Source organism: Janthinobacterium sp. 13 (assembly GCF_002749695.1).
In the GTDB taxonomy this organism is placed as follows: domain Bacteria; phylum Pseudomonadota; class Gammaproteobacteria; order Burkholderiales; family Burkholderiaceae_D; genus Janthinobacterium; species Janthinobacterium kumbetense.
The window spans coordinates 3,724,871-3,836,968 of sequence record NZ_PEEQ01000001.1; the positions used below are offsets into that span (position 1 = coordinate 3,724,871).

The following is a 112,098-nucleotide window of genomic DNA, read 5'->3' on the forward strand; positions in this document are numbered from 1 at the left end:
CGCGGCGGCTGCGCATCGCCGACGGCGGCGGCCACGGCCTCGTAATGGCTTTCCAGCTCGGCGCGGCTGGCGATCGGTGTACTTTGCTGCGAGGCAATCGCTGACAGCCGGCTTTGCAGGGGGCGCACATTGAAATACTCGTCGCTCTCGGCCGCCGTGGTCTTCACCACCGTGCCCTCGATGCGCACTTGCCGCTCCAGCTCGCGCCAGAAGAACAGCAAGGCCGCGTGCGGGTTGTGTTCCAGCTGCTGGCCCTTGTCGCTGTTGTAATTCGTGTACCAGGTGAAACCCCGTTCATCGAACTGCTTGATCAGCACGATGCGCGAGCTGGGCTTGCCGTCGGGACTGACGGTGGACAAGCTCATGGCGTTCGGCTCGCTGACCTGGGACTTGAGCGCTTCGTCGAACCACTTTTCAAATTGCGCAATCGGGTCGCGCTGCACGTCTTCCTCGGATAACAGTCTTTGCACATAATCGATGCGCATGGCGGCCAGGGTGGCTGCATCGTGCACGGGCACGGTGGCCGCTGCCGGGGCGGCGGTCTCTTCCGGCGCGATGCCGCGACGGTGCTGCATGGCCGTGCCCAGCTGCTCCATCTGTTGCGCGCTGAACAGGCGCTTGGCCATGGGCGCCAGCTGGCCTTCTTCCTTGGCCATGTGGGCCTGGTAAGCGGCAACATAATCGCGCACGCCGTCGGCGGACAGCTGCGTGCCCGTGCCGGCAGCGATGGCGTCCAGTTCCGGGCGCAGGGTCAGCCAGGCCTGATCCATGCGCTGGTGGTCGGCGAGGATTTCCGGCACCAGCGTGGTCAGCAGGGCTGCATCGTCGCCCGTGGCCGTGGCCTGCAGCATGGGCATCAAGTCCTGCTCTTCATCGTCATGGTGCAGATGGGCCGCTTTATTGAAATATTGCAACACCGCCTTGGCCGCCTGCTGCGCGTCCGCCGTGTTGCCGTGTTGCGCCAGATGGCCCAGCAGGTTTTGCAGGGTCGTCAGCTGCTTGCGGATCTTGTCGTGGCAATGCTTGAGCACGGCGATGGGCTGGTCAAAGCCGGGAACGGAGTCGAACAGGGGAGAGGTCATGGCGAGTTCTCGTGGTGAGCGGTGTGGGGGCGCGGCGACAATTGCTCTTGTCGCTGTGTCAATTCGGCTATTTTAGAATATCCGCCAGCGCAGTGTCCGTTAAAATGGCGCCATGCATACCTCCACCAATGAACTAATTTCCATGGACTTGACCGAGATCGATTTTGAGCGGCGTTTTGGCGGCATTGCCCGCCTGTACGGCGCGCCCGCGCTGGCGCGCTTCCGCGCCGCGCATGTGTGTGTGATCGGCGTGGGCGGCGTCGGTTCCTGGATCGTCGAAGCGCTGGCGCGCAGCGCCGTCGGCCGCCTGACCCTGATCGACCTGGATAATGTGGCCGAATCGAACATCAACCGCCAGATCCAGGCCATGAGCGACACCATCGGCAAGGCCAAGATCACGGCCCTGGCCGAACGCATCGAATTGATCAACCCGTTTTGCCAGGTCACGCAGATCGAGGATTTCATTACCCCCGATAATCTGGAGCAATTGCTGGGCGGACGCGATTTCGACTACCTGGTCGACGCCATCGACAATGCCAAGGCGAAAGCGGCCGTGATTGCATATTGTCGCGCGCGCAACATTCCCATGCTGACCATCGGCAGCGCGGGCGGGCAGACGGACCCGACATTGATCGCCGTGCGCGACTTGTCGAAGACGGAACAGGAACCGCTGCTCAAGCGCGTGCGCAAATTGTTGCGCACGGAATATGGTTTCCCCCGTGGCGTGAAAAACAAATTCAATGTCGACGCCGTGTTTTCCATGGAGCCGCTGAGCACGCCCGAGAGCGCGGAAGCGTGCGCCATTGACGGCAGCGCGCCCGCCGGCGTGACGGGACTCAATTGCGCCGGCTTCGGTTCCAGCGTGGTGGTGACGGCCAGCTTCGGCATGGTGGCGGCCGCCCATGCGCTGAAAAGCTTGCGCCAGGACAAAGTTGCCGCAGTGCCAGCGCCAATGCCAGTGCCGGACGCCGCCTGAGTCTCGCTGCTTAGATCAGCTTCCTGCTGGCCAGGATGCGGTAATCGCCGCTGCTTTTCAGCGATTCCACCAGCACCAGTTCGTCCGCCTGCCAGGCGATGGGCGCGAAATCCTCGATGGCCGGCTGCGGCGCCTGGCGCGCCAGGGTCACGTGCGGCGTAAAGCGGTCGTGCTCGAAGCGCGGCGCCAGCCCTTGTTCCGCCAGACGCTGCATGCAGGCCGCGCGCAAGTCGAGCAAGGCGGGCGAGGGCCGCGCCAGGGCGGCCCAGGCCAGCGCCAGCTGCGTAAAATGGCTGGCGTGATCGAACAGCAGGGGCATGGCCCGCGCCGGCATGTGTTCCAGAATACCCAGCAGGGCGGGCAGCTCGCTGGCCGGGCGCTGGCCCAGGAAGGCCAGGGTCAGGTGCAGCTTGTCCGCGCGCACGGGCTTGCCTTCCAGGCGCGCCTGCCAGGCGGCCAGGGCCGCGCGCGTGGCCGCATCGGGCCATAGCGCGTAAAACAGGCGGGGGCAATGGGCATCGGGCGACAAGTTTTTCCTATCGTTGCGGCGGTTTGCTATTATTGGCGTTCCCTGCCGGTTCGCTGGCGCAGGGATCTCACCGAAACTCACTGAAAGAATACATCATGACGCGTAGCTCCGTTTTGTTTGCCCTGATCTGCTCCGTCGCCGCGTCGCTGGCGCAGGCACAGGCGCCAGCGCCTGTTCCCGCCTCCGCCGTCTCGCTGAGCCCCGGCCCTGTCGCCGATAAATTGATCTTGATCGACAACAAGGTCGGCACGGGCAAGGAAGCGTCCGCAGGCAACAACGTCACCGTGCACTACACGGGCTGGCTGTACCGTCCGCTGGCGAAAGATTCGCGCGGCAAGAAGTTCGACAGCTCCGTGGGCCGTGGCCCGTTTGACTTTCCGCTCGGCAAGGGCATGGTCATCAAGGGCTGGGACCAGGGCGTGGCCGGCATGAAAGTGGGCGGCAAGCGCACCCTGATCATTCCAGGCGAACTGGCCTACGGCCCGCGCGGCGCCGGCAATGGCGACATTCCGCCGAACTCGGCACTGATCTTCGATGTGGAATTGCTGGACGTGAAGTAATTGTTCAGTTTGGCGGCGGCGCATGCTCGCGCCGCCGCCATCGGCACGTAACAAAATGTTCAGGGCTAGGCGCATTGCCGAAGACAGTACGAAAGTACGGCAAGGCATTGCAACAACGCCATGAACTTTTTGTTCAGTGTCTTGAAACGCGGTAGACTGGGGTTTCTTGAAATAGCGGAGCTTCCTTCCATGAACATCGCCAACGACGTCACTGAACTGATCGGCAACACCCCCCTGGTGCGCATCAACCGCATCGCCGCCGACAGTGTGGCCACCATCCTGGCCAAACTCGAATTCTACAATCCCGCGCACAGCGTCAAGGACCGCATCGGCCTGTCCATGATCGTCGCGGCCGAAGCCGCCGGCAAGATCCATGCCGACACCGTCATCGTCGAGCCCACCAGCGGCAACACGGGCATCGCGCTGGCCATGGTGTGCGCCGCGCGCGGCTACCGCTGCACCCTCGTCATGCCCGACACCATGAGTCGCGAACGGCGCATCCTGCTGCGCGCCTACGGCGCCGAGCTGGTGCTCACGCCCGGCAGCGAAGGCATGCTGGGCGCCATCCGCAAGGCCGAGGAACTGGTGGCGGCCGACCCCCGCTACCTGATGTTGCAGCAATTCAATAACCCCGCCAATCCCGCCATCCACCGCGCCACGACGGCCGAGGAAATCTGGCGCGATACGGATGGGCAAGTGGACATCGTCGTCGCCGGCGTGGGCACGGGCGGCACGATCACGGGCGTCGGCGAAGTGCTGAAGGAACGCAAGCCCGGCGTGCAAGTGATCGCCGTGGAACCGGAAGCGTCGCCGATGTTGTCGAAGGGGACGAAGGGACCGCACCCGATCCAGGGCATCGGCGCCGGCTTCGTGCCGCAGATTTTGAATACGGCCATCTACGACGAAATCATTTGCGTCAAGAATGACGACGCGTTCGCCACGGCGCGCCTGGCCGCCAGCGATGAAGGCTTGCTGGTCGGCATCTCGTCCGGCGCCGCCCTGTGGGCGGCCCTGCAAGTGGCGCGCCGTCCGGAAAACGCGGGCAAGACCATCGTCACCATCATCCCGTCGTTTGGCGAGCGCTACTTGAGCACGGCCTTGTACGCGGGACTGGGCGATTGATTCAATAGCAGCGGCAGGGCTATCCCTTCCGCCAGCGCCCGGTTGCCCGCGTCGCCCAGGTGCAGGTGGTCGCCCGAGTCGTAGGCGGGCAGCAGGCGCAGCGGGTGCGCGGGGTCGCGCGCCCAGGCGTCGAAGTCGAGCACGGCATCGAAACTGCCGCTGCTGCGTATCCACGCATTGAGTTGTTGCCGCAGCGTATCTTTATCAGGCTGATAATAGTCGCTCAGCGGCGTGCCGGGCAGGGCGCCTGCGAACGGCGTCAGGGTGGCGCCGACCACGCGCACGCCGCGGCTGCGGGCCTGGGCGATCAGCCGGGCGTAGCCGCTGCTCAGTTCCTCCAATGTCGGCTGTTGCTCCCGTGGCGCAAACGCCGTGCCGGGCCAGCTGATGTCATTGATCCCCAGCAAGACGACGACCGTGCGCACGCCCGGCTGCGCCAGCACGTCGCGCTCGAAGCGCGCCAGGGCATTGCTTCCCATGCCGTCGGACAACAGCCGCGCACCGGAAATGCCCGCATTGATCACCGCCACGCCCTGCGGCGCCAGGCGTTCGGCCAGGAAATCGGGCCAGCGCGCATCCATCCCCAGGCTGGCGCTGGCGCCATCGGTGATCGAATCTCCCAGGATGGCCACGGCTTGCGCGGCTGGCGCCGCTTCCACCTGGATGGCGCTGAGTAAAAGGCGCGCCGTGGTGGTGTGCACGCCGGGAGAGTCATCGATGCGCGGGGCCTGTGTCTGGTCATGCGGGGCGATCCAGGCCGTCTCGCGGCCATCCCAGTGAAACGTGGAAGTCGGGCTGGCTTGCGGCAGGTGGACGCTCACCGTCAGCCGGGCCAGGTCCGGCACGGGCAGGTCGACGGGGTCGCTGACGAGCGGCGCGCCCGGCGCCACGCTGGCCGAGGGCTGGCCGGAAAACGTGAGCGTGCGCAGGCTGCCCGCTTCGATGGCCGAACCGGAAGCGGCCAGGGCCACGGTGGCCGCGCCGATGCGCAGCGGCACCTTGCCATACGCATTCGACAGCACGATGCGCACGCGCGGGCCGCCCACGCTGAGGCGCGCTACCTGGCGCACGGTGTGCCCGTGCAGCACGGCCGGCACGTTGCTGGGGAACAGGAAGTCGCTGCTCCACACGGCTTGCGGGCTGGCCGTCCAGCTGGCCAGCCAGGCGGTATCCGCATTGGCGGCCTGGGCAGGGCCTGTGCCGAGTGCCAGGCTCAGCAGGGCGGCGGGGAGGAAGGAAAATCGTTGCATGGCGGCTCGCTTCATCAAGGGGAATGTGCGCATGATGCAAGCAACGCCATTTATGCACTAGACTATCTTATCGAAGAACATTTATGAGTTGAATTCACAATGGCCAGACTGGAAGTGAATCGTTCCGGCGAGCTGGAAGTGTTTGTGCGCGTGGTCGAACTGGGCGGCTTTTCCGCCGCCGCGCGCGTTTGCGGCATGACGCCATCGGCCGTCAGCAAGCTCGTCTCGCGGCTGGAAGAGCGCCTGGGCGCGCGCCTGCTGAACCGCTCCACGCGCCAGCTGCAGCTGACGGCCGAGGGCTGCGGCCTGTACGAACGGGGCATGCAGGTGCTGGCGGCCCTGGACGAGGCCGAGCGCTGCGCGGGCGTGCAGGATGTGCCGCGCGGCAAAATACGCGTGAATGCGAACGTGCCGTTCGGCCAGCATTTTTTGTTGCCGCTGGCGCCGCTGTTCCTCGAACGCTATCCGCAGGTGACGCTCGACGTCGTGCTCACGGATGCCGTGGTCGATATCCTCGAGCAGCGCACGGACGTGGCCGTGCGGGCCGGTCCCCTGAAAAGTTCCAGCCTGCTGGCGCGCAAGCTGGGCCAGACGCGCATGGTGATCGTCGCGGCGCCATCCTACCTGGCGCGGCGCGGCACGCCGCTGCTGGCGGCCGAGCTGGCGTCGCATAATTTGCTCGACGCCAATTACGCGCGCGCCCGCTCGGGCTGGCCGCTGCGCTTGCCCGAGGGGGACGTCGTCGTGCCGGTCACCGGCAATGCGCAGGCCAGCGATGGCGAAGCCTTGCGGCAACTGGCGCTGGCGGGACTGGGATTGGCGCGCCTGGCCGCCTTCCAGGTGCGCGGCGATATCGCGGCGGGCCGTTTGCAGGCCGTGCTGGAAGCGTTCAATCCTGGCGATAGCGAGGACGTGCATGCCGTCTTCGTGGGGCAAGGCGGGCATGTGCCGCTGCGCGTGCGCGCTTTGCTCGATTTCCTGGCGGAGAACGTCGACCTGGACTGAGGGGAGCCAGGCGCATTAGGCTACAGGCGGACACGGCCGCGCAGTACAATATCGGACGGGCCGCAATGGTTCGGCCCGTATCGTGCCTTTGAATGGAAATATGTTCCTGGTAAAACCTGAACGCCGCCGCCTGCTGCAGGTGGGCGCAACCGTGGCTGTCATCGCGCTGGGCCTGGCCTCGCGCGCCTATCCCCAATTCCTTCCCGCTGCATTGGGCAAATATCCGGGCGACGCCTTGTGGGCCATGATGATCGTCTTTGCGCTGGGCATCATTGCCACGCGCATGCGTACGTGGCAACTGGCCTTGTGGTCTTTGCTGATCTGCTTTGCCGTGGAGTTCGGCCAGCTTTACCAGGCGCCGTGGATCGTCGAGCTGCGCGCGCATCCGCTGGGACACCTGGCGCTGGGTTCCACCTTCGGCTGGGGTGATTTGATCGCCTACACGGCCGGCGTGGCCGTGGCGGCGATCATCGACAAGCTGGCGCTGTTCAAGCGCCGCTAGTCTTATTTCACGTTACCCTCAGCATCGCGCAGTTCCACGGGCGCCAGTTTGAGCTTGCTCAATTGCGGGGCGATCTTCGCCTTGTCGCCCACGCCGATGACGATCAGCTTTTCCGGCTGCAGGTATTTTTTCGCCACCTGCTGCACCTGCTTGTCCGTCACGCTGGCAAAGCGCTGCGGCAAGGTCGTGTAATAGTCGAGTCCCAGGCCGTAGATGTACGCGTTCGCCATGCTGGCGCTGATGCTGGCGTTCGTGTCGAACTGGCCCGGCAGCGACAGCACTTGCGAGTTGCGCGCATTCGCCAATTCCTTGCTGCTCAGGGGCTTGGCGATCATGGCACGCAATTCCTTGACGGTTTCCGACACGGCCGGGCCCGTCACATCGGTGCGCACGCTGGCGGCAATCGAGAACGGTCCAGGCTGATTGCGGTACTGGAATTGCGAGCGCACGCCATATGTGTAGCCCTTTTCTTCGCGCAAGTTGGTGTTCAGGCGGCTGGTAAACAAGCCGCCCAGCGCCGCGTTCATCACTTGCAGCGGCGCGTAATCGGGCGTGGCGCGCGGCACGGCGATGGCGGACAGGCGCACGGCCGTTTGCGGTGCGCCCGGCTTGTCGACCAAGATCAATTTTGCCTTCGTCGTCTGCGGCGTGGCGGCCACGGACTGCGCCACCGTGCCTGCCTTCCAGCTGCCGAACTTCGCTTCGGCCAGCGCCTTCAATTCCGCTTCGCCGATATCGCCCGAAACGATCAGCGCCGCATTGTTCGGCAGGTAATGCTGCTGCCAGAACGCTTGCAGGTCGGCGCGGCTGGCCGCCTTCAGCGCCGCTTCCGTGCCCAGCTGGATGTAGCCGTACGGATGTTGCGGGCCATACAGGGCCGCCGCTTCCACGCGGGCCGCCACGGCACCCGCGTTTTCGCGCTGCTGCGCCAGCTGTCCGATGCGGCTGGCGCGCTGGCGCTCCACCTCTTCTTGCGGGAATTGCGGGTGCAGCACCACGTCGGCCAGCACGTCCAGCGCTTGCGGGAACGTGGCTTTGAGCGATGTCAACTGGGCAAACGAGGCATCCGTGCCGGAACCGGTGCTCAGCAGGGCGCCCAGTTGCGCCACATCGTCGGCGATCTGCGGCGCGCTGCGCGTGGCAGTGCCTTCCTGCAGCAATTGCGCCGTAAAGCTCGACAAGCCCGGCTGCGCCAGCGGATTGGCGCCCGAGCCGCTCTTGATCACCAGCTGGCTGGAAACGAGCGGCACGGCCCCGTTGTAGTGGTGGATCACGGTCAGGCCGTTCGCCAAGGTGAACGACTTGCCTTGCGGTAGCACAATCTTCGGCGCGGGACCGGCCTTCGGCACGGCATTGCGCCATGGCTCGTCCGCATTGATGGCCGTGCCTGGCGCAGGCTTGACCTTGCCCGGCGCCGGCGTCGGCACTTCCGCGCCCAGGTCCGGCTTGCCCGGCACGCCGTAGACGACGACGCGCGACTGGTTTTTCAGGTAGGTATCCACGGCGCGCTGCACGCCGACCGCCGTCACCTGGCGGTAGCGCTCGATATCCTTGGCCAGGTAGCCGGGGTCGCCCAGGTACTGGTTGTATTCGTTGAGCAAGTTGGCCACGCCGCGCCCGCCCATTTTTTCCACCTGGCTCAGCATGGTGGTCTCGATGCTGTTGCGCGCCCGTTCCAGTTCCTTCCCGGTGGGGCCCTTGGCGCGCAATTGCTCCAGCTCCACTTGCAGCGCTTGCTCGATTTCCTCGGGCTGGTGGCCGGGGCGCGCCGTCGCGTCGATGGTGAAGATGGACGTGAGGGCGTTCGAACCCTGGCTGGCGCCCACGTCCTGGGCGATCTGCTTGTCGTACACGAGCGATTTGTACAGGCGGCTGGACTTGCCGCCGGCCAGGATGTGCGCGGCCATCGACAGTTCCGCATCATCCTTGGTGTAGGCGGACGGCGTCAGCCAGGCCATGAAGACGCGCGGCAATTCGACCCGGTCCTGCACCACGATGCGGCGTTCCTGCGTGATGGGCGGCGTCACGACAGCGGGTTTCGGCACGGCCGGGCCGCTCTTGAAGCTGCCGAAGTATTTGTTGACCAGTTCCTTGGTCTTCGCCTTGTCGATATCGCCGGCGATCACCAGGCTGGCATTGTTGGGGCCATAGTATTTGGTGAAGAAATCCTTGATGTCGGCCAGTTTCGCGTTCTGGATGTCCGCGTGCGAACCGATGACGCTGGCGTAATACGGATGGGTCTTGGGAAACAGCTGGTGGTACAGGGCTTCCTGCACGATGCCGTACGGCGCATTTTCCACGCTCTGGCGGCGCTCGTTGCGCACCACGTCCTGCTGGTTCGTCAGCGCCGTCTGGTCGAGCACGTCCAGCAGGTAGCCCATGCGGTCGGAATGCGTCCACAGGGCCAGTTCCAGCTGGTTCGACGGCACCGTGTCGAAATAATTGGTGCGGTCGAAATCCGTGCTGCCGTTCGAATCGGTGGCGCCCGCGCCTTCGAGCAACTGGTCGGCCATGCCGCGCGGCACGTGCTTGGTGGCGGCAAACATCATGTGCTCGAACAAATGCGCAAAGCCCGTCAAGCCCGGCGCTTCATTGGCCGGCCCCACGTGGTACCAGATATTGACGGCCGTGACGGGCAATTTATGGTCTTCCACGAGAATGACGTCCAGGCCGTTCGGCAAGGTGTATTTTTCGTAGGCGATGTGCGGCACGGCCGTCGCGCCCAGGGGCGCCGTCGTGGCGGCCTTGGCGGCATCGGCGGCGTGGGTCAGGCTCAGGGGAGCGCCGTACAGCGACAGCAGCAGGGCGGGGAGGGCCAGCAATTTGATCGGTTTCATGCATGCTTCCAGGGATAGGTGGAGAAGACGCTGCGGCTCGCTCGTGGCTGGCGCAGCGCGACGGTGCTACGGTCGGTGCTACAGTTTATACAACAGGGCCGCGCCGCCCAGCACCAGCAGCGCGCTGGCGATGGAGACGATGGCCGCGGCGCCCAGCAAACGCCATTCGCGCGGCGTGAAGCCGGTCGGCGCTGGCGCGGGTACTGCCGGCACGGGCTGGGGCATGGCTGCCGCCGGCAAGGGAGGCAAGCCGCCCGCCGCGCGCGCCTGGGCCGCCAGCGCCTGCGTGGCGGCGTCCAGCAAGGCCAGCTGGCGCTCGACGGTTTCCGCCAGCACGGCTTCGTTCAGCGCCACGAGGGCGAATATCGGGTCATCGACGTCGATCTTGATGCCCGTCTTGTCGAATACGTGGCTGCGCAGTTTGTGCTGGTCCATCTACCACTGCACCTTGTCGAGCTGTTCGAAGATGTCGCGGTAGACGACCTTGATGCGCTGCTTTTCCATGATGTTGAACTTGTCATTCTGCAACACTTCCTGCATCGTCAGGCGCGCCGTGTTCATTTTCTTGACGTCCGCGCCAAAGGTGTCGGGATTGCGCTGGCTCAAGGTGATGCTGCCTTTGACGCGCGCGCGGTTGTCGCTGTACGACTGCGATTCGACGAATTGCTTGCCGGACGCCGATTGCAGCAGGCCGAAGTGTTCGTTTTGCCACAGCACCAGCGGCACGGTCGTCGCTTGGGCCGTGGCGACAAAACCCGTGGCCGTGTCGTGCAGGGTGTCGCCGCCGCCGACGATGGTGTGGATGTACACCTTGCGGCCCGATTCTTGCAGCAGCGAAAAACAATCGTTTTCCAGCAGGTAGCCCATCAGCGGCGAAAACGTGTTCGCGCCATTGTCGACCACGCAGTTGCCGTCTTCTTCGAGGATGTCGATCATCAGCGCGTCGAAGCGTTTCGGGTCGATGTTGCGCGCATCCGTCATCACGGGCACATGCTTGACGTTCATCGCCTTGTAGCGCGAGAACGTGGCGTTTTCCTGATCGGTGTCATAGCAGCGCAAAGGCGTGCCGTCCTTGCCGCCTATCCACTGGGCCAGCAGGGTCGAGACGAGGGTCTTGCCGATGCCGCCCTTGCCCTGCAGGATGAAATGTACCGTGTTTTGCATTGCGACTACTCCAAGTTGTTGCGTCAGTGACAATCAAAGATCCGTGACAGCGGCGCAGGCGCCCGGCCAGGCCACGACTGGCATTTTTACCACAATCCTTTGCAAATATGCCATGCGGAACAGCGAATCTGGTTATGATGTTAATCAGGATACCATTGATACAGAGCAAGTTTTGTGTGAAAAATCCACCCCAGAGTGTGAACGAGGACGCAGTGCCGATCTCCAGTCTCGATAAAGCCGACATTGACCGTCTGAATCAGCAAGCCCTGTCTTGCCTGGTCGGCAACCGCCGCCAGGCGCGCCGGCTGGCGCAGATGGCGCTGGCGGCGGCGCAACGGCAACAGTATGCGCGCGGCGGCGCGTATGCGGAACTCAATCATTGCTGGCTGGCGTATTACGCGGGCGAGGCCGAACCGTCGTGCGAACGCCTGGACGCGTATTTCCAGCACAGCGGCGACCTGGAAGGGGGCATGGAAGTGGCCGCCCTGCAGGGCGCGTATGCGAGCCGGCGCGGCGATTTTGCCGATGCCGAGCAGCATTTTCTGCAGGCGCGCAGCCAGGCCGCGCAGATACCCGACTCGCTGCACAAGTTCATGCTGTACGCGCGCCTGGGCGTCGATGCCCTGAACCGTGGCGATACGCAGGACGGTCCGCGCAATTTCCTGCTGGCACTGGACATCGCCGAGCGTTTCGGCAGCCCCGCGCACCGGGTCAACAGCCTGTCGAACCTGGCCTCGTCGCAGCATGACCTGGGCAACGATGAAGACGCCATTCCTCTGCTGGTCGAGGCGCTCGACATCATCGGCGCGCAAAAGCTCAAGTACCAGCAAACCATCGTTTCGGCCAACCTGGCCATGTGTTTATTAGCCACGGGCAAGCCGGCCGAGGCGCTGGCGCTGGTGGAACCGTTTTACGAGTGGCCGGAAGAAGACCTGGCCGTGCGCGCCTTTTTGTTTTGCATCGCCGCCCACGCCGCCATCCTGCTGCAACAGCCGGCCAGCGCCCTGCAATTGCTGTTGCGGGCGGAAGAATATGCGCGCCGCGGCCAGGACCTGGAAGAGCAGATGCATGCGTGGCTGGTGCGCGGCAAGCTGGACTTGCACGCGGGCCAGACGGCGCAGGCCCTGGCCTCGCTGACGCAGGCGCACAGCCTGCTGAGCTGGACGCGCAACCCGTTTCACCAGCAGCAGATCTTGCGCGGCTTGTCCGATATCAATGCCCAGCTGGGCGAATGGCAAGCCGCGTATGGTTTCCTGCAGCAATACCAGGCCGCGTACGAGGCCAGCAGCAAGTCGGCGCGCGCTTCGCGCAGCCTGATGCGCAACCTGGAAAAGGAAATGCACAGCCTGAAAGCGGAGCGCGACAAGGCGCTGGAGCTGCAGGCGGCGCGCGAGACGGAAAACGCCAAGCTCGAGCACCTGAACCGCGAACTGGCGCACCAGATCCTGCACGTCAATTCCCTGCAGGACAGCCTGAAGGAGCAGGCCATGCGCGACCACCTGACGGGCCTGTACAACCGCCGCCATTTTGAAACTTGCCTCAATGCCATCCTGCACGAAGCCGATGCGGATGCGCCCGTGGCCATCGCCATCATCGACCTGGATTTTTTCAAGCGCGTCAACGACACCTACGGGCATAACTTTGGCGATGAAGTGCTGATCCAGTTCGCGCGCCTGGTGGAAGGCCAGTTGCGCGGCAGCGACATGCTGTGCCGCTATGGCGGCGAGGAATTCTGCCTGCTGTTGCGCGAAGCCGACAGCCTCATCGCGGCGCACAAGATCGACGATATCGCCGCGCGCTACCGCCAGCTGCTGATCCAGCAGGCGCCGCACAGCTTGTCCGGCTGCACTTTTTCGGCCGGCATCGCCGAGTATCCGCGCCACGGCGCCGGCCGCCACGAACTGCTGATGCGCGCCGACAGCGCCCTGTACGCGGCCAAGCAGGCGGGCCGCGACCGCGCCTGCATCGCCGATGCTACTGGATAAAGCGCAGCAGTTCCCGCAGCGCGTGCGCCACGGCCTGCTCGCGCACGGCCTGGCGGTCGCCGGCGAAGACACGGCGCTCTGTCTGCACGCGCCCGGCCATGGCCCAGCCGAAGCAGACGGTGCCGACGGGCTTGCCCGGTACGCCGCCCGTGGGGCCGGCGATGCCCGTGGTCGAGACGGCCACCTGGGCTTCGCTGTGGCGCAGGGTGCCTTGCGCCATGGCGGCGGCCACTTCCTCGCTGACGGCGCCGTGTGCGGCGATCAGCGCGGCGGGCACGCCCAGCATGCCGGTCTTGGCCCCGTTCGAATAGGTGACGAAACCCCGCTCGAACCAGGCGCTCGAGCCGGAGATATCGGTGACGGCTTGCGCCACGCCGCCGCCCGTGCACGATTCGGCCGTGGCCAGCAGCAAGCCCTTCGCTTGCAAGGCCTGGCCGAGCGCGGTGGAAAGGGGGACGAGTTCGTTGCTCATGGATGACTCCTGCAGGCGGTGAAAATGGTGGCAAGACTGTAGCATGGCCAACGGTAAAAGAAACTTTCCCCGGTCACAGCGAAAATGCGTACACTCTTTTATACATTTGCTACCACTTCGGGCCGGCAGGCGCTCTGTCGCTGCGCCACCCTGGTGCGCATCGCTCGAACAGGCCAGCGGCATGGTGCCGCGCCTTCGTATGCATTATCTTTACTCGGTTGTCATGGCAATTCTGAACTGGACCTGGTGGCGTCATCCTGGCCCCCTGCGCCACCCCGCGCGCGGCGCCGGCCGCCGCGCTCACCGCTGGGGCTGGCTATTGCTGCTGTTGGGCGTGCTGTGCGCGGAGACGCGGGCACAGGTGCCGGGGGAGCTGGAGCGCCAGGTCAAGGCCGCGTATCTGTACAAGTTTGCCGGCTTTGTCGAATGGCCCGACGGCAGCTTTGCCCGGCCCGACGCACCGCTGGTGATCGGCGTGGCGGGCGCCGATGCGCTGGCCGAGCAGCTCGAACAGAGCGTGGCCGGCCACAGCGTCAACGGCCGCGCCGTGCAGGTGAAAAAAGTGCGCCGCGGCGAAACGCTGGCCGGGCTGCACGTGCTGTACCTGGGCGCGCTGGAGAAGGCGGCGCTGCAGGAGATGCTGGCCGCCAGCCGTGGCCTGGCGTTGTTGACGGTGTCCGATTCGGATGAGGTCTACGCGATGGGCAGCATGATCAATTTTGTGATGGCCGAGGACAAGGTGCGCTTCGACGTGGCCCTGAAACCCGTGGCGCAGGCGCATATCCGCATCAGCGCGCGCATGCTGCTGGCCGCCTACCGCGTGCAGACGGGAGGCGCCTAGATGATACGACTGCGCTCCATCCGCCACAAGCTGATGTCGGTGGTCTTGCTGACCACCCTGGTGGCCCTCGTCATTTCGCTGGGCACCATCGTTGTCTACGACTTGCGCGCCTACCACCGCAACCTGGTGGCCGATATCAGTACCCAGGCCGAGCTGCTGGGGCACATGAGTTCGGCTGCGCTGGCCTTCGACGACGAACGTCTGGCGCTGGAAAACCTCAACCTGATGCGCATCCGCCCGCGCGTGACGGCCGGCGCCCTGTACAAGGCCGACGGCAGCCTGTTCGCCAGCTATCGCGCGAACCAGAATGTGGGCGAGCTGCCGGCGAAGGTGGGCAAGGAAGGCGAAAGCATCCAGGGCACCTCGGTGGAGCTGTTCAAGCCCATCGTCGACAATGGCGAACTGCTGGGCACCGTGTATCTGCGCGCCGACTACGAGCTGGCCGGCCGCACGGCCGATTACCTGGCCATCGCGCTGGGCGTGACGGTGCTGGCGCTGCTGGTGGCCTTGCTGCTGCTGCGCCGCCTCGATTTCGTCATCACGCAACCGATCCTCGATATCGCCGACGTGGCGCGCGAAGTGATCGAGACGGGCGACTATTCGCGCCGCGCGCGCAAGCTCAGCGTCGACGAAGTGGCGCAGCTGGTCGATTCCTTCAACAAGATGCTGGCCGAGATTGAGCTGCGCACGCAGGCGCTGGAGCGCTCGAACGGCGAGCTGGCGCGCGAAGGCGAGCAGCGCACCCAGGCGCAGCAGGAAGTCATGCGCCTGAACCAGGAGCTCGAAGTGCGCGTGCACGAGCGCACGGTGCAGCTGGAAATGACGAATGGCGAACTGGCCATGGCGATGGAAGAGGCGCGCAGCGCCAACTATGCCAAATCGGCGTTTTTGTCGTCGATGAGCCATGAATTGCGCACGCCCCTCAACGCCATCCTGGGCTTCGCGCAAATCCTCAGTTCCGACCGCCTGCCGTCGACCCTGGAGCAAAAGAAGGAATTCGCCGGTCATATCCTGAAATCGGGGCGCCACCTGTTGACGTTGATCAATGAAATCCTCGACCTGGCGAAGGTGGAATCGGGCACGGTCAGCCTGTCGCTTGAACCGGTGGGCCTGGACGCCATCTTGCAGGAATGCCGCGACATGATCGCGCCGCTGGCCAGCCAGCGCGGCATCGGCATGGCTTTCCCCGACGCCTGCCCCCTGAACGTGCTGGCCGACCGCACGCGCCTCAAGCAGATCTTGTTGAACCTGCTGTCGAATGCGCTCAAGTACAACCGCGAGCAGGGCGAAGTGAGCATCGCTTGCGCGCCGCAGGCGGGCGGGCGGGTGCGCATCAGCGTGCGCGACACGGGCGTGGGCCTCGACGGCGAACAGGTGGCGCTGCTGTTCCAGCCCTTCAACCGGCTGGGACAGGAGGGCGGCACGGAAGAGGGCAGCGGCATCGGCCTGGTGGTCACCAAGCGCCTGGTGGAACTGATGGATGGCAGCATCGGCGTGACCAGCGCGCCCGGCGAGGGCAGCACGTTCTGGATCGAGCTGCGCGTGGTCGATGCCTTGCCCGCGCCCGCCACCCTGGCCTTGCCGCGGCCGGACCTGGCCGGCGCGCTGCTCGAGCACAGCGCCCCCGTGACCTTGCTGTACGTGGAAGACAATCCCGCCAACCTGACCCTGGTCGAGGAAATCGTGCGCTATTGCCCGCAATTGCAGCTGCTGACGGCCACGGATGGCCGCCTGGGCGTGGAAATGGCGCGCACGCACCTGCCGCAGCTGATTTTGATGGATATCAACCTGCCGCACGTGAACGGCACGGACGCGCTGAAACTGCTGCGCGCCGATCCCCGCACGGCGCACATTCCCGTCATCGCCCTGACGGCCAACGCCATGCCGGGCGACGTGGAGCGCAGCCTGGCGCTGGGCTTTTACCGCTATCTGACCAAGCCGATCAACCTCGATGAATTTACCGAGGCGATCAACAGCACCCTGGCTTACGTGGCGCAGCAGCGCCGGCAGAAGGGAACAGGCGCGCCATGATCAGCCAGGCCGATATCTACGCGGCGAAAATTCTCATCGTCGACGACCAGGAAGTCAATCTGCGCCTGCTCGAGCATTTGCTGCAGAGCGGCGGCTACACGGCCGTCACCAGCACCCTCGACGCGCGCGCCGTGGCCGGCCTGCACCAGCGCCAGCAGTTCGACCTGATCATCCTCGACCTGGCGATGCCCGGCATGAGCGGCTACGAGGTGATGGATGCCTTGCGCCCGCTGGAACTGGAAGGCTATCTGCCCGTGCTGGTGATCGCCGCCGACCCGGACGCCAAGCTGGCGGCGCTGGAAGCGGGGGCGCGCGACTTCATCAGCAAGCCGTTCGACGCGCTCGAGGTGCTCACGCGCATCCGCAACATGCTCGAAGTGCGGCTGCTGCACCGCGCCGCGCGCCACTACAACACCTTGCTCGAACGCACGGTGGGCCAGCGCACGGCCGAACTGCAGCGCTTTCGCGGCGCCATGGACGCCACCACCGACGCCATCTTCCTCGTCGACGTGCTGGGCATGACCCTGGTCGACGTCAACGATGGCGCGTGCCGCCTGCTCGGCTATGCGCGCGCCGAGCTGCTGGCACTGGCGCCCGGCACCTTGCTGCCGTCGCCGCCGGCCCCGCCCCTGGCCGGGCTGCCGGGCGGCCCGGCGCACCTGGCCACGGAAGTGACGGAATGCGAACTGGTGCGGCGCGACCTGAGCCTGATACCCGTGGAACTGGGCTGGCACTGGTATGCGCAGGCGCCCGTGGCGGGCGGGCAGGGCGCGGGCGGCCTGCTGCTGATCGCCGTGGCGCGCGACATCAGCGAACGGCGCCAGGCGCAGGAGCGCCTGAAGCACCTGGCCCATTACGATGGCTTGACGGGGCTGCCGAACCGCAGCCTGTTTTACCAGACCCTGGCCCAGGCCGTCGAACTGGCGCAGGAAAAAAGCTGGCGCATCGTGGTGCTGTTCATCGCGCTGGACCGCTTCAAAAGCATCAACGACACCCTGGGCGCGGCGCTGGGCGACGAACTGCTGCGCCAGTTCAGCAACCGCCTGGTCGAATGCGTGCGCCTGCGCGACACGGTGGGCCGCCTGGGCAACGACGAATTCGCGCTCATACTCACCATGAGCCGCAACCAGCAGGAAGCCGTGGCCGTGGCGAACCAGGTGCGCGAAGCCTTGCGCGCGCCATTCGACTTGCGCGGCCATGCGGCCACCCTGACGGCCAGCATCGGCATCGCCATGTATCCGGACGACGCCACCGACCCGGAAACCCTGATCAAATACGCGAATACGGCCATGGGCGGCGCCAAGCAGGCGGGCCGCGACGGCTACCGCTTTTTCACGGCCGGCATGAACGTGCAGGTGCTGGCGCGGCTGGACCTGGAACTGGCGCTGCGCCATGCGCTCGAACACGAGCAGTTCATCCTGTACTACCAGCCCAAGGTGGACTTGCGCACGGGCCGCATCAGCGGCGTGGAAGCGCTGCTGCGCTGGCGCCGTCCCGGCTACGGCCTGGTGGCGCCGGCCGAATTCGTGCCGGTGCTGGAAGACACGGGGCTGATCGTGCGCGTGGGCGCCTGGGTGATCCAGGCCGCCTGCCGCCAGATCGCCGAGTGGCGCGACAGCGAGGTGGGGCCCGTGCACGTGGCCGTGAACGTGTCGAGCCGCCAGTTTGCCGAAGGCGACCTGGAAGGCGAGGTGACGCGGGCGCTGGCGCTGCACGGCGTGGCGCCGGAATTGCTGGAGCTGGAATTGACGGAAACGGCGCTGATGTCGAACGCCGAGCGCACCATCGTCGTGCTGGGCAAACTGAAGAAAATCGGCGTGAAGGTGGCCATCGACGACTTCGGCACCGGGTATTCTAGCCTCGCGTATCTGCAGCGCTTCCCCATCGACAAGCTGAAGATCGACATCGCCTTCGTGCGCAACATCACCAGCAACCCGAACGACGCGGCCATCGCGCTGGCCATCGTCAGCATGGCGCACAGCCTGAAATTGAGCGTGGTGGCCGAGGGCGTGGAATCGCGCCCGCAGCTGGAATACCTGCGGCGCAACCGCTGCGACGAAATCCAGGGCTTCTATTTCAGCCGCGCCTTGCCGGCGCTGGAACTGGGGCAGATGATCGTCGCCGGCGCCGGCCTGCCGCCCGGCCACGACCCGGCCGCGCAGCCGGCGCAAACCCTGCTTATCGTCGACGACGACGTCAACGTGCTGTCATCGCTGCACCGCCTGTTCCGTCCCGAGGGCTATCACATCCTCACGGCCAGCACGCCGGCCGAAGGTTTCGAGATGCTGGCGCTGCACCGCGTGCACGTCATCGTCTGCGACCAGCGCATGCCCAGCATGAGCGGCACGGAATTCCTCAGCAAGGTCAAGGAGCTGTACCCGGAAACCATCCGCATCATCCTCTCCGGTTACACGGGCCTGGAAGCCGTGCTCGATTCGATCAACCGCGGCGCCATCTACCGTTTTTATACGAAGCCGTGGGACGACACTCAGCTGCGCGACAACATCCGCCTGGCCTTCCAGCACTACTGGATGGTGAACCAGCCGGGGCTGGCGCGGGTGGCGGTGCGGTAGAACTTAGTCGCTGAAGTGGTCGAAAGACGATAAGCGCAGGTCGAGCGGCTGCCCCCTTGCATCCACCAGCCGCAGGCCTGCCTGCGCCTCGATGTTGCCCACGCGCGTGACGGGCGTGCCGCAGCTTGCCGCCAGGGCGGCGATGGCCTCGCGCGACGATGTCGGCGCCGTGAAGCACAGTTCATAGTCGTCGCCGCCGGCGGCCGTGTAGCGGCGGCGCACGCTGGCCGCTTGCCGCGCCAGCACGGGGCCGGCCGGCAGGGCGTCGACGTCGAGAGTGGCGCCCACTTGCGACGCTTTCAAGATATGGCCCAGGTCTCCCACCAGGCCGTCCGAGATGTCGATGGCCGCATGCGCCAGGCCCGCCTCGGCCAGGGCGCAGCCCAGCGCCACGCGGGGCGTGGGCGTGTGCATGCGCGCGGCCGCTGTCAGCAGGTCGGCGGGCGCCAGCTCCTGTTCCATGCGGTAGCCGGCCAGCGCCAGGCGCGCGTCGCCGATCGTGCCGCTGACCCAGATATCGTCGCCCGCCACGGCCGCGCTGCGGCGCAGGGCCTGGCCCGGCGTCAGTTCGCCAAACACGGTGATGCAGATATTTAAGGGGCCCTTGGTGGTGTCGCCGCCGATGAGTTCGCAATCAAAGGCGTCGGCCAGCGCGAACAGGCCGTCGGCAAAGCCGGCCAGCCAGGCGCGTTCCGCCTGCGGCAGGGCCAGGGCCAAAGTAAATGCGACGGGACGCGCGCCCATGGCGGCCAGGTCGGACAAATTCACGGCCAGGCTTTTGTGGCCCAGCATGCGGGCGTCGGCGCCGGCAAAGAAGTGCCGGTCCTCGACCAGCATGTCCGAGGAGATGGCGATCTGCTTGCCCGCGCCGGGAGTTATCAGCGCGCAATCGTCGCCGATGCCCAGGGTGGCGCGGCCGGGGCGCTGGCGCACGAAATATTGTTTGATCAGGTCGAATTCGGAAAGCGCGTCGTGTGGGGCCATGGTTCGTCTGCAGGTTGAGTAAGGGTGTGGCGCCACTATTATAGGCTGGCCTACAATGCCCGTCTTTGCCAGCCTTGTTCATTTTTCTATGCCCCTACACGATATCCACACCGTGCTGCAGTCGTATCTTGACGACGGCTGGCTGCGCGAACCGCAGGCCGTCGGCCTGGACACGTTTACGGCGCCGGAACTGCTGGCGCGCGGCTTTGATGAACTGTGCGACGGCGGCCAGCTGTGCCTGTATGAGGATGAGCGTTGGTTCCGCCGTGCCGGCCGGGCCGTGCAGGCCTCTTTCAAGGTGTATCTGCAGCAGGGCCGCTTGCACGCGAACGGGCTGGAGCTCGGCTATCAAGTGCGCCTGGCCAGCGTGCTGCGCGCGGCGCGGCGCCCCCTGCCGCCGTTCCGGCTGCTGCTGGAAAGTGGCGCCCACAGCGGGGCGCTGCTGTTCGACAGCGGCCTGGTGCTGCAGTTCGCGACCAACCTGCATGGCGCGCCCCGCCATTATTTCCTGACCCTGGTCGAGGGGCAGTTGCCCGATCCCGGTGCGGGCGAACTCGACCTGCGCGCCGCCAGCGAGGGCCACGTCCAGGCCCTGTATGGACACTGTGCGCCGGAAGAATTGCAGCGCCAAGCCCGGCGCGGCCATGCGGCCCTGCGCGAGCTGGCGCGCCTGCTTTCCTAAACTTAGACTTTCTTCGCCTGCGCCATGCCGTGCAGCAGCTTGGCCAGCAACTGGTCGAGCTGGCGCTGCTCGTCCGAGTTCAAAGCCGAGAGCATCGCGCGTTCGTTGTCCACGTGCAACAGCACCAGCCTTTCAATCAATTCCAATCCCCTTTGCGTCAGGGCCACCAGCACGCCGCGCCGGTCCGTCGGATGCTTCCGGCGTTCGATCAGGCCGGCCGCTTCCAGGCGGTCGATGCGGTTGGTCATGCCGCCCGAGGACAGCATGGCCGCCTCGTACAGGGCCGTCGGCGTCAGCGCATATGGCGCACCGGAGCGGCGCAGGGTGGCCAGCACGTCGAATTCGCCCGGCTGCAAGCCGTGTTCCGCAAACAGGGGGTTGAGCCAGTCGCGCGCCATCAGCTGCGCCACCGTGCCCAGCTGGCCCACCAGCTGCATGGCGTTCGTATCCATCTGCGGCAGTTCGCGCTGCCATTGTGCGGCGGCAAATTGCGCGCGCGTGTGTTCTTGCGGGGTATCTGTCATGGTGCCATCCATTTATCTCGACATCAAGATACATTTCTATCTTTATGTTAAGATACTTTTCATCGAGTTATTTTATATGACGCATTAAACCATGTGCCTCCCAGCGAGGCAAGGACTACTCTCCCATGCCATCCGAACGCCCCGTCTCTTCCCCGCTTCCCTCGTCCGCCCTGGTGGTGGCCGCCATCATCCTGCTGGGCCTGAACCTGCGCCCCATCCTGGCCGCCATCGGCCCCTTGCTGGACAGCATCCAGGCCGGCACGGGCCTCAGTAATGCCGACGCGGGCTTGCTGACCACCGTGCCCGTGTTCGCCATGGGCGTGTGCGCCTTGCTGGGCGCGCAGCTGCAGCGCCGCCTGGGCGTGGCGCGCGGCATCGGCATCGGCATCGCCATCATCGCCTGCGCCTGCGCGCTGCGCTGGCCCTTGCACGGCAGCGGCGGCCTGATCGCCACGGCGGCCCTGGGCGGCCTGGGCATCGCGCTGGTGCAGGCGCTGTTGCCCGCCTTCATCAAGCGCCATTTCCCCGCGCGGGCAGGGCAGCTGATGGGGTTTTATACGACGGGCATCATGGGCGGCGCGGCCATTGCAGCCGCCTCCGCCTCACCGCTGGCGCAGTCGCTGGGTTGGCAGGCGCTGCTGGCCCTGTGGGCGCTGCCCGCCGTGGCGGCCGCGCTGCTGTGGCGCCGCGCATCGGCCTCGCGCGTGGACGTGGCCGGCGGCGCCGGCGCCAGCCTGCCCGTGGGCAGTGGCCGCGCCTGGCTGCTGATGGTGTTTTTTGGCATCGGCACGGGCGCCTACACGCTGGTGCTGGCCTGGCTGCCGCCGTTTTATACGGAACTGGGCTGGAGCGCGGCCGACAGCGGCTTGCTGCTGGGCGGCCTGACCCTGGTGGAAGTGCTGGCGGGACTGGTCATTTCCAGCGTCATCCACCGCTTTCCCGACCGCCGCATCCTGCTGCTGTCTGTCCTGCTGGCCGTGCTGGCCGGCCTGGCTTGCCTGATCGTGGCGCCCGCGCAACTGGCGCTGCCCGCCGTGATATTCCTGGGCTGCGGCATCGGCGCCCTGTTCCCCCTGTCGCTGATCGTCAGCATGGACCATGTGACGGACCCGGCCGGCGCCGGCGCGCTGCTGGGCTTTGTGCAGGGCGGCGGCTACATCATCGCCAGCAGCATGCCCTTCATCGCCGGCCTGATCCGCCAGCATTCGTCCAGCCTGGCGCAGGCGTGGATGGTGATGGCCGCCGGCGTCGTGGTCTTGTTGCTGATCGCCGTGCGCTTCGCACCCGGTGCTCATCTGGCCCCGTCGCGTTAGCGTGCGCTTGCCGGGTGCCGGCAGTTGCTATATTTCGCCCATGAACATCGTCGACCACTATTTGACAGGATTGCGCCAGGCCATGCCGCCGGAACCGCTGGCGGAGCTGGCGCTGGCCAGCGGCGCCAGCGCGGCGCAACTGGCCAGCCTGCGCGAAACGTATCCGCTGTGCCCGGACAGCCTGCTGCGCTTGCTGGGCCAGTACAACGGCACCTATTATCAGAAGTATGCGGGCGGCACGGTGCTGGTATACATGCTGGGCTCGGACGTGTTCGAGTATCCGTATTACCTGAGCTCCGTCGAGCAGATCCTCAAGGACGGGCAGGCGAACCAGCGCAGCATCGCCGACATCTACGGCCATTATCTGGACGACGATCCCGGCATCGTCGACGCCCGCATCGACGCCGGCATCCGGCAGGGCCAGCGCCTGTGTTTTTCGCATTGCATGAACAATGGCGGCTCGTCCCGGCTGTATATCGATTTCACGCCCACGGCGTCGGGCAAGGTGGGGCAGGTGGTGCGCTTCCTGCACGATCCCGACAGCTACCTGGTCATCGCCGACAGCTTCGACTCGTATTTGCAGATGCTGATCGATGACGGCTATGCCTTCCTGACAGATGAAAATTTTGAATAACCGGGCCGCGCCGCCGTCCCTGCTGCCCGCCAACCGCCGCATCGTGCTGTCCGGCGAGGATGCGCTGCGCATCCTGCGCGAGATCGAATTCCTGCTGCAGTCGCTGCATCACATCGGCCGCCATTATTATCCCGACGGCGACGATGACGGCGCCGATGCCCTGCGCCGCGCGCAGTATTGCGCGGAGACGACGCGCTTCATCGACGCGCAGCAAGCGACGACGCGCCTGGCGCTGATGCGCCGCATTTTGTCCGCGCCGTTCGACGGCACCCTCGGCGCGGACGACATGGACGATATCGAGCGGGCCGTCGCCGCGCTGCCGCTGTGGCGCGCCGCCGATATTCCATCATAAAAACTAATTGGAATCTAAAATTCGATAGTTTTTCCTGTTCAGGACGTTTGTGCCGCCGCACGGCCTTACAATGCTAGGTTATGCGTTTTCGTGATATCAGACTGTGGCTAGCGGAAAATACCTAGCTAATTGAAAGAATCGGTCTGATAAAATCCGGAACACCCGATCGACCAAACAGGAAGGCAGCACAGCATGGATTCGTCATCTGATAAAAAAGAAGAATTGCGTCAACAATTGCGCTTGGCCGCACTCGAGTATCACGAGTGCCCGCGCCCCGGCAAAATCAGCGTGACGCCGACCAAACAACTGACCAACCAGCGCGACCTGGCGCTGGCCTACTCGCCAGGCGTGGCCGCTCCCTGCGAAGAAATCGTCATCGATCCGGCGAATGCCTATAAATATACGGCGCGCGGCAACCTGGTGGCCGTCATCACCAACGGCACGGCCGTGCTGGGACTGGGCAATATCGGCCCGCTGGCCGCCAAGCCGGTGATGGAAGGCAAGGGCGTGCTGTTCAAGAAGTTCGCCGGCATCGACGTCTTCGACATCGAGATCAACGAGATGGACCCGGACAAGCTGGTCGACATCATCGCTTCGCTGGAACCGACCTTCGGCGGCGTGAACCTGGAAGACATCAAGGCGCCCGAGTGCTTCTACATCGAGCGCCAGCTGCGCGACCGCATGAAGATTCCCGTCTTCCATGACGACCAGCACGGCACCGCCATCATCGTCGGCGCGGCCATCCTGAACGGCTTGAAAGCCGTCGGCAAGAAGATCGAGGATTGCAAGCTGGTCGTGTCGGGCGCGGGCGCCGCGGCGCTGGCCTGCCTGGACCTGATCGTCGACCTGGGCTTCCCGCTGAAAAACATCTACGTCACCGACCTGGCCGGCGTCGTCTACAAGGGCCGCACGGAACTGATGGACCCGGACAAGGAACGCTTCGCGCAAGACACGCCGCTGCGCACCCTGGCCGAGATCATCCCGGACGCCGACATCTTCCTCGGCGTCTCCGCCGGCGGCGTGCTGAAGCAAGACATGGTGCGCAAGATGGCGCCGAACCCGCTGATCCTGGCGCTGGCCAACCCGAATCCGGAAATCCTGCCGGAAGAAGTCAAGGCCGTGCGCAGCGACGCCATCATCGCCACGGGCCGTTCGGACTATCCGAACCAGGTCAACAACGTGCTGTGCTTCCCGTACATCTTCCGCGGCGCCCTCGATTGCGGCGCCACCACCATCACGCGCGAGATGGAAATCGCCGTCGTGCACGCGATCGCCGACCTGGCGCATGCCGAGCAGTCCGACATTGTGGCCACCACCTACGGCATCAGCAACCTGTCGTTCGGTCCTGAATACCTGATCCCGATGCCGTTCGATCCGCGTCTTCTGATCAAGATCGCCCCGGCCGTCGCCAAGGCGGCCGAGGATTCGGGCGTGGCCACGCGTCCGATCAAGGACTTGCAAGCGTACGCGGACAGCCTGCAGCAATTCGTCTACCGCAGCGGCACCTTCATGAAGCCGCTGTTCCTGATGGCCAAATCCACGCCGGCCGAACTCAAACGCATCGTCTACGCCGAAGGCGAAGAAGAGCGCGTGCTGCGCGCCGTGCAAGTGGTGGTCGATGAAAAACTGGCGCGTCCCATCCTGGTCGGCCGTCCACCGGTGCTCGAAGCGCGCATCCAGAAGTTCGGCCTGCGCCTCAAGCAAGGCGTCGACTTCGACGTGATCAACCCGGACTTCGACGAGCGCTATCGCGATTACTGGAATACGTACTACGCCATGACGAGCCGCAAAGGCGTCACCGAGGAATACGCTAAACTGGAAATGCGCCGCCGTCACACCCTGATCGGTTCGATGATGATCCACAAGGGCGACGCCGACGGCATGATCTGCGGCACCTTCGGCACTACCCAGCTGCACCTGAAATACATCGACCAGGTGCTGGGCAAGCGCGCCGGCAGCAATGTCTACGCCGCCATGAACGTGCTGATCATGCCGGAACGCCAGCTGGTGATGGTCGACACGCACGTCAATGAAAACCCGGACGCGGACCAGTTGGCCGAGATCACCATCATGGCCGCCGAAGAGATGACCCGTTTCGGCCTGTCGCCGCGCGCGGCCCTGCTGTCGCACTCGAACTTCGGTTCCAGCGACAGCGCCTCGGCGCAAAAGATGCGCGCCGCGCTGGCTATCATCAAGGAACGCGCGCCGGACCTGGAAATCGACGGCGAAATGCACGGCGATACGGCCCTCGACAGCAAGCTGCGTCAAAAAATCATGCCGAATTCGGCACTGAAGAACGACGCCAACCTGCTGGTCATGCCGAACATCGAATCGGCCAACATCGCCTACAACCTGGTGAAGACGGCGGCCGGCAACGGCATCGCCGTCGGTCCGATCCTGCTCGGTTGCGCCAAGCCCGTGCACATCCTGACGCCATCGGCCACCGTGCGCCGCATCGTCAACATGACGGCCCTGTGCGTCGTCGACGCCGTGGCGCAGCGCAAAGCCTAAGGGTTTAGCTACCGCCTGAAAGCCGCGCCATCCGCAAGGAGGCGCGGCTTTTTTTACATGGGCGACACGGGCAGGGCCGCGGCGGGCGGATGGCGGCGCAGGTAGTAATGGCGGTACAGCATGATCTCGCCCCATACCAGCAGCAGCGCCGCCAGCGCGAACAGGCCCAGCGTGATCTTGAGCGAATTGAAATAGGCGCCGGCTTGCCGTTTGATGGCGTCGATGAAGATCATCGGCACTGACTTGTCGAGTTTGCTGAAGTCGGCATGGCGCGCTACGTCGGTGGTCAGGCGCACGGCCAGGTCGGTGCCCAGCGCGGCCAGCTCGCCCGTCGCCTGGCCACGGAAGTTGGCGCCCTTGAGCGCTTCGCCGAGCAGGCCGACCCTGGCGATCAGCTGTTCCTGCAGCACCTGCGTCAGCAGCACGCTGCCGCGGCGCAGAATGAATTCATTGATCCAGCGCGCCTTGCTGCGTTCCCAGTAGCTGCTGGACGTGGGCTGGTAATACATGCCTTGCACGAACGGTTCGAGCAGGCTGCGCACGCTGATGGGCTGGCCCGGGGCGATCAGCTTGACCTGCTGTTCCAGGTAGACGCGCAGCGCCGGCATCTGCGCTTCGACCACGGGCTGCAAGTCGCGCTCGAGGGCCTGGTTGACCACGCGGTGCACGCTGTGCACGGCGCCAAATCCGGCACCGAGGAGCGGCAGCGCGAGCAGGATCAGCACATAGCTGAGCTTGGCGGCCACATGCCAGGCGCGGGGACGGCGCACCAGCAGGCATTTTCTGGCCAGCTGGTAGCAGATGCCGAGCGCCAGCACGAAGCCGGCCGCGCTGCACAGCAGCATCCACGGCAGGGCGCTCCACAGCAGTTCGCCACCGAATGGCACCAGGCTATTGCCCCAATTGACGAGTTGTTGGTTCATGTACATTGCTTTGATATGGATAAACAGGCAAGTATACCCATTGTGCAACGACATGGAGCGCGCTTGGTGTCAGTGCGCCATCAGCACCGGCAAGGTCATCTGGCGCAGCACGGTTTCCGTCACGCCGCCCAGCAGGATTTCGCGGAAGCGCGCGTGGCCGTAGCCGCCCATCACCAGCAGGTCCGCATGCACTTCGGCGGCCATGGCCAGCAGCGCCGCGCCGATGTCGCCCGTGGCGACGGCCGGGCGCACTTCCACGGGCACGCCATGGCGGCTCAGGTAGGCGGCGATGTCGGCGCCCGGATGGCGCGCCGGCTGCGCGTGGCCGACCGGCGGGTGCAGCAGGGCCAGCACCACCAGGCGCGCCGCGCGCAAGAGGGGCAGGGCGTGGCCGATGGCGCGCGTCGCTTCCATGCTGCCATCCCAGGCCACCACGACCGTGTTGTCCACCTGTGCGAACTGGCCGCTGCGCGGCACGATCAGCACGGGACGGGCAGCGTTCAGCATCACGTAGGGCACCAGGTCGCTCATGGCGCCGGGCAAGGCTTCGCTGTCGTCGTGCTGGCTCAGCACGGTCAGATCGCTGTAGCGGGCGCTGACGGCCATGCCGCCATCCTCGTCGTCTTCGATCAGGCGCCGCTCGAGCGAGGCGGCGCCGGCCTGGCGCGCCAGCGTCTCGAACTGGTCCAGCGCCTGTTCCGCCTGCCCATGCAAGGCTGAAATCTGCGCCGCCACGGCGCCGCCGCGCATGCCGCGGTTGTTTTCCAGGGTAAAGCGCGACATGCCCGTCATGGCGGCGCCGATCAGGTGCGCCTGGTGCGCGTGCGCCAGCCGCGCCGCGATGGCGATGCGCTGCGGCGCATGGCGCGACAGGTCGGCGTGGACGAGGATGGATTTGTAAGCCATGTTGTCACTCGGTAGTCAGGATGGCAACAAGGCTAGAACGGCAACACGGGCAAGTCCAGCATTGCCGTGCTGGCCGGGGCTTTTCCTATGCTGGGCTTGATGTAAGTCAAAAAAAGAGAGGCCAGGGCCATCTGCAAGTGCGCAGCCAGGAAAGTGCGAGCTGTTTGATGTGCATCAAAATGCCTGCCCCAGCGCCAGCCATAATGGCATTGAACTCCTGGCCCCTCCAGTGGTCTGCATCGGCGCCGGCGCCATCTGTCCGGCACTTGCTTGTGTGACGCAACAACGCTGGCCGTGGCGGGAGTTCACTCTTCAAGCGGGCGCGAGGTGTTCCGCTTTCTCTGCCCAGCGCAGCCGGATGGCGTCGATGGCGGGCAATTCCCCGACAAACAGGTCGACCAGCCGCGCATCGAAATGGCTGCCTTGTTGCGCTTGCAGATAGCCCACGGCGTCCGTCACCGACCACGCGCGCTTGTACGGGCGCACCGAGGTCAGCGCGTCGAACACGTCCGCCACGGCGACGATGCGCCCCGCCAGCGGGATCGCTTCGCCTGCCAAGCCGTTCGGGTAACCGCTGCCATCCCATTTTTCATGGTGCGACACGGCGATGGCGCGCGCCAGCGCCAGCATGCCGCCTTCCGCATGTTCGCCGATGATGTCGCCGCCGATGCGCGCGTGCGTCTGCATGATGCTCCATTCGTCCGCGTCGAGCTTGCCCGGCTTTTGCAGGATGCGGTCGGGAATGCCGATCTTGCCCACGTCGTGCATGGGCGCCGCGTGCAGCAGGTCGTCAGCGGCGGCCTCGTCCATGCCGGCGGCCACGCCCAGCAGGCGTGCGTAATGGCTCATGCGGATCACGTGCAAGCCTGTTTCATTGTCCTTGTATTCGGCCGCCAGGCCCAGGCGCTGGACGATCTGCAGCCGCGTTTCCTTCAATTCATCGATGCGCACCAGCGACAGGTGCGTGCGCACGCGGGCGCGCACGATGGCGGGGCTGAGCGGCTTGGTGATGTAATCGACGGCGCCCGCCTCAAAACCGCCCAGTTCGTCGCGCATGTCGTTCAGGGCCGTGACGAAAATGACGGGAATGGCGGCCGTCAGCGGCGCGGCCTTCAGCTGGCGGCAGGCGTCGTGGCCGCTCATGCCGGGCATCATCACGTCGAGCAGGATCAGGGCCGGGCGCTCCTGCTGCGCCAGTGCCAGCGCCCGCGCACCATCCTTGGCGAACAGCAGCGCATAGTCGTTCTGCAAGATCTGGCGCAGCAATTGCAAATTGGCCGCCTCATCGTCGACGATGAGAATCACGGGCCTGGCTGGTGCATTCATGGGGACTCCGGGGCGTAGGTGTGCAGCAAGTCGTGCAGCAGCGACTGTGCCAGGGGGAAATCAAAGTCGTCGATGGCATGCAGCAGCGGCGCCAGCTCGTCCGCTTGCGCGCCCATGGCGTGCTGCAACTGTGCTTGCGCCGCGTCATCGAGTTCGCCGCGCCGCAAGGCGCTTAACAGGGCATTGGCCGCTTGCCGGACGGCGGGCGCGTCGATGGCCGCCGCCGTTGCCGCCGGCAAGACAGGCGGCGCCAGCCGGGCGATGGCGGCCGTTGCCGCCGGCCATTGCGTCAGCAGGGCGCCCAGGATCTCGTCGAGCTGCTGCGCCGTGGCGGGAGCGGCACCGGGACCGGGACCGGCGCAGCATTGCTCCAGCGCCGCCAGGCTGGCGGCCAGTTGCTCCAGTCCCAGGTTGGCGGCCACGCCGCGCAACTGGTGGCTGTGCGACAAGAGCGCCGCGTGGTCGCGCGCCTCGATGGCGGCCAGCAGGGCGGGCGGCAGGCGCGGATGTTCGCGTCCGAAACGGGCCAGCGCCGCGCGGTAGGCGCTGTCGTTGCCGGCCCAGCGCTGCAGGGCGCCCACATGGTGCAGCACCCGTCCGCCAGCGGGCGGCGGTGCGAGGCTATCGTCGGCCGGGTCCGCCGCCAGGCCCAGCACGCGCGCGATTTCCAGCGCCAGCGCCTGCCATTCGACGGGCTTGGTGGCGAAACCGTCCATGCCGGCCGCCCGCGCCGCCTTGCGGTGCGCCTCGAGCACGCTGGCCGTCATGGCGATCACGGGCACGCGCGGGCGTCCGTCGCGCAGGGCGGCGGCACGGATGGCTTGCGTGGCGGCCAGGCCATCCATGTGCGGCATTTGCAAGTCCAGCAGCAGCACGTCGAAGTCATCCTGCTGCGCCAGCTGCAAGGCTTGCGCGCCATCGCCGGCCGTGACCACCGTGTGGCCACGCTTGCCCAGCAGTAAGCTCAGCAGTTCCAGGTTTTGCGGCACGTCGTCGGCGGCCAGCACGCGCAGGGGCGGCAGGCGCACGCTGCGTCGTTCGCTGGCGGGCAGCGCCGCCTGGCGCGCCGGCAGCAAGGGCAGCATGACGTGGAACACGCTGCCGTGCGGCAAGGCGGCATCGGCCCAGATGCGCCCCTGCATCAGGGTCACCAGCTGCCGGCTGATGGTGGTGCCCAGGCCCGTGCCGCCGAAGCGCCGCGTGGTCGAGGCGTCCGCTTGCACGAACGGGTCAAAAATGGCGTCGCGCCGTTCCGCGGGGATGCCGATGCCGCTGTCCTGCACCAGCAGGTGCAGCTGGCCATCGTCGCGGCGCGCCGCCAGGCTGACGACGCCGCCGGGCGTGAACTTGATGGCGTTGTCGAGCAGGTTGCCCAGCACTTGCCGCATGCGCAATTCGTCGCCATGCAGCAGGGCCGGCAGTTGCGGGTCGTACTGCACCTCCATGCGCAAGCCCTTGGCGCGCGCATGGATGCCATACGTGGACGCCAGTTCGTCGACCAGCGCCAGCAGGCTGTAGTCGCGCAATTCCAGCGCCACGGCGCCCTTGTCCAGTTTGGCAGTATCGAGCACTTCGTTGAGCAGGCGCAACAGCGAGCGGCCGGATTGGCGTACGGTATCGAGGTGGCGCCGCTGCTCCGGCGCCAGCGGCGAGTCGAGCAGCACATCGGTAAAACCGAGGATGGAATTCATCGGCGTGCGGATTTCATGGCTCATGTTGGCGACGAAGCTGGCCCGCGTGGCGGCCGCCAGCTCCGCTTTTTCCTTGGCCATGCGCAAGTCTTCCTCCATTTGCCGCCGTTCGCTGATGTCGAGGATGACGCCGTCGACCCAGCGTACGGCGCCTGCCGCGTCGTGCACGACGGTGCCCCGCTCCCACAGCCAGCGCGCCGTGCCGTCGGCATGCAGCAGCCGGTATTCGAGCAGGTAGGGCTCGCCGCTGGCGACGCTGCGGTTGAAGACATCGATGACGTAGGCGCGCTCTTCGCTGGCGATCAGGCCCGTGATGGTGCGGCGCGGCGCGGCGCCGAGAAAGTCGGCGGGCGGATAGCCGGTGACCCCTTCCACGCCATCGCTGATGAACAGCATGGGCTGGTTTTCCGCCGTGGTGCAGCGAAAGGCGATGCCGGGCAGATTGCCGATCAGCGAGCGCAACTGCTGCTCGCTTTCGCGCAGGGCGGCCAGCATGGCGCGCCGTTCGCTGATGTCCGTAATGAACAGCACATATAAATCCTGGTCGGCCAGGCGCGCGCTGGCCATCGAGCGCTGCACGGCGACCGGTACTCCATCCTTGCGCAGGTAGACGATTTCCTCGCTGGTGTGGACCGCCTCGCCTTCGCCCGTGCGCAGGTAGTGCAGCAGGCCCTGCTGTTCCGACTGGCGCACGTCGCTGACCAGCAGGCTGACGTGGCGGCCGACAATTTCCGCCGACCGCCAGCCGAGGATGCGCTCGGCGGCGCCGTTGAAGTCGACGATGTCGCCATGCCGGTCGATGGTGATGACGCCGTCGACCGTGCTCGTCAACAGCGAGCGCGTCCAGTGTTCGCTCTGGTTCAGGTGGCGAAACAGTTCGCGGTAGCGCAAGATGCCCACGGCCGAGGCGACGAGGATCGTCAGGGCGATGGTCAGCAGGGTCACGCTGATCACCAGCATGGGCCGGTTGGCATCGGCATCATTGCCTGGGGGAATCGTCCCCACGAAGCGGGCGGCTTGCATGCCCATGTAATGCATCCCGGCAATCGCGCAACCCATGACGCCAGCGCTGATCAAGGTGCGCCGCGAGGCGGACACGCGGCCGCTCCAGCCGCGCAGGCCGAAGCGTATCCACAGGGCCACGGTGGCCAGCGCCACGGCAACGACGAGCGACAGCGCGAACAGCAGCGGGTCGTAGCGCAGCGACAGGCCCATGCGCATGGCGTGCATGCCCGTGTAATGCATGGCGCCGATGCCCAGGCCCACCAGCAGGCCGCTCCTGAGCAGCAGCGGCGCCGTGACGGCGCGCCGGCTGATGGTGGCCAGGGCCACGAACGAGGCCGCCACGCTGGGCACGATGGATAGCAAGGTCAGGCCCGGATCGTAGGCGACGCTGGTGCCCAGCTCGAAGGCCAGCATGCCGATGAAATGCATGGCCCACACGCCGCAGCCCAGCGCCAGGCTGCCGGCCAGCAGGCACAGCAAGTGCAAGCGGCGGCTGATGCTTGCCTGCGCGCGGCTGTACGCAGTCATCTGGAAGGCCATCCACGACGTGAAAATGGCGATCACGAGCGACAGCAGCACCAGGCCCGGCGCATGCTGGCCGTGGTGCAGCTGGGCCGGATCGGCGGGAAGGTGGAACAGGTGCTGGACGCTGGCAGGTATCATCGTGGGCAGGCAAATAGAGCGTCGTGGCGCTGAAAACAGGATCGGGGCCGGCCATCGCTGCGGGTGGCCGATGCAAATGACCTTACCAGATTTCTGGAAACAAATATCTTATTTGTAATTATTTTCTCTGTCGTGCAAGCCGTGCGCAGGCGGAAAAGTGGGGCGCAGGCCTCGCCGCACCAAGGGAATGGCGGTGCGGACGAAGAAGTTTCCATCAGGAATTGTGTGGTTTTTTTGCAAAGTGCGACGTCTCGCCAGGCGTCATGCTACATTCGCGTCCTGCTTTTTTCTGAAAGGATGACGATGCCTTTAGGTAACAACTTCTTGCGGCATAATCAGCAAGCCTGGGATGCCCAGGCGGCCCGGAACAGTCCCTGGTCGCAGCCCGTCGACAGCGCCACCATCGCGGCGGCGCGCGCCGGACAGTGGCTTATCCACCTGACGCCCGGCCCCTTGCCGGCCGGCTGGCTGGATGACGTGCGTGGCAAGCGCATCCTGTGCCTGGCCGGCGCCGGCGGGCAACAGGCGCCCGTGCTGGCGGCCGCCGGCGCACATGCGACCGTCTTTGATCTGTCTGAGCAGCAACTGGCGCAAGACCGCATGGTGGCCGAGCGCGACGGCTTGCAGTTAATCATCGTGCAGGGCGACATGCGCGACCTGGCCTGCTTCGCCGACGCCAGCTTCGATGTCATCGTCCATCCCGTGTCGAACCAGTACGTGCCCGATATCGCCCCCGTGTGGCGCGAATGCGCGCGCGTGCTGGCGGACGGTGGCGTGCTGTTGAGCAGTTTCTTCAACCCGGCCGTGTTCATCGGCGACCGCGATCCGCAATGGGCAAAACAGGGCTTGATACGGCCCCGTTTCGTGCTGCCGTATTCGGATGTGGAGGATATGGACGCCGATGCGCTGGCGGCGCGCATGGAAAGGGGCGAGGCACTGATCTTCGGCCACGGCCTGGACAGCCAGATCGGCGGCCAGCTGGCGGCGGGCTTCATGCTGGCGGGTTACCACGAGGAAATGCATCCCCACCCGCGCTTTGAAATTGAAAAATACCTGCCCAGTTTTATCGCCACGCGCGCCGTCAGGCTGGCGCGCGCGGGATAGCGTTTAGTTGTAGGGCTGCAAGTCCAGCCAGACGGCATACGACAGGCGCTTGCCATTCCACAGTCCGCCGCCGCGGATGACGGCGTCGCACGAGGTCAGCTGGCCCACCAGATCCATGCGGCCCAGGTTGCGGCGCAGGCGCAGCGCGTCGTTGTGCGACAGGTAGCCGACCAGCTGGCCGTCGATGAAGACGGCGATGGCCTTGTCCTGGAACGGGTTGGCATCGTCGCAGACGAGCAGGGCCAGGCATTTCTCTTCCGCATTGCCGGGACCATGCTCGCCGGCCAGTTTGGCGATGGCGGGCTGGTACATCGATTCGTTTTCCACTTCCGACGCAAAGCGCCCCTCATCGGTCCAGTGATGCGCGGGTGCGCCCGCAGGAATCGCCGGCACATACTGGCGCACCGACATGAGCGGCTTGTGCAGCGGTTTGGCGGGCGTGCGGCCGCTGAAGACGTAGTACAGCAGGGCGATGACGATCACGATGGCAAGCAGGTAAAGCATGGTATCTCTCTGATTTCTGAAGGGGAAGCCGGTGGCGCAGGCGCATTGCGCGGCGTTGCCGCTACTATAGCAAGTTCGCCGTCCGGTCCCGGGTAAATCTGGCCATCAGGCGGCGCCGCCGGCGCAGTGCGCGCGGGTCGATCAGCACGATAGGCGAGGCGCCCGTCAAGCCCGAATAATACTGGCCGTGCTGGCGCAGGACGATGGCATAGTCGCGCGGCGCGTGGCCCTGCGCCAGCATGCGCGCGTCGCAATCGACTTCGATGGCAAAGCGCAGCCGGTGCAGCTGCCACCACAGGGGCACATTCCACGGCATGAGAATAATCAAGGCGTACGCCACGGCCAGCAGCTGCGGGTCGCGCGCGGCCAGCCGGCATTGGGCGTGCGCCAGCAGCAGCGCCTGTTGCTGGAACGAAATCAGTCGCAGCCAGACGGGCATCACGATGCGCGGCCGCAGCAGTCCCGCCACGCAGGGACCGATGCCGCCGCTCAGGAAGACGGGCGTGTCCAGCAAGGTGCTCTTTTGCCAACGGCGCTGGTGCGACAGCAGCCAGACGCTGCGCAGCGCCAGCAGCATCAGCATGCCGCTCGATAGCATGAACCAGCCCAGTTTCAGCTGCGCCTGCTCCGCCGGCATGGCCGCCAGCACGCCGGGCAGCCATGCCAGGGGCACGATGGCGGACGCGGCGATGGCCGCCAGCCACAGCCAGCGCGTCGTGCGGCCGCGCCTTTGCCGCACGCGCTCGGCGCGCCAGGCGGCGGCGCTCAACAGCAGCGCCAGCGCCATGGTGCACAGCAGCCAGGCCGGCATCGGGCGCCTAGCGCTTCAGCGCCATGCCGACGGAGGCGGGCGCCGTGTGCTTGAAACCGAACTGCGCGTACAGGTCTTGCGCCTGGCCATCGGCGATCAGGCTGACATACGCGCTTTCCGGCACGTCGCGATCGATGAACTGGCGGATTTCGCGCATGATCAGCTTGCCCAATCCCTTGCCCTGGTGGGCCGGCAGCACGGCGATATCGACGACCTGGAAGAAGCAGCCGCCATCGCCGATGATGCGGCCCATGCCCACCACCTCGTCGCCATGCAGCACTTGCACGGCAAACAGGGAATTCGGCAAGCCCCTGGCCGCGGCATCCGTGGTTTTCGCGCTCAGGCCGGCGGTGACGCGCAGGTGCTGGTAGGTGGCGATGGATGGGATGGCCAGGCGGGTGGTGTAGGGCGATGCTGCGGTCAAGGCGGTCTCCTGTAGAAATAGTTTGGAGCGGCAATTATAGGCGGCGATGGATTTTCGTGACGGCAGGCTTTATTCATCGCGCCCTATGTCGTCCGTGCCGCTTTTGCGCTATGGTGGCGCCATCCCCATATTTGTTGAAAGCACGCCATGTCCGCAGGATTTACCGCCACCGAGTTGTCCGTCATCAACGAAGACGACGCCCTGATCACCACCCTGGCCGCGCCAGCCGGCAAAGGCGAGCCCGTCTACCTGATGTTGCAGCGCGCCGACGAGTATGACGAGCAGGACGTGGCCATGGGCATGGACGAGCCTTACATCGAATATGGCGGCCAGGAATTTGCCTGGTACGGCCACATGCACGCCGTCATCCTGCATCCGACCCGTTTGTCCGTGCAGATGGATGCCGAGGCCGCCATGCAGATGGACGACGACGGCCAGATCGACGTGCGTTTCAACTTGACGCCCGAGCGCTACGCCCAGCTGCAGCAGGCGTTGCGCACCACGTTCGAGGGCTGCGACTACTATCGCGAAGAACGTTGATCTGCGCGGACGCCGCCGGCCATGATGTCGGGTATGCTGGATAGAGGATATGGACTGGGGAGTGGACGATGACGGTGCTGATACTCGGTTTGCTGCTGTTCCTGGGCTTGCACTCGGTGCGCATCGTCGCTGACGGCTGGCGCAGCGCCCAGCTGGCGCGCCTCGGCGAAAAGCGCTGGAAGGGCCTGTATTCGCTCGTGGCGTTCGTGGGGCTGGGCCTGATCATCTGGGGCTACGCCCTGGCGCGCCAGCAGCCGCAAGTGCTGTGGTCGCCGCCCATGGGCTTGCGCCACATCAGTGCCCTGCTGATGCTGTTCTCGCTGATTTTATTGGCGGCGGCCAATGTGCCGCGCAACCATATCAAGACCCTGGTGCACCACCCCATGCTGCTGGGCACGCAATTCTGGGCCGTAGCGCATCTGCTGGCCAACGGCAATGTGGCCGATGTGCTGCTGTTCGGCGGCTTTCTCGTCTGGTCGTCAATCGATCTGTATGCCGCCGTGCAACGCGACCGCGCGGCCGGAGTGGCGTACGAGGGCGGCACCATGGCAGGCACCCTGATCGCGGTCGGCGCGGGCTGTGCGCTGTGGCTGCTGCTGGCGTTCTGGCTGCACGGCGTGCTGTTTGGCGTGCGGCCGTTTGGATAGGCGGATGGAGCAAGCGCAATTCCGTGCGTTTCAGCATTATCGATACGGAGTGGGCGGCGGTGAAGGCAGGCCTGGAGGGCAGGCTGCGGTGTCAGGGGATTTTTGGCCGGATGGAAGAGCGGCCGCTGGCGTCCAGCATAGCGCGTAACAGCTGGTCGCCCAGGCGGTTTGAGAAGTGCGTCTCATCCCAAAACATGGGCATGGAAGGAGAGATATTGTCAGAATGATCACTTTCACCGTTGCGCAGCTCATAGTCAAGCAAAGGCACATGGAATTGCGATGCGAGCAAGGTGACCTCCCTTTTCCACTGCGCGGCTTGAGGCACGAGTCCGGCCTGGCGGATACGTGTTTGCCATTTTTCGCTAACAGGCAAAATCAGCAAAATAACTTCTATCTGCCTGGTTTGCGCGAGATGGAAGATGGCCGTCAAATCCCTGATATCGGCGGCATTGTTTGCATGATTTTGACAAGCGCTTGCAATCGTCTTGAAGAGCTGCTTAAAGCGCGACTCATGTGCTTGCGCTCCCCCTGCACGTGTCGCCCCTTTAGCCTGATCGTCATAGTAACGTCCTTGTTTGTCAAAATAGCTGTCGAAGGAGCGCGGAGGGAACAGATTTATTTTCAGCGTTCTTAGGCTGTATATGACGGCATTCTCGGGCGACAGATAATGAAACGGCAAGTCGAGCTCATTTTTTGTCACCGCATTTTCATTTTTCGTTTCGCAGGCATTGGATGTGAGGTAATTGACTTCCAAATACAGCCTTCGAATGCGTGCCTCTTGGCTCAGGGTGAAAAACAGATCCCTGGCTGTTGATAGCGGCAGGGCATCGATGCCAGCCACTTGAACGTTGCCGCCGTATAAGCTGGAGGCGAGTGTTTCGTTGAAACCACGCCGTACCCGGGAAGAACCAAGAATCAGCATGTCAGGCGGGTTCAGCGTGCTGCGCAATACAGCCGCGCTTGTCTGGCTACTGTTAGGAATCTCCAGTCTGATGGTATTGATCTTATGGCTCGACTGGTGCCGCCAGATGGCATAGGGATCGACGATAAAAACGAGTCCGGCAACAAGGAGCGCGAATCCGAGCGCAATGAAAAAAACGCAGGCGAAAAAGCGCGCGATGGGGATGTCTTGATTAAAACCCTGCATATTTGAACTCTTTGACAGCGGACAAATTGATGAGTGCCAGGCACAGCGCGACGGCGACTGCTACCGCCCACGCCAGGCTGGGTTTCCAGGCCAGCGAGCTGGTCGTGGACTTTTTCAGCTGCACGCTCCAGGCGGGGAGTTCTTTCGCCATCAGGTCGATCAGGGAGGGGGCCGACCAGTTAAATGCCACGGCGGCGAGGATGGCGGTGATGCCGAAAAAACCTCCAGGCCAGGCGCTTGCCTGCCCGGCACCCAGCAAGCCGAGCATGACGTGCCGGGCTTCCTGCCAGTCGGGCGTGGCCCACAGGCTGACGGAAAAGCCGATGGCCGCCAGCGTGAAGGTCCTGCCGGCCCAGTGCTGCAGCTTGCCGCCTTTGCGCGACACCAGATTCCAGCGCCGCAAGGCGTGGTTGCCCGTGACGAGCAGCCCTTGATAAATGCCAAAGATCAGCAGCGGAATGGTGGCGCCATGCCAGATGGCGACAGCCATCATCACCACGAACAGGGCTGCGTAATGCCGCCATACCTGGCGTTTCCTGGTCAGGGGCCGATACAGGTAGTCGCGCATGAAGGCACCCAGGGTCACATGCCAGCGGGTCCAGAATTCGACCGGGCTGGACGACTTGAACGGTGCATGGAAATTGACGGGCAAGTGGATGCCGAACATGCGGCTGATGCCCATGGCCATTTCCGAATAGCCGCAAAAATCATAGTATGTTTCAAACAGGAAACCCAGGCAGGCGATCCAGGTCTCGACGAGGCCGATGGGGTCGCCTTGTCCCGCGCGGAGGAAAACGTCGCCTTGCGCGTACAGGAAAATGGGGGAAATGCAGGATTTCTTGAACAGGCCCATGGCAAACAGGGTGAGGCCGACGGCATAGTCGCGCGGCGCCGGATGCAAGGCCGACGACGTGCCCGGCGCGCCCAGGAATTGCGGCAGCATGTCCTTGTGCGACAGCAGGGGGCCGGCAGGCAAGTGGGGAAACCAGGCCACGAAGAGCGCGTATTCGAGCGGATTGGTGCTGCGGGCCTGTCCCCGCGCCGTATCGACCAGGAAGGCGATTTGCGTAAACGTGAAGTACGAGATGCCCAGCGGTAAGGCTGGGATCGCCATCCCGGGCACGACAAAGAATTTCGCATACTTGTACGCGGCAAGAAAACATAAATTTCCCGCAATGGCCAGCGCCAGGTAGCGGGTTTTCCCGCGGTTCCTGTCTATCAGGCTGGCGAGCAGCCAGTTGGCGCCCATCGACGCACAAAACAGCAGCAGGTTGTGCGCATCGTTGAGGTAATAAAAAGCCAGCGAAATCAGCAGCGGCAGCAGCAGCTTGACATGGCTTGTCGACAGCAAGTGGCGATAGCCATACGCGGACAGGGGCAGGAAGGCGAGGGCAAACCAGTACGAGGTAAAACTCATCGTATTACAGGCGTGCCTTGGCCGAGTTGTTGGCGTTCAAAAACAGCTTGGCCCAGATTTCCCGCACTTCCAGCCATTTGGCGAGTTCTTCCGGTTTTCTGACGGCTTCACGGATACGCGACAGATAGGTCGATTGTCCCATCGCATAAGCGCGGCAGTTGCTGCAATCGATATTCGAACTACAGCACTTGCCCTTGCCCGGTTGATGATCGACATGCACATGCACTTGCTTGGTGACGCGAAAACCGCAGTTCCTGGCGATCTTGGTGACGGGATCGATGTCATACAGCTTGTCGCCCGTGACCCAGTCGTCATAGTGCAGGGAGTATTGCACCGTTTCCGGATAGGCCAGCATGGCGTGCACAATTTCCGCGCGTGCATGGGCAAAGTCGGCTTGCGTCAGGGCCAGGCTTTGCGTGGCACTGCTGATGCGGAAATACGCCTTGTCGTTATCGGCCTTGTTTTCCAGCTTGTCCAGATAGCGGGTGGTGGGACTGAAATAGCTGAAGGTGAGCGGCAAGCCGTGACTGTTGGCAAGCTCTGCCATGATCATGATCTGATTGATATTCAGGGAGGTAATGGTAAACACGCAAACGGCACGCGGGTCGTCGCGGTAATTGTTCATCGCCTTGGTCAGCACGTCGCCGGCGCGCAATGAACTGCCGATTTCATCGACACCCCAGGAAGAGATATGGATGCGATAAAAGATATCGTCGGGCAAGCGTATCGTGCCATTGGTAAACACAATGCCATGCGGGATGTATTTTTGGGCCGCACGCAGCCGGTCGGGCACCAGGCTCGGTTCCGCGCCCGCCATGTAGGCCAGCGTGACGCCACGCGCCGCATCGGCGGCAAACAGGGCATCCCATTCGGCAAGCGAACGGCTGTCTTCGTGTCCTTCGTTTTCCTCGCCTTCGAAGAACAGGCAACCTTCGCAACGCAAATTGCATTTTGACGCCACATCATAGTTGGCCGCCTTGAGGGTTCCCAGCCGCGCATTGAGTTCACGAAAATAGGCAAAGTCATTGTGCTTCGTGGCGGACGCAAGTTCAGAGAGGGAATTCATAGGCACCGGAAGGTAAGATCGAAAAATTTATGGACATTGAGCATCCTGTACGGCGAGGCATGACGGCAGCTTGCATGCCCAGACGTGAGCCGTAAAGTGGGCGAGGGCCTGAGGCCTTAGTATGCCGCTTGCTCCGGCAAAATGAAATATTGGCTATAAATTAATTTACTTTTGAGCCACATCTTTTTATTGCAATGCAAGATTTTCTTGACAGCATGAAATACCCCATTTCCGCCGTTTGCAGGGCCTGCGCGGCCGGTGCTGCGGCGCGTGACTAGCAAGTTGGGTGCACAGGGTGCGCATTTGACACGGAGGGGGCGGTGAAAGTGTGGAAAATCAGGCGAAAAAAAACCACCCGATCCTGAGAATGAGTGGTTGTTTTCTGGTGTTGCGATGTCTGGTGGTGCGGGTGGCAGGAACCGTTCTCCGCATATGCATGCAGGTTTCCGGCGCTTTGGCGTAAATTTGGTGTAATCGAAATTAATTTTTCTCGCGATACGATTGTGCCCACGCGATTACCTCTTTGGCATTGTACAGGGGCTGCGCACGGCCCTTTGATGTCGGCAGGCGGATGGCCTTCGGGAATGAAGGCAGGCAGCATCATGCGGGCACATTTCGGTGCCGTGCTCGAGCGCACGTGCAATGAGCTGCGTGGAATTTCCTGCCTGGAGTTGGAAGAGGTGGCGCCGCCGCGCGAGGAGATTGTGTCGTCGCGCTCCTTCGGCTCCATGGTCATGACGGCGGCCGAGCTGGGCGAATCGATATCCACCTATGCGGCACGCACCGGCGAGAAGCTGCGCGGCCAGCGCTTCCTGTGCGGCGCCGTTCATGTTTTCGTGCAAACGAACCGGTTTCGTGAAAAAGACGAGCAATACAGCAATGGCATTACCATCCCCCTGGAGGAGCCCAGTGCCGATAATCGAATCCTGGCCTGCGCCGCGCTGCACGGCCTGGCCATAATCTTCCGCGATGGGTTCAAGTACAAGAAAGCCGGGATTATGCTGATGGATCTGCAGCGGAATACCCAGCGCCAGGGAGTCTTGTTTGATGCGGCCCTGGATCGTGCACGCTCGGTACGTGCCATGGCCGCGTTAGATGCGCTGAATGAACGGTTCAGACGAGATACTGTGCACCTTGGCTCTGCTGGCCTGGTCAGGCGCTGGGCAATGTTGTTGGAAAACCGCATACCGCGATACACCACTAGTTGGGGGGGGGGACTGCCCAAAGTATTCGCAAGATAAACCTACCTTGGTTGTCCCGCTGCGTGCAGTGCATTTCTGGCATTTCTGGACTTTTCTTCGATAGTGAAGAAAGCGTCAAAATAAAGCTCTCTAATTTCGCTAAGCTTACCTAATGTGGTTTTTGAAATTTCTAGCGAATGCATTTTATTATTATTGCTGATCGACAAGACCGAATCCGTTAATGATCCTCCAGATAGCGAGCCTTTTGACGAGCTTAATCCAATTTGGCCCCAAGAGTAAGATAATCCCCTTAGTTGATTGATCGCGTTGCTAATTGGATCGCCGATCGATACATTTTTTGCCATATCTCTATCAGTCATGTGTTTTTCTTCTGCGTGTGCAATGCCATTTCGCATAGGCTGATAGTCGGGAAAATACTCCGCAAAGGCCTTGGAGGCTTTTTTTAGCAAGGCAGCATCCATCATAGTACGCATAGTTTTGGACTCGCCTAAACTTGTGTGAATTCCTAATCTGGCACTTCCAAAATGGAAAATTGTCATTGCACAATCTTGTGCCGCGACCTTCCTCCAATGATGTAAGCGTTCTATATCTCTTAAACGCGTTCTATCTTCAATAGGGGGGCGAGCATAAACGTTGAAAAGGCGCTCAGTCACATCCTCGAACAATGCCAAGCTCGACTCAAATTCAACTATGTAGCTTGATAGGGCATGAAGTTCACTACAGATTGAATGACTGTGTCGATGTTCTTCTTCTGGCAGGGCTTCAAAATGTATGCTTGGGGCGCGATTTGCCGTAGCATAAGTTAGCATGATAATTCTCCAGTGAAGTCCGTAATGGAATGAGTGTTTGACTCAGCGGTTCGAGGTGATGTGTTGTCAAAATTACATGTTGAGAAGCGGATTCAGTAAACGAGAAAAGAGGCGTAACATTTGGCGATAATTTTTTATATTCCTCTCTATCTTCTTAGGGGGAATACGCTATTGCTTCATCAGTCTTTAATCGCTTGAAGAGTCTCAGTAGAAGGCATTCCTAATGAATTTAATCTAGTGCTACTCAAATCCTTAATTTTCGCACGTCCAAAAGCGGGCAATTTATTGAAATGTGTTGCATTCGTCGAAGGCCAAATTTGAAAAATCGGGTGGCCGTTTAGATAAGAAATAGTAGACATAAAATCTTCTTCCCAAAAATTATTGCCACAACCTAATATGTAGAAAGCTACATGACCAATGACAATAGTTGTCATGTGTGCGCGTGCAAAATTTTCATCGTGTTGCAAGATGAATTTGCGCTGTCTAGTCCAAGAGTAAGGCGTAAATTCAGCCCTGCCTAACCAGACGAATGTAGACGGGGGAGGCGTTAAATTTTCTTTGATCCATGAAAAATGTTCAGGCGGTACGGCAAAAGGCTTCGCATCGATAAGACTTCGCACTACAGCAGTCTTTGCAGCCCATAGGGCTAAAATATCTGTGGCTTGTTTTGGTAGCTCGATTTCGTTTCCTAAAATCAAGGGAAAGAGAAATTTTTCGGCGGCAATCTCAACCTTGACATTCAGCCAACCTTCATTGCATATTTTACAGACATCATTAACTGTAAAATTATATGAGGACTGCGGAATGCGCTTTTTTTTGTGTGTTGGTTCAGCGGTATTTCTATCAAAAGTAAGTTGGTCTAAGACAGTACCTGTACAACCTGGCAAAAGTTTTACGAAGGCAGCTCTTAAAACGTGTTCGCGAGTCATCTTTACCTCGGGAGCAGATTTTTTGCAAAAAACGCAAGATTTTATTTTTTTCACTTGAGGCGTGGTTGTTTGCATTTTCGCCGGCGTGCTTGAAATCTGATTAGGAACTAAGATATTATCATGCAAGAAAGGCATCGTTGCATTGTTATTCAGCAGTCTAAGCAGCCCAAAACACCTAGATTAATGACTGCATTTTCTGATTACTATTTGATTCTAAAGATTTTTTGTAGGATTCGGCGGCGATCGAACGCGCGTCTACGTCAAAGCTTTTTTGCTATTTCAGCGGCTGTCTCGTTGTAATGCACCTGCAGCTGGCGAATGTCCTTGTGGCCGACCATCCTGGCCAGCTCGAGAATATTTAACTTCTTAGCCAGCCTTGTGATGGCTTCATGCCTGGCGTCGTGAAAGGTAAGACCTTTGATGCTGGCACGAGTAACCGCTTTTCTGAAAAGGCTGTCTCGGCTTTCATCGGTCACGTTGAAGTAAGGGGAGCTGGCCGTAGGTACAGGTAGTTCGCTAAGGATTTCAAGCGCGCGCATTGAAAGTGGGACGTCGCGTTTGCTGTCGTTTTTTGTGCGAGGGAGATGCACAATCGAGTCAGTGATGCGTTCGGGCGTGAGGCGGAGAATCTCCCCAGACCGCCACCCGTTTCAATCGCAAACAAAAATGCTGCTGCTGCGACGCCAGATACATTGGTGATCTTGCCATCATAGGCAAGTGCCAGGCATATACGGTCAATCTCATCCTGGTTGATGAGGCGATCCCTCGGCGGCGGGTCCTTAGGGCGACGGACATCTGCTGTAGGGCTTTTCGAGGCCCAATTCCATTCGCGGCGCGCGGTCGTGCAAACATGTGAGATCAAGTTGAGGTCGCGATTGACCGTTGAGCCCAATACTGTTTGAAGCCGCATTTCGCGCCATTGCCCCAGGATGTCCGGGGTAATTTCCGCAACCAAATAGTCGCCCAGTTTCTTGTCGGCGACAATGTGCTTTGCGATTGCGAAAAGCCGGATAGTTTCCCATCGCGCCCCTTTCTTGTGGGCCGAGACCTCATCGCGGTACTGTTCAAATGCCTGTAGGCAGGTTTTGCCTGCGACGATGCCGGCAGCATCGCCGCAGCGCAGTTGTGCTTCCCGTTCGGCCGCTCATGCAACGGCTTCTGCCTTAGTACTGAATGTCTCTGATTTCCGGGTACCGAGCGCGGCGATTTCTGCGCGCCAGCCACCTGATTTTTTCTGAATGATGCAATGATCTCGCCACTTTGGCGTAATCAAGGCGTAAATTTGGCGTAACGCCTATCAGTTTTTATTGGGGGTAATCGGAATGATCAGGTAAGAAAAAAGCCACTAAATCCTTGATTGTATTGGATTTAATGGCTTTATCGGTACTACTTTGATGTGTTCTGTGGTGCCGGGAGCCGGAATCGAACCGGCACGCTGTTTCCAGCGCGGGATTTTGAGTCCCGTGCGTCTACCTATTCCGCCATCCCGGCAACGCGAGACGCATTATCACTGATTTGTCACAATCTGGCAAGTTTTATGCTTGGCGGGTGTTTTGCACAAGTATGGAGAGTCCTTGGAGGCGCCGATTCCAGCGCAAGAAGCGGCGTGCCGCGCCTGGCTTGCCGGCCTATCTTTCCCTTTTAAGCACTTGAAGGGGAATCAAATGTTGCAACTGGAAAACAAGGTCGCCATCATCACGTGAGCCAGCTCGGATATCGGGCATGCGGCGGCGCGTGGCGGCGGCTCGCTGATCTTTACCTCGACCTTCGTCGGCCAAACGCTGGGTATGTCCGGCATGGCGCGTATGCGGCCAGCAAGGCGGGCGTGATCGGCTTGACGAAGGCCCTGGCATCCGATGCATCGAGCTTTACCACCGGCACGGCCCTGCTGGCCGATGGCGGCGTGTCCATCGTGCGCGCATAACGATCCTGTAGCGCATGGCGGCCGTAGAAACGCCGACGGCCCGGGGATGAGCCGGGCCGTCGGTGTCTGGCAGCTTGCGCTACATCAAGCTCAGTTGTGAACCGAGTTCAGCTGGCGCGCGATGATGTCGTGGTTCAGCCAGACGACGGGCGCTTGCGGCTCCGACATGGCGTGGAACATCAGCGGGCCCGTGCCTTCCAGGACCAGCGAGCTCAGGTGGTCGGTGATCAGTTCCTTGCGGTCCTTGTGCAGCTTGGTGATGTCGTCCGAGGTACCGATCATGACGTCGGCCAGCTCTGGCGTGTTGTCCATCGGCCAGGCGGCGAAGTTGCGGAACTGCACGCTGGTGGCGTCGCCGTTGTAGGCGGCGATACGGTCGAGCAAGTCTTGCAGCGAAACGCCGTCTTCCAGCAAGCCCTGGCAGATTTTCCATTGCTCTTCGGCCCAGGCTGCGCCGCCTTCTTTTTTCAGCGCGTCGAGCAGGGGGAACAGGGACAGTTCCACGCCGACGAAAATGTCGGACGAATTCGTGCGGATTTCCGGGCAATTGAAGACGGTCGCCTTGATGCCTTTTTCCCACGCGGCCTTGGCCACGTTTTCCAGGCGCATCTTGGCCAGGCCTTGCGTGTAGTTGCTGTACGTTTGCCACTGGTACTTGCCGTCGATCAAGATCTCCGTGCCGTGGTAGCCGTAGGCGCTGTAGCGCACCTGGCCGCCTGCTTGCTCGATGCGGGCGCGGATGGCGGCGCTGCCGTCGATCAGGTGTTGCAGCGTATTGGCCGTGACTTCGTCGAAGTTCATCAGGATCAGCTTGCCCAGGTCGCTGTCGAGCAGGGCGCGCGAGGACATGAAGCGCTCGCCGCGGCCTTTGTAGATGCGGTTGGCAATCGCCAGGAAGACTTTGACTTTCGGAATGCCGCCGGCCATGGTGTGGGCGAAATACACATTGCTGCCGTCAGGAATCAGGCTGTCCAGCTCGGCCATGGCTTTCGCCACGGAAGCGCTGAAGCGGGCGATGCCGGCTTCGCGGCAGCGTTCGATCTGTGCCCAGTCCAGCTTGTCTTCTTGCCAGCTTTTCAGGGTCATGTCGGCCAGCAGGGCCGTCGGGGTCGGCTCGCCGGCAGGCGCGTCCAGGTCGAAACCGGCCATCAGCGGCACATTGATGATGCGGCCGCCCAGGTTGGCTTCGGCTTCGGCCAGCTCTTCCGCGTTCAGCGGGCGCAGCGCCATGTTTTCATCGCGGCGGCCAACCGTCATGCCGACGATATTCATGCCCGCCTTGCGTGCTTCGTCCAGCAAGCCATTCACATAGCCGCGGCCGAACAGCTCGCCGAACAGCACAAAGGTGTCGCCCTTGCGGAAGATATTTTTTTGCGGGATGTCTCTTAAGGACGTGATCTCGGTCATGGTATCAATTCATTCAAAAATTAGCGGGGCAGACGGCTAAACGCGCTGCCCGCTGGTTCAACATAGTGTGAAATTATGCGCCATTTCAGCGTGGAAAATCCTGTTGCGAACGATTCTCGTCTGGAATGGCATCTTCTTCTTCGTGCAGCTCTTATTCTTTCGCCATGGCGTATTTTACGCTGCCGCGGCGCACAGCGCCTGTTGGGCAGGGGCAGATAAGCCCGGCAGGCGCCGATATTACCTCAGCTTTGTCATGCTGGTCAGTAAAATTGATCTAAAACAAATCCTGCTGGCCGGACACGAGGCGCGAAAAATCATCGCCCAGGAAGGGCAATATCGCGTCGGCCACCGGCTGCAGCTGGCGCGTCAGGTAATGGTGGTAGTCGATGGGCGAGCGCTGCGTTTCCAGCGGTTCCGGCCCGGCCACCGTGATGACATAGCTGATCCAGCCGCCGTTCTGGTACTGCAGCGGCCGGCCCTGCGCCAGGTTGTAGGCGTCGGCCGTGCGCGCCGCGCGCACGTGGGGCGGCACGTTGCGCTGGTAATCGTCGAGCGGGCGGCGCAGGCGCTTGCGGTAGACCAATAAAGCATCGAATTCGCCGCGCACCGTGCGCGCCACGTAGTCGCGCACATAGTCCTGGTAGGCGTCGCGCTGGAAGATGCGCAGGTACAAGGCTTGCTGGAATTGCTGCGCCAGCGGCGTCCAGTCGCTGCGCACCGTTTCCAGGCCCTTGTAGACCATCTGCTCGCTGCCGTCGGGCTTGCCCACCAGGCCCGCGTAGCGCTTCTTGCTGCCTTCCTCCGAGCCGCGGATGGTGGGCATCAGGAAACGCCGGTAATGCGTCTCGAATTCCAGTTCCAGCGCATTTTCCAGGCCGAATTCCTCGCGCAGATGCTGGTCCCACCAGGCGTTCACATGCGTCACGAGGGCGCGGCCGATCTTGCCCGCCTCTTCATCCGTATGTGCCGTTTTCAGCCACACGAAGGTGGAATCCGTGTCGCCGTAGATGACTTGATATCCTTGCTCGGTGATCAGTTCGCGCGTGCGGTGCATGATGTCGTGGCCGCGCAGGGTGATCGACGAAGCGAGGCGCGGGTCGAAAAAGCGGCAGCCGCTGGAGCCCAGCACGCCGTAAAACGCGTTCATGATGATTTTCAAGGCTTGCGACAGCGGCGCGTTGCGCTCGCGCTTGGCTATCTCGCGGCCCTGCCACACCTGTTTCACGATGGCGGGCAGGCAATGTTTCACACGCGAAAACTGCGCGCCCCGGTAGCCGGGCACGATGTCGGCTTCATCGCCGCTGGTGCCCACCACCAGGCCGACGGGGTCGATGAGGAAGGTGCGGATGATGGACGGGTACAGGCTTTTGTAGTCGAGCACGAGCACGGAATCGTACAGGCCCGACTGCGAATCCATGACGAAGCCGCCGGGGCTGTTTTCGCCGGACACATCGCCCAGGTTGGGCGCCACGTAACCCTGCCGGTGCATCAGCGGCAAGTACAAATGTTCGAAGGCGGCCACGGAGCCGCCGCTGCGGTCGGCCGCCAGGCCCGTCACGCTGGCCCGTTCCAGCAAGAAGGTCAGCAGCTCGGTCTTGGCGAAGATGCGCGTGACCAGCTCGCAATCCTTGAGGTTGTAGCGGGCTAGCGCCGGCTTGTCTTCGCGGAAACGCCGGTCGATCTCGGCCATGCGCTGGTAGGGATTGTCGATGGACTTGCCTTCGCCCAACAAGGTCTGCGCCACGTTTTCCAGGCTGAACGAGGAGAAATTCCACGTCGCCGATTTCAATGCTTCGATGCCGTCGATGATCAGCCGGCCCGCGGCGGCCGCAAAGTAATGCTCCTGCTTGCCGCCATGTTCGCGCCATTCCATCACGGCGCCGCCCCGTCCCAGCTTCAACGGGACTTGATAACGCTCAGCATGTTGCTTGAGCACGCGCAAGTCGAACTGCACCAGGTTCCAGCCGATGATGGCGTCCGGATCGTGGCGCTCCATCCACGTATTCAGGCGGTCGAGGATCTGTGCGCGCGAGTCGCAGTATTCGAGGTCGAAGTCGCGTTCCCCGTCGACGCCGTTTGGCGGGCCCAGCATGTAGACCTGGCGCTGGCCGCAGCCCTCCAGGGCCAGCGAATACAGCTCGCCATGGGCCGTCGTCTCGATATCGAGCGATACCAGTTTTAATGCGGGACGGTAGCCGGGCGCCGGTTTCAGCTGCACTTCCTGCAGTGTTTCTCCGCTGAATGTCACCGGCGCCGTAATAAAACGCTCCATCAGATAGCGCTCGGGCGGGCGGATGTCGGCTTCATACACGTCGATGCCGTGCGCGCGCAGCTGCTTTTCCAGCTTCAGCAAATGCCGGTATTGCTTGCAGTACAGTCCCAGCACGGGGCGATGGTGGAAATCGCACAGCGACAGGGGACGCAGTTCCGCGTGGCGCTCGCCGCGCAGCAGCTGTTGCGCCTGTTCCTGTTGCTCCATGGGAAGGAAGGCGACGGCCGTCTGCACGGGCAGGCGCACGTGGCGGGGCCCGGCATCCGTTGCCAGCCAGAAATCGACCTCCGTGCCGGCGGGCGTGTCGCGCCAGTGGCGGGTCAGGATGAAGCCCTGTTCGGGCGGGTGCTGCGTGTTGCCTGTCATGGTGCCGTGAATGTCGGGTGTGCTGGCCTGCACATTACAGCAAGCCGGTGCAGTACGGGGGCGGTTGCGGCTATAATTTTTGTAGTCGATGACCATAAGAAGAGCGCGTCGCGCCATTACCCTGGAGACAGCATGCAAGCAATGAGTTATGTACACGGCGCCCACGAGACGCCGTTGATCGGCGAAACGATAGGCGCTTACCTCGATGGTATCGCCGCCCGCTACGGCCAGCACGACGCCCTGATCGTGGCGCACCAGAACGTGCGCTGGACGTATCTGGAATTCCAGCAGCGCGTGCACCGCCTGGCCGCCGGCTTGCTGAAGCTGGGCTTGCAGCCGGGCGACCGGGTCGGCATCTGGTCGCAGAACTGCGCCGAATGGGTGCTGACGCAGTTTGCCACGGCGAAAGCCGGCTTGATCATGGTCAACATCAACCCCGCCTACCGGCGTTCGGAACTCGAATACGTGCTCGACAAGGTGCAGTGCAGCGCGCTGATCCTGTCGCCCAGCTTCAAGTCCAGCGATTACCTGGCCATCGTGCAAGATGTGGTGCCGGAAATCGCCCGTTCGCGCGCCGGCGCCCTGCAGTCGCCGCGCTTGCCGCAATTGCGCCACGTCATCCGCCTGGGCGCGGCCGCCACCACCGGCATGCACAGCTTCGACGCCTTGATGGACGGCATTACCGACGGCGACCTGGCGCACCTGGAAGAAGTGAGCGCGACCTTGCAGTTTGACGACGCCGTCAACATTCAGTTCACGTCCGGCACCACGGGCGCGCCGAAGGGCGCCACCTTGACGCACCACAATATCCTGAACAACGGTTTCTTCATCGGCGAAGCCATGCGCCTGACGCAACAGGACCGCTTGTGCATTCCCGTGCCCCTGTACCACTGCTTCGGCATGGTGCTGGGCAACCTGGCCTGCGTCACGCATGGCGCAGCCATGGTGTTTCCCGGCGAAGGTTTCGACCCGAAAGCCGTGCTGGAAACCGTGCAGGCCGAACGCTGCACTGGGCTGCACGGCGTGCCGACCATGTTCATCGCTATCCTCGACCATCCTGATTTCAAGCAATACGATCTGTCGAATTTGCGCACCGGTATCATGGCCGGTTCGCCCTGCCCGATGGAAGTCATGACGCGGGTCATCGAGCTGATGCACATGGCGGAAATTACGATTGCGTATGGCATGACGGAAACGTCGCCCGTCAGTTTCCAGACGGCGATCGAGGATCCGCGCGAAATGCGCGTGTCGTCCATCGGCAGGGTCCATCCGCACCTGGAAGTGAAAATCGTCGATGCGGAGGGGCGCATCGTGCCGCGCGGCGAAAAGGGTGAATTGCTCACGCGCGGCTATTCCGTGATGCAGGGTTACTGGGGCGATCCAGAAAAAACCAGCGAGGCCATCGATGCGGCGCGCTGGATGCACACGGGCGACCTGGCCGTGATCGACGCCAACGGCTTTTGCAGCATCGTCGGCCGCTCGAAAGATATGGTCATCCGCGGCGGCGAAAACATCTATCCGCGCGAAGTCGAGGAATTCCTGTACCGCCACCCGAGCGTGCTCGACGTGCAATGCGTGGGCGTGCCGGATGCCAAGTACGGTGAAGAGTTATGCGCCTGCATCATCTTGCGTCCGGGCACGCAGGCCACCAGCGACGACATCCGCGCCTTTTGCGATGGGCAGATCGCCTATTACAAGATTCCCCGCTACGTGCGTTTCGTCGAGGAATTCCCCATGACGGTGACGGGCAAGATCCAGAAATACCTGTTGCGCAAGCAGGTGGCGACGGATCTGGGGCTGAGCGGGGACTAAGTCTTTCGCCAGCGCATAAAAAAACACCGGGACGCTCGCGCGGCCCGGTGTTTTTTATGGATTCAGCGTAAAGCTCAGGCCATCGCGGCTTGCGGTGCGCGCGCTGGCGTGCGGCGGCGCACGAAGGCCAGCAAGCCCAGGCCGGCCAGCAGCATGGCGTAGGTGCCTGGTTCCGGCACGGCCGAGACGTTCACCGTGTTGAAGCCGGCGCCGTTCATCGAGACGTGGCCATAATTGATCGAGCTGACCGAATTGGCGACCAGGGTGCCGTTCATGCTGCCCGAACCGGAAAACGCGGCGTTCGGCGCCAGGATGCTGCCGTTGATGCCAACGTTGTTCAGGCTGGTGGTGGTGGCATTGGCGAAGTTCAGCAGCGTGCGGTCGGCGAAGCTGCCGAAATTGTCGAAGCCGCCGCTCATGGTGATGTTGGTGGCGGTGCCGTTGATGATGATGCTGGCCGTGCTTTTCAGCGACGAGACGTCCAGGCTCAGGTTATGCAGGTCGTTTGCATTGATCGTGAAGACGTTGACGTCGGCGTTGATGTCGCCTACCAGCTTGAAGCCGCCGTATTGCGAAATCACGGTGCCGTTCGATTGCAGCTTGGCCACATCGCCCGACAGGGTCGTCAGTTGCTGCTGGGCAGCTGCGAAGTCCAGGGTGGAAGCATTGCCCTTGCTGAAGGTGCCCGTTGGGTACCACGATGGCGCCGTCACGGTGCCGTTGGCATTGCTCACGCCATATACGCCCGTACCGTTGATGCTGCCGCCGCCGATGTTCAGGTTGTTACCGGCGACCAGCGTGTTGGCGGCGCTGCCCGGCTTCTTGTTCGTGCCGACGCTGTAGCCTTCCAGATAGATATTGCCGCCGGCGGCCAGGCTGCCGCTGACGCTGGTAAAGCCGCTGGCGTTGCTGCTGCCGATGTTGCCGAAGATGAAGGCCGAGTAGCCGTTGGCGACGCCGAGGTCAATCACGGTGGCCTGGGCCGAGGCGCTGAAGGAGAAGGCAAACAGGGCGGCGCTGATGAGCGGCAAGGTACGTGTGGCAAATTTTTTCATGGACAGCCTTATGGTGAATTGGGGGACGAATAGGGCGGGAAAGCAAGACACCGCCATCGCGCAAGCCATCATTATAATATAAAAAGCAATTCTAGTTCAATTTAGGTAATTAACTATATTTAAAAGCAACACTTTTGCTGTCGGCAGTGATTGGCTTGCGGACATAAAAAAACCGGGCCAGGCCCGGTTTTTTCTGCTTACCTGACGCGCTGGTACAGGCGGAAGCGTTCCACGTCATCCGTGGGGCGGCGCCCTTCCCACAGCTTGATCCAGTCCGCGCCGTGGTGCTCGGGCAATTGTTCCTTGCTGTCAGGAACCTTGATGCTGTCTTGCAACAGGAACACATCGCATTCCTGCTGCCCCACGCTGGCAAACGGCAAGTGGCCGAAGTAGGCGAACGAGGCGCGCTGGGCAGCGCCGACGTTGCTGTTGATGCACTTGCTGCCCGGCGGCAGGTGGATGGAAATCTGGTGCGCCACGCTGGCGTAGCTCTTGCTGTAGTTCAGCGGCGGCAGGAACAGGGTCATGATCAGCACCCAGATCAGGATCAGGCCGCCGGACGACAGCACCACGGCGCGCCACAGCACGGCCGGCTGGCGCGAGATGCGCCAGTGCACCAGCGCCACCCAGCCCGCGCTGACGCAGGCGGCCACGAAAAAGGCCAGCAAGTCCAGCTCGGGCTTGAAGCCTGGCATCAGTTTCAGGGCGTTATGCGCCAGTTTTGGCGGCCAGCCGGTCAGGATGGCGAACCAGAACAGCCACAGCGCGAGGGCGCAGATGGTCAGCACCATCACGGAGAACCAGTCGATGGCGTTGATGGCGCCCCGCTTCATGGTCAGCAAGCCAAACGCGGCCATGACGGCCAACGGCGGCAGCAGGGGCAGCAACTGGCTCGGGTCGGGATCGGGATGGCACAGGCCCAATATTGCCAGCATTGCAACAAAAGTCAGCGGCACGACGATGTGCAGCACGTGGTGCTGGCGGCGCCAGGCGTACACGGCCCAGGCGGCGAAAGGCCATGCAGGCCAGAAGAACCAGATGCCGACACGCAGGAAATACTGCACGCTTTTCAGGCTCGGAGCGCTGAACTGGCGGCAATTCCACTCCATCCAGGCGTGCAGCGGCGAATGGCCGTACGGCAGCAGCCATTCGCCCGGCAGCAGCCAGACGAGGGTCAGCGCGATGCCGATCAGGATGGCCAGCGCCAGGTGGCGTATGCTGCGCAGCAACGGCAGGCGCAGGAAGATAGTGCACAGCAGCAAGGCGATGCTCAGCGCCGCCGGCGTGATCCAGCCGCGCGCCAGGGTCAGGCCGCCCATCGCCAGGCCCAGCAGGGCCGCATTGCGCACGGACGGGCCTTCCATGTAGCGCACGGCGCGGTACAGCAAATAGGCCATCAGGGACACGTACAGCGCTTCGGCCGTGATGTCGTGGCTGTGCTGCAGCAGGCCCAGGCAACCCAGGTAGATGAGCACGGCGGCATCGGCCAGGGTGCGGCCGAAGTCGTCCGGCTCGGGCTGGCCGCCGAAGGCCAGGCGCAGCGGCTGGGCATCGCTGCGGCGTCCCAGGTTGAAGGCGGTGTACCAGACGGACAGGGTGCTGACGACGAAGATGCCGATGGTCGACATACGCGCGCCAAAGACGTCGCCGTCGATCCAGCCGAACAGCTTGATGAAAATGGCGCCCAGCCAGAAGGCCAGCGGACCTTCATCGGGCAGCGACAGGCCGGCCACGTTGGGCCACAGCCAGTCGTTCAGGCCGCCATGCGCCATGGTCCACATGATGCCGAAACTGGCGGCATCATCGTTCTTCCACGGTTCGCGGCCAATCAGGCCAGGCAGGATGTACAGCAGGCCGAGCGCAAACAAGGCCCATCGTGGCAGCGCGAGTGTGGCGGCGGCGGGAAGGCGGACTGGCTTCATCGATAATCGGTATCAGAATAGTGGCAAGACGCGACGAATGGCGTCGGGTATGCGCGAGTATAAAGTAAAGCGGCCAAAGACAAAAAAGGCAGCCGTAGCTGCCTTTTCTCTGGTAGCCGAAGCTGCCCTTTTTTGCCGCAATGCGGCAAAAATTAGCCTGCTGCGACTGCGGTTTTCGAACCAACCGAACCGAACTTCTGACGGAACTTCTCGACGCGACCGGCGGTATCGACGATTTTGTGCTTGCCCGTGAAGAATGGGTGCGATTCAGCCGAAACCTCGATCTTCACCAGTGGGTATTCTTTACCGTCGTGGGTGATTTTTTCGCGGGTTTGGATGGTCGAGCGGGTAACGAATTTGAAATCGCACGACAGATCGTGGAAAACAACTTCGCGGTATTCTGGATGGGTATCGACTTTCATGGTCTTCTCTCTAGTTTGGTAGCCAAACAGCACTTCGTCGGTCGTCCAGCTTCTTGACCCGATTGCCGATCACTTGCCAGGGTTTAAAATAATGCAACCGTCGATTATATAGCGCTTTCCGGCGGACGGCAATAAAAAAGCCACTCGATGAGCGGCTTGGGCCGGTAGTGCACGGAAATGTACCACCGAGGGGAGGGAAACCGTAGCGAGCAGGCCCGATATACGGCCGAGTAGCGCAGCTGTACGAAGGTACAGCGAGCAACACAGGCCGTAGAGCGGGACGCGCAGTAGGTTTACCCCCCTCGGCGCATCATGTCGAAGAATTCTGCGTTGTTTTTCGTCGCTTTCATCTTGTCCAGAATGAACTCCATCGCCTCGATCTCGTCCATCGAGTACAGCAACTTGCGCAAAATCCAGATTTTTTGCAGTTCGTTCGGCTTGATCAGCAATTCTTCGCGGCGGGTACCCGATTTGTTCAGGTTAATTGCCGGATAGACACGTTTTTCAGCCAAACGGCGTTCCAGATGCACTTCCATGTTGCCGGTACCCTTGAATTCTTCAAAGATCACGTCATCCATGCGCGAACCCGTTTCGATCAGCGCCGTGGCGATGATGGTCAGCGAGCCGCCTTCTTCGATATTGCGCGCGGCGCCGAAGAAGCGTTTTGGACGTTGCAGCGCATTCGCGTCGACACCACCGGTCAGGACTTTGCCCGAGGCAGGGATCACGGTGTTGTAGGCGCGTGCCAGGCGGGTGATCGAGTCCAGCAGGATCACGACGTCTTTTTTCATTTCGACCAGGCGCTTGGCTTTTTCCAGCACCATCTCGGCCACTTGCACGTGGCGCGTGGCCGGCTCGTCGAAGGTCGAGGCGACGACTTCGCCGCGTACCGAACGTTGCATTTCGGTAACTTCTTCCGGACGTTCGTCGATCAGCAGCACGATCAGGGTGATGTCCGGGTGGTTGGCCGTGATCGCATGGGCGATGTGCTGCAGGATCACGGATTTACCGGATTTCGGCGACGCCACCAGCAAGCCGCGCTGGCCTTTGCCGATCGGGGCGATCAGGTCGATGATGCGGCCGGTGATGTTTTCCTGGCCATTCATTTCACGTTCCAGGCGCAGCGGCTCGTTCGGGTGCAGCGGCGTCAGGTTTTCAAACAGGATGCGGTGTTTCGACATCTCCGGCGATTCGCCGTTGACCTTGTCGACTTTGACCAATGCGAAATAGCGTTCGCCATCTTTCGGGGTCCGTACCTCGCCTTCGATCGAATCGCCGGTGTGCAGATTGAAGCGGCGGATTTGCGAAGGGGAGATGTAAATGTCGTCGGTGGACGCCATGTAGCTGGCGTCGGGCGAGCGCAGGAAGCCGAAGCCGTCAGGCAGCACTTCCAGGGCGCCGTCGCCAAAAATCTGTTCGCCGGACTTGGCGCGTTTTTTCAGGATAGCGAACATCAGCTCCTGTTTGCGCAAGCGGGCTGCGTTGTCAATGTCAAGACCGATCGCCATCTCAAGCAGGGCGGATACGTGTAGGGCCTTTAGTTCGGATAAATGCATATGTGTTGAGTGTCCCGAGACGGGATGTAAAGGTAGGGGAGGGGACTGCGTGGCGTTGATTAATTATTGGGGAAGGCTGTGCACGAATGAGGGCAAAGCCGCTTCCCGGTCGTTCCAGTCAGGCGGCGCTGCGGGCGCAGCGCTGCCCATCATACATTAAATGTTGCTGTCGACGAAAGCGGTCAACTGGCCCTTGGCCATGGCGCCCACTTTTTGAGCAGCTGCAACACCATCCTTGAACAGGATCAGGGTCGGGATGCCGCGGATGCCGAACTTGGCAGGTACTGCCTGGTTCGCGTCCACGTCCATCTTGGCGATCTGGATGCGGCCGGCGTATTCCTTGGCTACTTCTTCCAGGATCGGGGCGATGGCCTTGCAGGGACCGCACCATTCTGCCCAGAAGTCGACCAGGACTGGCAAATCGGATTTCAGGACGTCTGCTTCAAAAGATGCATCGCTAATGTGTTTGATATTTTCGCTCATATTTTCCTCAAATGAGGGTGGGATCAATAATGCCTGGAATTAACCATACGCTGGTTCGCCATCCATGCTTCCTGGAATGCAGTTAGAAGATGGGGACAATGGGCACGACTTCAATGTCTTGGAAGGTGCGACCAGAGGTATGCAGGCGGGGATGGCTGAAATAATAACCCATTTTTTCAAAGCGTGGCGATTATTGCAGAAAAACTTGAGGCATATCGTCCCCATGCGTGCCGGCAGGGCGGCAAAGCCGCATGCCTGCTGGCCTGCAGCGCCGTATCCTCCCTCCCGGCCGGCCTGCGCGCTCAGGCTTGCACGCTGGCCAGCCGCGCCGAGTGCTGCAGTTGCAAGTTCACCATCAGCTGCAATTCCGCGCTTTCCATCGGCTTGCGGAAAGTGCCCAGGATATGCAGGCCGTTGGCCATGGCCAGGCGCTCGGCCGCCAGGCGCACGGCCGAATGCAGGCCCGACAGCAGGACCACGCCGCCGCGGAAGCCGTTTTCCGCCGCCATGCGCAAAAATTCGATGCCGTCGATGTCGGGCATCGACAGGTCGCAGATCAGCAGGTCGGGCTGGTGCTGCTTCAGGGTGGCCAGCGCCTGTTCGCTGTGCGACTCGCAGCGGATATCGAACTGGCCCATTTGCTCGAGCATGTCGCTGAGCACGTCGAGCATGAAAACGTCGTCGTCCAGCAGCAGCACGCGCAATGGCGCCAGGCCTGCTTCGTTGTGTTCCCGGCTTGCTTGGTTTGATACAGTGTTCATCGTCATGTCTTTCTGTTGATATGCATCGTTGTCGATGCCGATACCTTGCCGCAATCCAATTTGGCGGTAGCTAATCGTCATTGGCAAAGCTGGTGTTATTCATGATTTGTTCGGTAATCTGTTCCAGCAGGGGCCACAGGCGCGTGACGATGCGCCGTGCCCGCTCCGCCTCGTCGGCCGGTTCGCCCGGCGCCAGGGTTTCCAGGTTGTGGCACAGCTCGGCCAGCCCCAGGGCGCCCACGGTGCGCGCCGACGACTTGATGCGGTGACCCAGTTCGCGCACCTGGTGCACGTCGCCGCGCGCCAGGGCCGCATCGATGTCGCCGAAGCCATCCTGCGTGGTCTGCAGGAATTTGAAGGCGAATTTGCGCACCTTTTCCGGGTTGTAGCCCAGCAACTTGGCCAGGATGGACAAGTCGATCACTTGCGGGTCGCCCGCCAGGGTGGTCTTGAAGGCGGGCGCGGCGCGGCTGCGCGCCGGCGGCGGCGGTGTTTCGTGCGCCGGCAGCCAGCTGGCGATGGTCTGGTACATCATGGCTGGCTGGATGGGCTTGGAAATGAAATCGTCCATGCCCGCCTCCAGGCAGCGCACGCGGTCTTCGCTGGTGGCCGTGGCCGTCATGGCCAGCACGCGCAGGTGCGCCAGTTGCGGGTCGGCGCGGATGAGGCGCGTCGCCTGCAAGCCATCCATCAGCGGCATCTGCACGTCCATCAGCACGCAGTCGAACTGGGTCTGGCGCAGCAGGTCGAGCGCTTCCTCGCCATTGTTGGCTAGGCAGACGGAGGCGCCCGCTTCCTCCAGCAATTCCAGCGCCACTTGCTGGTTGAACGTATTGTCTTCCACCAGCAGGATGCGTGCATGCTTGAGCGTGCGCATCACCAGGGCCGCGTCGGCGCTGGCGCGCATGGCGGCCGCCGTCTGCACCATGCTGTCGAGCATGGCGGGCGCGGCCTGGTCGGAAATGCCCAGGTTGGCCGTGAACCAGAAGGTGCTGCCGGCGCCGGGACGGCTGTCGACGCCCACGTCGCCGCCCATCAGCTGCGCCAGCTGCTTGCAGATGGCCAGGCCCAGGCCCGTGCCGCCATATTCGCGCGTGGTGGAGGTGTCGGCTTGCTGGAAGGACTGGAAGAGTTTACTCATTTCATCCTGCGACAGGCCGATGCCGTGGTCGCACACTTCAAAGCGCACGAGGCAGTGTTTCGCGTCCGCCACCACCCGGCGCACTTTTACGGTAATACTGCCCTGTTCGCTGAACTTGATGGCGTTATTGGCGTAGTTGATCAGCACTTGCCCCAGGCGCAGCGGGTCGCCCACGAGCACGGCGGGCAATTGCGGGTCGATTTCGAACAGCAGTTCCAGGTTCTTGCCGGCGGCGCGCGGCGCCACCACCGTCATCAGGGTTTGCACGACATGGTCGAAACTGAAGTTGACATGCTCGATTTCCAGCTTGCCCGCCTCGATTTTCGAGATGTCGAGGATATCGTCGATGATGCCCAGCAAGTGCTCGCCGGCAAAGCGGATTTTTTCCAGGTAGTCGCGCTGGCGCGGTTCCAGGTCCGTTTTGAGGGCCAGGTAGGCCATGCCGATCACGCCATTCATCGGCGTGCGGATTTCATGGCTCATGTTGGCCAGGAATTGTCCCTTCGCCAGGCTCGCTTCTTCGGCCACCTGCTTGGCTTGATCGAGCTGTTCCGTACGCTGTGCCACGCGCTCTTCCAGATGTTCATTGAGCTCGCGCAAGGCGCTCTCGCTGCGCTTGTGATACGTGATGTCCGTCAGGCTGGCCACCACCATGCCCACCTTGCCGTACTCATCGCGGATCGCTTCCGTATTCACGGATAGCCACGACAGGCTGCCGTCGGGCTGCTGCACGCCCATCAGCACGTCGCGCATGGCTTCGCCCGTCGACAGGGTGATGTGCACGGGATGGCTGCGCTGGTCGAAGGCGGAGCCGTCTTCGCGGATGGCTTGCCACAGGCTGTTGCCGGCCGGACTGGCCGCCAGCATGCGTTCGGCGGCGGCATTGCTTTCCAATATGTGGCCGTGGCTGTCCTGCACCACCAGGCCATTCGTCACGGCGCCGAATACGGACGCCATGCGCTGGCTCGAGTTCGACAGGGCGATCGACGCCTGGCGCCGTTCCGTGATGTCGGTGATCATCGCCAGCGTGCCGCCCGGCTCGCCGTTGTCCGACTGGATGCTGGTGCTCGACAGCAAGCCCCATAGGCTGGACTGGTCCTTGCGGAAGAAGCGGAAATCGACCTGGTCCGGCTGGCTGGCGAAGCTGCCGTGGCTGGCCAGGCGGCGCTGCATCAGCAACTGGCTATCGCGGTCCATGAAGTCGAGCAGGGGACGGCCCAGCATTTCCTGCACCGTGTAGCCCAGCATGTGCGCCATCTTCGGGTTGACGAACGTGGTCTTGCCGTTCGCATCCGTCATCCAGATGCCTTCGGCGGCCGTCTGCACGATCAGGCGGTAGCGTTCCGAACTGGCGTGCAGCGCTTCTTCGGCGCGTTGCCGTTGCGTCATGTCGCGCAGCGAGACGATGGAAAATACCTGGCCGGCCATGCGCAGCGGCGACAGGCTGACCTTGGCGGGGAAGTGCGTGCCGTCGCGGCGGCGCGCCATCATCACCCGGCCTGGCAGGCTGTGCCGCCCTTGCGGGTCGCCCGCGGAGTGGCTGGACGTGCTTTCCGGCACCAATTGCTCCAGTGACATACCCGTCAATTCGGCCAGCGGATAGCCGAAGCAGCGCGCGCCGATCTGGTTGGCGTAATGCACCTTGCCCTCGACGTCGGCCACCAGCATGGCTTCGGGCGCCGCTTCCAGCATCGAGCGCATGCGCGATTGCTCATCCTGCTTGCGCTCGCTGATATCGCAGACGATGCCGCTGGCCTGCGTGGCGGCGCCGTTCGAGGCGCGCGACAGGACGGCGCCGCGCGCCAGCAGCCAGCGCCAGTGGCCGTCGCTGTGGCGCAAACGGAATTCGCAATTGAAGGTGCCGGGCGCCTGGCCATCCAGGTGCTGGCGGAAAGCAAGGCTCAGGCGCGCGCGGTCATCCCGGTGGACTTCGGCCAGCCAGTCGGCCAGCGCATGCTCGAGTTTGGCATTCTTGTCGCCCAGGACATCCTGGTACTGGGGCGCGAACTGCAGCCGGTCGGACTGGGGCCGCCAGGTCCAGCCGGCCATGGTGGCGCCGCGCAAGGCTTGCACGGCATCCTGTTCGGCCTGGGCTTGCGCCGGTTGGGGCTGGCGGTGCAACTGCTGGCGCAGGCGCCAGGCTTGCCAGCAAGCCAGTCCCGCCAGGGCGGTGGCGCTGGCAGCCGCATACGGCCACAGCAATGCCGGCGCCATGACGGCTGCCGCCGCCTGCGCCGGCAGCGAAAGTGTCATGCCTGCCGCCAGCATCGTACGAGCGAGCCGGCGCAGCGCAGGGCGCCGTGGGCGTGGTGCGCCGAAACTCGTGTGGCTGCAATACGACAAATGCATCCCTTTCTGGGGCGTGATTGGACTAGGCTGGCAGTACATGAGGCGCGCTCAAATAAACGCCTGCGGCGCTTTCTGGCGGCAACTATAGCATCGAATATTTACTCGGAGTATTTAAGTTCAGAAACGGCCAAAACGGGATTTTTTTTGCCCCGAAATGGCCGTTTTTTTCGCGATTTGGTGAGAATTCGTGAGAAAGTTGGCGCGAATTCGTGCTACTCAATCGAGGCGATAGCCTCAGCTAAAGCTGCCGGCGAATTGATAGCGGTGTCCGGGATGCCACATGGTGGCGATCGAGGCGATCTTGCCGCCCGAACGCGTCTGGCGGCGCAGCACCAGGCACGGCTGTTTGGTGTCGATGGCCAGCATTTCGGCGATGTCGCGCGGCGCCGACAGCGCTTCGATGCTGTAGGTGGCGCCTTGCAGGGGCGCGGCGGCCATCAGGTATTCGTTTGGTGTGATGCTGGAAAAATCCTGCGTCATGTAATCGGGCGCGCACTCGGGATTGACCCAGCGGTCTTCCACCTGGATCGGCACGCCGTTTTCAAAATGCACGATCAGCGAATGAAACAGCGGGTGTTCCGGCGGCAGGCCGAATTGCTTGGCCAGCAAGTCGGACGCCCTGGTGCGTTCCAGCAATTGCAAGCTGCTGCGGTGGATATGTCCGCGTGCCCGCACTTCATCGGCGATACTCTTGATTTCCAACAAGGTCGCCTGATATTTTTGCTGTGCCACATAGGTGCCGGAACCCTGGCGCCGCGTCAGCACCTGCTCGCTGGTCAGTTCGCGCACGGCGCGGTTGACCGTCATGCGCGAGACGCCGAATTGTTTGACCAAGGCTTGCTCGGAGGGAATCACGTCGCCTTCCTTCCAGCGTCCGGCGGCGATGCCGGCCAGCAGAAAATCCTTGATGCGCTGGAAAATGGGCGTATTTTCTTGTGTATTGTGGTCGTCCAATGCGATTTCTCCGGGGCACGGGCAGGGCGCGCCGCCGGCTGGAGGCGCGATGGCCGATTTTAGCACCGAGCAAGGCAGGCGCCGCCAGCCTTTTTTGAATTCAAAAGCAAGCGCCGGAGTGTGGTGCGCCCAGGCGCTGGCTATGCTGGAGACTTGCCAATCACAAGCACGGAGTCCGACATGCCTCACTCATACCTGACCGACGACGAGCGCTGGGACGCCCTGCAGCGCCGCGCCGCCGACGCCGACGGCGTCTTTTACTATTCTGTGCGCACGACGGGCGTGTATTGCCGGCCATCCTGCGCGGCGCGCCCCGCCTTGCGCCGCAACGTGGCCTTCCACGCCAGTTGCGAGCAGGCGGAGGCGGCCGGTTTTCGTCCCTGCCTGCGCTGCAAGCCCAACCTGCCGCCGCTGGCCCAGCGCCAGGCGGCCATCGTGGCCGATATCTGCCGTTTGATCGACGCCAGCGACGAGCTGCCCGACCTGGACAGCCTGGCACAGGCCGCCGGCCTGAGCCGCTTTCACTTTCACCGCGTCTTCAAGGCGCACACGGGCATCACGCCGAAAGCGTATGCGGCGGCGCGGCGCGGCGAGCGCCTGAAGGCCGGCTTGCAGGGGGCGGGCAACGTCACCGAGACCCTGTACGCGGCCGGTTTCAATTCCAGCGGCCGCCTGTATGCCGCCACGCCGGGCTTGCTGGGCATGACGCCGGGCGCGTTTCGCGCCGGCGGCAGCGGCGCCGTGATCCGCTTTGCCATCGGCGCCTGCTCGCTGGGCGCCATCCTCGTGGCCAGCACGGACAAGGGCATTTGCGCGATTTTGATCGATGACGACCCGGACGTGCTGCTGCGCGACTTGCAGGACCGCTTTCCGCAAGCCGAGCTGCGCGGCGCGGAAGCCGACTATGAACAGACGGTGGCGCAAGTCGTCGGCCTGGTCGAGGCGCCGGGCCTGGGACTGGACTTGCCGCTCGACGTGCGCGGCACCGTGTTCCAGCAGCGCGTGTGGCAAGCCTTGCGCGAGATTCCCGCCGGCAGCACGGTCAGCTATGCCGAGCTGGCGCGGCGCATCGGCGCCCCGAAAGGCGCGCGGGCCGTGGCGGGCGCCTGTGCCGCCAATGCGCTGGCCGTCGCCATCCCCTGCCACCGCGTGGTGCGCAACGATGGTGCGCTGTCCGGCTACCGCTGGGGCGTGGAGCGCAAGCAGGCGCTGCTGGAACGCGAGGGCGAACGGTGAGGGCGCTGGACTGGCGCCAGATCGAAGATGATCTGAATCAATACGGCTGCGCCGTCGTGCCGGGCTTGCTGAATCCCGCGCAATGCGCTGCGCTGGCGGCGCAGTACGACGATGCGTCGCGTTTTCGCAGCAGGGTGGTGATGCAGCGCCATGGTTTTGGGCAAGGCGAGTACCAGTATTGGGCGCATCCGTTGCCCGATGCCGTGGCCGCCTTGCGCACGGAGTTGTATCCGCCGCTGGCGGCCATCGCCAACCGCTGGCACGCCAGCATGGGCCTCGATAGCCGCTTTCCCGTGGCGCACGCCGATTTCCTCGCGCGCTGCCATGCGGCGGGGCAAACCCGGCCCACGCCCTTGCTGCTGCGCTACCGGGAAGGCGATTACAACTGCCTGCACCAGGACTTGTATGGCGAGCACGTGTTTCCGCTGCAACTGGCTGTATTGTTGTCGCGTCCGCAAGACGATTTCACTGGCGGCGAGTTCGTGCTGACGGAGCAGCGCCCGCGCATGCAGTCGCGCGCCGAAGTGGTGCCGCTGGCGCAGGGCGACGCCGTGCTCTTTCCCGTCGCGCAGCGCCCCGTGAATGGCATGCGCGGCAGTTACCGCGTGAACATGCGCCATGGCGTGTCGCGCCTGCGTTCTGGCTTGCGCCACACCCTGGGCATCATTTTCCACGATGCGAGCTGAACGGTAGCTGCGGCGCTTGAGTTTCCAGGATTACATGGCATGATGGCTGCTTCTTGTCACTCTTTCATTTCTGCCATGTCCGCGCTGCTCCGCCTGTTGTGCCTGTTGACCATTTTCCTGCTGCCCGCAGCCCATGCGGACGATGGCGTGCCCGCGCTCGTTGCGGAGGCCGCGTCCGTCGTGGCGCCGTCGCAGGCCGCGGCGGCCAGGACGGCGCCGCTGATGTTTGCCAACCGCAAGGTGTTCGTCTTCCGCGCCGCGCTGGCCGGCTATCCGCCCGATGAGCGGGCCACGGGCGCGCAGCGCCGGCTGGAAGGCGTGCTGGCCAAGAATGGCCCCTTGCAGACGAGCACGCGCATGATTCCCGAAGGCACGCAAGTGCTGCTCGACGGCGTGCAGTTGTTCGTCGTCGTGCCTGGCGACGTCAACCAGCTGGCCGGCGACACGACGGAAAGCGTGGCGAAAACGGCCGCCATTGAGTTGAGCAAGGCCGTGCTCGATTACCGCGAACAGGGCAGCTGGCGTTACCTGGCCATCGCCGCCGCCGTGTGCGCGGCCGCCACCCTCGTGTTCTGGCTCGTGTGGATGGGGTTGACGCGCCTGTACCACTGGGCCAAGCGCCGCAGCGGCATCCTGCTGGCCTCGCGCCTGCGCGACGTGCGCCTGAAGAATGTGCGTGTGCTCGACGCGGAACATTACATCGCCTTTGCGTATCAACTGCTGAGCGCCGTGCTGTGGGGCTTGCGCCTGATGGCCACGTATCTGTGGGCCGCCTTCGTGCTGGGCCGCTTGCCCTACACGCGCTCGTGGGGCGAAAGCCTGAGCGGCTATCTGTTCGACGTGGCCGCCGACGTCTTCCACGCCATCATCGGCGCCTTGCCGGGGCTGGTGCTGGTGTGCGTGATCTTCGCCATCGCGCGCCTGATCGCCGCCACGGCCGCCTCGCTGTTCAAGCGCGTGGAAAGCGGCGAATTGCAAATCGGCTGGCTGGACAAGGACACGGCCCTGCCGACGCGCCGCATCGCCAGCGTGGTGATCTGGCTGTTCGCGCTGGCCATGGCCTACCCGTACCTGCCGGGCTCGCACACGGCCGCTTTCCAGGGCCTGTCCGTGCTGGTGGGCCTGATGGTGTCGATCGGCGCGTCGAGCATCGTGGGGCAGGGCGCCAGCGGCCTGATCCTGATGTACACGCGCGCCCTGCGCAAGGGCGAATATGTGCGCGTGGGCGACAGCGAAGGCACGGTGGTCGACGTGGGCATGTTCGAGACGCGGCTGCGCACGGGCCTGGGCGAAGAGGTGGCCTTGCCGAACGCCTGGGTGATGTCGCAAACGACAAAGAACTATTCGCGCGCCCAGCCCGGTGGCGGCTTCGTGCTCGACTCCACCGTCACCATCGGCTACGCCACGCCATGGCGGCAAGTGCACGCCATGCTGGAACTGGCCGCGTCGCGCACGACGGAGCTGTCCACCACGCCGAAACCGTACGTGATGCAACTGGCCTTGCAAGATTACTACGTGCAATACCGCCTCGTCGCCTACGCCAGCGCCGAAGTCCCCCGCCAGCGCGCCGAAGTGCTGAACCGCTTGCACCAGAACATCATCGACGTCTTCAACGAATTTGACGTGCAGATCACCTCGCCGCACTACATCGATGATCCGAAAGAGTCGCACGTGGTGCCGCCCGGTGAATGGTTCAGGGCGCCGGCGCAGCGGGGGGAGGATGATAAATAACGTCGAATCATGGGCGTGATGGATGGGGTGGGCAGATTTCAGTGCGCCACTCCTGCATGTCGCTGTCAATAGGAATGACTTTCTGAGGTCCGGCCGCCGTCGCCACTACGCAGAATTTTCCTTGATAGCCATACGTTGGATCGGACGGATCTTTGGGGCTGCCATTCAGGAATACGCTATAGAAATGCCCGGGTATCAGTTTTTCTGCGCGTATGCCCGTCGCACCGGTAGGCACGTTTCCATAGCGGATGCATGTGCTGGCACGGATGGATAAGGGCATTTCTGGCGGCAGGGAGAACCCCCATACTTCCTTTACCGGTTGCACGGACATGTCTGAAACCATGAGTGCGCCAAGAAATGGCAGGCCATTGCGTGCCTCTTCTTTTTTTGTAATGGAGAAGCAGGGCATGCCCTGCGCCGACTGGATAACTGCTTCTGCCATGCGGGAATATGCCCATGTGTCAGGGAATATCGAATATAGGCTCATGGTCAATATCGTTACCAGGCAAGTTTTTCGGGCTCTTGCGGTCGTTAAAAAAATCATTGAGTACCTTTTTAAACAGTTCTCCGGAGTTTTTATAGCGTTGCTGGCGCATGGCACGAGTGGAAGTTAAAAATCTCAGCACAAAGTAGTCCGCCAATAAATCACCTTGCGCTTCCATGTCATGGCTGGATAATTTCTGATTGGGGAGCAAGGTATATTTGTAGTCCAGCCCCAAGCGAATGGCTCCCCGCAGTTTTACTTGATATCCGAGTTGGTACTGCCAAACATGAACCATTTCGTGCATAAACCAGTGTTTCAGACTATCTTTTTCTTTGGAAAATTCCTCCTTGTAGTCCAATACATGAAAATAAATCTCCCCATCCGGCGTCATGGCCACATCCTTCGGCTGCAAGCCAAACCATAGATACGGCTCCCCATGCACCTTGACCTTGCCGTAGTCGATCGCATCCTGGAACAGCATCCACGCCATGTCGATCTCGCCCCTGGTCAGCGGGCGAACCTTGTCCTTCACTTTGACCTGTTTCACGGACGAGCCGACATCCTTGCCGGTCGTCTTGATGCCATCCAGCTGGACGATCTTGACGGCAGGCGCTGCGTGTTTTGGCGCGGCGGCGCAGCATGGCGATTTGTCCGGGTGCGGCAGGAATTCGGCCTGGGTGATTTGTTCCTCCCGCTTGCTGGCGATACGCCCCGTGCGCCCCTTCGCATTCGTCGTCCCCGTCCACGTTTCGCCATTGCTCAAGGTGAGCCGGTAGTCGGCGTGCGCCAGCGGTGCGTCGGCTTGCGAGACGAATTCCAGCTGCTCGTCATAGCCGCAGCACCAGCATTCGTCGGGCTGGCCGGCCAGGCGGTGCAGTTCGCAGCCGCTTGTCGCGTTGCGCAGGGCGGCGCCCAGCACGGGCTGGCCGTCGGCGCTGAAGGTGACGATCATGCTGTCGAAGCGCGCGCCCAGGCTGCTCTTCTGGTGCGCCACGAGCTTGAAGAACACGTCGCACGCGGTGGTGCTGATGACATGGTGCCTGGCCATGGGGTATTCCACCTGAAAACGTCAGCGTAGACCTGTGGCGTCTTGCAAGTATTGACTGGGCGCAAGGCCTGCGCGCTTGCGTTAAGATGCCGGGCGTTTCATTGAGAAGAAAGAGTCCCCATGTCCAGCCCATCCAACATCGAATCCTCCCGCACCGCCCGCAGCCTGGCCGCCGCCCTGGTCAGCGATCCGTTCTACCGCACCGTCACGGTGGCGTGCGGCGGCGACGAGGCGGCGCGGCTGGCCATGCTGGAAGCCTACTTCGCGCTGGCGCTGGCCGAGGGGTGGCAGGCGGGGCGCGTCGACCTGGCTGACGACGCGGGCCATGGCGCCGCCATCTGGACGACGGATACGCCGGCGGCCCTGCGCCAGGCCGCCTACGCGCAGCGCGAAACCGCCTTGCGCGCGCTGCTGGGGGAGCTGGGCTTTGCGCATTTCACGGCCATCGTCGCGAACATGGAGCACGCGCTGGCGCCGCACGGTTTGCAGGATGCCTGGTACCTGTCGATCGCCGGCATCGCTCCGACCGCGCAAGGGCAGGGGCTGGGCGCGTCCGTGCTGGCGCCGGGCCTGGCGGCCGTCGATGCGGCGCGTGCCGCATGCTTCCTGGAGACTTACAACGAGCGCAGCCTGCCGTTCTATGCCCGTCTTGGCTTCGTGGCGGCGGGCCGCTACGCGGAAGCCGTCACGGGCTGCGATTACTGGCTGATGGTACGAGCGCCCCGCGCTGCCTGATTGACCATTTTTCCAATTTCTATACACTCGTCTTTTTTCTAACGACTAAAAGACCTGGAGATGGAAATGCCGACCTTGCCACTGCGCCGCACCCTGCTCACGCTCGCCTGCCTGGGGGCCATCGGCCACGCGCATGCCGATACCGTCATCGACAATGCCAACGGCTACACGCTCAATGCTGCCGGCAAGGTGCTGCGTTTCACGGCGCTGGCCTTTGACGACGGGGGCAAGCTGCTCGCCGTCGGCAGCGCCGCGCAGGTGAAACGCAAGGCGGCCAAGGGCGCCATCCATGTCGACGTGCAGGGAAAAACCGTGCTGCCAGGCCTGATCGACGCGCACGGCCACGTCTTCGGCCTGGGGACGATCGCCAGCGGCGTGATGCTGTACGGTTCTGCCTCGCTGCCGGCCGCCGTGCAGGCCGTGGGCGACTTCGCCAAAGCGCATCCCGAGCGCAGCTGGGTCGTCGGCAATGGCTGGAACCAGGAAATCTGGAAGCTGGGACGCTTTCCCACGGCAGCGGAACTCGATGCGGCGGAAAGCGCGCGGCCCGTGTGGCTGCGCCGGGTCGATGGCCACGCGGGCTGGGCCAACAGCCGCGCGCTGGCGCTGGCCGGCATCACGCGCGCCACACAAGACCCGGCGGGCGGCAAGATCGAACGCGATGCAGACGGCAATGCCACCGGCGTGCTGGTCGACAGCGCCATGGACTTGATGGACGCCGTGCTGCCCAAGCCGGGCGACGTGGAAAACCGCGCCGCCCTCGATGGCGCGCTGGCGCAGCTGTCGCAGGCGGGCCTGACCAGCGTGCACGATGCGGGCATTGGCCAGATGCAGGACCGGCTGTTCCGCGACTATGCGGACCATGGCAAGCTGACGGTGCGCGTGTATGGCATGATTTTTGACACGACGGACGACTTCGACGCGCTGTCGAAAAACGGTCCTGTCAATAGCTATGCGCGCGACATGTACGCCTTGCGCGCCGTCAAACTGGTGTCCGACGGCGCCCTGGGCAGTCGCGGCGCGGCCCTGCTGGCACCGTACAGCGACGATCCCTCTACCCGTGGCCTGCTGTTCTACCCGGACGGCGCCATGCGCGCGAAGATGGAAAAGGCCATGCGCGCCGGCTACCAGGTGAATGTGCACGCCATCGGCGACGCGGGCAATCACCAGATCCTCGACGGCTATGCAGCCTTGATCGCGCAATACCGCGGCGCGGGCCTGCGCCACCGCATGGAACATGCGCAGGTGGTGCAATTGAGCGACATCCCCCGCTTCAAGGCCCTGGGCATCGTCCCCTCGATGCAGCCGACGCACGCCACGTCCGACCAGAACATGGCGGAGCAGCGCGTGGGCCATGAGCGCATCAAGGGCGCGTATGCGTGGCGCACCTTCCTTGCGCAAGGCTCGCGCATCGCCTGCGGTTCCGACTTCCCCATCGAGTCGCCGAACCCGTTCGAGGGCATCCATGCGGCCGTCACGCGGCAAAACAGCGAGGGCTTCCCGGCCGGCGGCTGGTATCCGCAGCAAGCCATGACGGTGACGCAGGCGCTGCGCTGCTTCACCCTCGACGCGGCTTGGGCGGCGCACCAGGAAAAGGCCATCGGCACCCTGGAAGCGGGCAAATGGGCGGACTTCATCGTCGTCGACCAGGACCTGTTCAGCGTGGAACCAAAGGCCATCGGCAAGACGCAGGTGCTGCAGACGTGGGTGGCGGGCAAGCGCGTGTTCGAGAAAAAATAAGGATTTGACGCCTGCAAAAACCTGTTGACTTGGTTGTATAGACAACCTATGCTGGTAGCACCAGAGCGGGCCAAGTACGCCCGCTCGCACCCTACGAGGAGACAGCATGAACAGCACAATGGACACCGATCCACGCTTTGATGCCAGCCGTACCATCCGCGCCCCGCGCGGCACGGTCATGGCTTGCAAGAGTTGGCAGGCCGAAGCGGCCTACCGCATGTTGCAAAACAATCTGGACCCGGAAGTGGCGGAAAATCCGCAGCACCTGGTCGTCTATGGCGGCATCGGCCGCGCGGCCCGCAACTGGGCTTGTTTCGACCAGATCCTCGCGTCCTTGCGCGAGCTGGAAGACGACCAGACCTTGCTGATCCAGTCCGGCAAGCCGGTGGGCGTGTTCCAGACCCACGCGGATGCGCCGCGCGTACTGATCGCCAACTCCAACCTGGTGCCGAAATGGGCCAACTGGGAACATTTCAACGAACTCGATCGCCAGGGCCTGTTCATGTACGGCCAGATGACGGCCGGCAGCTGGATCTATATCGGCACGCAGGGCATCGTGCAGGGCACGTATGAAACCTTCGCCGAAGCGGGCCGCCAGCATTTCGGCGGCGACTGGGGCGGACGCTGGATTCTGACGGCGGGCCTGGGCGGCATGGGCGGCGCGCAGCCGCTGGCCGCCACCATGGCGGGCGCCGTCTCGCTCAATATCGAATGCCAGCAAAGCAGCATCGACTTCCGCCTGCGCACGCGCTACCTGGACAAGCAGGCCTCCAGCCTGGACGAAGCCCTGGAACTGGTCAAATACCACACGGAGCGCAAGGAAGCCATTTCCATCGGCCTCCTGGGCAACGCGGCCGAAGTGCTGCCGGAACTGGTGCGCCGCGCCAAGGCGGGCGGCCTGGTGCCGGATCTGGTGACGGACCAGACGTCCGCGCATGACCTGGTCAACGGCTACCTGCCGCGCGGCTGGAGCGTGTCGGACTGGAAGGCGGCGCAACAAGACCCGCAGCGCCATGCGCGCCTGACGGTGGCGGCCGCCGATTCCTGTGCCGCCCACGTGCAAGCCATGCTCGATTTCCACGCCATGGGCGTGCACACCGTCGATTACGGCAACAACATCCGCCAGGTGGCGTTCGACCAGGGTGTGCAAAATGCCTTCGACTTCCCCGGCTTCGTGCCCGCCTACATCCGCCCGCAGTTCTGCGAAGGGCGCGGGCCGTTCCGCTGGGTGGCCTTGTCGGGCGACCCGGAAGACATCTATAAAACGGATGCGAAGATCAAGGAGCTGTTCCCGCACCACGCGCAGGTGCACCACTGGCTGGACATGGCGCGCGAGCGCATCGCCTTCCAGGGGCTGCCGGCGCGCATCTGCTGGCTGGGACTGGGCGAGCGCCACATCGCCGGCCTGGCCTTCAACGAGATGGTGCGCACGGGCGAGCTGAAGGCGCCCATCGTCATCGGTCGCGACCACCTCGATACGGGGTCCGTCGCCAGCCCGAACCGCGAAACGGAAAGCATGAAGGATGGCACGGATGCCGTTTCCGACTGGCCGCTGCTCAACGCCATGCTCAATACGGCCGGCGGCGCCACCTGGGTCTCGCTGCACCATGGCGGCGGTGTGGGAATGGGGTATTCTCAGCATGCGGGCATGGTCATCGTGGCCGATGGCAGCGAAGCGGCGGCGAAACGCCTGGCGCGCGTGCTGGTCAACGACAGCGGCTCGGGCGTGATGCGCCATGCCGATGCCGGCTACGAAACAGCGGCCGCCTGCGCCAAGCGCAACGGCCTGATTCTTCCCATGATTCCTTGAGACCTCGATTCGAATGACTATGACACAGCATGCCAAAAGTTGGACCCTGAAACCGGGCGCGATGACCCTGGCCGACCTGCGCGCCGTCTGGGCCGCGCCGGCAAAATTGACCCTCGCTGCCGAGGCCTATCCCGTCATCGAGGCGACGGCCGCCGCCGTGCAAGCCATCGTCGCCAAGGGCGACGCGGCCTACGGCATCAACACAGGCTTCGGCCTGCTCGCCAAGACGCGCATCCCCGATGAAAAGCTGGAGCAGTTGCAGCGCAACCTGATCCTGTCGCATTCCGTCGGCACGGGGGAACTGCTGTCGGACGCCGTCGTGCGCCTGATCATGCTGATGAAGATCGGCAGCCTGGCGCGCGGCTTTTCCGGCGTGCGCCCGCTGATCGTCGATACCCTGATCGCCCTGTACAACGCGGGCATCATGCCGGCCATTCCCGCCAAGGGGTCCGTCGGCGCTTCGGGCGACCTGGCGCCGCTGTCGCACATGACCCTGGCCATGCTGGGCGTGGGCGACGTGCGCGTCAACGGCGAATTGATGGCGGCCCCCGAGGCGCTGGCGCAGGCGGGCATCGCGCCCGTGGTGCTGGCGGCGAAAGAGGGCCTGGCCCTGATCAACGGCACGCAAGTGTCGAACGCGCTGGCGCTGCATGGCCTGTTCATGGCCGAGCGCCTGCTGGAAGCGGCCATGGTCACGGGCGCGCTGTCGCTCGACGCGGCCAAGGGCAGCGATTCGCCGTTCGACGCGCGCGTGCACGCCGTGCGCGGACAGCCGGGGCAGATCCTGGCCGCGCAGATGTACCGCCAGTTGGTGGCGCACAGCGCGATTCGCGCTTCGCACCTGGAAGGTGACGAGCGCGTGCAGGATCCGTACAGCCTGCGCTGCCAGCCGCAAGTCATGGGCGCCTGCCTCGATTTGATCGGCAACGTCGGCCGCACCCTGCTGATCGAAGCCAATGCCGTCACCGACAACCCGCTGATCTTCCAGGATGGCCCCAACGGGCAGGCGGAAATCGTCTCGGGCGGCAATTTCCATGCGGAGCCGGTGGCCTTTGCGGCCGACACCTTGGCGCTGGCGATTTCCGAGATCGGCGCGCTGGCCGAGCGCCGCATCGCGCTGCTGATCGACGCCACCTTGTCCGGCCTGCCGCCTTTCCTCGTGCGCGACCCTGGCGTCAATTCCGGCTTCATGATCGCCCACGTGACGGCTGCCGCGTTGGCGTCGGAAAACAAGTCGCTCGCGCATCCGGCCAGCGTCGACAGCCTGCCGACGTCCGCCAACCAGGAAGACCACGTGAGCATGGCCACGTTCGCCGGGCGCCGCCTGGACGACATGGCGCACAACACGGCCGTCATCGTCGGCATCGAGCTGCTGGCCGCCGCGCAGGGCATCGATTTCCACCGTCCGCTGAAAACCTCGCCGCACTTGGAACATGTGCATCACCAGTTGCGCCAGAAAGTGCCGTTCTTCGACGCCGACCGCTTCTTCGCGCCCGACATCGAAGCGGCCAAGCAGATGGTGCTGCAGGGTGAGTTGAGCAGCACGTGCAAGAATTTGTTCGCTCCGCTGTACGCTTGAGCTGGAGCAAGGAGACAAGCATGGATTTCCGCTTTAATGAAGGCAGCATTCCGCTGCTGGTGTCGATGCCCCACGTGGGCACCGACATACCGGACGATATCGCCGCGCGCATGACGCCGCAGGCCCTGGTCAAGGCCGACACGGACTGGCATCTGCGCGAGCTGTATGGCTTTTTGCAGGAGATGGATGCGTCCGTGCTGTCGGCGCGCTGGTCGCGCTACACCATCGACTTGAACCGCCCGCAGGAAGACACGAATCTGTATCCGGGGCAGGATACGACAGGCTTGCTGCCCAACGATACCTTTCATCGCGAGCCGCTGTATCTGGCCGGCCGCGAACCGGATGCGCAGGACGTGCGGCAGCGGCTGCAGCGCTACTGGGCGCCGTATCATGCGCAGCTGCGCGCGGAACTGGACCGGCTGCTGCGCGTGCATGGCGCCGTGGTGCTGTGGGATGCCCATTCGATCGCCTCGCGCGTGCCGCGCTTCTTTGACGGCAAGCTGCCCGACCTGAACTTCGGCACGGCTGATGGCGCCAGCTGCGATGCGGGCCTGACGTCCGCCGTGGTCGATATCGCGCGCGCGCAGGAGGCATTTACCGTGGCCTTGAATGGCCGCTTCAAGGGCGGCCATATCACGCGCCGCTACGGCCAGCCGGAAGGTCGCGTGCACGCGATCCAGCTGGAGATGTGCCAGTGCCTGTACATGGACGAAACGGAACCGTTTGGCTACCGGCCCGACCTGGCGGCGCAAGTGCAGCCGCTGCTGCGCCAGATGATGGAAGCGGCCGTGGCATGGGTGGCGCGTTGAGTGCGTCCCTGTTTGCGCGCCATGCGCTGCTGCCGCAAGGCTGGCGCCGCGACGTGCTGCTGGAATGGGACAAGAATGGGGATTTGACGGCGGTGGCGGAAAACGCCGCGCCGTCTGCCGGCGCCGAAGTGGCCGAATATGTCTTGCCCGGCATGGTCAACCTGCATTCGCACGCGTTTCAGCGGGCGCTGGGCGGCATGACGGAAGTCGCGGGTGACGGGCCGGACAGCTTCTGGACCTGGCGCGAGCTGATGTACCGCTTCGCGCGCCACATCACGCCGGAGCAGATGGAAAGCATCGCCGCGCAGCTGTTTGCGGAATGCCTGCGCCATGGCTACACGGCCGTGTGCGAATTCCACTACCTGCAGCGCGATATGGCCGGTGCGCTGTATGCGCGTCCCGCGGAAACGGCGGAACGGGTGCTGGCGGCGGCGCGCCTCAGCGGCATCGGCCTGACCATGCTGCCCGTGCTGTACAGCCATGCGGGTTTCGGTGAGCAACCGCTGAAGCCGGAGCAGGCGCGCTTCCGCACGAGTGCGGACGATGTCTTGCGCATCGTCGAGGCGCTGGCGCCGCAGCGCGGCGGGCAGGTGGAGGTGGGCTTTGCGCCCCATTCGCTGCGCGCGGCCGGCGTGGCGCAGATCAAACAGGTGGCGCAGGCGCTGCCCGCGGGCCGCCCCATCCACATCCACATCGCTGAACAGCAGGGCGAGGTGCGCCAGTGCCTGGACTACAGCGGCCGGCGCCCGGTGCAGTATTTGTACGAGCAGGTCGATGTCGATGCGCGCTGGTGCCTCGTGCATGCCACGCATGTGCAGCCAGACGAGGTGGCGCTGATGGCCGCCAGCGGCGCCGTGGCGGGCCTGTGCCCGACGACGGAAGCGAACCTGGGCGACGGCCTGTTCCCGCTGGCCGAATTCATCGCTGCCGGCGGGCGCTTCGGCGTCGGCAGCGACAGCCATGTATCGCAGTCGCCCGTCGAGGAATTGCGCTGGCTCGAATATGGCCAGCGCTTGCAGCGGCAGCAGCGCAATGTCGCCGCCACGCCGGATGAGCGCCATGTGGGCGACTACCTGTGGCAGGCGGCCCTGCAAGGGGGCGCGCAGGCGGCCGGGCGCAAGCTCGGTGCCTTGGCGCCCGGCTGCCGCGCCGACTTGCTGGTGCTCGACGAAGCGCATGTGAACCTGTGCGGCGTGGCCATCGAAAATGTGCTGGGCAGCGTACTTTTCTGCGGCAACGACAACCTGGTGCGCGACGTGCTGTGCGGCGGCCAATGGCAGGTGCGCGGCGGGCGCCACGTGGCGCAGGACGCCATCGCCGCCGCCTACAAGCGCACGCTGGCGCAACTGAGGGCGCTCTGATGGCGACCTTCATCCCGCAGGAATGCCTGCGCGCCGCGCCGTGGAAAAACGGCGGCGGCAGCACGATGGAAATCGCCATTGCTCCACCCGGCGCCAGCCTGATGGAATTCGACTGGCGTATCAGTCTGGCGACGATCACGGCCAGCGGGCCGTTTTCCAGTTTTCCCGGCATCGACCGCAGCCTGATGCTGGTCGATGGCGACAGCGTGCAGCTGACGTTCGATGGCGCGCGCAAGGTGACCTTGAGCGCGGCGCAACCGATGCTGTGGTTTCCCGGCGAAGCGGCCGTGGAGGCGCAAGTCAGGGGGACGACGACGGATTTCAATGTGATGACGCGGCGCGACCGCTGCCGCCACCAGCTGGAAAAAATCACGGCCCCGTGCCGGCTGGTGCGGCGCAGCGCGGCGACCTTGCTGTTTGTCGCCGGCGAAGGCCACGTGCTGGCGCGCGGTGGCGAGCAGCAGTTCGCGCTGGCCCGCCATGACGCGCTGCTGCTGGACGCCGACGATGCGCAGGAATGGCGGCTCGACGCCTTGCAGCGTTCGCCCGTGCTGTGCGTCGACCTGTTTACCTAGGGAGAGAAAGCGATGCAAGACTGGGACCTGGTCATCCACAACGTCCACCTGGCCACCATGGAGCACGGTTATGGCGAGCTGCTGGACGCGGCCATCGCCGTCAAGGATGGCCGCATCGCCTGGTTCGGCGCCGGCGACGAATTGCCGGCCAGCGGCGCGGTGCTGTTCGATGGCCAGGGTTGCTGGCTCACGCCCGGCCTGATCGACTGCCACACGCACATCGTCCACGCGGGCAACCGCAGCGACGAATTCGAGGCGCGCCTGAATGGCGCCAGCTATGAAGACATCAGCCGGGCCGGCGGCGGCATCATGTCCACCGTGCGCGCCACGCGCGCGGCCAGCGACGACGAATTGCTGCGGCAAAGCCTGCCCCGCGTGCTGGCGCTGCTGGCCGAGGGCGTGACGACGCTGGAGATCAAGTCCGGCTACGGCCTCGACGCGGACAGCGAGGCGAAGATGCTGCGCGTGGCGCGCCGCATCGGGCAAACACTGCCCGTATCCGTGCGCACCACCTTCCTCGGCGCGCACGCACTGCCGCCCGAGTATGCGGGCCAGGCCGATGCGTATATCGGGCTGCTGTGCGGGCAAATGCTGCCCAAGCTGGCCGGCGACGGCCTGGTGGACGCCGTCGACGCCTTTTGCGAGCGCATCGGCTTTACGCCGGCGCAAACGGAAGTCGTGTTCGAGGCAGCGAAAGCGCTGGGGCTACCTGTGAAACTCCATGCCGAGCAGCTGTCGGACCTGGGCGGCGCGGCGCTGGTGGCGCGCTACGGCGGCCTGTCGGCCGACCACCTGGAATTTTTGTCGGCAGAGGGCGTCGCCGCCATGGCGCAGCATGGCACGGTGGCCGTTCTGCTGCCGGGCGCGTATTATTTTTTGCGCGAAGTACAGCAACCTCCTGTCTCGGATTTGCGCGCGGCCGGCGTGCCGATGGCCGTGTCCACCGATTGCAACCCGGGCACGTCGCCCATGACGTCCCTGCTGCTGGCGATGAACATGGCGTGCACCCTGTGGCGGCTGACGCCGCAGGAAGCGCTGGCCGGTTGCACGATCCATGCGGCGCGCGCGCTGGGGCTGCAGCAGGAAACGGGCAGCCTGGCGGTGGGCAAGCGCGCTGATTTCGCCCTGTGGCGCATCGCGCGCCCGGCCGACCTGGCGTATGCGCTGGGCCTGAACCCGTGCGCGGGCGTGGTGCATGGCGGTGTCTGGCGCGCGCCGGTGGTAAGCTTGCCGGATTGATCATCCGTCCTGGAGCGCCGCGTGCGTCTTGCTTATTTGCTGTTGTTACTTGTCTTCGCCGCCGCGCCCATATCCTCCCTTGCCATGGATGGCGGCACCCTGAAGGTGGGTTCGAAGCGCTTTACGGAATCATATATTCTCGGCGAAATCGTCAAACAGAGCGCCGCGCCGCACGTCAGGTCGGAACACCGCCAGGGCCTGGGCAACACGGCCATCGTGCTGGCTGCGCTGCAGGCGGGTAGCATCGACGTGTATGCCGAATACATGGGCACCATCGCCGGCGAAATCCTCAAGCACGACAAGGCCATTGATCTGGCGCAGATGCGGCGCGAGCTGGCGGCGCTGGGCCTGGGCGTGGCCGTGCCGCTGGGATTTAACAATACGTATGCGCTGGCCATGCGCGGCGATGAAACGGGCATCGCCAGCCTGGCGCAGCTGGCGCAGCATCCCGCCCTGAAATTCGGCCTGTCGCATGAATTCATCGGCCGGGTCGATGGCTGGCCGGGCCTGGCCGCGCGCTATGGCTTGCCGCAGCGCCCGCGCGGGCTCGATCACGGCATCGCCTACGAGGCGCTGGCGCAGCGCCAGGTGGATGTGATCGACATTTATTCGACGGACGCGAAGATACGCCAGTACGGCTTGCGCGTGCTGGCCGACACGCAGCAGTATTTTCCCCGCTACGACGCCATGCTCTTGTACCGGCTCGACGTGCCGCTGCGTTTTCCCGCCGCCTGGCTCGCGCTGCAAGGCTTGCAGGGGCGCATCAGCGAGAGCGACATGATCGCCATGAATGCGGCCGTGGAAATCGATGGCAAGACTTTTTCCGGCGTGGCGCACCAGTGGCTGGCCTCCGGCACGTCGGCGAAAAAACCGGTCGCCGCGCGCAGCAAGCTGCTCGATAAACTCATCGGTGACGATCTGTGGACCCTGACGCGCCAGCACCTGACCCTGGTGCTGCTGTCGGTGGCGCTGGCGTGCCTGATCGGCATTCCGCTGGGCGTGCTGGCGGCGTTGTCGGCGCCGCTGCGGCAAACGGTGCTGGCCTTCGTCGGCGTGCTGCAGACGGTGCCGTCGCTGGCCCTGCTGGCGATATTGATCCCGCTGCTGGGCATGATAGGCACCGTGCCGGCGCTGGTCGCGCTATTCGTGTACGCCTTGCTGCCCATCGTGCGCAACACGTGCACGGGCATCTTGCAGGTGCCGCAAGGCTTGCGCATGGCGGCGCTGGCGCTGGGCTTGAGCAAGCGCGACCGCTTGCTGCACGTGGACTTGCCGCTGGCCTTGCCGGTGATGCTGGCGGGCATCAAAACGGCGGCCGTGATGAGCGTGGGCACGGCCACCATCGCCGCCTTCATCGGCGCGGGCGGCTACGGCGAACGCATCACCATCGGCCTGGCGCTGAATGACAACGACATGCTGCTGGCCGGCGCGATCCCCGCAGCCGTGCTGGCCCTGCTGACGCAAGGCTTGTTCGAGCTGGTGGAGCGCTGGGCCGTGGCCGGCCGGCAGCACTGACGGCATCACGGTTACAGCGAGTGCAGTTTCGAGCGCACCGACACGACGGCCTGGTGCAGGATGCGTTCAGCCTGGAAGTCGTTTTCGCGCTGTTCGGCGATGGCTTGCAAGTCGCGCGTATAGCGCTCCAGGCGGGAGCGCAGGTAGGCGCGGTAGATTTTCATGACGAGCGGTTTGGCAGAGACATTCATGATGTGGCTCCCAGGTGCGTAACGATGCGTTCATTTTGTGTGAGCGGAATGCCGCCACTTTGCGTCATATCAAATGCCATGACCCCGTCAAATTGGTGCGTTTGAGATTGCGCAATGCCCCCCTGACCGAAGATGCCACACTGAATCTTCCCTGCTCGCCCGGTCATCATCAGGCGCCGCGGGTCCTGATTCCCTCAAGCATACTCAAGGAGCGTCGCATGGTCATTTTCGCCGTGGTTGCTGGCTGCATCGCCTGCCTGACAGTGTACCAAATCTATACAAATACGCAGGGCGGCAGTGGGGTTGCGCAACAACATATCGGTTTGCACGGCACATTGATTGAACCACGGAAATAATCAGTGTCATCCGAGCGACACTTGGTGACACTTGGTTAGCGGATTTAAGTCAAATGTAAGGCCCGGTAAGCAAATGTAAAGGTCTGCGCGGTGGCAAGCGGCAGCGTTTATATTGATAACCGTTGATTGCATTCTCCCCCTCCCACTTGACAATGGGTTCACCCCGCGGTGCCGCTAGCCCGCGGGGATTTTTTTGGGAACTTGCATTTGCAGTTCCCGCGATGCAGTGCCAATCACAGTGGTTGCGGCGTACCCGCCGACAATTGCGTCAAGGCATCGCCAGCGACCCGGCAGATGCGCCAGTCCGGCATCACGTCCGCGCCCATGCCCTTGTAGAAATTGATCGCGTTTTCATTCCAGTCCAGCACCGACCATTCGAAGCGGCCGCAATCGCGTTCGACGGCCAGTTGCGCCAGTGCCACGAGCATCTGCTTGCCATAGCCCTTGCCACGCACCGATTGCTTCACATACAGGTCTTCCAGGTACAAGCCCTTGCGGCACAGGAAGGTGGAAAAATTATGGAAGAACAGGGCGAACGTCACCACTTCGCCATCTTCCTCGCCCACCAGCGCTTCGCATGCGGGATGGGCGCCGAACAGGCTGTCGTGCAGCATGGATTCCCTGGCGATCATCATGTGTTCGAGTTTTTCAAACACGGCCAGTTCATGGATCATGCCAAAGATGGCGTGCACGTCGGATGCGGTCGCGGGACGGATGGCGAGGGAGATAGAGGTGCTCATGTTGCCTTTGTGGATGGAGTGGTGGAAAGGGAAGCGATGCTGCTCGTCTTGCGCGCGCCCGACGTCAGGGCCCAGGCCACGCTGGACAGGCACAGCACCATGCCCACCCATTCGATGGCGGCGGGCCGGTAGTGTTCGAACTGCACCGACAGCAGCACGGAAATGACGGGGGTGACGACGCCGATATACACGGTCTTTTGCGTGCCGATGCGGGCGATTAACGTGAAATACGCGCTGAAGGCGATGACCGAGCCGAAGATGGCCAGGTACAGCAAGCCCATCCAGTAACTGGGGCGCGTGGGCAATTGCCAGGACTGGCCCGTGGCGACGGCCCAGGCGGCCACCATCAAGGTGCCCCACAGCATGGTCCAGGCCATGGTCAGCATCACGTTGCCGGAATGCTCGCGCACTTTCATGACGAGGGCATTGCCCACCGTGCTGGACACGGTGGCCACCAAGGTCAGCATGAAACCGAGCAGGAAATGGCCATTGCCGCCGCCCAGGATATCTTGCAGTGCCGCACCGATGGATTGGTAAAACAGCAGCACGATGCCGCAGATGGCGACAAAGGCCGCGCAGCAGGTGCTCCAGGTGATGGGCGTGCCGAAAGCGATGCGGTTGAGCAATGGCGTCCAGAACACCATCAGCGCAAACAGCACGCTGACGAGGGCCGAGACGAGGTACTGTTCGGAACTATACGTGCACACATAGCTGAGGGCGAACGAGGCCAGGCCCTGCAGCAGCATCCATTTCTGCGCGCGCCAGGGCAGGCGCAAGCGGTCGCCGCGCAAGGCGCACCAGGCAAACAGGGTGGCGGACGCGAGGCCGAAGCGGTAGACCACGGAAACGGCGGGGGCGACATCGCCCAGCTGCAAGGTGATGGCCCAGAAGGTGGAGCCCCAGATCAGGCAGGCAATGATGAACAGGAGAGGAGAGGACATCGCGCAAGTATACGGGCATCGCGCGGGGATGGCGAGTCTTGGCCGAGCTTGCTCAAAGAGTGGTCAGGAGACAACGAGGCATTGAGCCAGCGCAGTGCTTCTGGAAAATGTTGAATTTATGAAAATATTTACTTTATTATCAAGTAAACATTTTCTGAATTGCATCTTTGAAGGGGACCGCCATGCCAGCCTCACTGCAGATCAAAGTATGGAGCGTGCTTGTATATGTCGTGGTGGCAACCTTGGTTGCCATCTGGCTGCATGAGGGCATGTCACCCTCGGCCTTGCTGATGGCAGCCGGCGCATTCGGCTAAAGCGCATGCGCCGGCAAGCAGATCAGTGGGTGACGCGGGTCTTGCGGCCATCGGACAGCAGGCGCACGCGTTCGCCCGGACGGAACAGTTCGTCCGCGTCTTGCACGATGGCGCGCATGTCGCCATTGTCCAGGCGTACGGTGATTTCCAGGCCGGGTTTGTTGGAAGCGTTCGCTTCGATGCTTTTGCCCGCCATGCCGCCGGCGACGGCGCCCAGGATGCTGGCAGCGATGGCGCCCTTGCCGCCACCGACTGTCGAACCGGCCACGCCGCCCAGCGCCGCGCCAGCCAGCACGCCCGTGCCCGTTTCACCCTTGTCGATGGTGACCTGGCGCACGGATTCAACCGTGCCCATGCGAACCGATTGTTCATTCTGCGCCTGGCGCGCGTTGTACACATTCGCCGAGTTCGGTTGTACGGCGCAGCCGGCCAGGGTGGCGAGCAATGCCACTGCAATAATTGGTGCTTTCATGTGGGACTCCCTTGGACAAAAGTTAGTTGCCGATTACATTGACCGACAGATGATGACTTATCATAAGGACACTTGCCTCATATAACTAGTTGCGAATAGTAAAAATCTGTTACGGCCCCGCGTGACCGCTTGCTGCTCAATACGCCAACCGCAGGCGCCGGTATAAAAATCCCAGCACGAACAGCGGTCCCACCAGCAAGAAGCGCAAGTCGTCCAGGAACGACGGTTTCTTGCCTTCGATCTGGTGGCCGATGAACTGGCCTATCCAGGCCAGCACGAACAGCGCCAGCGACACGGGCAGGACGGTCAGCGCCGGCATCAGCAGCAGCAGGCCCAGCATGGCGGCCAGCATGGCCAGCATGCCCGCCGCAAACGGGCGCGACAGCTTGTAGTAATAGTATAAAGCGAGAATACTGCCGAGCAGCGCCACGCTGGGATGCACGCTCCACAGCAGCCCCAGCAGGCTGAAGACGATCAGCGGCACGCACACGATGTGTACCCATTCATTGACGTGGTTGCGGTGGCTTTCGCCATACTGGGCCAGCAGGGTGTCGATGGTGCGCATGGTGTGGTCTCATCTTTGTTTTGTTGTCAGGGAATTCTACACCGCAGCCTTGCCGCTTGCGCCTGCGTCATGGCCGGGTAAAGTGATATATCTCCTCTCGTAGTCATAAATATTACCTTGAGTGGAATTTTTAGGCTATGTCACCGTCAAATGTGGGAATGCTCCCAGCGTTGCTTTCAATAACGTTTCTGGTGAGCGGATGCGCCTGGCGTCGAGTATCCAGCGCCAGCCCAGGTAATTCGGCAGGTAGCGCGTCGCCACGCCGCGAAAGGGCCGCAGCCAGTCCCGCAGACGGCTGTGATACGCATTGACGTTCTGCACATGCGCGGCGCCCTGCACACGGATGCCGGCGCGCAAGTTGACGGCCTGGTGGCTGATGCCCGCTTCCCTGGCAAACGCCCGGTAGGCGGCATGGCCATCCGTTACCAGCAGGACATCCTTATCGATGACGGGCAACAAACAGCGGTGCAGCTGTGCCTTCGTCAACGCCCCTTTGCCTGTGACGAAATCGAGGGTCTGGCCTGTACGGTCGCGCGCCACCAGGATACAGACCTGCTCACCGGAAATACCGCGCTGGCGGGCATGGCCGCCCCGGCGGCGGGCCGGACGCGTCATCTGCCTGGATCCTTTTTCCGATTCCAGCACATATAACTCGTCTGCCTCGGCAATGCCATGCAGGCCATGCGGCCGATCCGTCCTGGCGACGCGGAGAAAACGGTGGCGCCAGCGAAACGTGGTGTTGCGGTGCAGTCCCAACTGCTGAGCGGCCTGGCGTACCGACCTGGAATCGAGCAGGCAATCGGCATAGGCGATCCACAACGATTTATGGCGCAAGCGGGACAGCGGCGTGCCCGTCAAGGCATTGAAAGTGCGCCCGCACGGTACACAACGGTAGCGCTGCAAGCCATGCGCATGGCCATGCCGGTGCAGCTGATGCGAGTGGCAGGCGGGACAGGCCAAGCGCGGCTGCGCCACGCTTTCCAGCAGCGCGACGGTCGCGTCATGTGGCGCGTTGCCACGCAGCAAGGTTATGCCTGCCTGCCGCTGGCGCCGGTTCAGGTAAGCAAACTGTGCGATAAAGCTGATCCAGTCGGCTGGCTGCATGATCTGCTCCCTGCGTGGTGAATATGCAGAGTCAGACAGCGCAGCCAACGGAAGATTCCGGCATTTCCCCTACTTGCCGAGGACAGAGCCAATTTTTACAACTTAGAGGTGATTATATTTATTCCTTATTTTTCATGAGGTACTTTATTTAGCGAATATGAAAATCCTCTTCATTCAATTGAAATGTTTCATCTATTCCTAATTTATTCATTATCGCTGGTAAAACTTGATGAATTGCTCGCATTCCCACTAAAAGTTCATTCATGTAAATATCAGGATGTAACTTAGTCGAATTGAAACCAAGGCTTTCTGCCTCAGCATCATGTCCTAGTTCATCCGCTGAGCGATGAATTAGGTCAAGAAGCTCAGCTTTTAACGGGATGTCGGCACGAAAAGCATGATCCTTCACAATTGTGAGCCATTCCTCATAATCTTTTTTTACCTTGTACTGAAATTCTATAATATTAGGGGTGATTTCTTTGTCACTTTCTATCTTGCAAGAGGCAAGCAATATAAGTGATGGGTAAATGTTAACTGCAGGTGTTGAGAATAAATTTAATTCATCATCGGATAACAAATATTCTACGTATGCTATGTAGAATCCATACACATCGTTTAATGATTTGTAAATTTTATAAATTAGAGAAGAATATGGATTTTTATATATAAGTTCCCAAATATCAATATCTTCATCGTCGTAGTCCACATCCAAAGCTTGAGGGAAATCGTGAGGATCTTTCACTCCCATTTCTTTGAGAGTATAAATTGTTTGCTCGCATAAATTTTCAATATCCTCAACGAGTGGGGCAGTGTCGTAGCCGGTCTCTGCACTGTCATACGCAATTCTTCCTATGTAGCAGATTAGTCTTTCCCATTTGTTTGCAGCTTCATTGGAGCCGGCCCAAAGCACAAAAGCGGGGTCTTTGTCTCCAATGTTCATAATGTCTCGAAATTTTCGTTCCATCTCGTTAGACATGTGTTCGCCTTTCTTCCATTTGCTGACTTGGGTAGGAGAAACGCCCAAGCAAGCTGCAAGTTCCTTTTGGTTGCAGGACATGGTGTCTAATGCGAGTTGCACGAGAGCTTCGCTATACATTTTTGTGTACCTTTCCAAAGTTTGAAATTTAGTAAATTTGTAAAATAATCAGTAAATTTATCATATCATAGATTTAGTAAATATTTATTTTTTTTAGTAAAAATTCTTGCCGGGAGCGGTCGTGTAGGAGTCAGGAGGAGCGCGTACTGTTCCATTGTTTCAGCGATGCAGTCCAGCCGAAAAGGATCAGCGGCGTGCACGAGGCGTGCACTTAGCATTGACATGATCGCGCTGGCGCTCACGAGACTGGGCCAGCAGGGCATCGATGATGGTATAGGCGGATTTTTTTGGGGAACATTATGCGCAACGCTACACCTTCAGATTGTGGAGAAGACAGGCCTGATGGGCGGGTAAAATGGTGTGTCCATCCAGCACTTTAGGAAATCCTTTGAGTAGCCTGTCTATTTTTCCCTCTAGTACGGCCTACGCGTTCAAGCGCTGTTTCGATCCCGTCATCGACGCGGGCACGCGCCTGCTGATACTGGGCAGCCTGCCTGGCGAAAAATCGCTGGCCCACAGCCAATATTATGCGCATCCGCAAAACAAGTTCTGGATGCTGCTGGGCGAAGTGCTGGGCGTGGATTTGACCAGCAGGCCCTATGAGGAGCGTCTGGCCACCTTGTTGGCGCACGGCGTGGGCCTGTGGGACGTGGTGGCGCAGGCGCAGCGCACGGGCAGCCTGGACAGCAATATCCGCGCGCGCGACGACAACAACCTGGCAGCCCTTGCCGCCAGCCTGCCGCAGTTGCACACGATCGCCTTCAACGGCGGCACGGCCGCCAAGCTGGGCATCAAGGTGCTGGGCGAGCACGCGCAGCGTTACCGCATCGTCAGCTTGCCGTCGAGCAGCCCCGCCTACACCCTGGCGTATGCGCAGAAATTGCAGGCGTGGCTGGCTTTGCGTCGCTGATGTCAGGCAGCAAGCCTGTGCAGGGCGCGCTGCGCCTGTTCCTGCAGGTACTGGCGCCGCCAGAACCAGGCGATGCAGATCAAGCCTAGCACGGATGGCGCCAGCTGCGTCCAGGGCTGGCCCATGCGCAGCAGGTTGCCCGCGGCGGCCGAAAGCATGGCGAACAGCGAGGCGAGCAGCTTGTAGATGTGTTCATAGCGCCACAACACGCCATGCCAGCGGCGGGGAAAGAGCCAGCGCGCGGCGTCGTAGACGAGGATGGTGGCCAGGCCGCCCAGCGAGGACAGCACGACGATGGCTTGCTGCCCGGAAGCATCGTGCAGCAGGCGCAGCAGGATCAGCCCGCCCGCCGCCAGCGCGGCTGCCGTCATCGCGCCATCGACGGCTTGTGGACCGGCATCGCGCGCGTACACGGCGCGCCAGCCGCTCAGCAGCTGATACAGCACCAGCACGGTCAGCACGGCAAAGACGGGGCGATAGTCAAACAGCAGATTGCCGATGGCGGCCGTGGCGCAGACCAGCAAGGTCAGCCACGCGAACAGCCTGCCGCGGCGGCGGTGCCGGGGCGTGCCCTTGGCCGTGGCCAGCAGGAAAAGCCCCAGGCCGATGGCGGCACTGCCGGCAAGCACATGGATGGCAATATTGATCAGTTGCAACTGGGGCATGCGCATCTCCGGAAGGTGCGCCAGGCTGGCGCGCGCTCGCGGAGATGGTATCTTTATAATTGCCGCTTGCCAAGACGGCCGGCGGCGGGGAGGCGACGGGACTTACGCCGGCGCGTACGGCTGCGCTTCCACCGGCTGTCCCTTGGCGTCGAATTTCAGCGCCACTGACAAGCGGGTCACGCCGATGGTGGCCAGCACGTCGCAGATGTCGTCGACTTCGTCCTGCAGGTCGGCGGCCAGGTCCAGCGGCTTGTCGGCGCTGTGCAGCAGTTGGCCGTCTGCCGTGCTGACGTTGACGCGCAGCAGCATTTCGCCGTGTTCATCGGCGGGGCCGACGACCACCGAGACGTCGGCCGCGTCCACGTTGTTTTCCGCCAATGCATGGTTGATGCCGGACATCATTTGCAGCATCGCATACTCGCTCATGCCTTGTTCCTTGCCGCCGTGGAACAGATCCTGGTAGAGGAAGCTTACTTCCAGGGTGTTGCCGGCCGGCGCCAGGCAGCGTTTCACCAGATCGCCCACTTCCGTCGTCCATTGCTGGTAGCGGGCCATGCGCGCGTCGAACCAGGCGTCGAGCGCCGCTTCATCCTTCGGTTCCGCATAGAACGGGTCGTCCACGCGCTTGAGGGCAAAGCCCAGCAGGAAGCGCAGCTCGACGGCCGTGTCCTGCGGGCCGAAGGCCGTTTCGCTCCAGCCGACGATGCTGCTTTCCAGGCCCGGCGTGGCGACGATCTTCTTGTCCGTCATCGAAGAATACGCATCGCGCACCATCTCGTGCAGGTGGCTGTAGGTGATGCGGTCGATTTCATCGAGGTCGTAGGCGTGGCTCATCAGGACTACCTTGGCCTTGGCGCTTTCCAGCTCTGCCTGCTGGAAACTTTTCACCAGCGCTTCGAACGCGTCCTGCTCCTGGAAGCTGTCCACTTCCTTCAGGCCGCCCGTGCTTTGCACCAGCAGGGGCACGACGAAGGCGTTGATTTCCATGGCCGGGGCATTTTCGCGGCGGATCACGGAAATGGACGCCGCTTCCTCGATATGGCTGCGCAGGTACTGATAGGCGCCTACATCCTCGTATTTCGCCCGCTCGATGGCGTCGTACAGGATTTCATCCTTCTTTTGATTCAAGGCCTTGCGGATCAGGCGGCCGAACTCGACGGCTTGCTCGGCCAGCACCGTGCCCTGCGATTCGCTGTCTTCCTGCTCCGCCAGGTTGAGGGCCATCGTGCACAGCATGCGTGTGACGGATTCATCCTTGTCTTCAGGCGTGTTGGCGGATTTACGGGGGACAGGGCGCTTATTTTTGGGCATGGCGATCAACAGGTTAAGAAAGACGGGTCAGGCAAACGGAAACAGGCGCCAGGGCTTGTGCCAGGCGCCGGGACGGATCATACAGGCGGCCGCGGCCGCCTGATACCTCAATGGTCGGTATCGAACATCTCGTGCAATTCGTCGAGTAGGTCGGCGGCTTCTTCCTGCGACAGGCCAAGATGCTGGCAAGCAAGTTCGCCGCCCTTGTCCCACTCCAGCGAGGTACTGTTGCCATGGTAGCGCTGAATGCCTTTTTCGGCCAGCAGCGACAGGGCGACGAGCGAGCGGATGGCGTCGTCCGTGGACGGGTCGGCCAGCACCGTATAGTCGTGGTGGTGCAAAATCGCCCACGAGACGTCGGAGGACAGGCCCCAGTTGCGCGCCAGCAAGCAGCCGATGGCCGCGTGGTTAGTCTGGTGGCGTGCGTCTTCCAGTGCTGTAAAACAATTGTGCGCATCGTTGGCGGCCGCCGCGTACGTGTTGACGTAGTCGGGAAAGCGGTTCATCAGCAGGGGCACGCCGATGTCGCAGAACAGGCCGAAGGTGTGGGCGATGTCGGGCGGGGCGATGCGCAACTTGCGTGAGGTAAATACCAGGGCGCGCGCGCGCTTGGCCGATACATCCCAGAAATTGGTCAGTTCCACGCCTTCCGCTTCCAGCGCCTGGCGCGCCAGCAAGCCCGTCATCATGGCGCTGCACTGGTTGATGCCGAGAAAATTGATGCCTTGCTCGACGGACTTGGCCTTGCGCGCGGCGCCATAGAATGGCGAATTGGCCAATTTCAGCAGGGCGCCCGACATGCCGACGTCGTCGGCGATGATGCGCGCGATGCGGCGCGGCGACGGGTCCTGTTCCGCCAGTTCGCGCTGCAAGTCGACCAGCAGGCTGGGACGCGGCGGGATACGGATGGAACGCATCAAGGCGTCAACCGGATCTTCCTGCTCTATCTGCTTTTGCGCTGCCGCTCTCATCATCACGCTTTCATCATCATTTTTGTGCCCGGTGCTTATTCTGTCGCGCGCTGCCGCTGCCCGCCTCAGGGGCGTCTGGCGCAGTGCCCGACGATTATCGCTGTTTATGCATAGCAATAGTTCATATCTGCAATATATTCTGGAAAAAATCCCCGTTTTGGCCTGGTCCGGCCGTGATTTTCGTCATTTCACGACCTTGCCCATCCTGGTATCCATGATGAAAAAACCAAGTTTTATTTGTTTTCAAGGCGGGGCCAGGCGTGCGGCGGGATGCGCGACGGTACAATTGCCGGATGAAAAAAATCCTTGCGGGTATCGATTTCGCGGACGATTCCAGCAGCGTGGCGCGCCAGCTGATCGGCGTGACCGTGCTGGTCGACGGCGTGGGCGGGCGCATCGTGGAAACGGAAGCGTATGACCGGCTGGACCCTGCCTCGCACACGTATGGGGGCATGACGCCGCGCAACGCGGCCATGTTCGGCCCGCCCGGACATGCCTATGTCTACCGTTCGTACGGCATCCACTGGTGCCTGAACTTTGTGTGCCGCGAAGCGGGGCATGGCGCGGGCGTGCTGATCCGCGCGATCGAACCCGTGGAGGGACTCGATGCGATGCGCGAACGGCGCGGCGTCGAGGGGGAGCGGCTGCTGTGCTCGGGACCGGGCAAGGTGTGCCAGGCGCTGGGCGTGAGCCATCTGCACAACCGGCTGGCACTGGACGCGCCGCCGTTCCTGTTGCTGGCCCGCGAGGAAGAGGTCACGGTGCACGCGGGACCGCGCATCGGCATTTCCAAGGCGATGGAAACGCCGTGGCGCTTCGTGCTGGCCGGCTCGCGCTATCTGAGTAAACCGATCTAGAAACACCTAACCAAACCTACTGCGCGTCGCGCTTTGCGGCCTGTGATGCTCGCTGCCTCGGCGGCCCCGTGCTTCAGCACAGCTGCGCTTCTCAGCCACAAATCACTGCCGCTCGCTACGGTTTTGTTAGGCGTTCTTGAGTGTGCCGGTACGTGCCTGCGGCTGGATGCTGGCATTAAACACCGCGTTGGCGGCGGGACGCGTTACCTGGCGCATTGTTGTGTGGCATGCCGCGTAGCGGACTGTGCAGCGCGCGCCGGTCCTGTTGCGCACCGACTGGATGCTGGAATGCTTCCTCGTCAGACGCGGCCGGCTGCGCGGGCGCCAGCGGGTCGAGGGTAAATACGGCCACGGCCGCCGACAATTTGACGGCCTGGTCCTGCAAACTGGCCGCCGCCGCCGCCGCCTGCTCCACCAGGGCCGCATTTTGCTGGGTGACGTCATCCATTTGCGTGACGGCCTGGTTCACTTCCGTGATGCCAGACGCCTGTTCCGCGCTGGCCTGTTTCACGCGCTGGATGATCTCATTGACTTGCTGCACCGAGGCCACGATGGCGCCCATGCTGTCGCCCGCCTGCTGCACGGCCACGCTGCCGCCATCGATGGTGGTGACGGACGTGGCGATCAGGGTCTTGATTTCCTTGGCGGCCTGCGCCGAGCGCTGCGCCAGGGTGCGCACTTCCGACGCCACCACGGCAAAACCGCGGCCTTGCTCTCCCGCGCGCGCCGCTTCCACCGCCGCATTCAGCGCGAGGATATTGGTCTGGAAGGAAATACCGTCGATCACGCCGATAATATCCACGATCTGGCGCGAATTGGCGCGTATCGTCGCCATCGTCGTCACGGCTTGCTGCATCGACACGCCCCCTTGCACGGCCAGGGTGGATGCCTGCCCCGCCAGCTCGCAGGCCAGCTGGGCGTTGTCGGCGTTGTCATTGACGGCTTGCGTCAGCGCTTCCATGGCGCTCGATGTTTCTTCCAGCGAACTGGCTTGCATTTCCGTGCGCGCCGACAAATCCAGGTTGCCGGTGGCAATTTCATGCGAGGCCGTGTCGATCGATTGCACGGCGCCCATGATGGTGCGCAAGGTCTGGTTCAGGTGGGCGATGGTCTGGTCCAGCACGCGCGAGGTGGCGGCGATTTCATCATTGCCCTGCTTGGGCGCGCCGGCCATCAGCTTGCCCGCCGCCAAGTCTTGCACGGCGTCGGCAATGCCGCGGATTTCCACCAGCATGGCGCGCCGCACCAGCATGGTCACCACGATGGAGACGAGGATGGAGAGCAGGACGGTCAGCAGCAAGCTCCAGCACAGGGCGCGAAACTCGGCGCTGGCCGTCGCATGGGCCTGGCTGCTGAGTGTCGTTTCCAGCGCGGACAGTTGCGCCAGCTGCGTATTGAACTGGCCGAACTGCGTTTCCGCCTTGAGCATGGAATTGGTGGCGATCGACTGGTCCATCTGCGCCATTTCCATGGTTTCCAGCACGGCCTTGCGATAGCCGGCCAGTGCCGTGATGGCCGCATCGACCAGGGTGAGTTCGGCGCCCGTGGCCGTGGCGCGCAGCGAGGCCAGCTGGGTGCCGATGGCCGCGTGGCGCGCCTTGATCTGTTGCTCCAGTGTATCGAGACGGGCCTTGGCAAAGCTGCCATTCGTCCACGACAGCAACTGGTACATATTGCCGTGCACATGCTTGGCCTCCCCTAGTACGTCGGCGGCTGCCTTCAGGTGCGTGATGCGTACCCGCACCATGTTTTCCAGCGAGGCATTTTGCCGCACCATGCCATACCAGGCGCCGGTCGAGCTGAGTATCAGCAGCAGCAAGACCAGGGTGGGTGCCAGCAATAATTTTGGCCCTATGCGTAATTGATTGAGCATGCTCGACTCCTGGCGATGGCCGTTCAAACCGCAGGCGGCGCGCGGTGTGCGTGCGCGCCGCCCTTGCCCTATTTTTTGTAGATCCCCGCTTCCAGCACCACATCGTTGACGCGCAGGATGTAGGTGGTCTTCGGCTCGATCTTGCCGGTGGTGGGATTCTTGTATTGGTAATCGACCCAGCCCTTGCCTTGTTTTTGCGCCAGCTCAATGATTTCACGGCGATATTTCTTGCCATTCGCATCGGGCACGTCCGTCAAATCCTTGCCGACGATGGAAGGATTGATGGGGTGGGCCAGCACGATGCCCGTCTTGATGTCGCGCATGTCCACATACAGCGAGCCCTGCACGAAGTCCGGGTCTTTCGCCGTGATTTTCTTCATCATTTCTTCCTTGCCATGCGCCTTCATGAAGGCGGCGCCCCGTTCGGCCATGGCGATGGCGTCTTTTTCCGTTGGTTCGACCGCGGCGCTGACGTTGCCACCGGCAAATGCCAGGCACAGCAGGCTACCCGTGAATAAGCGTTTCATGAAAGCTCCTTGTGATATCGAGGGATATGTTGCCAAGTCGTAATTTACGTCGCCGGCGCTTCCCGCAAATTGCGATGGCACAAACTAAGGTGTTGCTTGTCGGTAGCTTGCAACGTATCGACGGCTTGTTGATATGTAACAATTTGGTTCCGAGCGGCAAGAACTATGATGACTTTCACAGCATGCCAAGCGGGCAAGGCATGGCAGAGGAAGAGGCTGGAATTGGCCGGGATAGGGCTGGTTTCAAGGAAGTTATCGCTGTTTACTGGCAAGGAGCCGATCGTGTCCGCACCCATTACCGAGCCGTTTTCACCCAAGTTCAAGCCGTATACGCGGCACACCATACAACAGGCGCGGCAGTGGGAATGGCTGCCGGAAGAGCAGCGTGAAGCCGTGCAAGTGGTGTCGCATGTCTTGCCGTTTCGCACCAATGCCTATGTGCTCGACCAGTTGATCGACTGGAACAACATCCCCGACGACCCCATCTATCGCCTCGTCTTTCCCCACCGCGACATGCTGGCGCCCGAGCAGTACGCGCACCTGCGCGAGCTGGTGCTGGTGCAGAGGGACAAGGCCGCTATCGATGCCTATGTGCATGGCTTGCGCCTGGGCATGAATCCCCATCCGGCCGGGCAGATGACGCACAACGTGCCCCGGGTCAACGATGCGCCCGTGCGCGGCTTGCAGCATAAATATGCGCAAACGGTGCTGTTTTTCCCCAGTGCAGGACAGACGTGCCACGCGTATTGCACCTTCTGTTTCCGCTGGCCCCAGTTCGTCGGCATGGACGACATGAAGTTCGATGCGCATGAGTCGCATGAGCTGGTCGCCTACCTGAAACTGCATCCGGAAGTGACGGACGTGCTGATCACGGGCGGCGACCCGATGATCATGAATACGCGGCAACTGGCTGCCTACCTGGAACCGCTGCTGGCGCCGGGCCTGGAACATATCCAGAACATCCGCATCGGCACCAAGGCGGTGGCGTATTGGCCGCAGCGCTTTGTCTCGGACCGCGATGCGGACGACTTGATGCGCCTGTTCGAGCGCATCGTCAAGGCGGGCAAGAACCTGGCGGTGATGGGCCATTACAGCCATGCCGTCGAGTTGCGCCAGGACATCGCCCAGCAAGCGGTGAAGCGCATCATTTCCACGGGGGCCACCTTGCGCATGCAGGGGCCGCTGATCCGCCACATCAACGAAGATCCCGCTAGCTGGGCCGAGCTGTGGCAGACGGGCACGCGCCTGGGGGCGATTCCGTACTACATGTTTGTCGAACGGGACACGGGCCCGCGCGCCTATTTCGAGTTGCCCCTGGCGAAGGCGCACGAGATTTTCCAGGCCGCCTACCAGATGGTGTCCGGCCTGTCGCGCACGGTGCGCGGGCCTTCCATGAGTGCGTTTCCCGGCAAGATCGTCATCGATGGCATCGTCACCATCCATGGCGAAAAACTGTTTGCCCTGCAATTTTTGCAGGCGCGCAACCCGGACTGGGTGCGCCGGCCGTTTTATGCCAAGTTCGATGCGGAAGCGACGTGGATGGACGATTTGAAGCCGGCCTTTGGCCAGGACAAGTTTTTCTTTGAAACGGATGACCCGGTGCCGCAGGTGCCGCATAAAATCATCCGCCTGGCACAGGCCGCCTGAGCATGCACGGCCACGGCGCGCCTGCCCGCTCCGGCGCGGCCGTGTTTTGCCTGGTGTTCCTGCCGTTCGCGCTCGGTCATTACCTGTCCTGCCTGCTGCGCGGCGTGAATGCCGTGCTGACGGCCGAATTGCTGGGCGCCATCGCCCTGACGCCGACCCAGCTGGGTCTGCTGACCAGCGCCTTTTTTCTCGCTTTTGCGCTGGTGCAATTGCCGGTCGGCATGGCGCTCGACCGCTACGGCCCCCGCACGGTGCAACTGTGGCTGCTGGCGCTGGCGGCCCTGGGCGTGTGGCTGTTCAGCCGGGGCCATAGCTTTGCCGAACTGATGTGGGCACGCGCCTTGATGGGGGCGGGCCTGGGCGGCTGTTTCATGGCCGCCGTGAAAGCGATCTCGTGCGCCATCGCGCCAGCTCGCCTGCCGTCCGTGCATGGCTATCTGATCGCCGTGGGCGGCCTGGGGGCGGCCACGGCCACCACGCCCGTCAAGCTGGCCCTGCACTACACGGATTGGCGCGGCGTGTTCCTGGGCCTGGCGCTGGCGGCGCTGGCCATCGGCGTGCTGATCCGCCTGCTGTCGCCGGCCCTGCCTGCGCCCGCCGCTGCGAGGAACAAGGTCAGCGTCTGGAGCGTGTATCGCGACAGGGCCTTTCGCCGCACCATCGCGCTGATCCTGCTGCCGCACACGGTATTCTTTGGCGTGCAAGGCTTGTGGGTGGGGCGCTGGCTGGCCGATGTGGGCGGCTTGTCCGACGACAATGTCGCGTATTTGTTGTACCTGGGCATGGCGGCCGTCATCTTTGGCGCCATCGGCATGGGCATGCTGACGGAGTGGGCGGGGCGGCGCGGTATTGCACCCATGCAAGTGGCGGCCGCCGGTATCGTCCTGTTTGTCGCTGTGCAAGTGGCGATGGCGTGCAATGTGGTGCCCAGCCTGCCTTTGCTATCCGTGCTGTTTACCCTGCTGGGCACGGTAACGGGCCTCGAGTATGCGATCGTTGCGCAAAGCATGCCGGCCAGCTTGACGGGCAGGGCGGCCACCTGTTTGAACTTGCTCATCTTCACGGGTGCCTTCCTGGTGCAGGCGGGCTTTGGCCTGATCCTCGGCTGCTGGCCCCTGAACAGCCAGCAGCAGTATCCGCCGCAGGCGTACCAGGCGGCGTTTGGCGTGCTGGCGGCCTTGCAATTGCCGGGACTTGCGATGTTTTTCATTCACCGCTGCAGGCGTGCCGGGCCATCCGGTAAAATGGCAGCCTGCACAGCGGCAATGATCAACTCCAAGGAAGACTATGAAACTCGTTCGTTATGGACGTCCAGGCAAGGAAAAACCGGGCCTGATCGATGAAGAAGGCAAACTGCGCGACCTGTCCGGCGTGATTGCCGATATTGATGGCGCGCAACTGTCCGACAAGGCCCTGCGCAAGCTGGCCAAGCTGGACGAAAAGACCTTGCCTTTGGTGCGCGGCAATCCACGCTTCGGCGTGCCGCTGGCGAAAGTCGGCAAGTTCATCGGCATCGGCCTCAATTACGCGGATCACGCGGCCGAGGCCGGCATGCCGATTCCGGCCGAACCCATCGTCTTCATGAAGGCCATTACTTGCCTGAATGGCCCGGACGACAATGTCGTGCTGCCAAAAGGCTCGAAAAAGACGGATTGGGAAGTGGAGCTGGGCGTGATCATCGGCACGCGCGCGCAATACGTAAGCGAAGAGGACGCCCTGAAATACGTGGCCGGCTATTGCGTCGTCAACGACATTTCCGAGCGCTCGTTCCAGCTGGAACGGGGCGGCCAGTGGGACAAGGGCAAGGGTTGCGACACCTTCGGCCCCGTCGGCCCATGGCTGGTGACGCGCGATGAAGTCATCGACGAGCAGGACCTGGACCTGTACCTGGAAGTCAACGGCAAGCGCATGCAGACCGGCAATACGCAAACCATGATCTTCACGGTGGCGCAGATCGTCAGCTACCTGTCGCAATTCATGACCCTGGAACCGGGCGACGTCATCGCCACGGGCACGCCGCCGGGTGTGGGCCAGGGCCGCAAGCCGCAGCGTTTCCTCAAAAAAGGCGACAGCATGCGCCTGGGTATCGCCGGCCTCGGTGAACAGCAGCAGGACGTGGTCGCCTGGACAGCCTGATGGCCGGTAGCGATATCGACCGTTTGCCGCCGTTGCCGCTGGACCAGCTCGATGTCCAGCAGCGCACGGCCGCGCAAGCCATCATCGACGGTCCGCGCGGGGCGCTGTACGGCCCCTTCGTGCCGCTGATCCGCAGCCCCGAGCTGATGGAAACGGCGCAGCGCATGGGAGAATATTTGCGCTACCGCAGCGCCATCGGCACGCGGCTGTCGGAAATGGCGATCCTGGTGACGGCGCGCCAGTGGGACCAGCAAGTCGAGTGGGCCATCCACGCGCCGCTGGCCGTGCAGAACGGCATCGCGCAAGCGGCCGTGGACGCCATTGCGGCGCGGCGCGCACCGCTGGCCCTGAAGGAAGACGAGCAAGCCGTGCATGACTTTTGCATCGAGTTGCAGCAGAACAAGCGTGTCAGCGATGCCACGTATGCGCGGGCGCTGGCGCTGTTCGGCGAGCACGGCGTGGTCGACTTGATGGGTATCAATGGCTACTACACCTTCCTGGCCATGGTGATGAATGGCGCGCAGACGGCGGTGCCGGCCTTGGGTGTGCCGCCCATGCCCGCCTGATGACAGGTGTTTTTCGGGCAAAGATGGACAAAGTGTAATGAAGTTGAAATTATTCAATATATAATTTTACTTCCCTGCCATTGCCAACAAGCTCAATGAAAACTCGTCCGTGCTTCACCCTGATGGGCCGCGCCTTCCTGGCGCTGGCCCTTTCTTTTTGCCCCTTGATGACGGTGCGCGCGCTTGCCGCCGAGACCGCTGCCACCGCCAGCCCCGGCGCTTCCGCCCTGGAAAACTCCGTCGTCAAGGTGTTTTCCACCCTGCGCGGGCCGGATCCCTATAAACCGTGGAGCAAGGCTGCGCCGCAAGAGGTGACGGGTTCCGGCGTCGTCATCGAAGGCCGCCGCATCCTCACCAATGCGCATGTGGTCGGCTATGCCAGCCAGGTGCAGATCCAGGCGAATGGCGCCGGCGACAAGATACCGGCGACCGTGCTGGCCATCTCGCGCGGCATGGACCTGGCCTTGCTGAAAATCGACGATGACAGTTTTTTTGCCAGCCATAAAGCGGTGCCGCGCGCCAATGTCTTGCCGGACGTGCGCGATGCCGTGCTGGCGTATGGCTATCCGACGGGCGGCACCTCGCTGTCGATCACCAAGGGCATCGTTTCGCGCATCGAATTCGTGCGCTACAACTTCCCCGTGTCCGGCCTGCGCATCCAGATCGATGCGGCCATCAATCCGGGCAATAGCGGCGGCCCCGTGATCGCCGGCGACAAGATGATCGGCCTGGCCTTTGCCGGCATGGCCAATGCGCAAAACATCGGCTACATCATCCCCAACGAGGAAATCGAACTGTTCCTGCGCGACCAGGACAGTGGCGCGCCCAAGGGCAAGCCGGCCATGCGCGACGTGACGCAAACGCTGGAAAATCCCGCGCTGCGCACGTATCTGAAGCTGGCCAAGGGTGTCGAAGGCGCCGTCGTGATGACGCCGGCCAGCAAGGATGCCGCCTATCCGCTCAAGGAGTGGGATGTCATCACGCATATCGGCGATTTTCCCATCGACAACCAGGGCATGGTCAAGCTGAATGCCAACAGCCGCGTGCGCTTCCAGTACCGGGTACAACAGCTGGCGAAAGACGGCCAGTTGCCGTTGACGGTGGTGCGCCAGGGCGCACCCCTGAAAATCAAGGTGCCCGTCTCGGCGGCGCACCCGATGCTCATCAGCGGCTTGCAGGGCAATTACCCATCCTATTTCATCTTCGGTCCGATGGTGTTTTCGCGCGCCAGCACGGAATTCATGGCGGCGCCGAATGGCAACCCAACGATATTGGGCGGCATGGCGTTTGCCGGCAATCCGCTGGCTACGCGGCGCGGCGATGCGCCCGATAGCGAACGCGAGGAACTGGTGGTGATCGCCGCGCCGTTCTTCCCGCACAAGCTGATGAATGGCTACAGTACCCGTTTCTTCTCGGTCGTCGATTCCGTCAATGGCGTGCGCGTGCGCAGCCTGGCGCACCTGGTGGCCTTGCTGCGCGACCAGACGGATGAATTGCTGACGTTCCGCTTCCAGCAGCGCGATGCGGAAATGGTCGTCGTGCCCCGCAAGGACATGCTGGCAGCGACGGAATCGGTGCTGACGGACAACGGCATCCGTTCGGAAGCGTCGCCCGATATGTTGAAAATCTGGAATGAAAAAACGCCGGTAAACTGATCGTTACCGGCGTTCCGCAAGACAACAGGCGCGGCGCAGACCGCGCCTGTTTTACTTTAAGCCAATACTTTCTTCAGCCACGCGCCGATGGCGTCGATTTCTTCCTGGCACAGCGAGTGCTGCATCATGTACTCGTGCCATTCCACCTTGTAACCCATGCCGGTGAGCAAGTCGCGCGACTGTTGCGCGCGGCCGATCTGCACCACGGGGTCGGCCGTGCCGTGCGCCATGAAGATCGGCGTCTGCAGGCTGGCCGGCGTGCGTTCCAGAGCCGTCTTGTCGGCCAGCGGCAGATAGCCGGACAGGCACATCAGGCCGGCCAGCGGTTCCGCATGGCGCAAGCCCGTTTGCAAGGTCATGGCGCAGCCTTGCGAGAAGCCGGCCAGGATGATGCGGCTGGCGGGAATGCCGCGCGCCTTTTCGCGCGCGATCAGCGCTTCGATCTGCAGCTGCGAGGCGCGCAAGCCGTTTTCATCTTCGCGGCGCACGAGATCGCTCACGAGGATGTCGTACCAGGCGCGCATCACATAGCCGTTGTTGATGGTGACGGGCATGGTGCCGGCGCTGGGGAAGATGAAGCGGATGGCGGGGCAGCCGCGCAAATCGAGTTCTTTCACCAGGGGAACGAAGTCGTTGCCGTCGGCGCCCAGGCCATGCATCCAGATGATGGAGACGGTGGGGTTCGGTGCGCTGTCGAGTTCGATGGTTTCCAGCAAAGTGCTCATGTATTTTCCTCTGGTAGTGGTTGCGCCGGACGCAGCGCCGATTTGGGACGGAAGGCCTTGCAGATGGCCGGGTCGGTTTCCATGTAGGGGCCTCCGATGAGGTCGATGCAATAGGGTACGGCGGCAAAGATGCCGTTTACCAATTGATTTCCATCAACATCCTTCAAGCCTTCCAGGGTTTCCTTGATGGCTTTCGGCTGGCCCGGCAAGTTCATGATCAGGGCGGCGCGCTCGGGCGTCTCGCGGATCACGGCCACCTGGCGCGACAAAATGGCCGTCGGCACGAATTGCAGGCTGATCTGGCGCATCTGTTCGCCGAAACCGGGCATTTCCTTGGTCCCGACGGACAAGGTAGCGTCCGGCGTCACGTCGCGCCGCGCCGGACCCGTGCCGCCCGTCGTCAGGATCAGATGGCAGTGGCTCAGGTCGACCATGTCGATCAGGGTGTTTTCAATTTGCGAGCGCTCGTCCGGGATCAGGCGTTTTTCCAGGCGGAAAGGCGTGCGGATGGCGGCGGACAGCCAGCTTTCCAGGGCGGGGATGCCCAGGTCTTCATACACGCCGCCGCTGGCGCGGTCCGAGATCGACACGAGGCCGATAATCAATTCGTCTTCGAGAGTGGTGGACATCGGTCACCTATAAAAGTTTGGAGTGTCTTAAAAACAATAAAACCGGGATTATCCCGGTTTTTTGTCCATCCTTGCGTTTGGGACGGTCAATTACTCGTCGTCTTCCGCTTCTGCGTCATCTTCGTCGGCATCTTTCTTGCCGCCATTTTGCTTCTTGGCGATCTCTTTCAAGATCTGGAAGATTTCACGGTAGGCCTTCGGCGGCTTGTTCTCGGCTTGCTCCTTGCGGGCATTGCGGATCAGGGTGCGCAGGTGCTGCACGTCCAGTTCCGGATTTTCCGACAGCAAGACGGTCAGGGCCTTGTCGTCCGTCAAGAGTTTGTCGCGGCGGCGTTCCATCGCGTGCATATTGGCCGTGTCGGCTTTCGACAAGCCTTTCCAGCTATCGATGGTGCGTTGGATGGCGGCAACTTCGTCTTCATCCAGGGTGCGCATCTTCTTGCCCACATATTGCAGCTGGCGGCGGCGGCCTTCGTGATCCTTGATTTGCTGGCATTCGAGAATGGCGTCGCGCACGTCTTCCGGCATCGGGACGCGCTTGACGCGGTCGCGTGCCTCATTGACGAGTTCTTCGCCCAGCTTTTGCAGGACGGTCATCTGGCGCTTGAGTTCCGACTTCGAAGGACGTTCATATTCCTGTTCGAATTCGGTGGATTGGAAGCCGCAAGCTCCCCGGTTTGGATTTGGCATGATAAGGCGGGATTGGCCGCGTAGGCCGCACCTGTAAACTGTAAACGACTGCTATGATAACCTTTTTAGCGGCTTTCCGAAGAAAACAGCGCATGAACGACTCCGTATTTACCCATAGTCAAGAGCAATTGCAGCAACTAGCCCGTGATGTGTTGTCTTTTGCGCGGGAAGCGGGCGGCACCGACGCAGCCGTCGAAGTCAGCGAAGGCGGCGGCTTGTCCGTTTCTGTCCGAAAAGGCAAGATCGAGACGATCGAGCAAAACAAGGACAAGGGCATGGGCGTGACCGTGTTTGTCGGCAAGAAGCGCGGCAATGCCAGCACCTCCGATTTCTCGCCGTCCGCCCTGCGCGCCACGGTGGACGCCGCCTACAACATCGCCCGCTTCACTGCCGAGGACGATTGCGCGGGCCTGGCCGACACGGACATGCTGGAAATGTCCCCCCGCGACTTGCAATTGTTTTATCCCTGGCTCATTTCCACCGAGGAAGCCGTTGCGCTGGCCCAGCGGGCCGAAGCGGCCGCGTTTGCCGTCGACCCGCGCATCACGAATAGCGAGGGAGCCAGCGTGCACGTGCAGCAATCGCACTTTGTTTCCGCCAATTCGCGCGGCTTCATCGGCGGCTACCCGTTCTCGCGCCACACCCTGTCCGTGGCGCCCATCGCAGGCAAGGGCGCGAAGATGCAGCGCGACGACTGGTATTCGTCCGTGCGCGACGCCTCCAAAATGTCGAGCCCGGAAGCCATCGGCCGCTATGCCGCCGAGCGCGCCCTGTCGCGCCTGAACGCGCGCAAGCTGGGCACGCGCACTTGTCCCGTGCTGTTCGAGGCGCCGCTGGCGGCCGGTTTGCTGGGTACCTATGTGCAAGCAACCTCGGGCGGCGCCCTGTACCGCAAATCCACTTTCCTGAACGATTCCCTGGGCACGCAAGTGCTGCCGTCGCACGTGCAGATCTTCGAAGACCCGCACGTGATCGGCGGCGTCGGTTCGGCGCCGTTCGACGAAGAGGGCGTGAAAACCGTCAGCCGCGACGTCGTCAAGGATGGCGTGGTGCAAGGCTATTTCCTGTCGACCTACACGGCCCGCAAGCTGGGCATGCAGACGACGGGCAACGCGGGCGGCTCGCACAATTTGTACCTGACCTCGAACCTGACGGCCGCCAGCGACGATTTTAGTGCCATGCTGAAAAAGCTGGGCACGGGCTTGCTGGTGACGGAGCTGATGGGGCAAGGAACCAATTATGTGACGGGCGACTATTCGCGCGGCGCATCCGGTTTCTGGGTGGAAAATGGCGTGATCCAGTACCCGGTGGAAGAAATCACCATCGCCGGCAACATGAAGGACATGCTGCGCAACATCGTTGCCGTGGGCGCCGACGAACTGCGCCGCGGCACCAAACAGACGGGGTCCATTCTCATCGAGAGCATGGTAGTGGCGGGCGGCTGAGCGCCTGCATGGCAAGCGCGACAACGCCGGGCGGGCGCGCCACGCTTTACTGCTGGACTTGATAGCCATCCGTCAGGGTGGCCAGGAACTTCACCATATCCTCGATCTCGCCCGCCGTCAGCGCCGGCGCCATGCCGCGCTTGCGGTCGAACGGCGCTTCCTTGACGTTCACGTTGGCGCGGTATCTGGCGGGTATGTCATTGAATTTCTGCACTTTTCCCCGTTTGTCGCGCGGATACCATTCTTGCGGATGCGTATCGCGCCGCACATAAAAACGCAGGGCCTCCGTCAGGTTGTCGAACACGCCGTTATGAAAAAACACTTGGCGTGTGGCCACATTGCGCAGGCTGGGCACCTTGAAGGCGCCGCATAGCTCGTCTTTCGCCGCCAGGTCCGTACGGTCGGGACCGCACAAGCCCAGGTCGAAATAGGCCGGATCGGCCGTGGCGGGAATGCGCATATTGCGCGGCACGCCCAGATTGTCGAAACTGAAGTCCGTAAACAGGGGCGGCGCGCCATGTTCGCCCCGCACGCTGGGGTGGCAAGCGGCGCAATTGCCCTTGCGTTCATCGTTGAACAGGGCCAGGCCCCGCAATTCGGCCAGTTCCAGCGGAACCTTGTTGGCCAGGTACAGGTCATATTTGGAATCGTAGCGGTGAAAATCCGGCTCTTCCTGCTGGAATTGCTGCAAAGCATACGTGATGCGGCTGAATGCCTGTTGTGGTTGCGCAAAGATGGCGTCGCCAAAGACGTGCCGGAATGCGTTCGCATAGTTGCCGTTGCGCAACCGTTCCACCACCGCATCCGTGCTGGCATTGGCCATTTCGTGCGCTGCCAGGAACGGCCGTTCCGCCTGTTCTGCCAGGCTGGCGGCGCGGCCGTCGCGGTTGATGCCGCCGTTGGGTGCGCCGTCCTCATCAAAGCGGAAGGGCGGATTGTGGTCCAGGTAGCGCAGCGATGGCGTGGCGCGGTAGCCGTGCGCCTGGCCATCGGCGCCGCCCAGTTGCACGGCCAGCTTGTTGCCGGGCGCATAGGCGTGGGCCGGGTCATGGCAGCTGGCGCACGACTGCCTGCCCGAGGCGGACAGGCTGGCATCGTGGAAGATGCGCCGCCCCAGCTGCGCGGCAGGGCTGAGTTCGGCTGCCGTGCCTGGCATGCCGTACAAGCCAAGAAACAAGAATGTGCACACGTGTGCAAGTCGGGTCGGTGAATATCGCGCCTCGGCGCGTGGCTGGTCTTTGATGGTCATATGCGGGATGGTTGTCGGCAAGGGAGAGACAGGCAATGCTGCGCCCAGTATAGGCAGCAATGGCTGGCGTGGCAACGATTAGCGATGCTGCGCTGCGCAAGACGGGGAGCGGAAAACAGCCGGCGGCAGAGTAACCGCCGGCCAAGCCCGTCACGTCATGCGTGGCGGGCCAGTTTCATGCGCGGCTCAGGCGCGCAAGGTGGACAGGATAGGCTGCAGCACGGCCGCGCCCAGGGCGGCGCTGCGGGCACCGCTCCAGCCCGTTTGCGGGTCGGGATCGTTGGCATTGTCCTTGAACGGCAATTCCAGGGTCAGCGACAGGCAGCCGAAGGCGTGGGTGATGTGGGGCGAACCCATGGTCAGTACTTCCGGCGTGAACGGGCCGTCTTCGTAGCCGTGCTCATCCTGGAAGTCGGGGCTGGCCACCTTGAAGTCGGCGATGAAGCGGTCTTGCTCGGCCTTCTGTGCTGGCGTGAAATTTTCCAGCGCATCGCTGCCGGCCACGAAGACGTAAGGCAAGCCTTCGTCGCCATGCACGTCGAGGAACAGGTCGCAGCCGATTTCATGCATTTTCTGTTTCACCAGGAATACTTCCGGGCTGCGCTCCATCGTCGGCGTCATCCATTCGCGGTTCAGGTTGGCGCCGGCTGCGTTGGTGCGCAGGTTGCCATGCACGGAACCGTCCGGGTTCATGTTCGGCACCACGTAGAAGACGGCGTCTTGCAGGCACTGGCGGGCGAATGGATTGGCCTGGTCCAGCAAGGCTTCGAGCATGCCTTCGACAAACCATTCCGCCATCGTTTCACCGGGATGCTGGCGCGCGATGACCCAGACTTTCTTCTCGGCATCGGCGTCGCCCACCACCAGCAGATTCATGTCGCGGCCTTCCACGGTGCTGCCCAGGTCGATCAAGCGCACCAGCGGCGACGCTTGCGCGCTGTCGATCAGGGCCAGGTGGCGGTCCCATGGGTACGGCTCGAAATAGGCGTAGTACACGCTTTCCTCTTCCGGCGTGTGTTCGATGGTCATCACCGTGCCGTCAAAGCTGGTGGGCACGCGGAACCAGGTTTCGCGGTCGTAGCTGGCCACGGCCTGGTAATCTTTCCAGCCGTCCGGGTAGGCCGACTTGCCTGCGTTCATGAAGCGGATCGTGCACGCCTCGCCTTGCGCGCCTTGCAGGCGGAAGTAAAACCACTGCGTGATGTCGGCGTGGGAATCCTTGCGGATGTTCAGCTCGATGGATTGGGCATCGTCGGCGCGCAGCACCTCGATCGCGCCGGCGTCGAATTGCTGGCTGATTTTAATGGTCATGAGTGTTCCTGATAAAAACGTATGGGTTTTGCATCGTGTGCAATGGCGCGATGATACCTGTTTTGCGGTGGACTTTGTGCTGGCGCAAACGATGACGGACGCGCTTTGCTAACGTGATAGCTCCGACACGGGGAGGCCATCATGGATGACAACGGCAAACACATACGCGAACTGGAAAAGAAAATCAGCGCCCTCAGCGACGCCCTGGCGCACCTGGGCAAGGGCACGACCTTGCAGGAATTGCTGCGCATCATACGTTTCCCCGGCTATACGACGCCGGCCGAATTCACCTTCAATGTCGCCATCCTCGACACCATGCTGGTGCAGGCCAATGCGCTGGAAAAGCTGGGGCAGGATTTATTGGCAGGGGCGAAACAGGTGGTCGCAAAACAGTGAGCGCAGGCACTGACGTATTCCTGAGCGCCTGAAAAATGGCCAGGGCCGCAGGCAGTATGAATGGACGCCCAGGCCCTGCAACGCTGCCATGGACGTGTTGTCAGGTGTTCAGGCCGCCGAAACGTTCGTAGAACCACGGCTCCACATCGGGCGCCTGCGCATCTTCGCGCCGCAAGGTGGCCAGGATATGTTTCTCGGCCGCCGCGTACGTGATGCGGTACAGGTCGCGGGCCAGCGCATACGCCTGCGTGCCGGGCCATGGTTCGGGCAGCAGTTCGACGGGCAGTTGCGGGTCGTGCAATTGCACGCGGCGATAGGCGTGCGTCAGCAGCGAGCGGATGACGAACGCTTGCTCTGCATCGAACACGGGCGCTTCTTGCAGCAAGGTCAGCAGGGGCTGGAAACTGGCGATGAATTTCTGGTAGCCGGCCATTACTTCCGATAAATCCCAGCAGTCGCCCACCATGTCGCGCAGGGGGCGCGTGCTGACGCCCGGCAATTCCGTGGTGTGGCAGACATACAGCTTGCCCTGCACCTCGTTGCGCACGAGGATATCTTCCAGCGCCTCCGTATTGCTGGCCGGATGGCCAAAGATGCCGGGAGAGATCAAGCCATAGCCCGCCCACAATAATTCCTTGCGCAGCGCCCCCCGCTCGGCGGCGCCGATGCTGCCGGCCGGCCCGATCACCAGGGTCCAGCTGCCATCCCAGTGCACGACCAGCGGCGCATAGATGCGGCGATAGGCGCGCTCGAAGCGGGCCAGCGCCTCCGGGCGTATCGTATAGGCGCTGCGGCGGCCGTCGCGCTGCGAGCTGAGCCAGCCTTCCTGCGCCAGGCGGAACACGCTGGTGCGCAATAAACGGTCATTCACGCCAAACGGCGCCAGCAGTTCGATCAGGCTGCCCAGCCAGATGGCGCCGCCGCGCGGCACGATGGCGTCGCCAAAGATGGTCATCACCAGGGACTTCGAGCGCGGTGGGTCGCTTTCCAGGAAATCGGCTATCCATGCCGTGCAGCGGGTGTTCTTCATGTGGTTCCGGTCTGGCCGTGTTGCGGTCGGTTCAATAAAAGCAGCAGTTTACTTGGCTGCGCGGGTAGCGCGGCAATAATTTGTCGGAAGCGCTGGTGGCGCTCCGCAGTGTTTTCTCATAAGCAATATCATACGCACAAAAAAGCTGCACAAGATACGAATTTTTAAAATGATTCATATCAAGTGTATGCAAATCGTTTTTTGTATCGTATTATCTGTTCATCGCACCGCGTTGCTGCGCAAAATCAAAGACATGGGAGACAGATCATGTACGCACAAATGGTTGAAACCGGCCTCAAGAACGTTCGTTCCCTCGACGACATGGGTCAAGAAGAGCGCGCTTTCCAGGCGCGTATCGACGAAGGCATCAAGATCGAGGCCAAGGACTGGATGCCGGATGCTTACCGCAAGACCCTGATCCGCCAGATTTCGCAGCACGCGCACTCGGAAATCGTCGGCCAATTGCCTGAAGGCAACTGGGTCACGCGCGCGCCCACCCTGAAACGCAAGTCCATCCTGCTGGCGAAGATCCAGGACGAAGCCGGCCACGGCCTGTACCTGTATAGCGCCGCGGAAACCTTGGGCGTGTCGCGCGACGACTTGCTGGCCGCCTTGCATTCGGGCAAAGCCAAGTATTCCAGCATCTTTAACTATCCCACCCTGTCGTGGGCCGACATGGGCGCCATCGGCTGGCTGGTCGACGGTTCCGCCATCATCAACCAGATTCCCCTGTGCCGTTGTTCCTACGGTCCGTATGCGCGCGCCATGATCCGCGTCTGCAAGGAAGAATCGTTCCATGCGCGCCAGGGCTACGACATCATGATGTCGCTGTGCAAGGGCACGCCTGCGCAGAAAGCCATGGCGCAGGATGCGCTGAACCGCTGGTGGTGGCCGTCGCTGATGATGTTCGGCCCGTCCGACGCCGCTTCCGTCAACAGCGCCCAGTCGGCGCAATGGCGCATCAAGCTGTTCTCGAACGACGAATTGCGCCAGCGCATGGTCGACCAGACCGTGCCGCAAATCGAATACTTGGGCTTGACCGTGCCCGATCCCGACCTGAAATTCAATGCGGAAACGGGCCACTATGAATTCGGCGAGATCGACTGGTCCGAGTTCAACAATGTCTTGAAGGGCAATGGCCCGTGCAACCGCGAACGCCTGCAAACGCGCGTGAAAGCGTATGAAGACGGCGAATGGTTCCGCGATGCCTTGCTCGCCTACGCCGACAAGCAAGCCGCTAACGAAAAAGCGGCAGCCTGAAAACATCTATAAAAGGGGATAGCAACATGAGCAAAGAATGGCCTTTGTGGGAAGTTTTCATCCGCAGCCAGCACGGCCTGGCGCACAAGCATGTGGGCAGCCTGCACGCTTCCGACGCCACCATGGCGGTCAACCATGCGCGCGACGTCTACACGCGCCGCAATGAAGGCGTGAGCATCTGGGTGGTGCGCGCGGCCGATATCGTCGCCAGCAGCCCCGGCGACAAGGGCGCCCTGTTCGAACCGTCGAACAGCAAGGTGTACCGCCATCCCACCTTCTTCCCGATGCCGGAAGAAGTCAAGAATCTGTGATGGGAGCGCCTGCAATGGATGACAAGGTCACTCAACAAAAGTTCGATTACCTCCTGCGCCTGGGCGACAACGCCCTGATCCTCAGCCAGCAGCTGTCGCAGCTGTGCGGCAAGGGCCCGGCGCTGGAAGAGGACATGGCGCTGACCAACGTGGCGCTGGACTTGCTGGGCCAGACGCGTTTGTGGTTCAGCTATGCGGCCGAACTGGAAAATGCGGGCCGCGACGAGGACGACATCGCCTTTTTGCGCGACGCCCACGATTTCAAGAATTGCCTGCTGGTCGAACAGCCGAACGGCAATTACGCCGATACGATGATGCGCCAGTTCTTCTTCGACAGCTGGCACTATTTCCAGCTGCTGGAACTGACGAAATCGACGGATGCGCGCATCGTCGAGGTGGCGCAAAAGTCGATCAAGGAAGTCACGTACCACTTGCGCCGCAGCGGCGATCTTGTCGTGCGCCTCGGCGACGGCACGGCGGACAGCCACGCCAAGACGCAGGCCGCCGCCGACAAGCTGTGGATGTACACGGGCGAAATGTTCAAGTACGACGCCGTCGACCAGGCCATGGTCGCCGCCGGCATCGCGCCGCCATCCGACATCCTGCGCCAGGCGTTCCTGGAACACGTGGCCGAGATCTTCGCGGAAGCGACGCTGGCCATGCCGGCGCCCGACGCCTGGATGCAAAAAGGCGGCAAGCAGGGCACGCACACGGAACACCTGGGCTTTATTCTGGCCGAGATGCAGTTCCTGCAGCGCGCCTATCCTGGGGCGGAGTGGTAATGAACACGGCCGCGGCAGCGCTGGACGCCGCCCAGGTCTGGGCCTGGCTGGGCGACGTGCCAGACCCGGAAATCCCCGTCATTTCGGTGGTGGACCTGGGCATCGTGCGCGCCGTCGAAGTCACCGGCGGCGACGCCTGTACCGTGACGATCACGCCCACGTATTCGGGCTGCCCTGCCATGCAGGTGATCGCCGACGCCGTCACGGATGCCTTGCGCAGCCATGGCGTGGACAAGGTGACGCTGGTGAACCAGCTGTCACCCGCCTGGACGACGGACTGGATGAGCGAGACGGGCAAGGCCAAGCTGAAAGGCTATGGCATCGCCCCGCCGCAGCAGCAGGTGATCGACATCAGCGGTTTGCGTGGTGGCGTCAAGCGCCAGCCCATGCCGAAACTGGACGTGATCTGCCCGAATTGCGGTTCCACGCATACGCAGCTGACCAGCCAGTTCGGCTCCACGCCGTGCAAGGCCCTGTACAAATGCCTGGATTGCCGCGAACCGTTTGACTACTTCAAGTGCCACTAAAAAAATCAGGCACACGTTCCGAAGAAACTGGAGATGAAGCATGAGTAAATTTTATCCGCTGTGCGTGGCCAACGTGCGCAATGAAACGCGCGACACCATCGCCGTCACGTTCGACGTGCCAGCCGAGTTGCAGCAGCAGTTCCGCTTCCAGCAGGGCCAGCACCTGACCCTGCGCGCCCATATCAATGCGGAAGACGTGCGCCGCTCGTATTCCATCTGTTCGGCGGTGCAGGATGGCACCCTGCGCGTGGCCATCAAGCGCACGCCGGGCGGTGCCTTTTCCACCTGGGCGAACGATACCCTGAAAGCCGGCGCCACCATCGAGGTGATGCCGCCCATGGGCCACTTTAACGTGCCGCTCGACTGCGTCAATCGCAAGCACTACCTGGCGTTTGCGGCCGGCAGCGGCATCACGCCCATCCTCTCCATCATCAAGACGACCCTGCTGACGGAGCCCCTGAGCCGCTTCACCCTGTTCTACGGTAACCGCGCTTCGTCGTCCGTCATCTTCAAGGAAGAATTGACGGACTTGAAGGATGTGTACCTGGAGCGTTTGAACCTGGTCTACGTGATGAGCCGCGAACAGCAGGACATCGAACTGTTCAACGGCCGCATCACGCAGGAAAAATGCGAGCAGTTCCTGCAGCACTGGATCAAGATCGAAGACTATGACAACGCCTTCATCTGCGGCCCGGAAGACATGATGCTGGGCGTTTCCGCCGCCCTGCAGGCAGCCGGCATGCCCAAGCAGAATATCAAGATCGAGCTGTTCGCCGCCAGCATCCCGAAAAATGCCCACAAGCCGCGCGCCCAGCTGGCTGCGGACGCCGTGCAGGAAACGGAAGTGACCGTCATCCTGGATGGCAACCACACGACCTTCACGATGGACAAGGACAAGGAGTCCATCCTCGACGCGGGCCTGCGGCAGGGTATCGACATGCGCTACTCGTGCAAGGGCGGCGTGTGCTCGACCTGCCGCTGCAAGATCCTCGACGGCAAGGTTGAAATGGACGTCAACTACGCGCTGGAAGACTATGAAGTGGCGCGCGGCTTTGTCCTCAGTTGCCAGAGTTTTCCGGTTACTGACAAAGTCGTGGTGGACTTTGACCAAGCCGAATAACCCAACTGCCACTGCCGGGGTCAGACCCGACGGGTCTGACCCCAGATTTCCGCTGTGGGTTGATAACTAAAATAGCGAGACGCCATGACCTACCAAAACATCCTCTTCACCATCGAGCAGGGCATCGCCACGCTCACCCTGAACCGTCCCGACAAGCTCAATAGTTTTACGCAAGCCATGCACGAGGAAGTGCGCGACGCCATCGCCAAAGTGAACGCCGACAGTACCGTGCGCGTCTTCGTGCTGACGGGGGCCGGCCGCGGCTTTTGCGCAGGCCAGGATTTGTCCGACCGCGCCGTGGAACCGGGTTCGAAGGGCGTGGACCTGGGCGAGTCCGTGGAAAAGAACTATGCGCCGCTGGTGCTGGCCTTGAAGGCTTTGCCGATGCCCGTGATCTGCGTCGTCAACGGCGTGGCCGCCGGCGCGGGCGCCAACCTGGCGCTGGCGTGCGACATCGTCATCGCCGGCAAGTCGGCCAGTTTTGTCGAAGTGTTCTGCAAGCTGGGCCTGATCCCGGACACGGGCGGCACCTTCTTCCTGCCACGCCTGATCGGTTCCGCGCGCGCCATGGGCCTGGCCATGCTCGGTGAAAAACTGACGGCGGAAAAAGCGGAAGACTGGGGCCTGATCTGGAAATGCGTCGAGGATGCCCAGCTGGCCGAGGAAACGCGCAAGTTGGCCGTGCATTTTTCTACCGCACCGACCAAGGGCCTGGCCTATACCAAACAGGCGCTGGCCGCCAGCGGCGCGAATACCCTGCCGCAGCAGCTTGCGCTGGAAGCGCGCATGATGAGCGATCTCGGTAACAGCGACGATTACCGCGAAGGCGTGGCCGCCTTCGTGGAAAAGCGCGCACCGCAATTCAAGGGACATTGATATGGCAGCTTTGGACAATAACAGTATCGTCGCCGTCATCGGCAGCGGCGCCATGGGCGCCGGCATCGCGCAGGTGGCCGCAGCCGCCGGTTACCGCGTCAAACTGTACGATACGCGCACGGAAGCCGTCAGCAAGGCGTTGGCCGACATTGGCAAGATGTATGCGAAGCTGGCTGAAAAGGGCCGCATGACGCCCGACGAAGCCGCGGCCGCCACGGCGCGCCTGCAGGCGGCCGGCAGCCTGGCTGATGTGGCAGATGCTGCCCTGGTAGTGGAGGCCATCGTGGAAAACCTCGACGTCAAGCGCGGCCTGTTCGCCGAACTCGAAGCGCTGGTCAGCGACGACTGCCTCCTGGCGACGAACACCTCGTCGATTTCCGTTACGGCCATCGCGGCCAAGCTGCGCCGTCCGGAACGCCTGGTCGGCATGCACTTCTTTAATCCTGTGCCACTGATGGCGCTGGTCGAAGTGATCAGCGGGCTGGCCACCAGCGAGCAAGTCGCCGCCACCGTGTACGACACGTCGATCGCCTGGGGCAAGAACCCCGTGCATGCGAAATCGACGCCTGGCTTCATCGTCAACCGTGTCGCCCGTCCGTTTTATGCGGAAGGTTGGCGCCTCTTGAGCGAACAGGCGGGCGACGCCGCCACCATCGACGCCGTGCTGCGCGAAGCGGGCGGTTTCCGCATGGGCCCATTCGAGCTGATGGACCTGATCGGCCATGACGTCAATTTCTCGGTCACGCAATCCGTGTTCGGCGCCTATTTCAACGACCCGCGCTTCACGCCCTCCGTGCTGCAGCAGGAAATGGTCAATGCCGGTTTCCTTGGCCGCAAATCGGGCCGGGGTTTTTACCTGTACGGCGAAGGGGCCGCTGCCCCCGTGGCGCAGGCGGAAGGCGCGCAAGCGAAGCCGGAATTCGTTGCCCTGTCGGCCGCCATCGGCGGCGATGGCCGTGGCCACAGCGGCATCATCCGCAGTCTGGTGCAGCGCCTGGAGCAGGCCGGCATCACCGTCAGCCGCCGCGTGACGCAGGAAGGCCAGTCGCATGACGAGGCGCCCGCCCTGCATTGCCATGGCGCCGCGATTTATCTGACCGATGGCCGCAGCGCCACCCAGCGCGCGCACGACAACCAGCATCCGGACACGGTGCTGTTTGACCTGGCGCTCGATTACGCCAATGCCAAGCGCATCGCCGTGGCCCGCGCCGACCAGTGCAGCGATGCGGCCTACGCGGCCGTCGTTGGCCTCTTCCAGGCGGCCGGTTTCATCGTCACGCGCCTGGACGACGTGCCTGGCCTGGCCGTCATGCGCACGGTGGCCATGCTGGCCAACGAGGCGGCCGACGCCGTCAACCAGGGCGTGTGCACGGTGGCTGCCGTCGATATCGCCATGCAGAAGGGTGTCAACTATCCGCGCGGACCGCTGGCCTGGGCCGATGCCGTCGGCGTCCAGCACATCGTGACCGTGCTGCACCACCTGGCGCAGGGCTATGGCGAGGACCGTTACCGAGTCTCGCCGCTGCTGCGCCGCAAACTCGCCAATGGAGCACAGTTTCATGCATAAGGAAGACCATATCCACGCTGCCCAGGCTTTGGCCGAAGCGGCCGCCGCCTCCATGCTGTCGCGCGATAACGCCACCGCCGCCATGGGCATCTCCCTGGCCGACGTGGGCCCCGGCCATGCCCGCATGACGATGACGGTGCGCGCAGACATGCTCAATGGCCACCAGACCTGCCATGGCGGTTTTATCTTTGCCCTGGCCGACAGCGCCTTCGCGTTTGCCTGCAACAGTTACAACCTGAACACCGTGGGCGCCGGCTGCACCATCGATTATCTGGCGCCGGGCCGTGAAGGCGACGTGCTGACGGCGCACGCCGTCGAACAGGCGCTGGCCGGCAAGAGCGGCGTCTATGACGTCAAGGTCAGCAACCAGGACGGGCGCGCCATCGCGCTCTTCCGCGGCAAGTCGATTCGCGTGGCGGGTGAAGTCATCAGCAATTGAAGTTACAAGAGCAGGCTTGAACTGCCGGAACGAATTACATAGTTATAGAACCGAATCAGGAGACAGAGATGGTCCAGAGAACCCCAGCACCGAATGACCTCGAACCGATCGAGCGCGCCAGCAAGGATGAACTGCAGGCGCTACAGCTCGAACGCATGAAATGGACGCTCAAGCACGCGTATGACAACGTGCCCCATTACCGCGCCGCTTTCGACGAAGCAGGCGTGCATCCGGACGACCTCAAATCCTTGTCCGACCTGGCCAAATTCCCGTTCACCGATAAAAAGGTCTTGCGCGACAATTACCCGTTCGGCCTGTTCGCCGTGCCGCGCGAGCAAGTGGTGCGCATCCATGCATCCAGCGGTACCACGGGCAAGGCCACGGTGGTCGGCTACACGCAGAACGATATCGATACCTGGGCCAACGTGGTGGCGCGCTCGATCCGCGCCGGCGGCGGCCGCGCTGGCGACATGGTGCATATCTCCTACGGCTATGGCCTGTTCACGGGCGGCCTGGGCGCGCACTACGGCGCCGAGCGCCTCGGTTGCACGGTCATCCCCATGTCCGGCGGGCAGACGGAAAAGCAGGTGCAACTGATCCAGGATTTCAAGCCATCGATCATCATGGTCACGCCATCCTACATGCTCAACATCATCGAGGAATTCACGCGCCAGGGCCTTGACCCGGCCGAGTCGTCGCTGAAGGTGGGCATCTTCGGCGCCGAGCCGTGGACGGACGCCATGCGCTCGGAAATCGAGGCGCGTGCCGGCATCGACGCCGTCGACATCTACGGCCTGTCCGAAGTGATGGGCCCTGGCGTGGCATCCGA

Annotated in this window: 102 protein-coding genes, 1 tRNA gene and 2 pseudogenes (2 of these 105 only partly in view); 52 read left to right on the plus strand and 53 right to left on the minus strand. The window is 62.7% G+C overall.

Annotation, left to right across the window (positions count from 1 at the left end; translation table 11 throughout):
• Positions 1-1,082: the 5' portion of a pyridoxamine 5'-phosphate oxidase gene (gene pdxH / locus CLU94_RS16330; RefSeq protein ID WP_099666372.1), read on the minus strand. 139 nt of this gene lie to the left of the window's left edge; 1,082 of the gene's 1,221 nt are visible here — the first part of the coding sequence; its start codon is at positions 1,080-1,082; the stop codon falls past the left edge of the window.
• A gap of 112 nt (positions 1,083-1,194) precedes the next feature.
• On the opposite strand from pdxH, the gene CLU94_RS16335 reads away from it, so the two are divergent.
• A complete protein-coding gene (locus tag CLU94_RS16335; RefSeq protein WP_257218844.1) occupies positions 1,195-2,058 on the plus strand; it encodes a tRNA threonylcarbamoyladenosine dehydratase in 864 nt (287 codons plus the stop codon).
• 10 nt (positions 2,059-2,068) lie between these two features.
• Here CLU94_RS16335 and thpR read toward each other — a convergent pair whose 3' ends face one another.
• Positions 2,069-2,587: an RNA 2',3'-cyclic phosphodiesterase gene (gene thpR, locus CLU94_RS16340; RefSeq protein ID WP_180278679.1), complete on the minus strand. Its 519-nt coding sequence runs from the start codon at positions 2,585-2,587 to the stop codon at positions 2,069-2,071.
• A 95-nt stretch (positions 2,588-2,682) separates the two neighbouring features.
• On the opposite strand from thpR, the gene CLU94_RS16345 reads away from it, so the two are divergent.
• Both CLU94_RS16345 and cysK read left to right on the plus strand, forming a co-directional pair.
• Positions 2,683-3,147 (plus strand): FKBP-type peptidyl-prolyl cis-trans isomerase, encoded by a 465-nt coding sequence (locus tag CLU94_RS16345; protein WP_077408663.1) that lies wholly within the window; start codon positions 2,683-2,685, stop codon positions 3,145-3,147.
• A gap of 189 nt (positions 3,148-3,336) precedes the next feature.
• On the plus strand, positions 3,337-4,269 hold the full coding sequence (gene cysK / locus CLU94_RS16350; protein WP_099666375.1) for a cysteine synthase A: 933 nt from the start codon (positions 3,337-3,339) through the stop codon (positions 4,267-4,269).
• On the opposite strand, the gene CLU94_RS16355 is transcribed toward cysK, so the two are convergent.
• A complete protein-coding gene (locus CLU94_RS16355) occupies positions 4,230-5,519 on the minus strand; it encodes an SGNH/GDSL hydrolase family protein (RefSeq protein WP_257218847.1) in 1,290 nt (429 codons plus the stop codon). The genes cysK and CLU94_RS16355 overlap by 40 nt on opposite strands.
• A gap of 99 nt (positions 5,520-5,618) precedes the next feature.
• On the opposite strand from CLU94_RS16355, the gene CLU94_RS16360 reads away from it, so the two are divergent.
• Both CLU94_RS16360 and CLU94_RS16365 read left to right on the plus strand, forming a co-directional pair.
• The gene (locus tag CLU94_RS16360; protein ID WP_099666377.1) at positions 5,619-6,524 is read left to right on the plus strand and encodes a LysR family transcriptional regulator; all 906 of its coding nucleotides are present in this window, start codon (positions 5,619-5,621) and stop codon (positions 6,522-6,524) included.
• Between the two features lie 100 nt (positions 6,525-6,624).
• Entirely contained in the window at positions 6,625-7,026 is a 402-nt protein-coding gene (locus CLU94_RS16365) for a ribosomal maturation YjgA family protein (RefSeq protein ID WP_099666378.1), read from the plus strand.
• Between the two features lie 2 nt (positions 7,027-7,028).
• Here CLU94_RS16365 and CLU94_RS16370 read toward each other — a convergent pair whose 3' ends face one another.
• The 3 genes from CLU94_RS16370 to CLU94_RS16380 all read right to left on the minus strand — a co-directional run bounded on the left by CLU94_RS16370 (position 7,029) and on the right by CLU94_RS16380 (position 11,027).
• Positions 7,029-9,863, minus strand: a complete 2,835-nt coding sequence (locus CLU94_RS16370) for a M16 family metallopeptidase (protein WP_099666379.1) — start codon at positions 9,861-9,863, stop codon at positions 7,029-7,031.
• A gap of 78 nt (positions 9,864-9,941) precedes the next feature.
• Complete coding sequence (locus tag CLU94_RS16375; RefSeq protein ID WP_176376572.1) at positions 9,942-10,298, minus strand: hypothetical protein; 357 nt, start codon at positions 10,296-10,298, stop codon at positions 9,942-9,944.
• Positions 10,299-11,027, minus strand: a complete 729-nt coding sequence (locus CLU94_RS16380) for a hypothetical protein (protein WP_077408658.1) — start codon at positions 11,025-11,027, stop codon at positions 10,299-10,301.
• A 212-nt stretch (positions 11,028-11,239) separates the two neighbouring features.
• On the opposite strand from CLU94_RS16380, the gene CLU94_RS16385 reads away from it, so the two are divergent.
• The gene (locus tag CLU94_RS16385; RefSeq protein ID WP_251350145.1) at positions 11,240-13,012 is read left to right on the plus strand and encodes a GGDEF domain-containing protein; all 1,773 of its coding nucleotides are present in this window, start codon (positions 11,240-11,242) and stop codon (positions 13,010-13,012) included.
• Here CLU94_RS16385 and CLU94_RS16390 read toward each other — a convergent pair.
• The gene (locus tag CLU94_RS16390; RefSeq protein ID WP_099666380.1) at positions 13,002-13,484 is read right to left on the minus strand and encodes a CinA family protein; all 483 of its coding nucleotides are present in this window, start codon (positions 13,482-13,484) and stop codon (positions 13,002-13,004) included. The two genes, CLU94_RS16385 and CLU94_RS16390, sit on opposite strands and share 11 nt — an antisense overlap.
• Positions 13,485-13,707: 223 nt before the next feature.
• On the opposite strand from CLU94_RS16390, the gene CLU94_RS16395 reads away from it, so the two are divergent.
• From CLU94_RS16395 to CLU94_RS16405, 3 genes are read left to right on the plus strand one after another with little or no spacing between them, the layout of a single operon-like run.
• Positions 13,708-14,325: a YfiR family protein gene (locus CLU94_RS16395; protein WP_180278680.1), complete on the plus strand. Its 618-nt coding sequence runs from the start codon at positions 13,708-13,710 to the stop codon at positions 14,323-14,325.
• Entirely contained in the window at positions 14,326-16,356 is a 2,031-nt protein-coding gene (locus CLU94_RS16400; RefSeq protein ID WP_099666382.1) for an ATP-binding protein, read from the plus strand.
• Positions 16,353-18,929, plus strand: a complete 2,577-nt coding sequence (locus CLU94_RS16405; protein WP_099666383.1) for an EAL domain-containing protein — start codon at positions 16,353-16,355, stop codon at positions 18,927-18,929. The genes CLU94_RS16400 and CLU94_RS16405 overlap by 4 nt, the downstream gene beginning before the upstream one ends.
• 3 nt (positions 18,930-18,932) lie before the next feature.
• Here CLU94_RS16405 and thiL read toward each other — a convergent pair whose 3' ends face one another.
• Positions 18,933-19,913, minus strand: coding sequence for a thiamine-phosphate kinase (gene thiL, locus CLU94_RS16410; protein WP_099666384.1), 981 nt, complete (start codon positions 19,911-19,913; stop codon positions 18,933-18,935).
• 88 nt (positions 19,914-20,001) lie between these two features.
• Between thiL and CLU94_RS16415 the strand changes: the two genes are divergently transcribed.
• On the plus strand, positions 20,002-20,595 hold the full coding sequence (locus tag CLU94_RS16415; protein ID WP_099666385.1) for a hypothetical protein: 594 nt from the start codon (positions 20,002-20,004) through the stop codon (positions 20,593-20,595).
• A 2-nt stretch (positions 20,596-20,597) separates the two neighbouring features.
• Here the strand turns inward: CLU94_RS16415 and CLU94_RS16420 are convergent, their stop codons facing one another.
• A complete protein-coding gene (locus CLU94_RS16420) occupies positions 20,598-21,119 on the minus strand; it encodes a MarR family winged helix-turn-helix transcriptional regulator (RefSeq protein ID WP_099668348.1) in 522 nt (173 codons plus the stop codon).
• 125 nt (positions 21,120-21,244) lie between these two features.
• On the opposite strand from CLU94_RS16420, the gene CLU94_RS16425 reads away from it, so the two are divergent.
• The 4 genes from CLU94_RS16425 (at position 21,245) to CLU94_RS16440 (ending at position 25,929) form a co-directional block, all read left to right on the plus strand.
• Positions 21,245-22,432 (plus strand): MFS transporter, encoded by a 1,188-nt coding sequence (locus CLU94_RS16425; RefSeq protein ID WP_099666386.1) that lies wholly within the window; start codon positions 21,245-21,247, stop codon positions 22,430-22,432.
• Between the two features lie 40 nt (positions 22,433-22,472).
• Positions 22,473-23,066, plus strand: a complete 594-nt coding sequence (locus CLU94_RS16430; RefSeq protein WP_099666387.1) for an SMI1/KNR4 family protein — start codon at positions 22,473-22,475, stop codon at positions 23,064-23,066.
• Positions 23,050-23,418 carry a hypothetical protein gene (locus tag CLU94_RS16435; RefSeq protein WP_218965302.1) on the plus strand — a complete coding sequence of 123 codons (369 nt, stop codon included), beginning with the start codon at positions 23,050-23,052 and terminating at the stop codon, positions 23,416-23,418. The genes CLU94_RS16430 and CLU94_RS16435 overlap by 17 nt, the downstream gene beginning before the upstream one ends.
• A gap of 192 nt (positions 23,419-23,610) precedes the next feature.
• Positions 23,611-25,929, plus strand: coding sequence for an NADP-dependent malic enzyme (locus CLU94_RS16440; RefSeq protein ID WP_099666388.1), 2,319 nt, complete (start codon positions 23,611-23,613; stop codon positions 25,927-25,929).
• A 53-nt stretch (positions 25,930-25,982) separates the two neighbouring features.
• Here the strand turns inward: CLU94_RS16440 and CLU94_RS16445 are convergent, their stop codons facing one another.
• The 4 genes from CLU94_RS16445 to CLU94_RS16460 form a co-directional block, all read right to left on the minus strand.
• Positions 25,983-26,852 carry a hypothetical protein gene (locus CLU94_RS16445; protein ID WP_143451438.1) on the minus strand — a complete coding sequence of 290 codons (870 nt, stop codon included), beginning with the start codon at positions 26,850-26,852 and terminating at the stop codon, positions 25,983-25,985.
• A gap of 69 nt (positions 26,853-26,921) precedes the next feature.
• Complete coding sequence (locus tag CLU94_RS16450; protein WP_099666390.1) at positions 26,922-27,758, minus strand: universal stress protein; 837 nt, start codon at positions 27,756-27,758, stop codon at positions 26,922-26,924.
• A 312-nt stretch (positions 27,759-28,070) separates the two neighbouring features.
• Entirely contained in the window at positions 28,071-29,084 is a 1,014-nt protein-coding gene (locus CLU94_RS16455) for a response regulator (protein WP_099666391.1), read from the minus strand.
• Positions 29,081-32,443 carry an MHYT domain-containing protein gene (locus tag CLU94_RS16460; protein ID WP_099666392.1) on the minus strand — a complete coding sequence of 1,121 codons (3,363 nt, stop codon included), beginning with the start codon at positions 32,441-32,443 and terminating at the stop codon, positions 29,081-29,083. Before CLU94_RS16460 ends, CLU94_RS16455 begins: the two co-directional genes overlap by 4 nt.
• A gap of 297 nt (positions 32,444-32,740) precedes the next feature.
• Here CLU94_RS16460 and CLU94_RS16465 point away from each other — a divergent pair, with 297 nt between their 5' ends.
• Positions 32,741-33,547, plus strand: coding sequence for a class I SAM-dependent methyltransferase (locus CLU94_RS16465; protein WP_218965303.1), 807 nt, complete (start codon positions 32,741-32,743; stop codon positions 33,545-33,547).
• Between the two features lie 3 nt (positions 33,548-33,550).
• Here CLU94_RS16465 and CLU94_RS16470 read toward each other — a convergent pair whose 3' ends face one another.
• The 3 genes from CLU94_RS16470 to CLU94_RS16480 all read right to left on the minus strand — a co-directional run bounded on the left by CLU94_RS16470 (position 33,551) and on the right by CLU94_RS16480 (position 35,286).
• The gene (locus tag CLU94_RS16470; protein WP_034780522.1) at positions 33,551-34,051 is read right to left on the minus strand and encodes a hypothetical protein; all 501 of its coding nucleotides are present in this window, start codon (positions 34,049-34,051) and stop codon (positions 33,551-33,553) included.
• A gap of 64 nt (positions 34,052-34,115) precedes the next feature.
• Complete coding sequence (locus CLU94_RS16475; RefSeq protein ID WP_099666393.1) at positions 34,116-34,862, minus strand: M56 family metallopeptidase; 747 nt, start codon at positions 34,860-34,862, stop codon at positions 34,116-34,118.
• Between the two features lie 7 nt (positions 34,863-34,869).
• A complete protein-coding gene (locus CLU94_RS16480) occupies positions 34,870-35,286 on the minus strand; it encodes a GNAT family N-acetyltransferase (protein WP_180278681.1) in 417 nt (138 codons plus the stop codon).
• Positions 35,287-35,433: 147 nt separating this feature from the next.
• Between CLU94_RS16480 and CLU94_RS16485 the strand changes: the two genes are divergently transcribed.
• Both CLU94_RS16485 and CLU94_RS16490 read left to right on the plus strand, forming a co-directional pair.
• Complete coding sequence (locus tag CLU94_RS16485) at positions 35,434-35,826, plus strand: Imm10 family immunity protein (protein ID WP_099666394.1); 393 nt, start codon at positions 35,434-35,436, stop codon at positions 35,824-35,826.
• A gap of 68 nt (positions 35,827-35,894) precedes the next feature.
• Entirely contained in the window at positions 35,895-36,473 is a 579-nt protein-coding gene (locus CLU94_RS16490) for an NnrU family protein (RefSeq protein WP_099666395.1), read from the plus strand.
• A 91-nt stretch (positions 36,474-36,564) separates the two neighbouring features.
• Here the strand turns inward: CLU94_RS16490 and CLU94_RS28070 are convergent, their stop codons facing one another.
• Genes CLU94_RS28070 through CLU94_RS16510 form a run of 3 tightly spaced genes read right to left on the minus strand, consistent with a single transcriptional unit; the run spans position 36,565 to position 40,103 of the window.
• Positions 36,565-37,620, minus strand: a complete 1,056-nt coding sequence (locus tag CLU94_RS28070) for a hypothetical protein (protein ID WP_143451440.1) — start codon at positions 37,618-37,620, stop codon at positions 36,565-36,567.
• Positions 37,607-39,037 (minus strand): MBOAT family O-acyltransferase, encoded by a 1,431-nt coding sequence (locus CLU94_RS16505; RefSeq protein ID WP_099666397.1) that lies wholly within the window; start codon positions 39,035-39,037, stop codon positions 37,607-37,609. Before CLU94_RS16505 ends, CLU94_RS28070 begins: the two co-directional genes overlap by 14 nt.
• Positions 39,038-39,041: 4 nt before the next feature.
• Positions 39,042-40,103, minus strand: coding sequence for a radical SAM protein (locus tag CLU94_RS16510; protein ID WP_099666398.1), 1,062 nt, complete (start codon positions 40,101-40,103; stop codon positions 39,042-39,044).
• A 584-nt stretch (positions 40,104-40,687) separates the two neighbouring features.
• Here CLU94_RS16510 and CLU94_RS16515 point away from each other — a divergent pair.
• Positions 40,688-41,344, plus strand: coding sequence for a DinB/UmuC family translesion DNA polymerase (locus CLU94_RS16515; RefSeq protein ID WP_180278682.1), 657 nt, complete (start codon positions 40,688-40,690; stop codon positions 41,342-41,344).
• Positions 41,345-41,346: 2 nt separating this feature from the next.
• Here the strand turns inward: CLU94_RS16515 and CLU94_RS28075 are convergent, their stop codons facing one another.
• The 4 genes and pseudogenes from CLU94_RS28075 to CLU94_RS16525 all read right to left on the minus strand — a co-directional run bounded on the left by CLU94_RS28075 (position 41,347) and on the right by CLU94_RS16525 (position 44,534).
• Positions 41,347-42,114 carry a hypothetical protein gene (locus tag CLU94_RS28075; protein ID WP_143451442.1) on the minus strand — a complete coding sequence of 256 codons (768 nt, stop codon included), beginning with the start codon at positions 42,112-42,114 and terminating at the stop codon, positions 41,347-41,349.
• Between the two features lie 179 nt (positions 42,115-42,293).
• Positions 42,294-43,169: a hypothetical protein gene (locus CLU94_RS28080; RefSeq protein ID WP_143451443.1), complete on the minus strand. Its 876-nt coding sequence runs from the start codon at positions 43,167-43,169 to the stop codon at positions 42,294-42,296.
• A 134-nt stretch (positions 43,170-43,303) separates the two neighbouring features.
• Positions 43,304-43,678: pseudogene (locus CLU94_RS16520) on the minus strand (tyrosine-type recombinase/integrase); the annotation flags it as partial.
• 769 nt (positions 43,679-44,447) lie between these two features.
• Positions 44,448-44,534, minus strand: a tRNA-Leu gene (locus tag CLU94_RS16525).
• Positions 44,535-44,746: 212 nt separating this feature from the next.
• Between CLU94_RS16525 and CLU94_RS16530 the strand changes: the two are divergent.
• A pseudogene (locus tag CLU94_RS16530) lies at positions 44,747-44,967 on the plus strand (SDR family NAD(P)-dependent oxidoreductase); the annotation flags it as partial.
• Positions 44,968-45,057: 90 nt separating this feature from the next.
• Here CLU94_RS16530 and CLU94_RS16535 read toward each other — a convergent pair.
• Together CLU94_RS16535 and CLU94_RS16540 are read right to left on the minus strand one after the other, a co-directional pair.
• Entirely contained in the window at positions 45,058-46,374 is a 1,317-nt protein-coding gene (locus tag CLU94_RS16535; protein WP_077408635.1) for an enoyl ACP reductase FabMG family protein, read from the minus strand.
• Between the two features lie 274 nt (positions 46,375-46,648).
• The gene (locus tag CLU94_RS16540) at positions 46,649-49,012 is read right to left on the minus strand and encodes a DNA polymerase II (protein WP_099666401.1); all 2,364 of its coding nucleotides are present in this window, start codon (positions 49,010-49,012) and stop codon (positions 46,649-46,651) included.
• Between the two features lie 132 nt (positions 49,013-49,144).
• Here CLU94_RS16540 and CLU94_RS16545 point away from each other — a divergent pair, with 132 nt between their 5' ends.
• Positions 49,145-50,824, plus strand: coding sequence for an AMP-binding protein (locus CLU94_RS16545; RefSeq protein ID WP_099666402.1), 1,680 nt, complete (start codon positions 49,145-49,147; stop codon positions 50,822-50,824).
• 74 nt (positions 50,825-50,898) lie between these two features.
• Here the strand turns inward: CLU94_RS16545 and CLU94_RS16550 are convergent, their stop codons facing one another.
• The 8 genes from CLU94_RS16550 to hutC form a co-directional block, all read right to left on the minus strand.
• Positions 50,899-51,879, minus strand: a complete 981-nt coding sequence (locus CLU94_RS16550) for a choice-of-anchor A family protein (RefSeq protein WP_099666403.1) — start codon at positions 51,877-51,879, stop codon at positions 50,899-50,901.
• A gap of 197 nt (positions 51,880-52,076) precedes the next feature.
• Positions 52,077-53,801, minus strand: a complete 1,725-nt coding sequence (locus CLU94_RS16555) for an ArnT family glycosyltransferase (protein WP_099666404.1) — start codon at positions 53,799-53,801, stop codon at positions 52,077-52,079.
• A 152-nt stretch (positions 53,802-53,953) separates the two neighbouring features.
• Positions 53,954-54,223, minus strand: a complete 270-nt coding sequence (locus CLU94_RS16560) for a type B 50S ribosomal protein L31 (protein ID WP_034746247.1) — start codon at positions 54,221-54,223, stop codon at positions 53,954-53,956.
• 293 nt (positions 54,224-54,516) lie between these two features.
• Positions 54,517-55,779 (minus strand): transcription termination factor Rho, encoded by a 1,263-nt coding sequence (rho, locus tag CLU94_RS16565; RefSeq protein ID WP_034746249.1) that lies wholly within the window; start codon positions 55,777-55,779, stop codon positions 54,517-54,519.
• A gap of 156 nt (positions 55,780-55,935) precedes the next feature.
• Positions 55,936-56,262, minus strand: coding sequence for a thioredoxin TrxA (gene trxA / locus CLU94_RS16570; protein WP_077408631.1), 327 nt, complete (start codon positions 56,260-56,262; stop codon positions 55,936-55,938).
• Between the two features lie 302 nt (positions 56,263-56,564).
• A complete protein-coding gene (locus CLU94_RS16575; RefSeq protein ID WP_077409296.1) occupies positions 56,565-57,023 on the minus strand; it encodes a response regulator in 459 nt (152 codons plus the stop codon).
• Positions 57,024-57,093: 70 nt separating this feature from the next.
• Positions 57,094-60,417 (minus strand): PAS domain-containing hybrid sensor histidine kinase/response regulator, encoded by a 3,324-nt coding sequence (locus tag CLU94_RS16580; RefSeq protein WP_099668352.1) that lies wholly within the window; start codon positions 60,415-60,417, stop codon positions 57,094-57,096.
• 330 nt (positions 60,418-60,747) lie between these two features.
• Positions 60,748-61,467, minus strand: coding sequence for a histidine utilization repressor (gene hutC, locus CLU94_RS16585; RefSeq protein WP_099666405.1), 720 nt, complete (start codon positions 61,465-61,467; stop codon positions 60,748-60,750).
• A 180-nt stretch (positions 61,468-61,647) separates the two neighbouring features.
• Here hutC and ada point away from each other — a divergent pair, with 180 nt between their 5' ends.
• From ada to CLU94_RS16600, 3 genes are all read left to right on the plus strand, one after another.
• Positions 61,648-62,703: a bifunctional DNA-binding transcriptional regulator/O6-methylguanine-DNA methyltransferase Ada gene (gene ada, locus CLU94_RS16590; RefSeq protein WP_099666406.1), complete on the plus strand. Its 1,056-nt coding sequence runs from the start codon at positions 61,648-61,650 to the stop codon at positions 62,701-62,703.
• On the plus strand, positions 62,700-63,389 hold the full coding sequence (locus tag CLU94_RS16595) for a 2OG-Fe(II) oxygenase (protein WP_099666407.1): 690 nt from the start codon (positions 62,700-62,702) through the stop codon (positions 63,387-63,389). Before ada ends, CLU94_RS16595 begins: the two co-directional genes overlap by 4 nt.
• 75 nt (positions 63,390-63,464) lie before the next feature.
• A complete protein-coding gene (locus CLU94_RS16600; RefSeq protein ID WP_099666408.1) occupies positions 63,465-65,120 on the plus strand; it encodes a mechanosensitive ion channel family protein in 1,656 nt (551 codons plus the stop codon).
• Between the two features lie 7 nt (positions 65,121-65,127).
• On the opposite strand, the gene CLU94_RS28085 is transcribed toward CLU94_RS16600, so the two are convergent.
• Positions 65,128-65,562: a hypothetical protein gene (locus CLU94_RS28085; RefSeq protein WP_143451445.1), complete on the minus strand. Its 435-nt coding sequence runs from the start codon at positions 65,560-65,562 to the stop codon at positions 65,128-65,130.
• A gap of 19 nt (positions 65,563-65,581) precedes the next feature.
• Complete coding sequence (locus tag CLU94_RS16605) at positions 65,582-66,556, minus strand: hypothetical protein (RefSeq protein WP_143451447.1); 975 nt, start codon at positions 66,554-66,556, stop codon at positions 65,582-65,584.
• A gap of 216 nt (positions 66,557-66,772) precedes the next feature.
• Between CLU94_RS16605 and CLU94_RS16610 the strand changes: the two genes are divergently transcribed.
• The 9 genes from CLU94_RS16610 to CLU94_RS16650 all read left to right on the plus strand — a co-directional run bounded on the left by CLU94_RS16610 (position 66,773) and on the right by CLU94_RS16650 (position 78,015).
• Complete coding sequence (locus tag CLU94_RS16610) at positions 66,773-67,387, plus strand: GNAT family N-acetyltransferase (protein WP_099666410.1); 615 nt, start codon at positions 66,773-66,775, stop codon at positions 67,385-67,387.
• A gap of 66 nt (positions 67,388-67,453) precedes the next feature.
• Positions 67,454-69,127, plus strand: coding sequence for an amidohydrolase (locus CLU94_RS16615; protein ID WP_099666411.1), 1,674 nt, complete (start codon positions 67,454-67,456; stop codon positions 69,125-69,127).
• A gap of 106 nt (positions 69,128-69,233) precedes the next feature.
• Positions 69,234-70,937, plus strand: coding sequence for a urocanate hydratase (hutU, locus tag CLU94_RS16620; RefSeq protein ID WP_099666412.1), 1,704 nt, complete (start codon positions 69,234-69,236; stop codon positions 70,935-70,937).
• 19 nt (positions 70,938-70,956) lie between these two features.
• On the plus strand, positions 70,957-72,516 hold the full coding sequence (hutH, locus tag CLU94_RS16625) for a histidine ammonia-lyase (RefSeq protein ID WP_099666413.1): 1,560 nt from the start codon (positions 70,957-70,959) through the stop codon (positions 72,514-72,516).
• Between the two features lie 20 nt (positions 72,517-72,536).
• Positions 72,537-73,325, plus strand: a complete 789-nt coding sequence (gene hutG, locus CLU94_RS16630; RefSeq protein ID WP_099666414.1) for an N-formylglutamate deformylase — start codon at positions 72,537-72,539, stop codon at positions 73,323-73,325.
• Positions 73,310-74,686: a formimidoylglutamate deiminase gene (locus CLU94_RS16635; RefSeq protein ID WP_099666415.1), complete on the plus strand. Its 1,377-nt coding sequence runs from the start codon at positions 73,310-73,312 to the stop codon at positions 74,684-74,686. Before hutG ends, CLU94_RS16635 begins: the two co-directional genes overlap by 16 nt.
• Positions 74,686-75,261, plus strand: a complete 576-nt coding sequence (locus tag CLU94_RS16640; protein ID WP_099666416.1) for a HutD/Ves family protein — start codon at positions 74,686-74,688, stop codon at positions 75,259-75,261. The genes CLU94_RS16635 and CLU94_RS16640 overlap by 1 nt, the downstream gene beginning before the upstream one ends.
• Before the next feature lie 12 nt (positions 75,262-75,273).
• Positions 75,274-76,500, plus strand: a complete 1,227-nt coding sequence (gene hutI, locus CLU94_RS16645; protein ID WP_099666417.1) for an imidazolonepropionase — start codon at positions 75,274-75,276, stop codon at positions 76,498-76,500.
• Between the two features lie 84 nt (positions 76,501-76,584).
• Positions 76,585-78,015 (plus strand): glycine betaine ABC transporter substrate-binding protein, encoded by a 1,431-nt coding sequence (locus CLU94_RS16650; protein WP_099666418.1) that lies wholly within the window; start codon positions 76,585-76,587, stop codon positions 78,013-78,015.
• Positions 78,016-78,026: 11 nt separating this feature from the next.
• Here the strand turns inward: CLU94_RS16650 and CLU94_RS16655 are convergent, their stop codons facing one another.
• Positions 78,027-78,206, minus strand: a complete 180-nt coding sequence (locus tag CLU94_RS16655) for a hypothetical protein (protein WP_034746290.1) — start codon at positions 78,204-78,206, stop codon at positions 78,027-78,029.
• A gap of 14 nt (positions 78,207-78,220) precedes the next feature.
• Here CLU94_RS16655 and CLU94_RS28090 point away from each other — a divergent pair, with 14 nt between their 5' ends.
• Positions 78,221-78,562: a hypothetical protein gene (locus tag CLU94_RS28090; protein WP_143451449.1), complete on the plus strand. Its 342-nt coding sequence runs from the start codon at positions 78,221-78,223 to the stop codon at positions 78,560-78,562.
• Positions 78,563-78,795: 233 nt separating this feature from the next.
• Here the strand turns inward: CLU94_RS28090 and CLU94_RS16660 are convergent, their stop codons facing one another.
• Together CLU94_RS16660 and CLU94_RS16665 are read right to left on the minus strand one after the other, a co-directional pair.
• Entirely contained in the window at positions 78,796-79,302 is a 507-nt protein-coding gene (locus tag CLU94_RS16660) for a GNAT family N-acetyltransferase (RefSeq protein WP_099666419.1), read from the minus strand.
• Positions 79,299-80,243: a DMT family transporter gene (locus tag CLU94_RS16665; RefSeq protein ID WP_099666420.1), complete on the minus strand. Its 945-nt coding sequence runs from the start codon at positions 80,241-80,243 to the stop codon at positions 79,299-79,301. Before CLU94_RS16665 ends, CLU94_RS16660 begins: the two co-directional genes overlap by 4 nt.
• A 182-nt stretch (positions 80,244-80,425) precedes the next feature.
• Between CLU94_RS16665 and CLU94_RS28715 the strand changes: the two genes are divergently transcribed.
• Entirely contained in the window at positions 80,426-80,557 is a 132-nt protein-coding gene (locus tag CLU94_RS28715) for a hypothetical protein (RefSeq protein WP_257218848.1), read from the plus strand.
• Between the two features lie 22 nt (positions 80,558-80,579).
• Here the strand turns inward: CLU94_RS28715 and CLU94_RS16670 are convergent, their stop codons facing one another.
• The 4 genes from CLU94_RS16670 to CLU94_RS16685 all read right to left on the minus strand — a co-directional run bounded on the left by CLU94_RS16670 (position 80,580) and on the right by CLU94_RS16685 (position 83,794).
• Entirely contained in the window at positions 80,580-81,029 is a 450-nt protein-coding gene (locus tag CLU94_RS16670) for a glycine zipper 2TM domain-containing protein (RefSeq protein ID WP_034780449.1), read from the minus strand.
• A gap of 136 nt (positions 81,030-81,165) precedes the next feature.
• On the minus strand, positions 81,166-81,594 hold the full coding sequence (locus CLU94_RS16675; protein WP_099666421.1) for an Mpo1 family 2-hydroxy fatty acid dioxygenase: 429 nt from the start codon (positions 81,592-81,594) through the stop codon (positions 81,166-81,168).
• Between the two features lie 135 nt (positions 81,595-81,729).
• Complete coding sequence (locus CLU94_RS16680; RefSeq protein ID WP_099664888.1) at positions 81,730-82,698, minus strand: IS1595 family transposase; 969 nt, start codon at positions 82,696-82,698, stop codon at positions 81,730-81,732.
• A 148-nt stretch (positions 82,699-82,846) separates the two neighbouring features.
• On the minus strand, positions 82,847-83,794 hold the full coding sequence (locus CLU94_RS16685; RefSeq protein WP_099666422.1) for a helix-turn-helix transcriptional regulator: 948 nt from the start codon (positions 83,792-83,794) through the stop codon (positions 82,847-82,849).
• Between the two features lie 397 nt (positions 83,795-84,191).
• Here CLU94_RS16685 and CLU94_RS16690 point away from each other — a divergent pair, with 397 nt between their 5' ends.
• Positions 84,192-84,704, plus strand: a complete 513-nt coding sequence (locus CLU94_RS16690) for a DNA-deoxyinosine glycosylase (protein WP_373610668.1) — start codon at positions 84,192-84,194, stop codon at positions 84,702-84,704.
• A gap of 2 nt (positions 84,705-84,706) precedes the next feature.
• On the opposite strand, the gene CLU94_RS16695 is transcribed toward CLU94_RS16690, so the two are convergent.
• From CLU94_RS16695 to CLU94_RS16705, 3 genes are all read right to left on the minus strand, one after another.
• On the minus strand, positions 84,707-85,369 hold the full coding sequence (locus CLU94_RS16695) for a hypothetical protein (RefSeq protein WP_099666423.1): 663 nt from the start codon (positions 85,367-85,369) through the stop codon (positions 84,707-84,709).
• Between the two features lie 102 nt (positions 85,370-85,471).
• The gene (locus CLU94_RS16700; RefSeq protein ID WP_099668354.1) at positions 85,472-86,680 is read right to left on the minus strand and encodes a hypothetical protein; all 1,209 of its coding nucleotides are present in this window, start codon (positions 86,678-86,680) and stop codon (positions 85,472-85,474) included.
• Between the two features lie 107 nt (positions 86,681-86,787).
• Positions 86,788-87,654 (minus strand): HDOD domain-containing protein, encoded by an 867-nt coding sequence (locus CLU94_RS16705; RefSeq protein WP_099666424.1) that lies wholly within the window; start codon positions 87,652-87,654, stop codon positions 86,788-86,790.
• A gap of 290 nt (positions 87,655-87,944) precedes the next feature.
• Here CLU94_RS16705 and CLU94_RS16710 point away from each other — a divergent pair, with 290 nt between their 5' ends.
• A complete protein-coding gene (locus CLU94_RS16710; protein ID WP_099666425.1) occupies positions 87,945-88,508 on the plus strand; it encodes a DNA-3-methyladenine glycosylase in 564 nt (187 codons plus the stop codon).
• A 175-nt stretch (positions 88,509-88,683) separates the two neighbouring features.
• Here the strand turns inward: CLU94_RS16710 and CLU94_RS16715 are convergent, their stop codons facing one another.
• Together CLU94_RS16715 and CLU94_RS16720 are read right to left on the minus strand one after the other, a co-directional pair.
• A complete protein-coding gene (locus CLU94_RS16715) occupies positions 88,684-90,381 on the minus strand; it encodes a methyl-accepting chemotaxis protein (RefSeq protein WP_099666426.1) in 1,698 nt (565 codons plus the stop codon).
• Positions 90,382-90,449: 68 nt separating this feature from the next.
• Entirely contained in the window at positions 90,450-90,908 is a 459-nt protein-coding gene (locus CLU94_RS16720; protein WP_099666427.1) for a cache domain-containing protein, read from the minus strand.
• A gap of 282 nt (positions 90,909-91,190) precedes the next feature.
• On the opposite strand from CLU94_RS16720, the gene CLU94_RS16725 reads away from it, so the two are divergent.
• The 5 genes from CLU94_RS16725 to CLU94_RS16745 all read left to right on the plus strand — a co-directional run bounded on the left by CLU94_RS16725 (position 91,191) and on the right by CLU94_RS16745 (position 96,912).
• A complete protein-coding gene (locus CLU94_RS16725) occupies positions 91,191-92,555 on the plus strand; it encodes a KamA family radical SAM protein (RefSeq protein ID WP_257218850.1) in 1,365 nt (454 codons plus the stop codon).
• A gap of 2 nt (positions 92,556-92,557) precedes the next feature.
• Positions 92,558-93,898, plus strand: coding sequence for an MFS transporter (locus CLU94_RS16730; RefSeq protein WP_180278684.1), 1,341 nt, complete (start codon positions 92,558-92,560; stop codon positions 93,896-93,898).
• Complete coding sequence (locus CLU94_RS16735; RefSeq protein ID WP_099666429.1) at positions 93,843-94,691, plus strand: fumarylacetoacetate hydrolase family protein; 849 nt, start codon at positions 93,843-93,845, stop codon at positions 94,689-94,691. The genes CLU94_RS16730 and CLU94_RS16735 overlap by 56 nt, the downstream gene beginning before the upstream one ends.
• Positions 94,691-95,257: a carboxymuconolactone decarboxylase family protein gene (locus tag CLU94_RS16740; protein WP_099666430.1), complete on the plus strand. Its 567-nt coding sequence runs from the start codon at positions 94,691-94,693 to the stop codon at positions 95,255-95,257. Before CLU94_RS16735 ends, CLU94_RS16740 begins: the two co-directional genes overlap by 1 nt.
• Positions 95,258-95,352: 95 nt before the next feature.
• Positions 95,353-96,912 (plus strand): S1C family serine protease, encoded by a 1,560-nt coding sequence (locus tag CLU94_RS16745; protein WP_257218851.1) that lies wholly within the window; start codon positions 95,353-95,355, stop codon positions 96,910-96,912.
• Positions 96,913-96,968: 56 nt separating this feature from the next.
• On the opposite strand, the gene CLU94_RS16750 is transcribed toward CLU94_RS16745, so the two are convergent.
• From CLU94_RS16750 to yjgA, 3 genes are all read right to left on the minus strand, one after another.
• On the minus strand, positions 96,969-97,637 hold the full coding sequence (locus tag CLU94_RS16750; protein ID WP_099666432.1) for an alpha/beta hydrolase: 669 nt from the start codon (positions 97,635-97,637) through the stop codon (positions 96,969-96,971).
• On the minus strand, positions 97,634-98,266 hold the full coding sequence (gene mog / locus CLU94_RS16755; protein WP_099666433.1) for a molybdopterin adenylyltransferase: 633 nt from the start codon (positions 98,264-98,266) through the stop codon (positions 97,634-97,636). Before mog ends, CLU94_RS16750 begins: the two co-directional genes overlap by 4 nt.
• Before the next feature lie 90 nt (positions 98,267-98,356).
• Positions 98,357-98,956, minus strand: a complete 600-nt coding sequence (yjgA, locus tag CLU94_RS16760) for a ribosome biogenesis factor YjgA (protein WP_099666434.1) — start codon at positions 98,954-98,956, stop codon at positions 98,357-98,359.
• A 92-nt stretch (positions 98,957-99,048) separates the two neighbouring features.
• Here yjgA and pmbA point away from each other — a divergent pair, with 92 nt between their 5' ends.
• On the plus strand, positions 99,049-100,401 hold the full coding sequence (gene pmbA, locus CLU94_RS16765) for a metalloprotease PmbA (RefSeq protein ID WP_099666435.1): 1,353 nt from the start codon (positions 99,049-99,051) through the stop codon (positions 100,399-100,401).
• 46 nt (positions 100,402-100,447) lie between these two features.
• Here the strand turns inward: pmbA and CLU94_RS16770 are convergent, their stop codons facing one another.
• Positions 100,448-101,557, minus strand: coding sequence for a cytochrome-c peroxidase (locus tag CLU94_RS16770; protein WP_257218852.1), 1,110 nt, complete (start codon positions 101,555-101,557; stop codon positions 100,448-100,450).
• A gap of 279 nt (positions 101,558-101,836) precedes the next feature.
• Positions 101,837-102,961: a M14 family metallopeptidase gene (locus CLU94_RS16775; protein WP_034746346.1), complete on the minus strand. Its 1,125-nt coding sequence runs from the start codon at positions 102,959-102,961 to the stop codon at positions 101,837-101,839.
• A gap of 141 nt (positions 102,962-103,102) precedes the next feature.
• Between CLU94_RS16775 and CLU94_RS16780 the strand changes: the two genes are divergently transcribed.
• Positions 103,103-103,357: a hypothetical protein gene (locus CLU94_RS16780; RefSeq protein ID WP_077408596.1), complete on the plus strand. Its 255-nt coding sequence runs from the start codon at positions 103,103-103,105 to the stop codon at positions 103,355-103,357.
• A 100-nt stretch (positions 103,358-103,457) separates the two neighbouring features.
• On the opposite strand, the gene paaX is transcribed toward CLU94_RS16780, so the two are convergent.
• The gene (gene paaX / locus CLU94_RS16785) at positions 103,458-104,387 is read right to left on the minus strand and encodes a phenylacetic acid degradation operon negative regulatory protein PaaX (RefSeq protein ID WP_099666437.1); all 930 of its coding nucleotides are present in this window, start codon (positions 104,385-104,387) and stop codon (positions 103,458-103,460) included.
• Between the two features lie 267 nt (positions 104,388-104,654).
• Here paaX and paaA point away from each other — a divergent pair, with 267 nt between their 5' ends.
• From paaA to paaK, 9 genes are all read left to right on the plus strand, one after another.
• Positions 104,655-105,647, plus strand: coding sequence for a 1,2-phenylacetyl-CoA epoxidase subunit PaaA (paaA, locus tag CLU94_RS16790; RefSeq protein ID WP_099666438.1), 993 nt, complete (start codon positions 104,655-104,657; stop codon positions 105,645-105,647).
• 26 nt (positions 105,648-105,673) lie between these two features.
• Positions 105,674-105,958 carry a 1,2-phenylacetyl-CoA epoxidase subunit PaaB gene (gene paaB / locus CLU94_RS16795; protein ID WP_034746356.1) on the plus strand — a complete coding sequence of 95 codons (285 nt, stop codon included), beginning with the start codon at positions 105,674-105,676 and terminating at the stop codon, positions 105,956-105,958.
• Between the two features lie 14 nt (positions 105,959-105,972).
• Positions 105,973-106,740 carry a 1,2-phenylacetyl-CoA epoxidase subunit PaaC gene (paaC, locus tag CLU94_RS16800; RefSeq protein ID WP_099666439.1) on the plus strand — a complete coding sequence of 256 codons (768 nt, stop codon included), beginning with the start codon at positions 105,973-105,975 and terminating at the stop codon, positions 106,738-106,740.
• On the plus strand, positions 106,740-107,267 hold the full coding sequence (paaD, locus tag CLU94_RS16805) for a 1,2-phenylacetyl-CoA epoxidase subunit PaaD (RefSeq protein WP_099666440.1): 528 nt from the start codon (positions 106,740-106,742) through the stop codon (positions 107,265-107,267). The genes paaC and paaD overlap by 1 nt, the downstream gene beginning before the upstream one ends.
• Before the next feature lie 40 nt (positions 107,268-107,307).
• Positions 107,308-108,387: a 1,2-phenylacetyl-CoA epoxidase subunit PaaE gene (gene paaE / locus CLU94_RS16810; protein ID WP_099666441.1), complete on the plus strand. Its 1,080-nt coding sequence runs from the start codon at positions 107,308-107,310 to the stop codon at positions 108,385-108,387.
• A gap of 84 nt (positions 108,388-108,471) precedes the next feature.
• On the plus strand, positions 108,472-109,263 hold the full coding sequence (gene paaG, locus CLU94_RS16815) for a 2-(1,2-epoxy-1,2-dihydrophenyl)acetyl-CoA isomerase PaaG (protein WP_099666442.1): 792 nt from the start codon (positions 108,472-108,474) through the stop codon (positions 109,261-109,263).
• A gap of 1 nt (position 109,264) precedes the next feature.
• Positions 109,265-110,830 carry a 3-hydroxyacyl-CoA dehydrogenase PaaH gene (gene paaH / locus CLU94_RS16820; protein WP_099666443.1) on the plus strand — a complete coding sequence of 522 codons (1,566 nt, stop codon included), beginning with the start codon at positions 109,265-109,267 and terminating at the stop codon, positions 110,828-110,830.
• Positions 110,823-111,269 carry a hydroxyphenylacetyl-CoA thioesterase PaaI gene (paaI, locus tag CLU94_RS16825; protein ID WP_099666444.1) on the plus strand — a complete coding sequence of 149 codons (447 nt, stop codon included), beginning with the start codon at positions 110,823-110,825 and terminating at the stop codon, positions 111,267-111,269. Before paaH ends, paaI begins: the two co-directional genes overlap by 8 nt.
• Before the next feature lie 68 nt (positions 111,270-111,337).
• Positions 111,338-112,098, plus strand: the 5' portion of a protein-coding gene (gene paaK, locus CLU94_RS16830) for a phenylacetate--CoA ligase PaaK (protein ID WP_099666445.1). Its footprint extends 568 nt past the window's final position; only the first 761 of its 1,329 coding nucleotides appear in the window; its start codon is at positions 111,338-111,340; its stop codon lies beyond the right edge, outside the window.

What these genes read in the sequence shown, in the direction of transcription:
- CLU94_RS16335 (WP_257218844.1), top strand. Translation starts at nt 1,195, where the DNA reads ATGCATACCTCCACCAATGAACTAATTTCCATGGACTTGACCGAGATC.
- CLU94_RS16345 (WP_077408663.1), top strand. Translation starts at nt 2,683, where the DNA reads ATGACGCGTAGCTCCGTTTTGTTTGCCCTGATCTGCTCCGTCGCCGCG.
- cysK (WP_099666375.1), top strand. Translation starts at nt 3,337, where the DNA reads ATGAACATCGCCAACGACGTCACTGAACTGATCGGCAACACCCCCCTG.
- CLU94_RS16355 (WP_257218847.1), bottom strand. Translation starts at nt 5,519, where the DNA reads ATGCAACGATTTTCCTTCCTCCCCGCCGCCCTGCTGAGCCTGGCACTC.
- CLU94_RS16360 (WP_099666377.1), top strand. Translation starts at nt 5,619, where the DNA reads ATGGCCAGACTGGAAGTGAATCGTTCCGGCGAGCTGGAAGTGTTTGTG.
- CLU94_RS16365 (WP_099666378.1), top strand. Translation starts at nt 6,625, where the DNA reads ATGTTCCTGGTAAAACCTGAACGCCGCCGCCTGCTGCAGGTGGGCGCA.
- CLU94_RS16370 (WP_099666379.1), bottom strand. Translation starts at nt 9,863, where the DNA reads ATGAAACCGATCAAATTGCTGGCCCTCCCCGCCCTGCTGCTGTCGCTG.
- CLU94_RS16375 (WP_176376572.1), bottom strand. Translation starts at nt 10,298, where the DNA reads ATGGACCAGCACAAACTGCGCAGCCACGTATTCGACAAGACGGGCATC.
- CLU94_RS16380 (WP_077408658.1), bottom strand. Translation starts at nt 11,027, where the DNA reads ATGCAAAACACGGTACATTTCATCCTGCAGGGCAAGGGCGGCATCGGC.
- CLU94_RS16390 (WP_099666380.1), bottom strand. Translation starts at nt 13,484, where the DNA reads ATGAGCAACGAACTCGTCCCCCTTTCCACCGCGCTCGGCCAGGCCTTG.
- CLU94_RS16395 (WP_180278680.1), top strand. Translation starts at nt 13,708, where the DNA reads ATGGCAATTCTGAACTGGACCTGGTGGCGTCATCCTGGCCCCCTGCGC.
- CLU94_RS16400 (WP_099666382.1), top strand. Translation starts at nt 14,326, where the DNA reads ATGATACGACTGCGCTCCATCCGCCACAAGCTGATGTCGGTGGTCTTG.
- CLU94_RS16405 (WP_099666383.1), top strand. Translation starts at nt 16,353, where the DNA reads ATGATCAGCCAGGCCGATATCTACGCGGCGAAAATTCTCATCGTCGAC.
- thiL (WP_099666384.1), bottom strand. Translation starts at nt 19,913, where the DNA reads ATGGCCCCACACGACGCGCTTTCCGAATTCGACCTGATCAAACAATAT.
- CLU94_RS16415 (WP_099666385.1), top strand. Translation starts at nt 20,002, where the DNA reads ATGCCCCTACACGATATCCACACCGTGCTGCAGTCGTATCTTGACGAC.
- CLU94_RS16420 (WP_099668348.1), bottom strand. Translation starts at nt 21,119, where the DNA reads ATGACAGATACCCCGCAAGAACACACGCGCGCGCAATTTGCCGCCGCA.
- CLU94_RS16425 (WP_099666386.1), top strand. Translation starts at nt 21,245, where the DNA reads ATGCCATCCGAACGCCCCGTCTCTTCCCCGCTTCCCTCGTCCGCCCTG.
- CLU94_RS16430 (WP_099666387.1), top strand. Translation starts at nt 22,473, where the DNA reads ATGAACATCGTCGACCACTATTTGACAGGATTGCGCCAGGCCATGCCG.
- CLU94_RS16435 (WP_218965302.1), top strand. Translation starts at nt 23,050, where the DNA reads ATGAAAATTTTGAATAACCGGGCCGCGCCGCCGTCCCTGCTGCCCGCC.
- CLU94_RS16440 (WP_099666388.1), top strand. Translation starts at nt 23,611, where the DNA reads ATGGATTCGTCATCTGATAAAAAAGAAGAATTGCGTCAACAATTGCGC.
- CLU94_RS16445 (WP_143451438.1), bottom strand. Translation starts at nt 26,852, where the DNA reads ATGAACCAACAACTCGTCAATTGGGGCAATAGCCTGGTGCCATTCGGT.
- CLU94_RS16450 (WP_099666390.1), bottom strand. Translation starts at nt 27,758, where the DNA reads ATGGCTTACAAATCCATCCTCGTCCACGCCGACCTGTCGCGCCATGCG.
- CLU94_RS16455 (WP_099666391.1), bottom strand. Translation starts at nt 29,084, where the DNA reads ATGAATGCACCAGCCAGGCCCGTGATTCTCATCGTCGACGATGAGGCG.
- CLU94_RS16460 (WP_099666392.1), bottom strand. Translation starts at nt 32,443, where the DNA reads ATGATACCTGCCAGCGTCCAGCACCTGTTCCACCTTCCCGCCGATCCG.
- CLU94_RS16465 (WP_218965303.1), top strand. Translation starts at nt 32,741, where the DNA reads ATGACGATGCCTTTAGGTAACAACTTCTTGCGGCATAATCAGCAAGCC.
- CLU94_RS16470 (WP_034780522.1), bottom strand. Translation starts at nt 34,051, where the DNA reads ATGCTTTACCTGCTTGCCATCGTGATCGTCATCGCCCTGCTGTACTAC.
- CLU94_RS16475 (WP_099666393.1), bottom strand. Translation starts at nt 34,862, where the DNA reads ATGCCGGCCTGGCTGCTGTGCACCATGGCGCTGGCGCTGCTGTTGAGC.
- CLU94_RS16485 (WP_099666394.1), top strand. Translation starts at nt 35,434, where the DNA reads ATGTCCGCAGGATTTACCGCCACCGAGTTGTCCGTCATCAACGAAGAC.
- CLU94_RS16490 (WP_099666395.1), top strand. Translation starts at nt 35,895, where the DNA reads ATGACGGTGCTGATACTCGGTTTGCTGCTGTTCCTGGGCTTGCACTCG.
- CLU94_RS28070 (WP_143451440.1), bottom strand. Translation starts at nt 37,620, where the DNA reads ATGCAGGGTTTTAATCAAGACATCCCCATCGCGCGCTTTTTCGCCTGC.
- CLU94_RS16505 (WP_099666397.1), bottom strand. Translation starts at nt 39,037, where the DNA reads ATGAGTTTTACCTCGTACTGGTTTGCCCTCGCCTTCCTGCCCCTGTCC.
- CLU94_RS16510 (WP_099666398.1), bottom strand. Translation starts at nt 40,103, where the DNA reads ATGAATTCCCTCTCTGAACTTGCGTCCGCCACGAAGCACAATGACTTT.
- CLU94_RS16515 (WP_180278682.1), top strand. Translation starts at nt 40,688, where the DNA reads ATGAAGGCAGGCAGCATCATGCGGGCACATTTCGGTGCCGTGCTCGAG.
- CLU94_RS28075 (WP_143451442.1), bottom strand. Translation starts at nt 42,114, where the DNA reads ATGCTAACTTATGCTACGGCAAATCGCGCCCCAAGCATACATTTTGAA.
- CLU94_RS16535 (WP_077408635.1), bottom strand. Translation starts at nt 46,374, where the DNA reads ATGACCGAGATCACGTCCTTAAGAGACATCCCGCAAAAAAATATCTTC.
- CLU94_RS16540 (WP_099666401.1), bottom strand. Translation starts at nt 49,012, where the DNA reads ATGACAGGCAACACGCAGCACCCGCCCGAACAGGGCTTCATCCTGACC.
- CLU94_RS16545 (WP_099666402.1), top strand. Translation starts at nt 49,145, where the DNA reads ATGCAAGCAATGAGTTATGTACACGGCGCCCACGAGACGCCGTTGATC.
- CLU94_RS16550 (WP_099666403.1), bottom strand. Translation starts at nt 51,879, where the DNA reads ATGAAAAAATTTGCCACACGTACCTTGCCGCTCATCAGCGCCGCCCTG.
- CLU94_RS16555 (WP_099666404.1), bottom strand. Translation starts at nt 53,801, where the DNA reads ATGAAGCCAGTCCGCCTTCCCGCCGCCGCCACACTCGCGCTGCCACGA.
- CLU94_RS16560 (WP_034746247.1), bottom strand. Translation starts at nt 54,223, where the DNA reads ATGAAAGTCGATACCCATCCAGAATACCGCGAAGTTGTTTTCCACGAT.
- rho (WP_034746249.1), bottom strand. Translation starts at nt 55,779, where the DNA reads ATGCATTTATCCGAACTAAAGGCCCTACACGTATCCGCCCTGCTTGAG.
- trxA (WP_077408631.1), bottom strand. Translation starts at nt 56,262, where the DNA reads ATGAGCGAAAATATCAAACACATTAGCGATGCATCTTTTGAAGCAGAC.
- CLU94_RS16575 (WP_077409296.1), bottom strand. Translation starts at nt 57,023, where the DNA reads ATGAACACTGTATCAAACCAAGCAAGCCGGGAACACAACGAAGCAGGC.
- CLU94_RS16580 (WP_099668352.1), bottom strand. Translation starts at nt 60,417, where the DNA reads ATGACACTTTCGCTGCCGGCGCAGGCGGCGGCAGCCGTCATGGCGCCG.
- ada (WP_099666406.1), top strand. Translation starts at nt 61,648, where the DNA reads ATGCCTCACTCATACCTGACCGACGACGAGCGCTGGGACGCCCTGCAG.
- CLU94_RS16600 (WP_099666408.1), top strand. Translation starts at nt 63,465, where the DNA reads ATGTCCGCGCTGCTCCGCCTGTTGTGCCTGTTGACCATTTTCCTGCTG.
- CLU94_RS28085 (WP_143451445.1), bottom strand. Translation starts at nt 65,562, where the DNA reads ATGGCAGAAGCAGTTATCCAGTCGGCGCAGGGCATGCCCTGCTTCTCC.
- CLU94_RS16605 (WP_143451447.1), bottom strand. Translation starts at nt 66,556, where the DNA reads ATGATCGTCACCTTCAGCGCCGACGGCCAGCCCGTGCTGGGCGCCGCC.
- CLU94_RS16610 (WP_099666410.1), top strand. Translation starts at nt 66,773, where the DNA reads ATGTCCAGCCCATCCAACATCGAATCCTCCCGCACCGCCCGCAGCCTG.
- CLU94_RS16615 (WP_099666411.1), top strand. Translation starts at nt 67,454, where the DNA reads ATGCCGACCTTGCCACTGCGCCGCACCCTGCTCACGCTCGCCTGCCTG.
- hutU (WP_099666412.1), top strand. Translation starts at nt 69,234, where the DNA reads ATGAACAGCACAATGGACACCGATCCACGCTTTGATGCCAGCCGTACC.
- hutH (WP_099666413.1), top strand. Translation starts at nt 70,957, where the DNA reads ATGACACAGCATGCCAAAAGTTGGACCCTGAAACCGGGCGCGATGACC.
- hutG (WP_099666414.1), top strand. Translation starts at nt 72,537, where the DNA reads ATGGATTTCCGCTTTAATGAAGGCAGCATTCCGCTGCTGGTGTCGATG.
- CLU94_RS16635 (WP_099666415.1), top strand. Translation starts at nt 73,310, where the DNA reads ATGGGTGGCGCGTTGAGTGCGTCCCTGTTTGCGCGCCATGCGCTGCTG.
- CLU94_RS16640 (WP_099666416.1), top strand. Translation starts at nt 74,686, where the DNA reads ATGGCGACCTTCATCCCGCAGGAATGCCTGCGCGCCGCGCCGTGGAAA.
- hutI (WP_099666417.1), top strand. Translation starts at nt 75,274, where the DNA reads ATGCAAGACTGGGACCTGGTCATCCACAACGTCCACCTGGCCACCATG.
- CLU94_RS16650 (WP_099666418.1), top strand. Translation starts at nt 76,585, where the DNA reads ATGGATGGCGGCACCCTGAAGGTGGGTTCGAAGCGCTTTACGGAATCA.
- CLU94_RS16655 (WP_034746290.1), bottom strand. Translation starts at nt 78,206, where the DNA reads ATGAATGTCTCTGCCAAACCGCTCGTCATGAAAATCTACCGCGCCTAC.
- CLU94_RS16660 (WP_099666419.1), bottom strand. Translation starts at nt 79,302, where the DNA reads ATGAGCACCTCTATCTCCCTCGCCATCCGTCCCGCGACCGCATCCGAC.
- CLU94_RS16665 (WP_099666420.1), bottom strand. Translation starts at nt 80,243, where the DNA reads ATGTCCTCTCCTCTCCTGTTCATCATTGCCTGCCTGATCTGGGGCTCC.
- CLU94_RS28715 (WP_257218848.1), top strand. Translation starts at nt 80,426, where the DNA reads ATGCCAGCCTCACTGCAGATCAAAGTATGGAGCGTGCTTGTATATGTC.
- CLU94_RS16670 (WP_034780449.1), bottom strand. Translation starts at nt 81,029, where the DNA reads ATGAAAGCACCAATTATTGCAGTGGCATTGCTCGCCACCCTGGCCGGC.
- CLU94_RS16675 (WP_099666421.1), bottom strand. Translation starts at nt 81,594, where the DNA reads ATGCGCACCATCGACACCCTGCTGGCCCAGTATGGCGAAAGCCACCGC.
- CLU94_RS16680 (WP_099664888.1), bottom strand. Translation starts at nt 82,698, where the DNA reads ATGCAGCCAGCCGACTGGATCAGCTTTATCGCACAGTTTGCTTACCTG.
- CLU94_RS16685 (WP_099666422.1), bottom strand. Translation starts at nt 83,794, where the DNA reads ATGTATAGCGAAGCTCTCGTGCAACTCGCATTAGACACCATGTCCTGC.
- CLU94_RS16695 (WP_099666423.1), bottom strand. Translation starts at nt 85,369, where the DNA reads ATGCCCCAGTTGCAACTGATCAATATTGCCATCCATGTGCTTGCCGGC.
- CLU94_RS16700 (WP_099668354.1), bottom strand. Translation starts at nt 86,680, where the DNA reads ATGCCCAAAAATAAGCGCCCTGTCCCCCGTAAATCCGCCAACACGCCT.
- CLU94_RS16705 (WP_099666424.1), bottom strand. Translation starts at nt 87,654, where the DNA reads ATGATGAGAGCGGCAGCGCAAAAGCAGATAGAGCAGGAAGATCCGGTT.
- CLU94_RS16710 (WP_099666425.1), top strand. Translation starts at nt 87,945, where the DNA reads ATGAAAAAAATCCTTGCGGGTATCGATTTCGCGGACGATTCCAGCAGC.
- CLU94_RS16715 (WP_099666426.1), bottom strand. Translation starts at nt 90,381, where the DNA reads ATGCTCAATCAATTACGCATAGGGCCAAAATTATTGCTGGCACCCACC.
- CLU94_RS16720 (WP_099666427.1), bottom strand. Translation starts at nt 90,908, where the DNA reads ATGAAACGCTTATTCACGGGTAGCCTGCTGTGCCTGGCATTTGCCGGT.
- CLU94_RS16730 (WP_180278684.1), top strand. Translation starts at nt 92,558, where the DNA reads ATGCACGGCCACGGCGCGCCTGCCCGCTCCGGCGCGGCCGTGTTTTGC.
- CLU94_RS16735 (WP_099666429.1), top strand. Translation starts at nt 93,843, where the DNA reads ATGAAACTCGTTCGTTATGGACGTCCAGGCAAGGAAAAACCGGGCCTG.
- CLU94_RS16740 (WP_099666430.1), top strand. Translation starts at nt 94,691, where the DNA reads ATGGCCGGTAGCGATATCGACCGTTTGCCGCCGTTGCCGCTGGACCAG.
- CLU94_RS16745 (WP_257218851.1), top strand. Translation starts at nt 95,353, where the DNA reads ATGAAAACTCGTCCGTGCTTCACCCTGATGGGCCGCGCCTTCCTGGCG.
- CLU94_RS16750 (WP_099666432.1), bottom strand. Translation starts at nt 97,637, where the DNA reads ATGAGCACTTTGCTGGAAACCATCGAACTCGACAGCGCACCGAACCCC.
- mog (WP_099666433.1), bottom strand. Translation starts at nt 98,266, where the DNA reads ATGTCCACCACTCTCGAAGACGAATTGATTATCGGCCTCGTGTCGATC.
- yjgA (WP_099666434.1), bottom strand. Translation starts at nt 98,956, where the DNA reads ATGCCAAATCCAAACCGGGGAGCTTGCGGCTTCCAATCCACCGAATTC.
- pmbA (WP_099666435.1), top strand. Translation starts at nt 99,049, where the DNA reads ATGAACGACTCCGTATTTACCCATAGTCAAGAGCAATTGCAGCAACTA.
- CLU94_RS16770 (WP_257218852.1), bottom strand. Translation starts at nt 101,557, where the DNA reads ATGCCAGGCACGGCAGCCGAACTCAGCCCTGCCGCGCAGCTGGGGCGG.
- CLU94_RS16775 (WP_034746346.1), bottom strand. Translation starts at nt 102,961, where the DNA reads ATGACCATTAAAATCAGCCAGCAATTCGACGCCGGCGCGATCGAGGTG.
- CLU94_RS16780 (WP_077408596.1), top strand. Translation starts at nt 103,103, where the DNA reads ATGGATGACAACGGCAAACACATACGCGAACTGGAAAAGAAAATCAGC.
- paaX (WP_099666437.1), bottom strand. Translation starts at nt 104,387, where the DNA reads ATGAAGAACACCCGCTGCACGGCATGGATAGCCGATTTCCTGGAAAGC.
- paaA (WP_099666438.1), top strand. Translation starts at nt 104,655, where the DNA reads ATGTACGCACAAATGGTTGAAACCGGCCTCAAGAACGTTCGTTCCCTC.
- paaB (WP_034746356.1), top strand. Translation starts at nt 105,674, where the DNA reads ATGAGCAAAGAATGGCCTTTGTGGGAAGTTTTCATCCGCAGCCAGCAC.
- paaC (WP_099666439.1), top strand. Translation starts at nt 105,973, where the DNA reads ATGGATGACAAGGTCACTCAACAAAAGTTCGATTACCTCCTGCGCCTG.
- paaD (WP_099666440.1), top strand. Translation starts at nt 106,740, where the DNA reads ATGAACACGGCCGCGGCAGCGCTGGACGCCGCCCAGGTCTGGGCCTGG.
- paaE (WP_099666441.1), top strand. Translation starts at nt 107,308, where the DNA reads ATGAGTAAATTTTATCCGCTGTGCGTGGCCAACGTGCGCAATGAAACG.
- paaG (WP_099666442.1), top strand. Translation starts at nt 108,472, where the DNA reads ATGACCTACCAAAACATCCTCTTCACCATCGAGCAGGGCATCGCCACG.
- paaH (WP_099666443.1), top strand. Translation starts at nt 109,265, where the DNA reads ATGGCAGCTTTGGACAATAACAGTATCGTCGCCGTCATCGGCAGCGGC.
- paaI (WP_099666444.1), top strand. Translation starts at nt 110,823, where the DNA reads ATGCATAAGGAAGACCATATCCACGCTGCCCAGGCTTTGGCCGAAGCG.